Here is a 115343-nt window from a genome sequence, read left to right on the forward strand (position 1 = left end):
AGTTTTGAAATCAGCGGCACTCAAGGCACGTTGGCGTTCGATCAGGAACGCTTGAATGAACTGCGCGTATGCCGCGCCGGCCAGGACGGTTTCCAGCGTGTGCTCGCCGGCCCCGCCCTGCCCGGCTATGCCGCATTCAGCCCGGCTGCCGGGCATCAGCTGGGTTACAACGAGCTGAAGACCCTGGAAGTGCAGGAGCTGGTCATGGCGCTGGCGGGGCAAGGTGCAGCGGGCACTGACTTTGAAGCCGCCTGGGCGGTCGAGCGGCTGGCAACGGCGATTCGCCTGGCCGCCCGTGAGGAGCGCTGGGTCGACGTAGGTGAGGTCTGATCAAGGGGAGCGGCGTGCTCCCCCGTGTGCTCAATTCAGATAACGAACCGCGCGACCATCCCATTCAGATCCACCGCCAGGCGCGACAGTTCATGGCTGGCCGCGCTGGTCTGGTTGGCACCCGCCGCCGATTGAGTCGCCAAGTCGCGGATGTTGACGAGGTTGCGATCCACTTCACGGGACACTTGGGCCTGCTCTTCCGAGGCGCTGGCGATGACCAGGTTGCGCTCGTTGATCAAGCTGATCGACTGGGTGATCTGCTCCAGGGCCACACCGGCCGCGCGGGCCAGCTCCAGGGTGGTCTGGGTGCGTTGGTTGCTCTGTTGCATTGATTGCACGGCTTCACCGGTACCGCTCTGGATGCCGGCGACCATCTTTTCAATTTCCTGAGTCGATTGCGCCGTGCGGTGCGCCAAGGCGCGGACTTCGTCGGCCACCACCGCAAACCCACGCCCGGCTTCACCGGCGCGCGCGGCTTCAATCGCTGCGTTCAGCGCCAGCAGGTTGGTCTGTTCGGCAATCGCGCGGATCACGTCGAGCACCTTGCCGATATCACGGCCCTGGGTTGCCAGGCCTTCAATCATCAACGCAGTGTTTTGCACGTCCTGGGTCATGGTCTGGATTGCACCGACGGTTTCCACCACGCGGTCACGCCCTTCCCGCGCCGCCTGGTTGGACTGGCTGGAAGCTTCGGAGGTGGACACCGCATTGCGCGCCACTTCTTCGACGGCGGCGGTCATCTCGTTGACGGCCGTGGCGGCCTGGTCGATTTCGTTGTTTTGCTGTTGCAGGCCTTTGGAGGCTTCTTCGGTGACCGCACTGAGCTCTTCGGCGGCAGACGCCAGTTGCGTGGCCGAGCCGGCGATGTGCTGGATGGTTTGGCGCAGGTTGGTTTGCATCGCCGACAAGGCGCCCAGCAGGCGCGCAGGCTCGTCCTTGCCGGCATCTTCGATAACTTTGGTGAGGTTGCCACCGGCAATGGTTTCGGCCACTTCCAACGCTTTGCGCAGCGGCGTGACGATGCTGCGGGTCAGCAGCCAGGCGAGCAGTACCGTCATGAGCGCCGCCGCGACGGCCACAATGACGATGCCCGTCACCGCCTGCTGGTAGCTGCCTTCAGCTTCCCGGCCGGCCGTGTCGGCATCGGCACTGTTGATGGCGATCAGTTTGTTCAGTTGCTCGCCCATCAGGTCGGTGCCGTCCTTGATGCGCGTATTGATGAGGGTGCGCATGTCCTCGACTTTATTCTGCTGGGACAACGACATCATTTCAGCCTGGGCGGCCAGATAGCTGTCGAGCGTGGCGGCGAAAGACTTGTATAAAGCAGCCTCATCAGCACCCGCCGGCATCACGGCATAGGCGCTCTGGGCCTGCTTGACCTTGTCGACCAGCACGGCCACGCGGGTTTTGGCTTCTTCGAGCGCGGCCGGCTCGCGGTTGATCAAGATGCGGAACGAGAGAATGCGCAAGCGCAGTACGTTCTCGGTCATGTTGCCGAGGAACTTCACGCTGGGTAACTGGTTGGTCCCCATATCCACTGAGGCCTGGCGGATCGTACCCATGCGGTTGACCGCAAACACGCCAAGAATCACAACGAGCAATGCAATGAACGCAAAACCGAGAAAAGCGCGAGGTGCAATATTCAGATTACGAAGGGACATAGCGGTGCTCTCAAGAAGTAGTGTTGGCGCGCATCCCTGCCGCGACACAATCCGTTAGCGGCAACGCGCGTCTCGGACCGTCAGGCGCCACTGTTTTAATTGGTGTGTGGGCCTATTCAGGCTATCGGCAGGCTTGAGAAATTAATCGGTACATTTCGAAATATTTTTTCACACTTCTGACAGCCGACACTTTCTGGCATCCTGCGCCTCCATTTTCTGACCCGAGCCTGCACTTTGTCTGACGCTCAAGCTCCCCGCCCCCGCTATAAATCCGACCTGATCTACGGCCTGGAAGACCGCCCGCACTTCACCGCGGCGATTTTTGCCGCGCTGCAACATGTGCTGGCCAGCTTCGTCGGCATCATTACGCCCACGCTGATCGTCGGCGGCGTACTCGGCCTGGAAAGCGAGGTGCCCTACCTGGTGAGCATGGCGCTGTTCGTGTCCGGGCTTGGCACCTTTGTGCAGGCGCGCACATTCGGCCCGGTGGGTTCCGGCCTGTTGTGCCTGCAAGGCACCAGTTTTTCGTTTATCAGCGTGATCCTCAGCGCCGGGTTCATGGTCAAGGCGCGCGGCGGTGGCACCGACGAGATTCTCTCGACGATTTTTGGCATCTGTTTTTTTGCCGCGTTTATCGAGGTGGTGCTCAGCCAGTTCATCGGCAAGCTGCGCAAGCTGATTACTCCAGTGGTCACCGGCACCATCATTACCTTGATGGGTTTGTCGCTGATCAAGGTAGCCGTCACCGACATGGCTGGCGGCTTTGGGGCAAGCGACCTGGGTGCAGCGGGCAACATGGGGCTGGCAGCTCTGGTGCTGTTGACCATCGTGGTCCTCAACCGCTTCAGCAACCCGTTCCTGCGCCTGGGCTCGATCGTGATCGGCTTGACCCTGGGTTTTGTCGTTGCCTGGATGATGGGGCGTGTGGATTTGGCCGCCCTGCCCCAGGTGCCGTTGATCAGCGTGCCGGTGCCGTTCAAGTACGGGTTCTCGTTCGATTGGGTGGCGTTTATCCCGGTGGCGGTGATCTTTTTGATTTCGCCGCTGGAGGCTGCCGGAGACCTGACCGCCAACTCGATGATTTCCCAGCAGCCGGTCAAAGGCCCGCTGTACATCAAGCGCATCAAGTCCGGCCTGTTGGCCGACGGCCTCAACTCGGCGATGGCAGCCACGTTCAACAGCCTGCCAATGGTGACCTTCGCCCAGAACAACGGCGTGATCCAGCTTACCGGCGTGGCCAGCCGCTATGTCGCGTACTTTATCGCCGGCCTGCTGGTGCTATTGGGGCTGTTCCCGATGATCGGCGCGGTGCTGCAACTGATGCCCAAACCGGTACTGGGTGGTGCCACGCTGATCATGTTCGGCACCGTGGCCGTGGCCGGGATCAAGATCCTCGCCGAAGCCGGGCTGCACCGACGCAATGTGCTGATCGTGGCGATCTCCCTGGGGATGGGCCTGGGTGTGGCTGCTGTGCCGCAAGTGCTGCGCGACCTGCCCAAGGCGTTGCACAACATCTTTGAATCGCCGATCACCGTGGGCGCGTTCTGTGCAATCCTGCTGAACATTTTCTTGCCGGAGGAGTTCTTAGAGCTGGAAGAGGATGAATTTGATCCGGAGTCCTCTACCCTCAAGGTCATGCAGGATCCGGACGTCACGAAATAGGAGCACCTTTGTTATGCGCAAGCTCATGGTTCTATCGTTACTGCTGCTGACCTTGAGCGCCTGTGCGCTGTTCCCCAATCGCGACCCGGTCAATATCAGTGTGGTGGGTATCGAGCCGCTGCAAAGCCAGGACCTGGAAGTGCGTTTCGCCGTGAAGCTGCGGGTGCAGAACCCCAATGAAACGGCGATCGACTACAGTGGTGTGGCCCTGGACCTGGACGTGAATGGGCGCCCATTGGCGTCCGGCGTGAGCGATCAGGCCGGAAGCATCCCACGCTTTTCCGAGACAGTGCTGATGGTGCCGGTGAGCGTTTCGGCGTTTTCTGTGCTGCGTCAGACCTTGGGTCTCAGCCAGACCCAAAGCCTGAACAACCTGCCTTACACACTGCGCGGCAAACTCGCAGGTGGCCTGTTCGGTACCATGCGCTTTGTGGAACGCGGCACCCTGGACCTGCCCAACACTGCGACCTGGTAACGGCCATGCAACCGACGTTGTTTACTCAAAGACTGATCCTGCACCCATTGACCCTGGAGGATGCCGAGGACACCCAGGCGCAATTCGCGCACTGGGACGTGGTGCGTTACCTGTCTGCCGAGGTGCCCTGGCCGTACCCGGCGGACGGCGCTCGCCGCTACCTGGAACAGGTGGCCTTGCCGGGCATGGCCCGTGGCGACCAATGGCACTGGTCGATCCGCCTCAAACACGCGCCGCAACAGTTGATCGGCAATATCAACTTGACGGACGAGCAAGACGACAACCGAGGGTTCTGGCTGGGCCCGCAATGGCAAGGCCAGGGCTTTATGACTGAAGCCTGTGCGGCGGTGACGGAGTACTGGTTCGATGTGCTTAAACGCCCGCGAATGCGCGTGCCCAAGGCTGCGCCTAACCTGGCGTCGCGGCGGATTTCCGAGCGCACCGGGATGCGCCTGATCCGCACGCAGATGGGTGAGTTTGTAGAAGGTACGTTGCCACGCGACATTTGGGAGATTACCCGCGAAGAGTGGTTGGTATTCAGATCCTCCAAACGCTGAAGATCTGATGTGGGAGCTGGCTTGCCTGCGATGCAGGCACCTCGGTACATCAGGCACACCGAGTTGAGGCCATCGCAGGCAAGCCAGCTCCCACAGTTTTTACCGTGTTTAATCAGTCAGCGTGCGCACGCCCGGCTTGGCGCGTTCATCCACCACCAACTCGAATATGTCCGGCCGCGCGTAATGCCCCACCACATCGTAGTCATAGCGCGCCCGCACCAAATCATCGGTGTTGATCTGCGCGGTCAGCAACCCCTCTTCACCCACCAACGGCCCGGCCAGGATGTCACCCATCGGCCCGACAATCACACTACCACCGGCGATCAACGGACGCTCTGACGGCCAGTTGGCAACCTGCGTGCCCAGCGCCTCGGGCGAAGCCTGCACCTGGCAGGCACTCACCACAAAGCAGCGGCCTTCATGGGCGATGTGGCGCATGCTCACTTGCCACATTTCACGCTCATCGACCGTCGGCGCGCACCACACTTGCACGCCTTTGGCGTACATCGCCGTGCGCAGCAGCGGCATCATGTTTTCCCAGCACACCGCGCCGCCCAAACGCCCAACTTGCGCGTCGATCACCGGCAAGGTCGAGCCATCGCCCGTGCCCCATATCAGCCGCTCAGTGCCGGTGGGCATCAACTTGCGGTGCTTGGCCACCAGGCCGCCGGTGGGTTCGAAATACAGCACGGTGCAATACAGCGTGCTGCCACTGCGTTCGATCACGCCGAGTACCAGGCTGGCGCCGGTGCGTGCGGACAAGCCAGCCAGCGCCTCGGTCTCGGCGCCCGGCACATCGATGGCATTGGCAAAATAGCGTGCAAAGGCTTCGCGCCCCTCCGGCAAGCGGTAGCCCAACTGCGTGCCGAAGGTTTCGCCCTTCGGATAACCGCCGAGCAACGCTTCGGGCATCACCACCAATTGCGCGCCACTGCGCACAATCGCGTCCTCATAGGTAAGGATCTGCGCCAGGGTGTCAGCCTTGCCACCCGGCAAGGATCCGATCTGCAACGCCGCCACGGTAGAAATGGGCATCAGGTTCACTCCAGTTAAAGGGGTTGCCCATTCTCCGGCGAGGGGCAATCATGAATAAAGCCCCCATCAGTGCTAAATGATATGAGCCAAATAAATATCGCCCAGGTCGACTTGAACCTGCTGAAAACCTTCGAAGCCTTGCACGACGAGTCCAGCGCCAGCCGCGCAGCCTTGCGCCTGGGCGTCACGCAATCGGCGATCAGCGCCGGCCTGCGGCGGTTACGTGACGTGTACGGCGACCCACTGTTCGTGCGCACCGGGCGTGGGCTGGCGCCGACCTTGCGTGCCAATCAGTTGAAACCGGTGATCAGCGAGGCCCTGGACCGTTGTCGGCAGAGCCTGGCAATGATCAACCCGGCCAACCCGAACTATCAGGGCCGCTCGGTGGTGCTGGGCTTGTCCGATGACTTCGAGATTGCCCATGGCCGGCGGCTGATGGCAGAAATTGCCCGGCGCGCGCCGAATCTGCGGGTGATTTTCCGCCAGACCCACAGCCAAATCGTCGCAGGCGCCCTGCTCGAGCGCAGCCTGGACCTGGCGATCACCGCCGGCGGCTTTGCCGAGCGCAGGTTGAGCCGGCACGTGCTGGGCGAAGGCGATTACCGCTGCCTGGTCGACCCACACAGCCTGGCGCCGGGCCAAGACGGCATCAGCCTGGAGGAATTCGTGGCACGCGAACATGTACTGGTGTCGTCGGGCGGGTTTATCGGGATTACCGATGAAGGGTTGGCGGCTAAAGGGTTGAGCCGCCAGGTGTGTGCGTCCACCAGTCACTTTGCCGGGCTGCCGTTTTTGCTCAAGGGCAGCGCGGCGGTGGCGACGATTCCCGGGCATGCTGCCGAAGCGATTGCGCAGATGACCGGCTTGCGCGTACTGACTTGCCCACTGGCGTTGCCACGCTACCCGGTGGAGCTGGGTTGGCGTACCCAGGCGCAGTTGGATCCGCTGTTACTCAAAGTGCGTGAAGCGATTGTGGCCAGCTTTACTTAGCGGCGGCCATCAGCTTGTTGACTTCGCTGCGCACCATGTTGGAAAACTCCGGCGGCGACATGCCGTCCAGCTCGGCACGGACCCATTCGGCCCACTTGCCCTTACGCTTGGCACGCTCGCCGAACAAACGCGCAGCTTCGCCCTTGGCCTTACCCAGGTTGGTTTGCCACAGATCGTAAAGGCGTGACTTTTCATCTTCCAGTTCGGCGCGTTCGGCAAGGGTTTTGTTGGCCAGATTGAAGCTCATGTTGAATTACCTGCTGCACAAATAGGTGACATCTTACACTGTAGGTCGAAATATCCTGATCCGGATTTTGCCCGTAAGCCGCTCACGGCAAAAAAACTGCAACTTTTAGCCAAGCCCGACACTCCATTGTTCACTGCCACATTCACTCGCAAGGAGTCACACAATGGCCCGCAAAACTGCCGCCCAAGCTGTCGAAGATCAAATCAAGGATCAAGCTTTCAGTGAACTGACGGCCTTGATCGAAGAGTCGGACAAGCTGCTCAAAAGCAGCGCTTCGCTGGTAGGCGAAGAAGGTGAAACGCTGCGTGAGCAGGTCGCTATCAAGCTCAAGCAAGCACTGGACTCGGTGTCCAACGTGCGTGAACGCAGCAAGCCGGTGGTGGACGCCACCGAAAACTATATCGGTGGCCATCCATGGCAGACCGTGGCCATTTCCGCAGGCTTTGGCCTGGTGGTCGGCCTTTTGTTGGGTCGTCGCGGCTAAACCACAGGGGCTGCGCTGATAGCGCAGCCCCTTTTATCCTTCTGCCAGTGCCTGCAACTGCTTGAGCTCCTGCGCATCAATCTCGATGCCTGTTTCCTGCGACTTCGCCCGTGCGCGATGACGTCGATCCCCCGGCAACCGCCGCAACCCCGCCGCATGCATCTGTCGCACCAGTTCCTGGCTGCGCTCGGCAAAGCCTTGCCCGGCGGTTTTGCCGGGGTCAATTACGATCAGCAATTGGCCGGTCCATGGTGTGCGCGCGCCGGGATGATCGGCCCAATCGAATTCGAACGAAAAATTGCCGCCCGTCAGCGCCGCCGCCAGCAACTCAACCATCATCGACAGCGCTGACCCCTTGTGGCCGCCGAACGGTAACAGCGCGCCGCCTTCAAGAATGGCTTTGGGATCTTGGGTCGGTTGGCCCAAGCTGTCCACGCCCATGCCCGGCGGCAAACGCTCGCCCTTGCGTGCTGCGATCTGCACGTCACCATGGGCAATGGCACTGGTGGCCAGGTCAAACACAATGGGTGGCCCATCGGCGCGCGGCGCGGCAAAAGCAATAGGGTTGGTGCCGAACAGCGGTCGATCCGCGCCATGGGGCACCACGCAGGTCATGCTGTTGACCACGCTGAGCGCTACCAGACCTTCTTCGGCAAAAGGTTCGACATCGGGCCATAAAGCCGCAAAGTGATGGGAGTTTCGAATCGCCAGCAGCGCGATCCCGGCGCTGCGCGCCTTGCGCACTAACAGCGAGCGCGCGGCCTCCAGTGCTGGTTGGGCAAAGCCGTTATCGGCATCCACACGCACAAAGCCTGAGGCCACATCCTCAACCACGGGCACCGCCTTGCCATTGACCCAGCCGCTGTTGAGCGTCGACACATACCCTGGAATGCGAAACACGCCGTGGCTATGCGCGCCGTCACGTTCAGCGCTGGCGCAATTGTGCGCAAGGATCGCCGCCACTTGCGGTGACGTACCGTGCCGCACAAAAACCTGTTGTAGCAGGGCCACTAACTCGGTGAAGCCGATTGCGGTTGAAGCCTTGGCAACTGTCGGAGACTGCGCAGACATTTGAAGCTCCGTTTTTATGATGGCGTTTTTATGATTAGGAGAGGCAACGAATGGACATTCAAGTGTTCGATTAAACACCACGCACTGTGCCTGCTGTCAACTTGCGACGGGCCTCAATAGTTACCCCCGCCCTCCGGTCACGCCTCCCTAGCCTGTCACTCCCCTACTTAACGGAGCAAGCCCATGACCGGCGTAACCCCCGCATATTTTTTTGACGAATTCCTGCTGCCGATTAAAAGAAACGCGCCGACCGACCGTGAGCGCGCGCTGGGGCTGACCGTCAAAGACCTCGATTGGCTGCACACGGTGTACCAAGCCAGCGATGCCGCACGTAACGACCCCGAACGGCAAACCTACCCCATGCGCGTCGAAAGACTGCTGATCAATGTATCGGGCCAGCCGCCTTTTCCACTTGCCGGCGCCTTTCTGATGAGCCCTGCCCCGGACGACGGCAAAGCACTGCTTTACACGCCTTATGGTGGTATTCAGGTGTTTGACGACCACGCCAGCCTGCTGGTCGACGTCGCCGAGCAACTGGCGGATGCGGTGCAGCGTGTCCAATTGTTGAGCTTTCTGTCGATTGCACAGCGCAACGCCTTGCCCGCCAGTACGCCGATAACGCTGACCGCCACCCTTGTCGAAGGCGCCGTCATGCAAGACCAGGAGCAAGCCCTGGAGGCCTGTCAGCAAGACAACGTGCGCGTCGTACTGGAGCAACTGCAGACGACGCCCACGCTGTACGGCATGCTTGACACGCTGCTCAGCATCATGGCGCGCTCGTACTTTCCCAACCTGGATCAACGCGATACACGGGTCGATTTTTTTATCCAGGACCCGGCAGGCGGTCAGCGACGCTGGGTCAATTCCCTGCCATTGAGCGAAGCGTTCCTGCAGTTTTATGTGAGACATGCCTGGCCCCAGGACCAGATCCGTGAATATTTCAACCCGAAACACGTCACCAGCGCCTTCACCCTGGTAGAACGCGAACAAGATCAGCAGTACTGGGAAACCCTGATCAAAGAAACATCCGGCAGCTTGTCAAAACTGCTGGACAGCCTGCTGAAGACTTATTGGAACGAGGACATCGGCAACGAAACCTCACGCCTGAAACTCTTCACCCAGGTCATGGCGGATAAATTTCGCCTGGATGTCTTGCTCAAGCGTCAGGCGCAAATTCTCAACGCCGACGAAAGCCACACCCTTCAGGCATTGTTTCTACCAGACCAAGGCGCCCGCAACGCTCACGCCAACGAACTAAGCGTGGAAAAAGTACGCCTGCATGCGCCCTACCAGCACTATGTGGAACTGGCCAGCACGCTATTGATCAGTGAGAGCCACGCCTACCTGTACACGCAGTCGCGTGGGGTACAAGTACTCAAAGACATGGAAGATCTCAAAGACACGCTATTGAGCATGCTCAAGGCCGCTGGCCACGAAGATGAACTGCTCAATTTCCTGTCGCTGGATGAGCGCGACACCTTTATTGGCCTGGATCAGATTAACATCGCCGCCCAACCCATTGCGGGTGACGTTTTTGCCGGCATGGTCGAAGACATTGCGGGCAAGCAGATCAGTAATATGAACCACGCACTGGACCTTTACCGACGCAGTGATGGCCAGATAAATCTGGATGCGCTGCTCGATTGCGCACTGGACATACGCACGATGCTGGACAGCCGCCTCGCAACGCTGGAAACCGCAGGGCGCTGGACGGCGCACCCGGTCACCAGCGGCAACGACCGGCCATCCACCGTGCGGGCAGAACACGCCAAGGTGCAGCTACGGCGCCTCAGTGCCACTGAAGATGCACTGGCCACGGAGCGCAAACATCAGCCGACATTACGCTCAATGGTCACCCTCGCCCTGAATGCAGAACTGCAATCACAACGCCTGGCGCTCAAGGCCGACGAGGTCTATATCAACACTTATCCCACCCGCGCCCAAGAGCGCGAGGAGCGTCCTTCGTTGACGTCGGTGAGCATGGTTGACCACTTCATTGAACGCCTGGGCGATGAAGCCTCGCGCGTTCCCAACAGTGTCACAACCGGGTTTTACAGCAAGCTCGAGCCGCATCTGGCGCAGAAGTTACCCAGCATGACCCTGAGTACTTTCAACATGATCAATGATCAAGTCTTGAAGGTGTTTGCCAACCACGAGATGCGCCAGCTTCCATTGCTGTTCCTCAGCAACATGAGCAAAAAACAGGCGCACTCGATGCTGCTTGGGTTGCGCAGTGAAGCCGAACTGAGGCTGTTGGGCAAAACACTGCCGCCCAACAGCCAGGCAGTGATTGACACCGTCCTACGCACCGACAGCCTTGCACGCTTGACCCGCCACGGCCTGAACGGCTTTCTTCCGGACGCCTACACCTTGACACTGAACATTGGCACATCCGACACCGCCCATGCGCTTGCCAACCTGTTTGTGCTGACTGAACGCGGAGGCATCGACCCGCAGCGTTCGGGCCAGGCGGTGCTCTGGACGCCTCGGCGCGGGTATGAGGTATTCGCCTCGGTGCAAGCCTTGCGCGAGGAGATGAGTCAGCGCCTGGAGCACCCGATCAAGCGCTTGCCCCTGTTGGAAAACCTGGCTATTTCCTTGCGTGCGCCGCATCAGGCATATGGTCTGGGGCCACTGCAACGCATTGACGACAACTTGCTGGATAATCGTCTGAAAACCTACAGCGATTTCGTCATGGACGGTATCGACCAATTGCTTGCGAGCAAATGGGCCGCTCGCGCCTTGCAAAACCACATTGAAACGGCCTTGGAACACGCCGCGCCGACCAACCTTGCACGGGCCAGGGCGGTGGCGAGTGCCATGACCCATCAACAGGCTCTGCCCGTCTGGCTGGGTTTGGCACCCCCTCAGGATCAGCTTCATCAAGCCGAGCTGCTTGAGCAGTATCACAACAGTGCGCCTGACGAAAAAGACTACCTCAATGGCATCACCGCTATCGGCAAGCATGCGCACACGGCACTTCTGGCGTTGCTCAAGGCACGCTATCCCGAACAGCCACTGAACCCCGATGATGTAATGATCCCGTTGCATCAGGCGCTCGACGTGAATGTCTGCAGCCTGACCGACTTTGCTTTGCGGCATTGGCCCGACCTGGACGCCGAAAACATCCGCCCACGCTCACGCAACGCGACTGCCTTGCCGGCCACATTGGATGCCAGTGCCGTGGTGCAAATGGTGCGCCAACTGGACCTGAACAGCGCTTACCAGAAGTTGTTGCAAAGCCACCTGGACGCTAACACGGATGAAGGCCGTAAACGCCGAGGCCTGTATTGCCGACAGTTACCCTGGCAAACCCTGCAATACGCCCATGAGCAAAGGCTGCAGGAGCGGCTGACGGCGCAGGCACTGAGCCATGTTCAGCAGGTATTCGACATGCCGGACGCACTGGCGCGGGCTGAGCTCGACGGGGCAACGGCAATGTTCAGACCCTTGGAGTTGATTGCCACCGAAGGTGCTTCCCTGGCCAAGGTGCTGGGGATGTACTTGATTGGTCCCACAACCCGCAGCGCTGGGCCGCTGGTGCTGTACGCGCCCTACAGCGAAAACCATACACTCAAGGAGTATGCGAACGAGCAAGCGCTGCTGGATGAATTGACCAAGCCTGGAGAGCTTCAGGACTGGGTGGTGCTGCACCTGGAGGCGACGCATCAGGCAACCTACCGCAATTTGCTGCAAAACAACCGTCATCGCCCCCTCGATATCCGCCTGGCCTCGACCGTCGTCACCGGCAATGCCCTTCACTACCTGTTCGACGACAACACGCAGATATTGCTCAAAATGCTCGCCTGCCAATTCGAGAAAGGCGCGAAATCGCTCTGGGACAGGGTCATCTACCTGCTGCGCGAGGGCATCCCCGCAGCCGCTCAGTTCATGGCAGGAAAACTCGCGTATCCGCTGGCGGTGTGGCGAAGCTACAAAATGTTCAAACGTTCAGCCGATGCATTGCAGTTGCATCAGTGGAAGGCCGGCCTGAAGGATTTCATCATCGGCGTGGCTCATTTGGCCGCCCTGCACAATGAGCTTGAGGGCACCGAAGCCCCGCCGCCTACCGAAACGGAAGTATCACAAGCCAACCTGTCAGACGAAACCCTGCCCGCGGCCCCCCACCTGACGACCCTGGATATCACCGCACCCGCGCGTACCGGGTTGCAGCCTTTCGAAGCTCACGATGTCGCATTGAAGGACCTGGAACAGAGTGCTTCCAGCCATGTGTACATGGACAAGGCGAGCTTGAAAGACTATGTGCCACTGGCAGGCAAGGTGTACGCGGTGAAGAAAACCGCCGAGCGCTGGCGCCTGTCCAAGGATAAGCATGTGGGCGCGTATGTGGGCCGTAATTCACAAGGTAAATGGGTGCTGGACCTCAGCCTGCATAACCCGCGATATGGCAAAGTCATGTCGCGCATGCACACGCGGGCCGGCGAACGGGCAGCGATCAATATCGAGGCGACGGGCATGCGCGAAATTGCCGCACTCTCGAGTTGGAAAGCCCAAGTCATCACAGAAGGGTTAAACGTTGCGATCTATTACACCGTCAATTGCAAACGCAACATCGTTCAGTTTGCAAAACAGCGTGCGCCCGATAGCCGGGCAGGCCGCTTTTTAGGTGAATTATTCGGTGTCGTCAGCCTGACACCTGACCAGTTGAGCAGAGTCGAGAAAATAGTCGACCTGATATTGGATGAATTGAGCGATCCGACCCTGACCAGTGCCGACTCCAAGCGTTTTGTCAGTGGGACCAGCCGTGTCAGTGCAGCGCACCAATACGCGTTTGTCATTCCTGAAGACAGGGAGCGCAAGCTGTACCTGCTCAATCGGTTCTTTGATCCAGGTATGGACAGTTACCAGAACCGTTTGAATTCACCTTTTGACCTCTGCGCCCACGCCAGGGCGAGTACCCTGATTCACGAACTGACGCACTTGAAGCTCGAGACTGAAGACATCGCCTATCTTGACTCGATGCGGCCGTTCACCGACTTGATCAACGCGGCCAAACCGGGCGCCCAGATACTCAAAACAACCCTGGAGGACCTGCAAAGAACCGCGCTCTCCACCATGACGCCCGCGACGATGCTGTTCAAGACCTGGGATGATTACTCGGCGCAATGGGAAGACTATGGGCCTGACACTGCAACGGCTCACGTTAGACAAAAAGTCCTGAACACCACCGGCACCAAGGACCTCAAGGATGCCCGCGACGTCTTCATGAGTAACGCCGACAAACGCATTGACACGATTTTGGCCAATGCCGACTCAGTGACTTACTTGATTACGCACTTGGGTCGTGTTTTGGATCCGGGGGCTTGAGCAGCCCCCGCCAGTCGCGTCAGTCTTTCTGATCGCGCAGAACGTTGCCGGAGGCGCCATCGATACGCGCTTCATACACGATGCCATCGGACTTGCGCCCTTTGACTTCCCAGTAACCGTTGTCATCGGCTTCGGCTTTGTAGACCTCGACATAGCCGGCCTTGGTCTTGGCGGTTTCAATGGCTTTTTCGATGGTGATCCAGCCCGCGCCCGGCTTATCGGCCAGGGCGGCGCCGGCGCTGAGCAGTGCGGTGGTTGCACACAGGGCGACTAAGGTTTTCTTCAGCATATTCGTTCTCCATTGTGGGAATGACGGACTCGTGTCCTGTGTTTTCTGATGTTTCCAAACGAGAATAAGTTCCAATTGATGTGCAATCGCCATGACGGCTGTTCTCGCCATCCGCCTTGGGAGGTTAGAATGTGGGAAATCAGGACGGTTTAATGACTCAACAGCCCCTTTCAGAAGACGACTATGACGCGATCACCGATGCCGCCGCGCATTGGTGCATGCGCCTGCATGCCAGTGATTGCTCGGCGGGCGAGCGTCGGGCTTTTGAACAATGGCACGACGCCCATCCGCTGCATGCCTTTGAGTATGCGGCCATGCTGGAAATCTGGGACGTGGCTGACCACCTGCCACGCAGCGAACCTGCTGCGGTTGTGCTGCCGTTAAAACCGCGCAGCCGCTTGCGCACTTACGCGGTGGCCGCCGCGATATGCCTCGCCGCCCTGCCGCTGGCCGCCTTTACCGGCTGGGAAGCGGGCTGGTTGCCCAGTTCCTATGAGCATTTCGAAGCCGACACGGGCTTGCGCAAAGTCACCCTCGGCGACGGCAGCCTGGTTGAATTGAACCTGGGCACCGAACTGGTCTACAGCCATTACAAGGATGAACGCCGCGTAACCTTGAACAAGGGCGAAGCGTTTTTCAAAGTCACCCATGACCGCCTTCACCCGTTTATCGTCAAGGCGGGCGAAGGCCAGGTTCGGGTGACCGGCACTCAGTTCAACGTCTGGAAATATGAAGACCAGGTGCGGGTGATGTTGCTTGAAGGCTCGGTGCAGATTTCCAGTGACAAGCAGCACGCCAGCGTGCCCCTTACCCCAGGCATGCAGGCCACTTACAACCTGGGCGATGCCACCCCGCAAATCGCTGCGATTAACCCCAATGATTCAACCCTGGCCTGGCGCCAGGGCAAACTGGTACTCGACAACCTGGCCCTGACGGACGCGTTGCCGCTGATCAACCGCTACCTGAACAAACCGGTGATGCTGGCAGATGCCAGTACCGGGGCGATTCGCATCGGCGGCATCTACAACATCAACGAGGTCAACAACCTCGTGCCTTCCCTGCCCAAGGTACTGCCGGTCTACCTGACCCAGAACCAGGACGGCAACACGGTCCTCAATTCCATACCGCGTAAAGCCCCCAAGGGCTGAGTCTGCCAGCCGGCAACGGCGAGTTTGCTCGCGCCCAAGTGTCCATTTTTGAAACACCTCCCTCGCTTGAATCGCCCGCCCGGTGCGCATTCATGGCTTTGTCACGTGCAGTGTTACATCGCTGAGACACCCTTGAGGCGGGGCCGGGCATGCCCCTTGACGGCGACACTGTTTCAACCCTGAAACAGCACCGCCATCACTTTGCCTCGTTTTATCTCCAACCCTCTGAATATAAACAATAAATAAAAAGCGGCACGCGTTCTGCTCTGTTCCTGATAACGCTGTTTAGGGTCAGCGTGAAGAACAAGGAACACTGCCATGGACACACACAATAAGGGCTCACTGAGCCTCCTGCTGATCAGCTGTGCACTGAGTGCCAGCGTGAGCGTTCCAGTGCTCGCGGCCGGTGATGGTGTGATCGTGGTTGAACGCCAGGTTCAACCTTATGCAATCGGTCGCTCACGCGGCCAAGACCCCTACCCCAATACCGTGAATGCCAACCCCTCGGCCCAAGTCAATCGCGCCATGAACCATGAGCTCAGCGATAACGACATTGCCGGTATCAGCAGCGGTTCCAGCATTACGCGCAGCATCATGCCAAACGGTGACATTACCGGTTTGAACTCTCTCGGTGGCGCCAACAACCTCGGCGCAGCGGGAGCAGCCGGCCACGGCAGTAGCGGCAGCGGTATTGCAGGCACGGTCAACGGTGCGATATCCAGTGGGCTCGCCCCTCTGAACAACATCAGCGGCATGGTGGGAGGAGCAATGAAATGAACCACTCCTGGATGCTTCTAGCAGCGCTCGGTTGCACAGCGGCGATGGCCGACAGCAATAACAACGCAACCATTGATAACTCGGGCCAGCAGTACAACGGTGTGGTGACGATCAACCAGGCCGCGGGTGACCAGCAACAACTGAGCAACAACGTCGCTATTGCGGTGGGCCACAATGCCCGGGCGAACATCGCCGTCACGCAAAAAATCAGCGGCGCGCCCACCGACCGCTCCCTGAACGCCAATGCTGCGATCCAGGGCAACTCCTTCAGTAATGGCAACGGTGCACTGAGTGTCAACCAGTCCGCCGGGGCCCAGAACCAGATGATCAATGCCGTGCGCATCAGCGTGAGTGCTGGCCCGCAAAGCATCGACGACAGCGTCATGTCGCAACAAAACGTTGCGCTTGCAACCGACTCAGGGTTGACCCCTACCACTGGCAGCCGCCAGGTCGTTACCAGCGACCAGGCCTTCACCGGCAGCCGTGGAGTGGTTCAGGTCAACCAGAGCGCCGGGGTGGGGAACCGAGTGGCTAACACCCTGAACTTACGACTCAACTGATGGAGCTGAGTCCATAGCTAGACCGTACCAACACTTAACCAACTAATTAGAAGCAAGGAGATACACCATGAAAACTTCAATGGCTCTTAAACCACTGGCTTTTGCTCTCGCTGCGCTCATGGCTGTTGCTGCTCAAGCGGGCGGTTATCACGCGCCTACCACGGCTGCTGCGACCACACAGGACGGTCAGAGCAACCATGGCAACGTGGTACTTAATGACAAAACCAAAAACAACGCCTCGGCCAATGATTCCTACAACAACATCAGTGGCGTGGCCAACGGCAACGTGCTGAGCGGCGACAACAACCAAGGCAAAAACGACGTTGCCATCGTTTCCGGGGATGCGGATTTCGTATTCGCCGCCACCGGTACCGCTCAATCGAACACCGGTAACTTTGTGGCCAACAGCGGCACTAGAAACAACGCTTCCCTTAACGACAGTGGCAACCACGCTTCAGGCGTGATTCAGCTGAACGCCGCATCGGGCACCTCCAACCAAGGCAGCAACAGCGTTGCAATTGCCTCGGGTAATGGCGACAGCGGTGCTGCAGCCGTCACTGGCGTGCAGGATGTGTCGGGCAACCTGACCCTCAACCTGGCCAGCGGCCACGGCTGGGGCAGCACCAAACCGGTGGTCAACAACGCCAGCGTGAACAACTCGATGAACTACAGCTCTGGGGTGTCGAACTCCAACGTTCTGTCGGGCAGCAACAACCAAGGTCAGAACAACGTAGCAATCACTCGCTTCTGATCCAGATCGGGCCTTGGCAACAAGGCCCTTTTTATTTCCAGTGTCCAGCAGGTCATACGATCATGCGCCTCACAGCTGCCCTCCTCTTGTTCGCACTCACCGGCCCGACCTGGGCGGCGCAAATGGCCGTTGTCATGCCAAACGGCGCGGTGGTGTACAAGAAGGTCGAAAGCATCCGCGAGCGCAAATTCGCCAACCTGGTGGAACAAAAAACCGATTTCAGCTGCGGCGCCGCCGCGCTGGCAACCATCCTGCGCCAAGCCTATTGGATGGACGTGGATGAAGACCACGTGATCAAGGGCATGCTGGTCAATGCCGACCAGAACCTGGTGCGCACCCAAGGCTTCTCGATGCTCGACATGAAGCGCTACCTGGAAAGCATCCACATGCGCGCCAAGGGCTACCGGATTACGCCTGAGGTACTCGTCACCGTGAAAGTGCCGGTGGTGGTGTTGCTGGACATTCGTGGCTACAAGCACTTTGTCGTGCTGCAACGGGCCGACAAAGACTGGGTGTATATCGGCGACCCCGTGCTGGGCAACAAGCGCTATGCCAAGAACGATTTCGTCAAGGGCTGGAACGGCATCGTGTTCGCGGTGATCGGTGAGGGTTACGACAAGGCCAACGCCTTGCTCACACCCCGTGCGCCGCTGACGGCCAAGAACCAGTTCAACGAGTTCAGCCCGGTACGCGACAGTGAATTGATGGACTTCGGTTTTATCCAGAGCGACTTCTTCTAGAAGCGCAATAAGGAGCAGGACGCTCCAGGAGCAAACGATGAACACTCGACGCTGGCTGACGGTCATGTGCCTGGCAGCCGCAGCACCTGCCTATGCTTCTTCGGCATTTAAGCCGATCGAGCTCAAGGACGCGGAAATGGCCGAGTTGCGCGGGCGCTATGTGATGCCCGGGCGGATTATCAGCTTTGGCATTGTGATGAGCAGCACCTGGACCAATGCCGCCGGCGCGACCGTGACCGGCACCGCCGACATGCAAGTCAACGCTTCCACCGTCACCCCGCAATTCTACGTGCAAATCACCGGTAACGACGGCACCGGCGTGATCAAACAGCCTGACGGCAAGGGCACCGTCGTCGGCGGTGCCGGCCTCGGCACCGGCCAGGGTGTCACGCAAAGCGTGCGCGCAGCGGGCGATGGCAACACGGCCAACAACGGCGTGGATATCAACGTGACGAAAAACGGCCTGGCGCCCGCCAACTACGTGCAGTCGGGTCAGGCATTGATTGCCGGCCAGCCGATCACCGGAGGCACAGCCGCCGGCCAAGTGACGGTCACGGCTAAAAACGGTGGCCTGCAAATGGCGCTCCAGGCCAATAACAATCAGGGCAATGTGGTGCAGCAAATCGGTGCCGGTAATGTGCTGCAAGGCACGGTTATTCAGGGCAACAGCAACTTCGTGAACAATATGACCCAACTTAATGTGGTCATGGGCAACAACGGTTTGAACAACATCACGCAGAACCTGAACCTGGATCAACTCAAAGGCCTACGCCCCTCCGGTTATTGAACTACGCTGAGCCTCGACACTTACGCATTAGAAAGGGACGGCTTATTTCATGCATCGATCTTTATCGTTACGTGCCGTGATTTGTTTGAGTACGCTCCTACCCGCTTCGGTGCTGTACGCCGCGCCGGATACCGATATCGAAACACTGAAGCAGGAACTGCTGGAGCTCAAGCAGCGTTATGAAGTGCAGCAAAAAGCACTGGCCGTATTGGAGCAACGCGTAAGGCAAGTGGAAGATCAGCCCGCAACACCTACGCCCAAACGCCTGGCCAAGTCGCCTGCCGACTTCCAGAAAGGCGGTACGACAGTGGCCGGCGTCGGCGCGGGCGCAGCGTCCGGCGGTGCAGCCGGTAACAGCTCGTACGGGCAAAGCCTGAAGGACGATTCCGCCCCGGCACAAAGTGTGAGCAACTTGTACAACGAGGCCAGCGGCTTTTTCGGCAATGGCAAGTTCAGCTTTGAAACCGGACTCACCTATGCCCGCTACGACGCGCGCCAATTGTCACTCAACGGCTTTCTGGCGTTGGACTCGATCTTCCTGGGCAATATCAACCTGGACCGGATCAAGTCGGACAGCTGGACCCTGGACCTCACCGGCCGCTACAACCTGGACAACCGTTGGCAGTTCGACCTGAACGTGCCGGTGGTGTATCGCGAAGCGACCTACCAGTCCGGTGGCGCCGGCGGCGATGCCAAGAATACGTCGGAAGCCTCAGTCAGCCGCGACCCAACCATTGGTGATGTCAACTTCGGCATCGCCTATAAATTCCTCGATGAGAGCGCCAGCCTGCCGGATGCGGTGGTGTCGCTGCGGGTCAAGGCACCGACCGGCAAGGAACCCTATGGCATCAAGCTGATCGAGCAAGCCAGCAATAACAACCTCGCCGTGCCGGAAAGCCTGCCGACCGGCAACGGGGTGTGGTCGGTCACGCCAGGTATTTCGCTGGTCAAGACGTTCGACCCCGCCGTGCTGTTCGGCTCGCTTTCCTACACCCATAACTTCGAAGACTCGTTCAGCGATATCAGCCCCAATCTCAATCAGAAGATCCCTGGCAAAGTCAGCCTGGGTGACAGCTTCCAACTCGGTGTCGGGGTGGCCTTCGCGCTCAATGAGAAGATGAGCATGTCGTTCTCGGTGTCTGACCTGGTGCAACGTAAAAGCAAGGTCAAGCAGAGCGGCCAGGACTGGCAATCGGTGGTGTCCAGCGATGCCAACGCCGGGTATTTCAACGTGGGCATGACGATTGCGGCGTCGGATAACCTGACGATCGTACCGAACCTGTCGATTGGGATGACCGATGATGCGCCGGACTTTACGTTCAGCCTGAAATTCCCGTATTACTTTTAGCAGTAGTGGGACGCGGAGCGTCCCAGGCAGCAAGGAAAAGCCCCGCAACGATAAGGGTCGTTGCGAGGCTTTTCGGTTTACCCGCCCTAGCGGATCTGGTGTTTGTGCAGCAACCGGTAGAACGTCGGCCGGGACACGCCCAGCACGCGGGCCGCGATACTCATGTTATCGCTGTGCCGGTTGAGCACATCGCACAACGCCTGGCGTTCAGCGCGGTGCTTGTAATCTTCCAGTGTAGCCATCGGTGGCGCAATTGCCTGCTCGCACTGCAACCCCAGGTCACCGGCTTCGATCTGACGCCCTTCTGCCAATACCAGGCCACGGCGCACGCGGTTCGCCAATTCGCGCACGTTGCCCGGCCACGGGTGTTGGCCCAGGGCAACCAGAGCATCCTCGCTGAAACTGCGCGGCCTGCGCCCGGTTTCCTGGCTGTAGAAACGTGAGAAATGGTTGGCCAGCATCGCAACGTCGCCGTGCCGCTCGCGCAGCGGCGCGGTTACCACCTGCAAGACATTAAGCCGGTAATACAAGTCTTCGCGAAAGGTGCCCTTCTCAACCGCCGCTTCCAGGTCCACGTGTGTCGCCGCCAGCACCCGCACATCCACCGGGATGGGCTGGCTGCCACCGACGCGCTCGATCTGCTTTTCCTGCAGGAAACGCAGCAAGTTGGCTTGCAGTTCCATTGGCAAGTCGCCGATCTCATCGAGAAACAACGTGCCACCGTGGGCCGCTTCGATACGCCCGACCTTGCGCTGATGCGCGCCGGTGAACGCACCTTTTTCATGGCCGAACAGTTCGGACTGGATCAGGTGCTCGGGAATGGCACCGCAGTTGATCGCGACAAAGGGCTTGGCATGACGCTGGGATTGGCGATGCAGGGTCTTGGCCACCAGCTCTTTGCCGGTGCCGCTGTCGCCGCGAATCAGCACCGGCGACTCTGTAGGTGCCAGCTTGGCGAGTAATTTGCGCAGCTCACGAATGGGCCGGCTGTCGCCCAGCAGCTCGTGTTCCTGCGCGTCGATCAGTGTGTGGCCCTTGCCGCGCAAGCGGGCCATGCCGAATGCACGCCCTAGCGTGACCTGCACGCGTGCCACATCAAACGGCAAAGTGTGGAAGTCAAAAAACCATTCACAGACAAAATCACCGACATTTTGCAGGCGTAGTACATCCTGGCTGAGCACCGCGATCCATTCGGTGCCGCTGCGGCTGATCAATTCCTTGACGGCCTCCGGGCGCTCCAGGTGATAGGGCTGCAGGCGCAACAGCCCCACATCGCACGACCTGTCGCCTACGGCGCCGAGCGTGCAGCTGTCCACTTCCCACCCCGCACTGTGCAAACCAGGCAATAGCTGGTGGCAGTCGTCGCACGGGTCGACTACAAGCAAGCGTCGTTGGACAGGTGTAACAACCATGACTATTCCTTGGCGCCAAAATTGTTAAAGTTATTTATAAACAACGGTTTGTGCGGCCTGGCGCTAACACTAGCAAGTTATTGACACAGCCTTTGTATTATTTCGCTATAAGTCTGGGCACAAAGCCATCTCGGCGTCGCTGGGGCCAAAAAATCAGGCGCGACCGCCACACTCAATGCGCTTTCAAAACAGCCGCTTACATGACGCCAATCACGAAAAGTTGAAATTTCTTGATCTAAGATGTGACCCGTACCCTGCCATCGTGCATCAGTACAAGTAACTCACCGTCTGGCTCGCCCAACCGACGGTACTTAAATGACTGGGCATTTAGAGAGAAGACCCACATGAACGCCCCGCTCCGCATCAACGAAGCTCTTTTGATCGCAGACCGTGCCTTCCAGCCCTTTCAGTGCGTGGCCTGGCACGATGGCAACGGCGCCCTCAGCCTGAGCGTCATCGACCGTACCAATACCCGCATCGGCAGCAAACAGCTGTCTTCGAGTACTTATACCGACCCGGCTCAGTTGGAAGAATTGTTGTTGCAGGCACGTGCCGAGCTCGACAAAAACGGCTACCAGTTACAGTCATGGGTTATGCAGAAGTAAGACGCGGCAGTAACTTCCGATCATTGCATAACAATGATCGGAAGTTGAGTATCACAACGTAAGCGGCTTATCGCGGTACGAGAATAAAGCGCTCGATCGCTTCAGCTGCGCCGTCCTCGACATTGCTGCCGGTCACAACACTGGCTTGGCGCTTGACCGTTTCTTCCGCCTGCCCCATCGCAATCGACAAACCCGCCACTGCAAACATCGCCGGGTCATTGCCGCCGTCGCCGATAGCTGCCGTTTGTTCCATGCGCACACCCAGGTGCGCGGCCAAGGTTTTCAAGGCCTCGCCCTTGTTGGCGAGCATGGCCGTAACATCCAGGTACACCGGCTGCGAGCGTGATACCTGCGCCAGGCCCTGCACCTTGGGCTGCAACTGCGCTTCCAGCTCCACCAATAACTGCGTGTTGTTGCTGGCAGCAACGATCTTGTCGACCCGGTCCAGGTACGGCTCAAAACTCTCCACCACCACCGGCCCGTAGCCCAAGCCATCGGCTTCACGCTGCATCATCGGCCCAGGCGGATCACGGCGCAGCCAATCGCCGTCAGCGAACACCCAGACTTCCACATCCGGTTCGGCCGAAAACAGCGCCAGTGTCACCAACGCCGCCTCTGCCGGCAGATGATGGGCAACCAGGATGCTGCCATCCGGGTTGATCAACGTGCCGCCATTAAAACCCGCGACCGGCACATCAATACCGAACGTTTCGATAAGGTGCAGCATGGCCTTGGGCGGCCGCCCACTGGCCAGGCTGAAAAATACCCCCGCGTCACGCAACGCGCGGACAGTATCGGCAGTGCGCTGGCTAAGGCTATGGTCAGGATGCAACAAGGTCCCGTCTACATCACTGAGCACCAACTGGATGGGATGAATCGCTGCATCACTCATCCCAGGCTATGCCAGGTGCGACCATCGCGGGCCAGCAACTCGTCGGCGGCCGCGGGGCCGTCTTCTCCGGCCTTGTAAGCCTGAATCGCGTCATCCTGCTTCCAGGCATCCAGGAACGGCTGCACCGCACGCCAGCCATTTTCGATGTTGTCGGCGCGCTGGAACAAGGTCTGGTCGCCGGTCATGCAGTCGTAGATCAGGGTTTCATACCCGGTCGACGGCTGCATTTCGAAGAAGTCCTTGTAGTCGAAACCCAACTCGATATTGGCCATTTCCAGGGCCGGCCCGGGTTTTTTGGCCAACAGGTCGAACCACATACCTTCGTTTGGCTGGATCTGGATTTTAAGGTAGGTGGGCTTAAGCTCATCCACATCCGTGTCGCGGAACTGCGCATACGGCGCGTGCTTGAAGCAGATCACGATTTCGGTGTCACGGATGCTCATGCGCTTGCCAGTACGCAGGTAGAACGGCACGCCGACCCAACGCCAGTTGTCGATCATCACCTTGAGGGCGACAAACGTCTCAGTGCTGCTATCAGGCGCAACGTTGGCTTCTTCACGATAACCGGGCAACGACTTGCCGCCGATTTCGCCAGCGCTGTATTGGCCGCGTACCGAGTTGGCGCGCGCATCTTCCAACGACCACGGGCGGATCGCACCCACTACCTTGGCCTTTTCACCGCGCACCGCATCAGCGCCAAACGCCGCCGGCGGCTCCATGGCGACCATCGCCAGGAGCTGGAACAGGTGGTTGGGGACCATGTCGCGCAGGGTGCCGGTTTTCTCGAAGAAGTTACCCCGCGTTTCGACGCCCACGGTTTCCGCCGCAGTGATTTGCACGTGGTCGATGTAATGGTTGTTCCAGAACGCTTCGAACAGCACGTTGGAGAAACGGCTGATCAGGATGTTCTGCACCGTCTCCTTGCCCAGGTAATGGTCGATGCGATAGATCTGCTTCTCGCTCATCACCTTGAGCAGGCACGCGTTCAGCGCTTCGGCGGTGGCAAGGTCCGACCCGAAGGGTTTTTCGATCACCACACGACGGAAACCATCATCGGTTTCGTTGAGCAAGCCGGCACTGCCCAGGCGCTGCGCCACTTCACCGAAGAAGCGCGGTGCAGTCGCCAGGTAGAACACCGCGTTACCGGTGCCGCTGTCGGCGATCTTCTTGCCGATGTCGGCGTAGGTGCTGTCGTCGAGGAAATCGCCCTCGACGTAGCTGATGCCTTTGGCCAACTGCGCCCACAACGCGGGGTCCAGGGCGTTTTCGGCATTGCCCCGGACTTTGCTCGCGGCCTCGGTGCGAATGAAGTCCTCGAGTTTCTTGGCGAAGTCGGCGTCACTGATGGCGTTGTGATCAACGCCGACAATGCGCAGGCCGTCGCCCAGCAACCCGTCGCGACTCAGGTTGTACAGCGCCGGCATGAGCAGGCGCTTGACCAGGTCGCCATGGGCGCCAAACAGAAACAAGGTAGTGGGTGGAGCGGGTTCGGCCTTGGGTTTCTTGCCGTTAGCGGTCATTTTTTGGAAGTCTCCACATGGCCACCAAAGCCGAAGCGCATGGCAGACAGCATTTTGTCACCGTAGGTGCTCTGCTGACGGGAACGGAAACGGGCGAACAACGAGGTGGACAGCACCGGTACCGGCACGGCTTGCTCCATGGCGGCTTCGATGGTCCAGCGGCCTTCGCCACTGTCGGCCACGGAACCGGAGTAGCCATCGAGTTTCGGGTCGGTGGCCAACGCGTCGGCGGTCAGGTCCAGCAACCAGGACGAGACCACGCTGCCACGGCGCCAGACTTCGGCGATATCGGCAACATTGAGGTCGAAGCGCTCGTGCTCCGGCAGGTTCTCCGAGTTTTTGGTCTTGAGGATGTCGAAGCCTTCAGCAAAGGCCTGCATCATCCCGTACTCGATGCCGTTGTGGATCATCTTCACGAAGTGCCCGGAACCGGCTGGGCCTGCATGGATGTAACCGTGTTCGGCACGGCTGTCGGCAGAGGCCGAACGGTCCTTGGTGCGCGGGATGCTGCCCAGGCCCGGTGCCAGGCTGGCGAAAATCGGGTCGAGGCGCTGCACGGTCTCGACGTCGCCGCCGATCATCATGCAGTAACCGCGCTCCAGGCCCCAGACGCCGCCGGAGGTGCCGACGTCAACGTAATGCAGGCCTTTTTCCGACAAGGCCTTGGCTCGGCGAATGTCATCTTTGTACATGGTGTTGCCGCCATCGATGATCACGTCACCGTCTTCGAGCAACTCACTGAGCGTATTAATGGTGTCTTCGGTGGGCGCGCCTGCCGGCAACATCACCCACACAGCGCGCGGCTTTTGCAGCCCGGCTACCAGGGCCTTCAGGTCGGCGACGCCGGTGGCGCCCTCCTCGCTCAAGCCTTTGACGAATGCTTCGTTACGGTCGTAAACAACGGTGGTATGCCCATTGAGCATCAGGCGCCGCGCAATGTTACCGCCCATGCGGCCTAGTCCGATAATCCCCAGTTGCATGTGCTGATGCTCCTAACTACTAAATAAATGTGTGACATAGTTTATAGCGCAATGAGGCTAATGAGGGTTAGTCCAGAGCGGATCGGTGTAGTTTCATGACAAAAAAACGCCATCGTTTCAGCATCACCGCTGAAAAAGTCACAGCGACCACCAAAAATAAAAAAGTTCCATTGCCCCGAAAAAGAATTCAGAATTGCTTTCGACTGTTGCCGAGAACCTCGATTGACGCGTTCCGGCACCGCGATCTACCGGCTATTTGCGAGGTAAGCAATGAGCACAGCACAGATGACCCGACCGCCACAGACCCTCTACGTGAGCGTGCGTCGCGATGAATTGCGCCAATTAAAAGAAGAACGCGATCAACTGCAGCAGGAGGTTCTGCGTCTGCGCGCACACCTTCAAGCACAGGTCAATCAGGCATCCGGCACCCAGCCTGCGCTTTGCTGAACCTGAGCTGAACAAAGCCTTCAGAAATAACTCACGAAGTTTTCACATCCTCCTCCCGATACTCCCGCCGAATAGGGCCACGCACACGCGGCGGCCCACTGTCGCGCGCATTCCTGCGCAGCGACTGAGCAATTATCGGGTTGGAGTACTGGATGGCGATGTTCAAACGCAGCACCAAGTCTGCGAAAGGCTTTGATTGGGCCGGTCTTGGCTGGTTGTTCCTGTTTTTCTGGTATTTCTCGGGTATTACCCAACTCCTGATCCAGCTGACCGGCACCTCCGGTTTCAGTGGTTTTCGCCAAGCCTTCTTCCTGAGCGCGTTCTGGCTCGCGCCGATGCTGCTGTTCCCAAAGCGCACGCGCTTGCTCGCGGGCTTGATCGGCGTGGTGCTGTGGGCGTGCTCGATGGCCAGCCTGGGTTATTTCTTCATTTACCAGCAGGAATTCTCGCAAAGCGTCATCTTCATCATGTTCGAGTCGAACATCTCTGAAGCCGGCGAATACGCGACCCAGTACTTCGCCTGGTGGATCGTGCTGGCATTCATCGCCCATACCGCAGTAGCCGTATTCCTGTGGACCCGCCTGCGCCCGGTTTACCTGCCGCGTGGCCAGGCGCTGCTGGCAGCCACCGCCATTGTGCTGGCCGTGATCGGTTACCCGCTGGTCAAGCAGATTGCAACCAACCCGACCATGGAACTGGCCATCGACGGTTTCGAAAGCCGTGTCGAACCGGCCGTGCCATGGCAGATGATCGTTGCCTACCGTCGCTACACCGAACAGCTCAACAGCATGCAGGGCATGCTCACCAGCGCCAGCAAGATCCCGCCCTTGAAGAACCTCAAGGACACCATGGCCGACCAGCCGTCGACCCTGGTGCTGGTAATCGGCGAATCCACCAACCGTCAGCGCATGAGCCTCTATGGCTACCCGCGCAACACCACGCCGGAACTGGACAAGCTGCGCGACCAATTGGCGGTGTTCGACAACGTCATTACTCCGCGGCCCTACACCATCGAAGCACTGCAGCAGGTGCTGACGTTTGCCGACGAAGAGAACCCGGACCTGTACCTGAAGACGCCCTCGATCGTCAGCGTGATGAAACAGGCCGGCTACAAGACCTACTGGATCACCAACCAGCAGACCATGACCAAGCGCAACACCATGCTCACGACCTTTTCCGAGCAGGCTGACGAGCAGGTGTACCTCAACAACAACCGCAACCAGAACGCCCGCCAATACGACGGCGACGTGCTGGCACCGTTCGCCAAGGCCCTGGCCGACCCCGCCGAGCGCAAGTTCATCGTGGTGCACCTGCTGGGCACTCACATGAGCTACCAGTACCGTTACCCGCCAACCTTCGACAAGTTCACCGATCGCCAGGGCGTACCGGCCGGCATCAGCGATGATCAGTTGCCGACCTACAACAGCTACGACAATGCGGTGCTGTACAACGATTTCGTGGTGTCGAGCCTGATCAAGGATTACGCCAAGACCGGCCCGAACGGCTTCCTGCTGTACCTCTCGGACCACGGCGAAGATGTGTTCGACTCGGCCGGCCACAGTACCCTGGGCCGTAACGAAGGCAAACCGACGGCGCCGATGTACACCATCCCGTTCATGGCCTACGCCTCGCCGAAATGGCGCGAAACCCATGACTGGAGCTTTGCCAGCGATTTGCAGCGGCCTTACAGCAGCTCGCAGTTGATCCACACCTGGGCCGACCTGGCCGGGCTGAGCTTCGATGAATGGGACCGCAGCAAGAGCCTGGTGAACGACAGCTTCAAGCCACGCCCGTTGCTGATTGGTGACCCTTACATCGGCCAGAAAAAGGGTTTGATTGATTTCAGTCTGATCAAACCGAAGAAGTCAGACGCCTCCGAAGTGGTTGCTAAATAGCGTGAGCCTTGTAACAGAAAGATAACAATCATTCTCGTTTAAGCCTAAAGTTCCGCGCGCCCTTTCGTCTTTGAGCCAAGGCCTTCTCTTACTGAGAAGGCCGCAAAGACGACAAGGAGTCTGCCGCGATGTTCGCGCCCTTTACCCGTTCCATGACCCTCACCCTTGGCCTGTTCAGCGTCGCGCTGAGCCCGGACCTGCTGGCTGAAACCGACCCCGAGCCTGCCCCGCCACGCGCCCTTGAGCTGGGTGCCACCAGCATCACCGCCGAAGGCCTGGGCGCGACCACCGAACACACCGAGGCCTACACCACCGGTTCGATGAACACCGCCACCAAGCTGAACCTGTCGATCAAGGAAACCCCGCAATCGGTTTCGGTGATCACCCGTCAGCAGATGGATGACTTCAACCTCAATACCCTGACTGACGTGCTGCGCCAGACCACAGGCATAACGGTGCAACACCTGGACTCGGATCGGGTCGGCTACTCTTCCCGCGGCTACTCGATCAGTAACTACCAGGTCGACGGCATGCTCAGCACCTACGGGCGCATGAAGCCGGATGCCGACACCATCATCTACGACCGCATCGAGGTGGTGCGCGGTGCCACCGGACTGACTACCGGCGCGGGTGACCCCTCGGCCACGGTCAACATGATCCGCAAGCGCCCGACCGCAGACTGGCAAGCCAGGGCCGGCGTCAGCGGCGCCAGCCATGACAACTACTACAGCTACGTTGATGTGGGCGGCCCCCTGGCGTTTGATGGGCGACTGCGTGGACGCACGGTACTTGCCTATCGCGACAGCCAGTCCTATCGCGACAATTACGCCATGCAACGGGAGGTCGGCTACGGCATCCTCGAAGGCGACCTGACCGACGACACGGTGGTCGCCGTAGGCTTGGACTATCAGAACAAACATGTGCAAGGCACCTCTTGGGGCACCCTGCCCTACTGGAACAGCGATGGCAGCAAGGCGCGACTGTCACGCTCGGCCAACATGGCTGCCGACTGGAGTTCCTGGCCACTCAAAGACAAGACCACCTTCGCCTCTATCGACCATAAACTGTCCGCTGACTGGCGCCTCAAGGCGGCCTACACCCATCGCCAGAGTGATACTGATGGCAAGGTGTACTACGGCGGCGCCGGCTACCCCAACCCGGATGGCAGCGGCATGAACGCCTGGACCAACCAGATGGTCGGTACATCGAAAATGGACGTGGTGGACTTCAACCTTGCCGGGACCTATTCATTGTTTGGCCGTGAACATGAGCTGATGGCAGGTTATGGCGAATCCGAGCAGCGAGACTCATCGCCGTTTCAGCGCTACAGCACACCCGAAGGTTATGAAGACATTCAGGACTGGCGGCACATGGGCGGTATCCCCAAGTTCCCCGACCGCACCACCGGCCTCAAAGGCGAACACAGCAGCAAAAAACAGAAAGCCGGTTACCTGGCAACGCGCCTGAGCCTCACCGACCAACTGCACGCTGTACTCGGCGGCCGCTATGGCAGTTGGGAAATCGAAAGCGTCTTGCCGCAGTACAACGACAATAACCAACTGACTCAATCGAGCAAAACTCACCAGACCCACAACGATATGTGGACGCCGTATGCGGGGCTGCTCTACGACATCACCCCCGAGTACACCGTGTATGCCAGCTACACCGATATCTTCAACCCTCAGGATGAGCGCGATTCCAGCAAGAAGTACCTGGAGCCGGTGGTGGGCAGCAACTACGAAGTCGGGCTCAAGGGCAGCCTGCTCAATGAGCGCCTGAACCTGGCCACCGCGTACTTTTGGAGCACCCAGGATAACGTCGCCGAACTCGATAACAGCGCACCGCCGGATCCCGTCACGCGCGAGCAGTTCTACAAGTCGGGCGGCAAAGGCAACAAGGTCCAGGGCTTTGAGGTGGAAGCATCGGGCGAGGTCATGCCGGACTGGAACCTGACAGCCGGCTACACCTACACCCACTCGGTCAATGGTGATAAACAGCGCAACAACACCGACCAGCCACTCAACCTGTTGAAACTATCGACGGCCTATCGCCTGCCGGGCCAATGGCGCGGGTTGACCGTAGGTGGCGCGGTTAACTGGCAGAGCGATTTCTACAAATTTGCCCCACGCCCTACCGGTGGCCGGGACAGTGACGGCCGGCTGATCACCGAAAGCACCAAGATCACCCAGCAGGCCTACACCGTGGTCAACCTGATGTCGCGCTATCAATTCGACGAACACGTTTCGGCGTCAGTTAACGTCAACAATCTATTTGATAAAAAATATTACGAACGCGTCGGTTTTTATAATGGCGTGTATTGGGGAGACCCACGCTCCATCACACTGGCACTGGATTGGCGGCTATAAACTGCATCCCCGAAGTTAACAAAAACGTTAACTTCGGGGCCGTTCCATGTTAATTCCCACTTAATAAGACAGCCCCATAGTCGCTCCATGAATCGGATCACGGAGCGATCGAACACCACTCACTCTTAATGGGAATACTGCCATGAAACTTTCGACCTTAATGCTTGCCGGCCTGATGAGCCTGACCTCCGTAGCCGCCTTCGCAGAGGGCGGTTCAGAGCGCTCGAAGGAGTTTTACAACAACTTCGCCTTCACCCAGCAGCAAATTCACGGCACCACGGACAAAACAGCACTGGCCGACGGCAAGTCTGTAAAGCCCGAACAAAACAGCGCTGAACAACAGCCTAACAGCTGATTTAATCTTTAGTTAATCTGCATGCCCCTATGCCAATCCGCTCCTTTGGCAAAGGTTAATTTGGCGCCATTTAATGGCGCCTTTTTTATGTTGCCTATATTAAGCGCAGTGATTAAAGCGGTTTGCTCCAGAACAGCATACGGCCGTGGGCGGGGTCAAATATCGAATCATCAAAACCAAACTTGCGATAGGCCGCTTGCGCCACGTCATTGCCTTCGAGCACTTCCAGGGTGATCTTGCAGCAACCGCGCTGGCGGGCAATTTCCTCGACCTTGAGCAGCATTTTCTGGCTAAGCCCCAGGCCACGAAACTGATTCATCACCACCACATCGTGCACGTTGATCAGCGGGCGGCAGGCAAACGTCGAAAAACCTTCAAAGCAATTGATCAGACCCGCCGGCTCCCCGCCGACAAACGCCAGTACGCTGAACGCGTGGGGGCGCTTGGCCAGTTCGGCTGGCAGTTGCTGCAACAGATCGGCCGGCAAGGTGTGACCGCCACCCATCGGGTCTTCAGCGTAATGGTTAAGCACCAGGCCAATGGCTTCGGCATGCACGGGGTTGGTGTAGCTGGCTTGCAGCACCAGGATGTCTGGGGTGTCCATTTCCTTCCTCAATCACGACAACAAGGGAATCGGTTCCCTTTGAGGAGACAATTGTAAGCGGGGAGCCCGTCGCAGATGAAGGAGATTAGCTACAAATACCTGACGGAAATGACGAAGGTTGCGCCCACCAACAAGCACCACTGGCCTGGGATTTGTCCTAGGCGCCGAACCGCTGCAGTTGCATCTCTTGCAAACGACTCAAGGTGCGCCGGAACGCAAACTCCAGATAACCCTCGGTGTAAAGACTTGCCAACGGCACCTGGGCCTCGATAAACAGTGGCACCTTGCGGTCGTAGCACTCATCCACCAGCGCGATGAAGCGCCGCACACTGTCATCGTGTACCGACAATTCAGGCAACTCACGGTCACCGGCCATTACTCGCTGAACACCATCTTCGGTGCCACGGGCAATCCGTCCCGGACGTTTTTGTGCGCTCAGGTTGGGCACTTCACCCAGCAGGATCGCCTTGTAGCGATCGCACAGCAGCATAAAGTCCATCGCTGCCAAGGGTTGCTCGCACAAATCGGCGTACCGGCACCAGAGCACCGTGTCGCTGGACTGCACCGCCACTATCGAACGGTACCCGACGCTGACCACGCCGCTGCCGGTCACCCGGCCTTCGCTTAACTGTTTGAACAGTGTGGCGAGCGCTTGTGGCTGATTGACCCAATAGCGCTGCAGCCCCACACCTGGATGCAAACGGTGATCTTCACCACCGTCCACTGCCACCACGTGCATATGTTGCTTGAGCGCCTCAATACCCGGCAAGAATCGCTCGCGGTTGAAGCCGCCTGCGTACAGCTCGTCCGGTGGTTGGTTGGAGGTGCAGACCATGACCACGCCCTCCTCGAACATCACCTGGAACAGCCGGCCGAGAATGATCGCATCACCGATGTCGCTGACGAACAGTTCGTCGAAACACAACACGCGCACGTCCTGGCTGAGTTCGCGCGCCAAAGCCTGCAAGGGGTCATGGATGCCACTGAGCTGGAAAGAGCGCTGATGCACCCAGCCCATGAAGTGATGAAAATGCTGGCGCCGCGCAGGTACACGCAAGCTGTGATAGAACTGGTCCATCAGCCAGGTCTTGCCCCGGCCCACCGGCCCCCACAGGTAAACCCCGGGAATCGGCGAGCGGCCGTGGTGCAAGGCCTCAAAGCAGGTTTGCAGGGCTTGCACCGCCCGGCACTGGGCGTCGTCGGGCACGAAGCCTTGCTGGGCGATGGCGTATTGGTAGGCGGCAAGCGGCGAGTCGAAAGTCATGCGTGCCAGTATGACTTACAGCGAGATATCCAGCCGTGAAATCTTGCCCTGCTCGTTCAGGCGGAAGGTATAACGCAGCTCCAAAGGGCTACCGGGGAAATTGCCGGAGACCCTGTTGCTGACCAATACCTTACCGGTGCGATGCTGCACGTTGATCACTTCAACACGAGGCTGATAGCGACGCCCGGTGTCTTCAACCCAGCGGGCAATGGCTGTCGGACCAACTTGATGATCGCCTTCATCGAATACGTTGGCATCATCGGCAAAGCACTGGGCAATGGCTGAGGTGTCGCCGGTATTGGTCGCGGTTATGTAGGCTGCAATGGCGGGGGCTAACGCTGGAAAAGACATGGCACAGCTCCTTTTTAGTGATTTATGGCGCCATGCTAAGCCAGCCCTGTGTCAGTTTTTGTCAGGAGTGAACGATCCTGAATCATTGTGTTCCATCAACTTGCGCCAGCCGCGCAGCAGGTCGCTGCGCCGGCCAGGGTAACGCTCACCTCGGGCGTCAGCTGCGGCCACCCGGTCGGTGCGAAACGTACGGTAAGCGCCACGCAACTCGCACCAGGCCACGATCACACGGACCTCATTGAGAAACCCCAATGCCAACGGCCAGATCAACCGCTGGCTCTGGGTTTGGCTGGCGTCTGAGTAATCGATATGCAGCTTGGCCTGGTTGCGAATCGCCTCACGAAACACATTCAGCGGTACGCGATTTTCCGGGTAGCCAAACCCCGGCGGCCCCGGCAGCAGCGTGGGGTTACGCAAGGCTTCCTGCGCAACCGGGTCGAGCACATCGGCAATTTTTGCCAAGGCATTAGCCGCCGCACGACTGAGCACGTCGTCGCCGCGCTGGTCCACATAGCGTAACCCCAGCACGATGGCTTCAGTTTCCTCGGCGTTGAGCATCAATGGCGGCAAAAACAGCCCGCTGCGCAACACATAACCCACCCCCGCCTCACCAAAAATCGGCGCGCCGAGTGCCGTCAGCTCAGCGATATCGCGGTACAGCGTGCGCTCGGAGACTTCCAACTGCGCAGCCAGTACGGCCGCGGTCACCGGGCGCTTCTTGCCCCGCAGGGCCTGCAACAAGGTGAGTAAACGAGTGGTACGCGACACTTGGACCCCGCCGAATAAGGAAAAAGTGCCGCAGCTTAGCAGAGCGCCCTGTCAGAAAATGTCAGCAGCAAAAAAGACCCTTGACCGAATAAATTACAAAACTCGGCAACAACCGCAAGAACATGGTGCGGGCGGTCGAAGAAAGCCTCAAACGCTTGAACACCGATCACATCGACCTGCTCTGGGCGCACATGAGCGACAACGTCACGCCGATGGAAGAGATACTGCGCAGCTTCGATGACTTGGTGCGCGCCGGCAAGATCCACTATGCCGGCCTGTCGAACGAGCAAGTGGCCCGCCTGGACACTGCCGGCGCAATTCCATTGGGCGTTCCCCACGGGATTATCTCGGAGCGCTTCGCGCTCGACCACGGCGCAGACACACCGCGCCCACCGGTTATTTGAGACGAAAAAAAACGGCCTGTTCAGGCTAATGCCAGCCAGTTAAGCGCTAGAACTGACAACCAGTAACCTGTGGCGAGGGAGCTTGCTCCCGCTGGGGTGCGAAGCGGCCCCTGCTCTTTGCTTTAAAAGCATGGGACTGCTACGCCGTCCAACGGGAGCAAGCTCCCTCGCCACAATTACCGGCTATGTCTTAATTGACTGGCATTAGCCCGTTCAGGCCGTTTTTTTATGCGCGCGGTTTACGCAAGGCTCTTGCTGACCACCTCGAATACATCGCTCGACAGCTCGCCGGAGGCACGAATGCGCTCAAGCTCCGCCTTCATCAGCGCTTGACGGGCGCTGTCGTATTTACGCCAGCGGGTCAACGGCGCCAACTGGCGCGAAGCAATCTGTGGGTTGAAGCCATTGAGCTGGATCACCAGGTCCGCCAGGAAGCGATAACCCGAGCCGTCTGCAGCATGGAAGTTGATCAGGTTCTGCCCGGCAAATGCACCCACCAGTGCGCGCACCTTGTTCGGGTTCTTGATGTTGAACGCCGAGTGCTCCATCAACGCCTTGACCCGCGCCAAACCACCCGGCAACGTGCTGCCCGCCTGCACGCTGAACCACTGGTCCATCACCAACGGGTTGTCCTTGAAGTTCTCGGCAAACACGGCCAACGCCTGGGCTTTTTCCGCCTCAAACGGCGAGTTCACCAGCACCGCCAATGCCGTGAGACGCTCGGTCATGTTATCGCTGGTGTCGAACTGGTCCAGCGTTGCGGCCAACACTTCAGGCTTGCCGCTGAGCATCAGGTACGACAGCGCGATGTTCTGCAAGGCGCGCCGCGCGAAGTGCTCGGCCGCCGCCACATAAGGCGTCTGCTTGGACAGCTCGCGATTGGCCTGGTAACGCAGCCACAGCGCTTCGAACAGGTTGTCAGCCAGTTGCTTGCGGGCGTACTCACGGGCGGCGTGGATGGCCTCCACATCCGCCACTTCGCTGATTTCCGTGAGGTAGGCCTCGCTTGGCAGCGAGAGCATTTCGGCGACCATGGCCTGGTCCAGGCTTTCATCGCTGAGCACCGTGCGCAGTGCGTCGATCAAACGCTGGTCCAACTTCAAGGCCTGGCCTTGCTGATGCTGGGCGATCAGCTCCTGCAACACCTGCACCGACAATTGCTGGCCGGCATCCCAGCGGTTGAAGCCATCGCTGTCGTGCTGCATCAGGAACATCAGTTGGTCGCGGTTGTACGGGAAGCTCAGTTTCACCGGCGCCGAGAAGCCGCGCAGCAGCGAAGGCAACGGCTTTTCTGCGATGTCGACGAAGGTGAAGGTCTGCTCCGCTTGCGTCACCGAAATCACCCGCGACGTGCCGCCAGCCGCTGCTTCGCCCGCCAGGCGCAAGGCGATAGCGGCGCCCTGCCCGTCCAGCAGGCCCAATTCCACCGGAATCACGAACGGCAGTTTCTCAACCTTGTCCGGCGTTTGCGGGCAGCTTTGACGGAACGTCAGGCTGTAGGTTTTGGCTGCGGCATCAAACGACTCGCTTACCGCCAGACGCGGCGTACCGGCCTGGCTGTACCAGCGTTTGAACTGGCTGAGGTCGGCGCCGTTGGCGTCTTCCATGGCCTTGATGAAGTCGTCGCAGGTCACGGCCTGGCCGTCATGGCGCTCGAAGTACAGGTCGCTGCCTTTACGGAAGCCTTCAGCGCCGAGCAAGGTGTGGATCATGCCGACCACTTCCGAGCCCTTTTCGTACACGGTCAGGGTGTAGAAGTTGGAGATCTCGATAAAGCTGTCCGGGCGTACCGCGTGGGCCATCGGGCCGGCGTCTTCAGCGAACTGATGGGTGCGCAGGTACGCCACATCCTGAATACGCTTGACCGTGGCCGAGTTCATGTCGGCGGAGAAGCCCGAGTCACGGAACACGGTGAAGCCTTCCTTGAGCGACAGCTGGAACCAGTCACGGCAGGTCACGCGGTTGCCGGACCAGTTGTGAAAGTATTCGTGGGCAACAATCGCTTCGACGCGCTGGTGCGCAGCGTCGGTGGCGGTTTCGGCGCGGGCCAGCACGGCGCTGGAGTTGAAAATATTGAGGCCCTTGTTCTCCATGGCGCCCATGTTGAAGTCATTCACGGCCACGATCATGAAGATGTCGAGGTCGTACTCGCGACCGTAGGTTTCTTCGTCCCAGCGCATGGATTTTTTCAGGCTGGTCATGGCGTGCTGGCACTTGTCGATGTTTTCCGGCTCGACATAGATGCGCAGCGCCACTTCACGATTGGTCATGGTGGTGAAAGTGTCTTCAACGCACCACAAGTCACCGGCCACCAATGCAAACAGGTAGGCAGGTTTCTTGAACGGGTCTTCCCAGGTCGCCCAATGACGGCCGTCTTCGCCGGGGCCACTGGCAATCGGATTGCCGTTGGAGAGCAGCACCGGATAGCTGTGTTGTTCGGCGATCACCGTGGTGGTGAAGGTGCTCATCACGTCCGGGCGGTCGAGGTAGTAAGTGATCTTGCGGAAACCTTCAGCCTCGCACTGGGTGCAGAACATGCCGCTGGATTTGTACAGGCCTTCCAGGGCAGTGTTGGTTTCCGGGTGGATACGCACACTGGTGTCGACCGTGAAGGTTTCGCAGGTCGGGTGCAGGGTCAGGTGGCTGTCGGTCAACTGGTAGTCGGCCTCGGTCAGTTCCTTGTCACCCAGGTTGACGGTCAACAGCTCCAACTGCTGGCCATCGAGCACCAGCGGCGGCAAGCCGGCGCCGCGCTCGGGGTTGCGGCGCATCACCAGCTGCGCATGGACCAGGCTATGGTCCTCGAACAACTCGAAGGTCAGGTGCGTTTCTTCGATCAGGTAATCCGGCGCCTGATAGTCCTTCAGGTAAATCATCTTCGGTTGTTCGGTGCGCATGGATAGCATCCTTTTTACTGATGCACGGCGAGCTGGTAGGCCGTGTACTTACGAATGTTGATAACGCCGGTGTCGAAGATCAGGTACTGGCCCTTGATCCCCAGCAACGTGCCTTCGGCAATCGGGTTCTTGTCCAGGTTGAAGCTGACGATCTTGGCCGGGTATTGCTCGACCGGGTAACGAATTTCGATCGGCTCGATGTCGGTTACCGGTTGGATGGCCTGCAAGCCAAAGCGTTCCTGCAACCCCAGCAGGCCGTCGGCGCAGGTGGCGAACAGCTCATCGCGTACCTGCTTGAGATCCACCGATTGCGCATCGCCCTTGAGTAAAGCACGCCAGTTGGTTTTATCGGCCACTTGGCTGCGAAACAGGTCTTCAACGAAACCGGATTGCTGACGGGTCGCCACGCGCATGATCGGCAGCGCCTGGCTGGCGCCCTGGTCGAGCCAGCGGGTGGGCAACTGGGTGGCACGGGTGATGCCGACCTTGATGCCCGACGAGTTGGCCAGGTACACCACGTGGTCGGTCATGCAGAATTGTTCGCCCCAGCCCGGATCACGGCAGGTGCCGGCGTCGTAATGGCAACGCTCGGGGCTCATGATGCACAGGTCACACTGGGCCAGTTTGGTCATGCATGGGTAGCAATAACCCTGGCTGAAACTGGTCTTGGTCTTGCGGCCGCAATGGCTGCAATGAATGGCACCGAGGTATTCCAGGCGCACATGGGTACCGATCAACGGGTTGACCGGCACCTCGGTGTCGCCCAGGCGAAATGCGTATTGAACGGTCGGCTCACCGAGTTGCGCCGACATTTTACTGACTGCACCGCGACCAATTTCAATCAATGGATCGCATCCGACTTGAACAGAATGTTCGGCACCGGCGCCGACTTGGACGCGCATTCCTGCGGGCCCATGTAGCCGGTACGCTGCTCTTCGGGCAGGTTCTGGATTTCCCAGGCGATCACCGCTTGCAGCGACAGCTCGCGCTGCTCCGCAGTGAGCTTGCGGCCATCGGACCACTTGCCGATTTCCACGGCCAGCTTGAGGCTCTCGTAGATGTCCGGGGTGATGTTTTCGATCATTTCAGCAAAAGACGACATGTACACAACCTCTTGATAACGGTCGCTGGTTCGGCGAATACCGTGATTGACAATTGAACGCAGGGCTCGACACCGACGCGTCAGAATTCCTTGGACAGCTTGACCTGGACCAGCTCCTTTTCCAGCAAGCGCCGGAAGATCTGCGGCGCCGCGAAGGTATAGGCGGCAAACGCCAGCCACACCCAATCAATCATCTGCGCCACTTGCGGGTAACCCTGGGCCGTCAGGGTGATGACCACCACACGGTAGGCCACGAACATAAACAGCAGTAGGACAATGGCGCGAGTGGCGCTGCGCTCGTTCATCCAGCTATTGAAGCGCCACCAAGCGCCCAAAAACAAATTACTGCGGGCTTTTACTGCCGTCAGCAGGTGCAGCGCCGCGACATTCGTGGCATTTTCCTGCAAAGCCCAGATCGCATTCTCGCGGGCGCCCTTGACGTCGCCCTCGCGCAGCAGCAAATGCCCCAGCACCACCACCGCGCCGGCATTGCCCGGATCGGCCTGCAACGCTTGACGCGCAAACTGATGCGCCTGATCCCAATGGCCACTGGCGCGATGGAACTGCGCCATGGCGACCAAGTTGGAAGCGTCATCGGGGGCCAGCTCCAGGGCTTTTTCCAGCGGCTCGCGGCTCTGCGCCAGGCGGCCGGTCAATTGATACAGCTCGGCCAGGCAGCGGTAATTGATGGGGTTGAGCGGTTCCATATCCAGTAACTGGGTCAAATGTTCTTGGGCCAGGCTGAACTTGCGCAAGGCCATCGCCACCTGGGCGGCCGCGTAGTGAGCCAACGGCAACTGCGCATCCGACGCCAGGGCGAGCTGCACTTCACGCTTGGCCGCATGCACGCGGCGCATGTTCATCAAACAGATCGCCAGCAGCGCATGGGCTTCGCCGGAGTGCGGGTCGCTGGCCAGCAGTTGGCGCAACGCATCAATGGCACCGTCATTGTGGTCAGCCTGCAGGCGCTGATAAGCCAGTTGCAACAGGTAGTCGGTATTCATCAGCTCACCACCAGATACCAAAGGGTGCTGGGCACCCATTTGACGACCATGCCTTTAAGAACAAAGCCACCGATCAACGCCAATGGGAGACCAAAACGGCTGAGGACACCGCCGTAGTATTGGTAAATCTCGATGGTCGCGTTTTGCTGCATATACAACAGGTAACCAATGCTCAATTTCCACACCACCAATACCAGCAAGGCATATTGGACCCCGGCCTGGGACTGGATATAGCCAAAGCCCACCAGTTGCAGCAGCCCGAACCCAATGACCACGCTGCCCACCAGCGCCACGCCGGCCAACACCCACTCGCGCACCCGCGTCGGGCTACCCACGGCAATCGAGTTGAACACAAACCAGGGCAAGCCGAGCCAGGCGCCACCCAGCATCAAGCCCAACAAGGGCCACAGCGGTGACACCGCCCATTTGGCCAAGGCGCCCGGGCGCGGCTCATCTTCAATGCGGTACCCACCGTACTGCGCCATCAGCGACCCTTCCCGTGTTTGTCGAGGAAGGCCAGCACCTCGTCGTATTGATTGCCTTCATTGGCGTATCGCGCGTAGTTACGCGCGGTGGTCAACCACTCCAGGGTGGTCGCACGTACGTCTTTCAACGCGGCCTTGAAATGCCGGTCGCAGATCAACTGTTCGGTACCACTCTCGATCGAGGCTTCAATCGCCTCATCGGCAGCGGTTTCCACCAACTCGCTGAGGTCCGCGCCTGAGAAACCCGAGGTGTTCTTGGCCAGGAAGGCAAAGTCGATGTCATCGGCCATGGGCCGGCCTTTCATCATCGCCTTGAGCATGCTTTCGCGCGCAGGACGATCCGGCGGCGGCACGAACAGCACGCGGTCAAAGCGCCCAGGGCGACGGAAGGCCGAGTCCACCGACCATGGCACGTTGGTCGCGGCAAGGATCAACACCCCGTGGTTGTCATTGGTAAACCCGTCCATCTCGGACAGGAACTGGCTAACCAACTTTGAGGAGGTCGATTCACGGGTATTCGAACGTTTGCCGCCCAACGCCTCGACTTCATCGAAGAACATCACCGCAGGCGCCTGGGCCCGTGCCTGTTCGAACAACGCGTGCAACTTGCGCTCGGACTCACCGATATACATGTCCAGCACATCAGAAATCGCCACATTGAAAAACGTCGCCTTGCACTCCCCGGCCGTCGCGCGGGCTAACAGGGTCTTGCCACACCCTGGCGGGCCGTACAGCAGCACGCCGCCGCCGACCTTCTTGCGAAAACGCTGGAATAGCCCAGGTTTTTGATACGGCAGGATGATCTTTTTGTGGATAGTCTTTTTCAGCTCGTCCAGGCCACCGATATCGTCAAAAGTCAGGGTTTCCTTTTCCGGCACCAGCAGGCGCACCACTTCGCTCTTGTCGGTGTCGTCGTTGGAAATCACGCGCAGGCGCGGGCGCCCTTCGGCCGCAGGAAAATCCAGCACCGACACATTCAACCGACGCCACAGCGCCATGTCTTCCAGCGCCGGATTGGCATCGACTGCCGCGCGGTATTCCACCTGGGCTTCCTTGAGGCGTTCCAGCGACGCCAGCACGCGGGCCTTGAGCAGGCGTGCGGCAGGGTCGTTGCCCTCTATCAGTTGCAAGGCACGTGGTGCCTGGCCGGCGGCAAGACACAGCTGCGCGGCGGCCAGCTTAAGGGCTGCGGCGTTGGGCCATTGTTCAAGGTCGGCCGGCAGCAGGTCAAGCCCGCGCTCAAGCTCGCCGCGCTCAAGGCTGGCGCCGACCAGCATCGTCAGCAGCGCGACATTGCCGGGCGCCGCAGACAGCGCGGCTTTCAGCTGGTCGAACGTCGAATCATCCATGGTGCTTCCTTAAAAGTTCAGTGGCGGTACACACAGGATCATGTGATCACCTCAGGCCGCTCAACGTCGACCCATACAAATTTACGCGGATCCAGGCGGGTTTCCTGGTCCAGTCGGTACGCCACCAGCTTGCCGTAAAGCACCGCGCTGTAGTCCAGGCAGGCCAGGTTGTCGCGGATCGGCGCCGGCTTGCCGCTGCGCCAGTAATGGCCGACGAACAACAACGGTTCGTCGACGCCATAACGCAGCAGGGAATTTTTTTCCGTAGACGAAAGCGGCGTTCGCGCCACCGGTTCCGGCAGTGCATCGGGCTGGAACACGATGTCGCCGTAGGTTTTGGGGTCGTCTTCCCAGAATTTGGTGCGGAAAAATGAGCGCGTCAGGCCATCGCCACCGGTCAGCGTCAGGCCGTCCGGCAGGCGCATGTCGGTGCCGCGCAGCAGGCGGTCGAAGGCGTTGCAGGCAAAGCTGCCCGGCACGGCGGCGGCCTGCAAAAAGTGCTGGTCGATGCAGCCATCCGGGAAGGTGGCGCGCAGCGGCTGGATAAAGCCTTCGTCCCAACACGCATGCACCACGCGAAACCGCCCGGCGTCGACAAACAGCGGCATGTCGTAGAACCAGCCGAGGAAGTCGTGCCAGTCGGCCGGGTGGTGCTCGAACTGGGTCAGAGTTTCGTGGATCAACCGCGCATGGCGTGGGTTGTGCTCGCGCACGAACTGCTTGCCACTGCCCGGCGGCGCCGGCGTGCTCCAGCCCAGCGCGTTGAACTCGTGGTTGCCCATGATGCACAGCGCCTGGCCGGCCTCGGTCATATCGTGGACGATATGCAGCGCCTCGCGGATGCGTGGCCCACGGTCGATGATATCGCCGAGGAACACCGCCATACGCGTCGGATGGCGCCAGGTTCCAGCCTGTTTATGGTAGCCCAGCCGGTCGAGCAAGTGCTCAAGGGTATGAGCGCAACCGTGCACGTCACCAATCAGGTCGTAGCTACGCGCGGGATCGAGCATCAGTCGCCTCCACCCCCCAAGCGGCTGCCCCAGCCCAGCTTGGTGCGGCACACTTCGTAGTAGTTGTGGTCCAGCGGGTGGATCAACCGCAACTTCTGTGCCTTTTTGCTCACGGTGATGGTGTCACCGGGGGCGCAGGTGAAATGGTTCTGCCCGTCGCAGGAGACTTGCGGGTAGATCTGCATGTCTTTGGACACCACGATTTTCAGCTCACTGTTGCCATCAACCACAATTGGCCGACTGGACAACATATGGGGGTACATCGGCACGATCACAATGGCATCGAGTTTGGGGTGCATGATCGGACCGCCAGCCGACAGTGCGTACGCGGTAGAACCGGTCGGCGTGGCGACGATCAGGCCGTCAGCCTTTTGGCTGCACACGAACTGGCCGTCGATATACAGCTCGAACTCGATCATGCGCGTGGATTTGCCAGGGTGCAGCACCACATCGTTGAGCGCATCCCCCTGGCCGATGGCCTCACCGTGGCGGCGTACTTCGGCTTGCAGCAGGAAGCGGTTTTCCACCAGGTAATGGCCGTCGAGCACCTTGGCCACTTCGACTTCGAGGTCATCCGGGCGGATATCCGTGAGGAACCCCAAACTGCCACGGTTGATCCCCAGCACCGGCACGTTGTGCCGCGCCAGTGCACGGGCGGCACCCAGCAGGCTGCCGTCGCCGCCGACCACAATAACCATGTCACAGACTTCGCCGAGCATCTTGCGCGACGAGGTTTGCAGGCCGTGGCCGGGCAGGATTTCGGCGATGGTGTCTTCGAGGATCACATGCAGGTGGCGTTCCAGCAGGAATTTTTTCAGCCGGCGGACGGTGTCCAGCACCTGGGTACTGCCCAGGCGACCGATAATGCCGATATTGCGAAATTGCTCCATGGGGCTCCTGCGGGATTTGGGGTCTGGCAAAAAGAACGATTATGGGCGAAAGGCCGCGTCAGGCAAAACCCTTTGTCGCCGCAGGGCCTTGATGACAATGGTTCTCAGCCACCCTTAACGGCTCTAAAAGGCTATGCTCGGACCATGACTGTGTTCCCCGACCTGCTCAACCTGCCCCGCCAATTGCGCCACCCCGAGGTGCGCGACCTGGCGTGGGTGGTGCTCGCCCCGCCGATGCTTGCGCAAACGCCCTGGCCGCAGCGCCATCCACTGGCCGGCAGCGACTGGGTGCAGGCGCCGCACCGGCTCGAACAGTGGTTACGCACCCTCGACCAGGACAGCAGCGCCTTGCAGCATTGGCTAAGCCTGTCGCGCACGCGGCGCCTGGGCCTGTACTACGAGCGCCTGTGGCAATTCGCGGTGCAACATGCGCCGGGGGTGGAGTTACTGGCCGCCAACCTGCCGATCCGCCGCGCCGGGCATACGCTGGGCGAGCTGGATATGCTGGTGCGCGACCGCGATGGCGTGCACCACCTGGAACTGGCGATCAAACTGTATCTGGGGCCGCAGGACGGCAACGGCCAGGACCCCGCGCAATGGCTCGGCCCCGGCTGTCATGACCGGCTGGACCGCAAGCTCGCGCACCTGGCCCAGCATCAACTACCGATTTCGGCCCGCCCGGAAAGCCGCGAAGCCCTGGCGGCGCTGGATATTGCGCAGTTCGATGCACATTTGTGGCTGGGCGGGTATTTGCTCTATCCGTGGCCCGGCACCGCCGAATCCCCGCTGGGCGTTGAACCACAGCACCTGCGCGGGCGCTGGCTGCATCAGCGTGATTGGCGCGACTTCGTCAGCCAGAGCCCGCCGGGGCGCTGGCAACCCCTGCCTCGGCACGCCTGGCTGGCGCCGGCGCATTACTCGGAGGATCAGGTGTGGCGTGCTGACCAGATGCAAGCCTGGCTGGCAGACCTCGACCCGATGGCACCGGCCCAATTACTGGTGCGGCTGGTTCAGCAAGGCGCAGATTGGGAAGAAGCCGAACGTTTGTTCCTTGTTGCAGACCTGTGGCCAAACGTCCCGGGCATTACTTGAGTTTCAGGTGGCGCGCATACCAGGGCCGTTTCGGCACGCGCTTGAACAAGGCCTGCAATCCGTCTTCTTCGGCGAAGGTGATGCGCAGCGCCAGCTTCATGGTCTCCGGGTCCATCTCCATCGACCGCCCCATCTGCAGCCCCGGCGTGGTGCTGCAACCGTGGGTGTCCGGCCCCAGCCATGGGTCAGCGACTTCCACCCAGCGGCCTTGGGCAAACCACTTGACCCCGTTGACCTCCAGCCGGCTGACCTCGCCTGGATTGAACCGCTCATGGGCGCGAAACCAGTCCTCGATGCGATCATCGATCCAGCCGTGAAAGTGCCAGAACACCGGGTTTACGTGCGATGAGAACGGGTCGCCCAGGAAGTCGTTCTGCGGCGCGTACCAACGCGCGGCAAAGTCCGCCGGGTCACGGGCGAACGGCACCGGCGCGCCGTTGGACGGGTCACGGGGCACCGAGGCCCAACGCATGTGCAGCCAGTCGTGCAGGCCCAGCTCCATCTCCGAACCTAACTGGCCCAAGGTCAGTTTGGCCAGGTAACGCGGGTCACGGTACTGCGACTCCCACACCTGGAAGTTGCTGTGGTAGGTCTCGGCCGCCTTGATATCGCTGACCCATTGGGTGTAGTCGCTGTCATCAGGTGCTGACCAACAGGGTGGCAGCGCAAAGCCGTCGTGGTTATCGAAATAACGCAAAAACCCCAGGCGATCGCGTTCCAGCGCCGGTTGGGGTTCAGGGAATTGCGGCCAGGAAGGCAGGTCTTGCATGGAGCGCGCAGTGCCAAGCATATGCCGGTGCATGAAAAAGAAGTCGATACCCGAACCGTTGCGGTCTTTGCGTTTGCCGCGCGCGTCGCGCTCCTGGCCGCGTGGCCCGGGTTGCCAACCGATACCGCGCAGGGCATCGCGTTTTTCCTCGGACAGCTTGTGCCACTGGTCACGGGTGGCGTGCCAGAGCTGGTGGAACAGCCGGTGCTCAGGCGCGATCAGCCAGGCCAGCAAGGTCGGGTTAAGGCCGATACGCTGGCGCGCCTCGGGGAACAGTTGCTTGTGGGCGATAAAGCGGTTGTCGCGCTCGGTCAGGGCCAGGGGACGCTCAAGGTCGAGAACCTGCCCGCTCAGGGTGCTGCTGCCGGCATTGGCGAAGTCGGCCCAAACTTCGTCGAGGGTCATCTTGAACTCATAGGCCGGTGCGCCATCCGCGGCGTCGCGGTCGATCAGGCGCCAGTAGAGCACGGCGCCCTCGCCCGTCAGCAGATCACCGAGCACGCGGTAACGCGGCTCGCCCTCGGCACGCAGGTTTGCAGCGGTGTCCAGATAGCCACGCAAGCCACGGCCACGCGGGGCGATGTCGAGCAACAGCTCCAGGCCTTGCAGCGGCAAGCCTTTAAGGCCCGCATCGCGGCCCTCCAGGCGCAGGCTCCACACACCGCGCAGGGTATTGGCCAGGTGTTGGCCGGCGGTGTCGGCCAGGTCCACCGTGGCCTCGCCCGGCGTGATCGGGAATTCTTCACGCGTCAGCTCGCGGTGGGCATAAAGGGCCGCTGGCACGGCAGCGCCGGTCAGCGCCAGGCCGGCGATGAAGCCACGTCGAGAGAGGGTCATTGTCTACCTTAGGAAACAGCTTGATCAGAGCTAGAACGTTGACGGCCGCAAGAAATTTACCGTTGCCGCGCCCGCGCCTAAATTTCCCCGGCCATGGCTCGTTCTTCCCTGATAGCAAAGGCCTCAACTGACTGAGATGGCAATGACAAAACCACGTTCGAAAAAGGCGCTGTATATCGGCCTGCCGCTGGCACTGGCCATCGGCGCCGGGGTCGGTTTCCTGGCCTGGGATCACTGGTTCAAAGGCAATGCCGGCTACCCGCTGGAGGTGATCAAGCAGGCCAATGAAATGCAGGACCGCTTGTTGTCGTTCGACAGCCATATCACCGTGCCCATGGATTTCGGCACAGCCGGCAACGAAGCCGACAAGGATGGCAGCGGCCAGTTTGACCTCGCCAAGGCGGCACGTGGGCGCTTGTCGGGCGCGGCCCTGACGATTTTCGGCTGGCCGGAAATCTGGAACGGCCCCAACGCGCCGCACAAGCCCACCGACGGCTTTGTCGAGGAGGCCCGTCACGAGCAGGAGGTGCGCTACAAGATCATCTCCGGCATGGTGCGCGACTTCCCCAACCAGGTCGGCATCGCCTACACCCCGGACGATATGCGGCGCCTGCATGGCGAGGGCAAGTTTGCGATCTTTATCAGCATGCTCAACGCCTACCCGCTGGGCGACGACCTCAACCAGCTGGACCTGTGGGCGGCACGCGGCATGCGCATGTTCGGCTTCAGCTATATCGGCAACAACGCCTGGTCCGACTCGTCACGCCCGCTGCCGTTTTTCAATGACACCACCGACGCGCTTGAAGGGCTGTCAGCCATCGGCCAACAAGCCGTGCACCGCCTCAACGACCTGGGCGTGATCATCGATGTGTCGCAGATGTCGACCAAGGCGCTGGAGCAAGTCGCGCAATTGAGCCGTACCCCCATGATTGCCTCGCATTCGGCGCCGCGTGCCTCGGTGGATATCCCGCGCAACCTCAGCGACAAAGAACTGCAACTGATCAAGAACAGCGGCGGCGTGGTGCAGGTGGTGGGCTTCCCGGCCTATTTGCGCCCGCTGAGCCAACCCACCCAAGACAAGCTCAACACCTTGCGTGCGCGCTTCGATTTGCCGTCGCTGCCCAACCTGGCCGTGGCCTTGATGCCCGGCGACGCCATCATCGCCGCCTGGCCCGAGCAGAAGTTCGGCCAGTACGCCCAGGGGCTGTACGCCATTCTTGAAGAAGAACCCAAGGCCACCCTCAAGGACTGGGGCGATGCCATTGACTACACCGTGCGCAAGATCGGCATCGACCACGTCGGCATCGCCTCGGATTTCAACGACGGCGGCGGCATCCAGGGCTGGGAGAACGTCGGCGAAGTGCGCAATGTCACCGCCGAACTGATCCAGCGCGGCTACTCCGAGGCCGACATCGCCAAGCTGTGGGGAGGCAACTTCCTGCGGGTGTGGGACCAGGTACAAAAAGCCGCCAAGCCGTTGGCCAACCGCTAATTACTCAGAAGCCAGTCCATGACCGACCGCCGTACATTCCTCAAGCAGGCTGGCGTACTCGCCGCCAGCCTGCCATTGGGCAGCACATTGCTCGCGCACGCCCAGGCAGCCACCCAGTCGCCTGCCACAAACGACCCATGGACGGGTTTCAAACAGCTGTTCACCCAAGACCCGAACTACCTGCACTTTTCCAACTTCCTGGTCACCTCCCACCCACGCCCCGTGCGCGAAGCCATTGAGCGCTACCGCCAGCAGATCGACCGCAACCCCGGCCTGGCCATGGACTGGGGCCTGGAAGAAACCTGGAAACGTGAAGGCCAGGTGCGCGAATGGGCCGGTCGTTACCTGAACGCCAAGCCGGCTCAGATCGCCCTCACCGGCAGCACGTCGGAAGGCCTGGCGATGATCTACGGCGGGATCAAGCTGCGCCCCGACCAAGAGATTCTCACCACCGAACACGAACACTACGCCACCCAGAACGTGCTGGACTTTCGCGTCGCCCGCCAAGGCACCCAGGTGCGGCGCATCCGCTTGTTCGAGCGCGCCAGCCAGGTCTCCAGTGACGAAGTGCTGGGCAACATCAAGCGCGCCATTCGCCCCACTACCCGCGTGCTGGGCATGACCTGGGTGCAGTCCGGCAGTGGCGTGAAGCTGCCGATCGGCGAAATCGGCAAGCTGGTGGAGGAACTCAATCGCAACCGCGACGACAACGACCGCATCCTGTATGTGGTCGATGGCGTACATGGTTTTGGCGTGGAGAACCTCGACTTCCCGGCCATGCACTGCGACTTCTTTATCGCCGGCACGCATAAATGGATGTTCGGCCCACGCGGCACCGGGCTGGTCTGCGCCCGCGACGCCGAAAACAAATACGTCACACCCATGGTGCCGACCTTCTCCGAAGACACCAACTTTGCCACCACCATGACGCCCGGCGGCTACCACGCCTTTGAGCATCGCTGGGCGGCGGATGAAGCGTTCAAGCTGCACCTGCAACTGGGCAAGGCACAGGTTGAGGCGCGCATCCACGTACTCAACAGCGAACTCAAAACCCAGTTGCTGGCGCATCCGCAGATCGAGTTGGTGACACCGCGCAGCACCGACCTGTCGGCCGGTTTTACGTTTTTTCGGGTCAAGGACCAGGACAGCGAAGCGGTCGTCGCCCATATGCTGAAAAACCGCGTGGTGATCGATGCCGTCGACCGCGATGTCGGCCCGGTGATCCGCACTTCCCCCGGCCTGCTTAACAGCTCGGACGAAATCCAGCAGTTTATGGCCCTGCTGAGCCAACGCCTGTGATGCGCCCTTTTTTCCTTTGAACGAGATGCCCACATGAATCCATCCCGACTCAAACCCCTGACCGCCCTGGCGCTGACTGCTCTTTGCGCGGCATGGCTGCCCAACCTGGCGCAGGCCGCCACGCCGCAACCCGGCAAAGTGTTCAAGGACTGCAAGGACTGCCCGGAAATGGTGGTGCTGCCCGCCGGCACCTTCACCATGGGCACGCCGGAAGACGAAGTCGGCCGCGAGCCCGATGAAGGCCCGATGCACGACGTGACCTTCGCCAAACCGTTTGCCATGAGCCGCTTCCACGTCACTGCCGCCGAATGGGACAGCTATATCCGCCAGACCGGCGTCAAGATCGCCGACGGCGACACCCGCCCCGGCCGCGAATGCATCGCCAGCAAGCCCCGCTACCCGCAAGGGCCACGCCAGCCGGCAGTGTGCATGGACATGGACGACATCAAGCAGTACGTCGCCTGGCTATCGGAAAAAACCGGCCACAAGTACCACATGGTCAGCGAAGCCCAACGTGAATACGCCGCCCGCGCCGGCTCCACCGGGCCGTTCCCCTTCCCGTTCGACGAGGGCAAGGGCTACAGCATCGCCCAGCACGCCAACACCTACGGCCCGGCAGATGGCTACAGCTATTCCTCGCCGGTGGGCAGCTACCCGCCGAATGCATTCGGCATGTACGACATGCACGGCAATGTGTATGAGCGGGTTGCCGACTGCGAGCACCCCAACTATATCGGCGCCCCTACCGACGGCAGCGCCTGGATGGAGCCCAACTGCGAGGGCTACCAGATCCGCGGCAATGACTGGGGCGAAGCGCCGGTGTTCTCACGCTCGGGCAACCGCAACACCATCTACCCGCAAACCCGCGGGGACTGGATTGGGTTTCGGGTAGTGCGCGACCTTTAAGCAGCACACCGAGCAGAATGTGGGAACTGGCTTGCCTGCGATGCAGACACCTCGGTACATCAGGTACACCGAGTTGAGGCCATCGCAGGCAAGCCAGCTCCCACACTTGGATCGCCTTAGGCCTGCCGAGCCAACAACTCCAACCCTTCATGCAACGCCGGGAACAGGCTGTTATTGAAGTTGTTCCAGCGCAATTCGAGGATGGTGTCCTCAGGCGAAATCTCGGTTTTCAGCACGTCGTGGAACACTTCGCCCGAATCAATGCCGTTGTCCACGTAATGGAACGAAGCGCCGGTAAGGTACAGCGGTTCGCAGGCCTTGGTTGCTTTGCTCGCCCAATCCACCACCGTCTGCCCGCGCGCGCCGTACAAGGCATTCCAGGTGGCATAGGCGCCACGGCGCTCGTAAGGCGATTCAATACGGGTAATGCCTGGGTGAATGTTCATGATCCGCCGCGCGAACGGCGCGCCGGGCCGCACCAACTCATCGAGGATCACCAGCAGGCCGTCCAGCACCACGATATCGGCCTTCAACTCCACCAGGGTGTCGTGCAAGCGACGTTCAAAATCCTGCTTGCCGGCGATGTGTTCGGCGCTGCCACGCGGCAGGCGGCGGTAGGTGGATGGCACGCTTAGCAACAAGTCATTGACCAGGTTGCCCTGCACGCGCAGGTCCGCCGGGTACAGCCACTGGCGACCCGGCTGATAGGCAAAACCATAGTCGGCCACCAACTGCTGGTCCCGCGGGTTCTGCTCGTCATCGTCGTACACCACGCCGACCAGGTTGTAGGCCTGGCCCAACGGTGTGTCGTTCAGCGACCCCACCAGAAACTCCAGCACCGACTTCATATAGCGCTCGTGGTCCTTGTAGGCCACCGGCTGCCCGGCCTTGTCGGCGGCAGCGTTTCTCAGGGACCAGACATACACCAGATTCTTTTTCGTCATTGTTTCGCTCTCGCTGGATAGATCAGGCACGCGCCAATACGCGTGCGCCTACACAACAAGAACGAACCAGCCTGCAGGCAATTTATCGACCCAGGCCACCGCCCGGCGCGCCGCGCTAAATAGTCGCCCCGACACTTCGTTTGTCATGGGTAAGGGTCTGTGTGCCCAGCCCCCTCTTTTTTCACTTTCCGGGAAGTATTTATGACCGACCCCAAGCGCGGCGCCTTTAACGGTTTGCTCGCATTGCTCAGGCCTTTTCGCACCATCGTGACAGTCTCTGTCGCGCTGGGCATGGCCGGCGGCCTGGCCATCACGTTGCTGCTGGCGACTATCAATAACGCCCTGCACTCTACAACCGGCATGACCCAGGGCGTGGTCCTGACCTTTGCGGCGCTATGCCTGTTGGCGCTGACCAGTTCGATCGTCTCGGATATCGGCACCAACTATGTGGGCCAGCGGATCATTGCCGCCCTGCGCAAGGATCTCGGTGAGAAAGTGCTGTCGGCGCCCATCGAGCAGATCGAACGCTACCGCTCGCACCGCCTGATCCCGGTGCTCACCCACGACGTCGATACCATCAGCGATTTCTCCTTCGCGTTCACCCCGCTGGCCATCGCCAGCACGGTAACCCTGGGGTGTCTGGGTTACCTGGCCTACTTGTCTGTGCCAATGTTCCTGATGATGATCGTCGCCATTGTGATCGGCAGCAGCGTGCAGTTCATCGCCGGCCACAAAGGCATACGCGGCTTCGATGCAGCCCGTGACCTGGAAGACGAACTGCAGCGCTACTATTCGGCGATCGCCTCCGGCGCCAAGGAGTTGCGCATCCACCGGCCACGGCGCTACCGGATGAACACCCACCGTATCCAGGAAACCGCCGACCGGATCAGCGACATCCAGGTGCGCTCGGTCAACATTTACATCGTGGCCAAGACCTTTGGCTCGATGCTGTTCTTTGTGGTCATCGGCCTGGCCCTGGCCATGCAAGCCTACAGCCCCAACCCGGACCCCGCGGTGATCACCGGTTTTGTGTTGGTACTGCTGTACATGAAAGGCCCGCTCGAACACGTGATCGGTTACCTGCCGATCATCGGCAAGGCCGGCATTGCCTTTGCGCGTATCACCGAGCTGTCTGATCGCTTCTCGTCCCCCGAGCCGCATCTGTTGATGGACGGCAGCGAAGCCCCCACGCCGGTGGTCAACAGCCTTGAACTGCGTGGCGTCACCTACAGCCCACCGCCGGTAGAGGGCAGCGAGCCGTTTCACCTGGGGCCGATCAACCTGAGCATCCAGCAGGGCGATATCGTGTTTATCGTCGGCGAGAACGGCTGCGGCAAGACCACACTGATCAAACTGTTGCTGGGCCTGTATCAACCCGACGCCGGCGAAATCCGCCTGAACGGCGAAACCGTGACCGACCCGGTGCGCGATGACTATCGCCAATTGTTCACCACGGTGTTCGCCGACTATTACCTGTTCGACGACCTGGTCCAGGGCAGCGCCACGCAATCGCTGGACAGTGCTGCCAAGTACCTGGAGCGCCTGGAAATCGCGCACAAAGTCAGCGTCAAGGACGGCGTATTCAGCACCACCGACCTCTCCACCGGGCAGCGCAAGCGCCTGGCGCTGGTCAATGCCTGGCTCGAAGAACGCCCGGTGCTGGTGTTCGACGAATGGGCCGCCGACCAGGACCCGGCCTTCCGCCGCGTGTTCTACACCGAGCTGCTGCCCGACCTCAAGCGCCTGGGCAAAACCATCATCGTGATCAGCCACGACGACCGCTACTTCGACATCGCCGACCAACTGGTGCGCCTGCGAGCGGGCAAGGTGGTGCACGAGATGGAGCCGGCTTGAAATTTATTTTCCGGTTTTTACGGATAGGAACGTCTCACTAGTGGTAATGAGAATTGACCTCAATAAACACTAAAAGCTGCCCACTTAAAACATAGAAGAGAATGCATCCATGCCAGCAACGTTCGGTCTGAGTCCCTTGAGCAAGGCACTCTCCATGCGCCGCCTCTTGAATACCCCTCTGCTGCCAAGCGCGATTGCCCTGGCACTGGCACTGCCGGTGGCAGGTTATGTGCAGGCGCAGGAAGTTGAGCTGAATGTGCCCGCACAGCCGCTGGGGAGCGCGCTTCAGGAGTTCGGTCGCCAGACCAACTTGCAGGTGCTCTACAGCCCTACCGATGTAGAAGGCAAGCGCAGCCACGCGATCAAAGGCAAGTTGCAACCTGGCCAGGCCATGACCACCTTGCTGTCCGGGACGGGCATCAGCTATGACCTGCAGGGCAGCTCGTTCACCATCAGCGCGGCGAAAACGTCGGCACTGGAACTGGGCGCAACCCAGGTGACCGCCAACCAGTTGGGGACCATCACCGAAGGTTCCGGCTCCTACACCCCTGGCACCATCGCCACCGCGACGCGCATGGTGTTAAGCCCACGTGAGACGCCGCAATCGATTTCCGTGGTGACCCGCCAGGCTATGGACGACTTCAGCCTCAAGTCGATCGACGACGTGATGCGTCACACACCGGGCATCACCGTTGCCACCTACGACAGCGAGCGCACCAGCTACTTCTCTCGCGGTTTCGCCATTCAGAACTTCCAGTACGACGGTATTCCGATCCTGCAGGATGCCCAGTACTCGTCGGGCCACACCTTGACCGACACCGTGATCTACGACCGCGTCGAAATCCTCAAGGGCGCCACCGGCCTGCTGACCGGCGCCGGCGGCCCGGGCGGCACCATCAATATGGTGCGTAAAAAGCCCACCTCGGAATTCAAGGGCTATGTGGACCTGGGCGCAGGCTCCTGGGACAACTACCGTTCGGAAATCGACGTCAGCGGCCCGCTGACCGAGACCGGCAACGTGCGTGGCCGTGCTGTTGCGGCGTACCAGGACAAACACACGTTCCTCGATCACTACCAACGCCAGACCAACGTCTACTACGGCATTCTCGAGTTCGACCTGGCACCGGATACGTTGCTGACCATCGGTGGCGACTACCAGGACAGTGACCCGCAGGGCTCCAGCTGGTCCGGTGCGGCCTCGCTCTTTGACTCGGCCGGCAACCACATCAGCACCCCGCGCTCCTTCAACAACGGCGCCAAGTACAGCAAGTGGAAACAGTACACCCGTACCGCCTTCGCCACCCTGGAACACACGTTCGACAACGGCTGGGTCGGCAAGGCGCAGTACAACCACCAGATCAACGGCTACAAAGCCCCGTTGTCGGCCCTGCTGTCACCCAATGCCGAAACGGGCAAGGCATCGCTGCTGACCCGTACCTACAATGGTGAAACCACCAGCGACACGGGTGATCTCTACGCCACTGGGCCGTTCAGCCTGTTCGGGCGTGAGCACGAACTGGTGGTCGGTACGTCGGTCTCGCGCTCGCACTGGCTGGGCAGCGACTACACCAACGCCACCAACTACGACAACAGCCACGACTACTTCAACTGGGACGGCGACGCCCCCAAGCCGGACCGTGGTCCTCGAACCAAAAAGAACGACGAGCTGACCCGCCAGAGCGCCAGCTACATCACCGGGCGCTTCAGCCTCGCGGATGACTTGCACCTGATCCTCGGCACTCGGGTCAACAACTACGAAGTCAGCGGCACCAGCCAGGTCAAGGACACCGGCAAGGTAGTGCCTTATGCCGGCATCACCTATGACCTCAACGACAACTTCTCGGCCTACGCCAGCTTCACCGAAATCTACCTGCCCCAGGACGATTACCGAGACCGCAACGACAAACCGCTGGAACCAGATGAAGGCAAGAACTACGAGATCGGCCTTAAGGGCGAGTTCTTCGACGGTCGCCTGAATTCGAGCCTGGCCTACTTCGAGGTTCACGAGAAAAACCGCGCCGTCGACGACACGGATTACATCCCCAACAGCCACCCAGGGCTGGATTACGCCTCCAGGGGCACCGAAGCCAAGACCAAAGGCTACGAAGCGGAAATTTCCGGCGAGCTGGCGCCAGGCTGGCAGTTGCAGGCGGGCTATACCCATAAGATCATGCGCGACAAACAGGGTGAGAAGCTCTCCACCTGGGAGCCGGAAGATCAGGTCAATATCTACACCAGCTACAAGCTGACCGGCCCACTCGACAAGCTGACCCTGGGCACCGGCGTGCGCTGGCAGGGCACTGGCTGGAAACTGCTGAACAACTATGCCAAAGGCACCGAGGAAAACTTCTCCCAGGACCCACTGTGGATCGTCGACGCGATGGCCCGTTACCAGGTGACCGAGAACGTATCGGCGACCCTCAACGTCAACAACATCTTCGACAAGAAGTACTACACCAACATCGGCTTCTACAACTCGGCTTACTACGGCGACCCGCGTAACGTCATGCTCAGCACCCGCTGGAACTTCTGATCCGGCCCAAGCCCCTGGTCATCGCTGATGACCAGGGGCTTTTTGTTGCCCGCTGAATCGTGGCGTTTGGCGAATAACACCGATAAAAAAACGCCCCTGGCCATCGGTCCAGGGGCGTTTCTTTTACACCGGGGGTTACTTCATCGCATCAGCAAAGCTCTGCACGAACGCGGCGTTATCGATGATTCGATCATGGGTAGAGTCGATCAGTACTGACTGCTCAATACACGGCCGGCCCATAACCTGCGCCATGCTTGCCTCAATTAACTGACGATGCTGCCCTGCCCGGCTCGCAGCGGCCCACCAGCAATTGATCGGTGCCTGGATCGGCTTGAAGTCGGCGTCCTTGAGACTCTGGCCAAGAGCACGGTCGAGTTCCCAGGAGATCTGCGCTTCGTCGCCCTCAAGCAAGCTGGCCTTGACCTCCACATAGGTCTCACCAAGCGCGCCTTCGGCCCACGTGCTGAACGCCTGCCATTGCTGCACCTCGTCTTCAGAGAGCGCCTGGCTTTGCAACCACGCCGCCTGAATCAACGCGCTCGACTGCGCAAACATCACCTGCAATAACTCAACACGCCGCTGATTAACCGGCACTTCACTGTCATCGGTCATCACCGCCGTGTCCCAATAGGCCTTGAGCCAGTGCGGCGGCGATGCATCGATCCAACCGACAACCTCGACCACACGCCCCGCCTGTTCCAACGCATACGCGACCTCCATGGCCAGGTTGCCACCCAGGGACCAACCGGCCAGGCGATAAGGGCCTTCGGGTACGGCATCGAGCAGTTGCGCGGTGTAGTCATCGACCATTGATTGCCAGTTGGGCACGTCACTGCCCTCCTCGACCAACGCCCGACTGATCACCCCCAGCACCGGCCGTTGTTCACGCAGTGCCAGGCCGATGGCCTTGTAGCAATGCACCGAACCAAAGCTTGGGTGGAACAGGAACAGTGGCGTGCCTTGGGTCTGGCTGTTGAGTTTGACGATCAGCGAGTGGCGGGTTTCGCCACCCAGGCAGGCCACCTGCCCCGCAATGGTCGGGTTAAGCATCAGTTGGCTGACCGACAGCGCTGTGCCGGTCGCCTTGCGGATGCGCTCCTTGAGCCTCAACACCAACAGCGAATGGCCACCCAGCTCAAAGAAATTGTCATTTAACCCGACGCGTTCAACCTCCAGGACCTCGGCCCAAATCGTCGCGAGGCGGTGCTCCAGCTGCGTCTGCGGCGCCTGATAGACGCGTTCCTGCGCGTGCGCATCAGGCTTGGGCAACGCCTTGCGGTCCAGCTTGCCATTCGGGCTCAGGGGCATTTGCGCCAGCAGCACCCATTGCGCCGGCACCATATAGTCCGGCAAGTGCGCCAACAGGTGTGCGCCCAGGGATTCACGCCAGGTTTCGCTCGGCGCCAGCAACACCAGATAGCCCACCAGGTGCTTGCCATCAACCACCTGGACCGAGGCTTCCTGCACCTGTGGATGTTCAAGAACGCGCGCTTCAATCTCACCCAATTCAATGCGCAGGCCACGCAATTTGACCTGATGATCCAGGCGCCCAAGGTATTCGATAACCCCGTCGGCACGCTGACGCACGCGGTCGCCGGTACGATACAGGCGCGCTCCGGGCGCGAACGGCGAAGCGACAAACCGTTCGGCGGTGAGCCCAGGGCGTCGATGATAACCGCGTGCCAAGCCGATACCGCCCAGGTACAACTCACCTGCCACACCCACAGCGGTCACTTGCAGTTGTGCGTCCAGCACATAGGTGCACAGGTTGGCGATCGGCTGGCCAATGGGCACCGTGTCACGCCCTTCGTCGATGCAGGTCCAGTGGGTCACGTCGATGGCGGCTTCGGTCGGGCCATACAGGTTGTACAACGCGGCTTGCGGCAACTTGCGCAATACCTGCTGTTGCGCATCCACCGGCAGCGCTTCGCCGCTGCACACAATGCGTTGCAAGGAGTGGCAGGAAGCAACGGCCGGGTCTTGCAGGAAAGCCTGCAGCATCGACGGCACAAAGTGCAGCGTAGTGACCTGTTCGGCGTTGATCAACGCTACCAGCCTGGCCGGGTCGCGGTGATCACCCGGCGCAGCCACCACCAGGCGCGCGCCCGTCATCAGCGGCCAGAAGAACTCCCACACCGACACGTCAAAGCTGAACGGGGTCTTTTGCAGCACCGTGTCACGGGCGTTCAACCCGTAGGCTTCCTGCATCCAGCTCAGGCGGTTGGTCAGCGCACAATGGCGGTTGCCCGCACCTTTGGGCTGGCCGGTGGAGCCGGAGGTGTAGATCACATAGGCGAGGTTTTCGCCGCTCAGCACGCTAATGGGATTGGCTTCGCTGTAACTGTCGACATCGGCCTCGCCCAACACCAGCGTGTCCACTCCGTGTGGAATCGGCAATCGACTCAGCAGATGGGCCTGGGTCAGCAACATACTCACGCCGCTGTCTTCCAGCATGTAGGCCAGTCGCTCGCGTGGGTATTCCGGATCGAGCGGCACATAAGCGCCACCGGCCTTGAGTACCGCCAACAGGCCGACGACCATGTCTATCGAACGCTCCACGGCCAGCCCCACCAACACGTCGGGGCCGACACCGGCGTCCATCAGGCGATGGGCCAGGCGGTTGGCCCGCCGATTAAGTTGGGTGTACGTCAAGCGCTGCCCGGCAAATACCAGCGCCTCGGCATCCGGCGTGAGTTCGACCTGGGCTTCGATCAACTGATGCACAGGCTGCTGCGTGTAGTCGCGAGCAGTGGCGTTCCAGTCTTGCAGCGCGCTACGTTGCTCGGTGCCGTCCAACAGCGGCAACTGGCTGACGCGCTGTTGCGGGTCGTCGAGCATGCCTTGCAACAGATTTTGCCAGTGCCCCAGCATGCGCGTGAGCATGGCCGGTTCGAACAGGTCGGTCGCATAGGTCAGGGTGGCCCAGATACCCTGCGCGGTGGCCTGGGTGTCCAGGCTCAGGTCGAACTGCGCGGTCTGGCTACCCCAATCCAGGCCCTCTACCCGCAAATCGGGCAACTGACGGCCGCGGGTAGCCAACCCCGCCTCGCTCTGATGGTTGAACAACACCTGGAACAACGGGTTATGGCTCAGGCTGCGCTCCGGTTGCAAGGCTTCGACCAGTTGCTCGAAGGGCAGGTCCTGATGGCTCTGCGCATCCAGGCTGCGGTGTTTGGCCTGCTGCAGCAGTTGGGTGACGGTGATCTGCTCGTCCACGTCGGCCTTGAGTACCTGCGTGTTGACAAAGAAGCCGACCAACCGCTCGACCTCAACCCGGTTGCGGTTGGCGATCGGCACCCCGACACGGATGTCGTGCTGGCCACTGTAGCGGTACAGCAAACCCTGAAAAGACGCCAACAACAGCATGAACAATGTCACGCCCTCACGCTGCGCCAATGCGTTGAGCCCCTCGGCCAGTTGCGTCGGCAACTCAAGCTCCAGGCTGGCACCGCGATAGCTTTGCTGCGCCGGGCGCGCGTGCGCGGTCGGAAGTTCCAACACCGGTTGCTCACCGCCCAGCAGTTCGCACCAGTAAGCCAACTGACGCTCGCGCTCACCTGCCGCCATCCACTCGCGTTGCCAGTGTGCGTAATCGGCATACTGCAACGCCGGCGCCGGCAACTGCGCGACCTCGCCCTGGCTGTAGGCGCTATACAACTGCACCAGTTCGTCGACCATCACCTGCATCGACCAGCCATCGGAAACGATATGGTGCTGCACCAGCACCAGCACGTGCTCATCTTCGGCCAGGCGCAACAAGGTGACGCGCAGCAGCGGCCCTTGCTGCAGGTCGAAAGGCTTGGCAATTTCGGCTTCTACCTGCTGCTGCAGTGTCTGCTCAGTGGCATCGCCTCGCATGATTGACAACGGTTCGGCAGGCAAAACCACCTGCACCGTGCGCTCATCCTGCTGATTGATGCGAGTGCGCAAGCTTTCATGTCGCGCCACCAAGCGATCAAAGCTGCACTGCAAGGCATGCAGATCAAGGCGGCCGCTCAGACGCAGAATGCTCGGGATGTGGTAAGCGGCGCTTTGCGGGTCCAGCTGCCAAAGAAACCACTGTCGCTCCTGGGCAAAGGACAGCACTAACGGCTGATCCCGTCCTATCGCCCGCATTGGCGGCGCCAAGTCCTCTTCAGCGGCGTGCAGTGCCAGCACAAAACCCTGCAGTTGCGGCTGCTCAAACAAGGTGCGCAGTGGCACGTCACGCTCAAGTAACTGGCGCACACGGGAAATCACCTGCATGGCCAGCAACGAGTGCCCGCCCAACTCGAAGAAGTGGTCCGTCAGGCCAATGCGCACAGCGCCCAGCACTTGGGCCCAAATCGCCGCGACCTGCTGTTGCAATGGCGTAACCGGCTCAACCCACACACCTTGCGACTGCGCCGCGTCCGGCTGGGGCAAGCCCTTACGGTCGAGCTTACCGTTGGGCGTCAACGGCATCTGGTCCAGGAACATGAAGTGCGCAGGCACCATATAGTCAGGCAGACGGGTTTTCAGGGCACGACGCAAGGCTTCGCGGAATGCGACCGGGTCGGCCACGGGTTCAGCGGGCACGACGTACGCCACCAACTGCTTGCCGCTCGGACTTTCCTGGGCCACGACGACCGTTTCACCAACCGCCTGCTGCTCACGCAGGCGCGCCTCGATTTCACCCAGCTCAATACGGAAACCACGGATTTTCACTTGGTGATCGACACGCCCCAGGTAATCCACCACGCCATCTGCGCGACCACGGGTCAGGTCGCCGCTGCGGTAAACGCGGCTGCCGGGCTTGCCAAATGGGTCCGGCACAAAACGCTCGGCGGTAAGCGCCGGGCGCTCAAGATAACCGCGAGCCACGCCTTCGCCGCCCAGGTACAACTCACCGGCCACGCCGATGGGTTGCAGGTTGAGTTGCGAGTCCAGCACGTAGCCGCTGCGGTTGCCCAGCAGCGTGCCAATCGGCGCATAGACCGCGTCGCAGGGGTCGCCGCGACGGGCTTTCCACAGCAGCGGCGTGACCACGGTTTCGGTCGGGCCGTAGCCGTTGAACAGGTAGGTCGGTTTTAACGCGCGCCAGGCCAGGTCGTAACTGGCCTGTGCCACGGCATCACCGCCGAAGCAGTACACGCGCACGTTGGGCGGGTTGCCATCGCGCTCGGCATGCTCGGCCAACTGTTGCAGGTACACCGGCGGGAACACGGCCATGGTCACGTGGTGACGGTGCATTTGCGCGTAGGTGTATTCCGGCAGCCACAGGCTGTCGTCGCGGATCAGTACGCTGGCGCCGTTGATCAGCGGGTGCATCCAGCCTTCGTGGGAACCGTCAAAGGCAAAAGACATGAAATGCAATTCGCAGTCGGCGGGGCCGGTTTCGTAGCGTTCGCCCGTGGCGATGATGTGCGCCACCAACGGCCCGTGGGAAACCGCCACGCCTTTGGGCATGCCGGTGGAGCCGGAGGTGTAGATCACGTAGGCGAGGTTGTCGCCATCCAGATTTACCTGCGGCGCGGTATCGCTGTAGCCGGTCCAGTCTTCGGTGCGGTCAATGGCCAGGGTTTCGAGCCCTTCCGCTACCGGCAATTGCGCCAAGGCACTGCTGTGGCTCAGCAGCAATTTCGCGCGGCTGTCTTGCATCATGTACAGCAAACGATCACGCGGGTATTCGATGTCCAGCGGCACATACACGCCACCGGCTTTCATCACCGCGAGGAACGCCACCATGATTTGCGCGCTGCGCGGCATGGCAATCGCCACCCGCACTTCCGGGCCGACGCCACGGGCGATCAGCGCATGGGCCAGGCGGTTGGCCTGGCGGTCCAGCTCGCCATAAGTCAGGGTTTGCGTATCGAATTTGACCGCCACCGCATCCGGGTTTTCCCGCACGCGATCAGCAAACAGCTCATGCACCAGACGCTCGGCCGAGAAGCCGGCGTCGGTCTGGTTCCACAGTTGCAGGATGTGCTGCTGCTCGTCGCTGTCCAACAAGTGCAACTGGCCGATATTCTGTTGTTGATCGGCCACCATCGCCTGCAACAGGTTCTGCCAGTGGCGGGCCATCCGCTCAATGGTGACGGCTTCAAACAGGTCGGTGGCATAGCCCAGCGAGGCCCACAGCCCTTCTGTACTTTCATGCACATCCATGTCGAGATCAAAATGCGCGGTACGGCGTTCCCACTCCAGGCCTTCGATGCGCAAATCCGTCAGTGCTTGCGCCCCCAGGTGACCCTCACTCTGATAGTTGAACATCACCTGGAACAGCGGGTTCAGGCTCAGGCTACGCTCGGGTTGCAGGGCTTCGACCAATTGCTCGAACGGCAGGTCCTGATGGGCCTGGGCCTCCAGCGCACGCTGCTTGACCTGGGCCAACAACTCGGCAACCGTCATGTGCCCGTCGATATCGGCCTTGAGTACCTGAGTGTTGACGAAAAAGCCGATCAGACGCTCGGTTTCCACACGGTTGCGATTGGCGATCGGCACGCCTACGCGAATGTCTTGCTGGCCACTGTAGCGGTGCAGCAACGTCTGGAACGAGGCCAGCAGTAACATGAACATCGTCACGCCCTGCGCTTGTGCCAGGGCTTTAAGACCTTGCGCCAGGCTGGCAGGCAACGGTACATCCAGGCGCGCGCCGCGATGGCTTTGCTGCGCTGGGCGTTGATGGTCGAACGGCAACTCCAGCACCGGCTGCTCGCCACCGAGCAAGTCACGCCAGTAATCCAGCTGGCGGGACTTTTCACCCGCCTCCATCCACGTACGCTGCCACACGGCAAAGTCGGCGTACTGGATCGGCATCACCGGCAACTGCACAGCCTGGCCCTGGCTGAACGCGGCATAGAGCTGCACCAGTTCGTCGATCATGACTTGCATCGACCAACCGTCAGAAACGATGTGATGCTGCACCAGCACCAACACATGATCGTCCTGCGCCACACGCATTAAGGTCACGCGCAGCAACGGCCCGCGTTGCAGATTGAACGGGCGGGCGATTTCGGCTTCGACTTGCGCTTGCAGATCAGCTTCTTGCACGTCAACGCACTGGACAGGCAACACCACCTGTGCACGGATAACTTGCCGCGCCCCCTCCGCGTGCTGTTCGACGCAGGTGCGCAGGCTTTCATGGCGAGCGACCAACTCATCGAAACTGCGCTGCAACGCCGCCGTGTCCAGCCGCCCCCTGAGGCGCAAGGCACTGGGAATATGGTAGGCGGCGCTGTCCGGGGCCAGTTGCCAAAGGAACCACTGGCGCTCCTGGGCATAGGACAGTGGCAACGGCTGGTCACGACCGACCGCCACCAGTGCCGGCGCCTGCTCACCCAGGCCACTTTCCAGGGCGTGCAAAGCGCCAGCGAACCCTTCCAGACGCGGCTGCTCGAACACCAGCTTGAGCGGTACTTCGCGCCCCAGCGTATGACGCAAGCGTGATACCACCTGCATGGCCAACAGCGAATGCCCGCCCATCTCAAAGAAGTGGTCGGTCAACCCTACCCGCTCGGCACCCAGGATTTGCGCCCATACGGCAGCGACCTGCTGCTCCAGCTCAGTCACCGGTGCCACCCATGCCTGCTGCGATTGGTTGGCGTCGGGTTTGGGCAGCGCGTGACGATCCAGCTTGCCGTTGGGGTTCAGCGGCATGCGGTCAAGGAAGATGATGTGGGTCGGCACCATATAATCCGGCAGTTGTTCGCGCAGCGTCAGCTTGAGGGTTGCGGCGTCTTGCTGCTCGGCAACCAGATAGGCGACCAATTGATTGTCGACGGCCAGCACCAGTGTTTCGCGCACGCAGGGCTGAGCCAACAACAGCGCCTCGATTTCACCCAGCTCGATACGAAAACCGCGGATCTTGACTTGATGATCGACCCGCCCGACATACTCGATGACGCCATCGGCGCGATAGCGTGCCAGGTCACCGGTGCGATACAGGCGCTCGCCGATTTCGCCGAACGGGTCCGGCACAAAGCGCTCAGCCGTGAGCAGCGCGCGGTTCAAATAGGCGCGCGCCAAACCGCAGCGGCTGCCGATGTACAACTCGCCCACCGCCCCCAACGGCGTCAGGTTCAAGTCACGGTCCAGCACGTAAAGGGCGCGCCCTGGCAAGGAACGGCCAATCGGGCTGGCGGTGGCACCGACGATTTCAGCAGCCGCTGAGCAGTCCAGCACACTCGACACCACGGTCGCTTCTGTGGGGCCATAGGTATTGAGCAAGCGTACATGGCCAAGACCGGCTTTCACCCACTGCGCCGGGCCGTCCAGTGGCATGGCTTCGCCACCGATGTGCACCTGGCGAAGCGCGCCATAGGATCGAGGCCCCGCCGCCAGGCAATCGAGCAGGAACAGGTTCCAGTAAGCGGTGGGCAAGTCGGCCAGGGTGATGCCTTGGGCGATGATTTCGTCGTACAGCCGAGCGCTGTCCCACAGCTGCGGCCCGCGCAGGACCACCGTCGCGCCGTGGGTCAGCGCCGGGTAGAGCTGTTCGACGAAACCGTCGAAATTCAAGGTAGCGAATTGCAGTACGCGGTCATCCTGGGTCAGGCGCGAGTAATCGGCGGCCATCCGGGAAAACTCAGTCAGCGCCGCATGATTGATCGCCACACCTTTGGGCTTGCCGGTGGAACCGGAGGTGTAGATCACGTAAGCCAGGTTGTGTTTGTCGACCTTGACCAGCGGGTTGCTCTCGCCGTGGTGGGCCAGCCCCGAATCCGCCACATCCAACGTCGCCATGCCTTCGGGCAGCGGCATCGGCACATGGGGTTGCGTCAGCACCACACGCACGCCGCTGTCCTCAAGCATGTGCAGCAGGCGTTCACGCGGGTATTGCGGGTCCAGCGGCACATAGGCGCCGCCCGCCTTAAGCACGGCCAACAAGCCAACCACCATCTCGAACGAGCGCTCGACTGCCACACCCACTCGCACTTCCGGGCCGACACCGCGCTCAATCAGTGCATGCGCCAGGCGATTGGCCTGGCGATTCAACTCGGCATAGCTGATAGTGTGTTCGTCCAGGCACAGCGCAACTGTCTCCGGGCGCCGCTGCACCTGGGCCTCGAACAACCCGTGAACGCCTGCCGCCGCCTCGAACACGGGGCCACCCTGGTTCCAGGCGTACAGCAAATCACGCTGTTCTGCATCGATCAGCATGGCCAACTGCGCCACACGGGTGTCCGCACGCCCGACAATAGCGCGCAGCAAACGCTGCCAATGCTCGGCCATGCGCTGCACAGTGGGCGCCTCAAACAGGTCCGTGGCGTAGGTCAGCGAAGCCCGGATACCTTGCGGAGATTCTTGAGTATCCAGGCTAAGGTCAAACTGTGCACTCTGGCTGCCCCACTCCAGCGCCTCAAGTGCCAGGCCCGGCAATTGTAGCTCGCCCCGCGACTTATGGGCTTCGGTCTGGTGGTTGAACATCACCTGGAACAACGGGTTATGGCTCAGGCTGCGCTCCGGTTGCAGCGCCTCGACAAGCTGCTCGAAAGGCAGATCCTGATGGCTCTGGGCTTCGAGTGCGCGCTGCTTGACCTGGGCCAGCAACTGACTAAAGGGCATCTGCCCGTCGATATCAGCCTTGAACACCTGGGTATTGACGAAGAAGCCGATAAGGCGCTCGGTTTCTGCGCGATTACGGTTGGCGATCGGCACACCGACGCGGATATCCGACTGCCCGCTGTAGCGATACAACAGCGTCTGGAAGGACGCCAGCAACAGCATGAACAACGTCACACCTTCGCGTTGAGCCAGCGCCTTGAGACGGCTGACCAACACCGCGTCCAGGTCCATGTCCAGGCGCGCGCCGCGATAGCTTTGCACCGGCGGGCGCGGATGATCCAGGGGCAACTCCAATACCGGTTGCTCACCGCCCAACCGCTCAACCCAATAACCCAACTGGCGCTCTTTTTCGCCGGCTTCCATCCAACTGCGCTGCCACAAGGCGTAGTCGGGGTATTGAACCGGCAACTCAGGCAAACGCACATCCTGGCCCTGGCTGTAGCCCACGTACAACTGCACCAGCTCATCGACCATGACCTGCATCGACCAGCCGTCGGAGACAATGTGGTGCAGCACCAGCACCAGCACATGCTCATCCGGTGCCAGCTGCAGTAACTTCACCCGCAACAGCGGGCCTTGTTGCAGATCGAAGGGTTCGGCGACTTCGGCTTGCACTTGAGCTTCGAGTTGCGTGCGCTCACCCACACCCTCAGCGATCTCAAGGTGCAGCTCAGGCTTCACCACCTGTAATACCTGATCGACGTCTTGATGCAGGCAGGTGCGCAAACTTTCGTGACGGGCAATCAAGGCATCAAAGCTGCGCTGCAAGGCCGATCGATCAAGTCGACCTTTCAACCGCAACGCACGTGGCAAATGGTAGGCAGGGCTCTGCGGCTCCAACTGCCACAAAAACCACTGCCGCTCCTGGGCATAAGAGAGTCGCAGCGGCTCGCCTTCCTGACGCTTGAAAACCGGGGCAATCTCAAACAGGTTGATGCCTTGCTGCTTGAGCATTACCGCCAACGCTTTCTTTTGTTGCGCAGAAAGTGAACCTACCGACTCGATTAATGCTTGCACGCCACGCCCCTCAGGAAATCAATTTATCCAAATCTTCTGCTGATAGACGTTTGAGGGCCTCCAAGGATTTAGCCAATGCGTCCTGCACCGGTGAATTATTTGTTTGCCGGGTGGCGACATAGGCACTGAAATCCGCCAGGGTCGGGGTGGTGAAGATCGATTTGACGTCGAATTCGGCGTGCAACTGCTCGCGCAGGCGCACCACCACTTGGGTCGCCAACAGGGAATGCCCGCCCAACTCGAAGAAGTTGTCGTTCAAGCCCACCCGTTGCACGTCGAGTACTTCGGCCCAGATTGCGGCGATCTGTTGTTCCAGGTCGCTGCGCGGCGCCGCGTATTCGCGCGCCTGCAGGTTGGCGTCCACCTTCGGCAGCGCCTTGCGGTCAAGCTTGCCGTTGGGGCTCAGGGGCATCTGTTCCAGCAGCATCCATAGCGCGGGCACCATGTAGTCCGGCAGGTGTTGGGCCAAGTGCGCGCTCAACACGTCGCGCCAGTCGTCGGCGGCGTTTTGCAACACCAGGTAGCCCACCAGATATTTGCCGTCGACGGCCAGCACCGCGGCTTCACGCACCCACTCGTGTTCGAGCAGGCGCGCTTCGATTTCACCCAACTCGATACGCAAGCCACGCAACTTGACTTGATGGTCGATACGCCCGGCGTACTCGATCACGCCGTCGTCGCGATAGCGCGCCAGGTCGCCGGTGCGATACAGGCGCTCACCGTCGATAAAGGGGTTGGCAATGAAGCGCTCGGCGGTCAATGCCGGGCGGCGATGGTAACCCCGGGCCAGGCCGACACCGCCCAGGTACAGCTCGCCCAACACGCCCACCGGCGCCGGCTCAAAGTTGCCGTCGAGGATGTAGCAGCCCAGGTTGGCAATCGGGCGACCAATCGGCACCGCATCGCGACCTTCATTGATGCAGGTCCAGTGGGTCACGTCGATGGCGGCCTCGGTCGGACCGTAAAGGTTATACAACCCGGCTTGCGGTAGTTTGGCGAAGACCTGCTGTTGCGCATCCACCGGCAACGCCTCGCCGCTGCACACAATGCGGTGCAAGGTGTGGCAGGTCGCGACGGTCGGGTCTTGCAGGAATGCCTGCAACATCGAGGGTACAAAGTGCAGCGTGGTGACCTGTTCGGCATTGATCAGGCTGACCAGCCTGGCCGGATCACGGTGATCGCCGGGCGCAGCAACGACCAGGCGTGCGCCGGTCATCAGTGGCCAGAAGAACTCCCACACCGACACATCAAAGCTGAACGGGGTCTTTTGCAGCACGCTGTCGCTGACATCCAGGCCGTAGGCTTCCTGCATCCATTGCAGGCGGTTGGTCAGGGCCGCATGACGATTGCCGGCGCCTTTGGGCTGGCCGGTGGAACCGGAGGTGTAGATCACGTAGGCGAGGTTTTCGCCGTCCAGAGCAATACCCGGATTCTCTGCGCTAAAGTCTTCGAATCCAGTCTCGCCAAGTACCAGCGTTTCCAGGCCGTGTGGAATCGGCAACTGACCGAGTAGATGCGCCTGAGTGAGCAGCAGCTTCACGCCACTGTCTTCAAGCATGTAGGCCAGGCGCTCACGCGGATACTCCGGGTCCAGCGGCACGTATGCGCCACCAGCCTTGAGCACCGCCAGCAGGCCGATCACCATCTCGATGGAGCGCTCCACCGCCAGCCCCACCAGCGTGTCCGGCCCCACGCCCGCCTCGATCAGACGATGGGCCAGGCGATTGGCGCGACGGTTCAGCTCAGCGTAATTCAAGCGTTGCTCGGCAAACACCAGTGCCGGTGCCTCTGGCGTGAGCGCAACCTGCGCCTCAATCAGTTGCTGCACCGTTTGCTGCAACGGGTAATCGCGGGATGTGGCGTTCCAGTCCTCAATCACCTGTTGGCGCTCAGTGGCGTCGAGCATCGCCAGCTCACCCAGGCGTTGCTGCCCGCCCTCAAGCATCGCTTGCAGCAGGTTGACCAGATGCCGGCTGTAACCTTGCACCGTATTTTCGTGGAAATGCGCGCGGGCAAAGCTGAACTGCACCGACAGCGTTTCGCCCAGATCCACCAGCACCGTCAGCGGGAAGTTGGTTTGTTCATGGGCATGGGGCTCGCCAAACCGAATGCCGCTGCCGCCGCTTTGCGCCAGGGCTTTGGACACCGGGTAGTTTTCGAACACCAGGATATTGTCGAACAAGGCTTCACCGCCCTGCCCGGCCCAGCGCTGAATGTCATACAGGCCAGTGTGTTCATGCTCACGCAAGGCCAGGTTTTGCGCCTGCACGGCTTGCAACCAGTCGGCCACTGACACCTGCCCCTCGACCGCGCAGATCACCGGCAAGGTGTTGATGAACAGACCGATCTGCTGCTCAACGCCCGCAAGCTCCGCCGGGCGACCGGCCACGGTAGCACCGAAGGCCACTACCGCCTGGCCGCTGTGACGCTGCAACAGAATCAGCCACGCCGCCTGGATCAAAGTATTGAGCGTGACGTTGTGGCTTCGGGCGAACGACTCAAGTTGAGTCGTGAGTGTGCGATCAAGCGCCAGTTGATACTCGCCATGCCCTTGCACCGCCATCGGTTGGCTGCTGCCCAGCCGTGTCGGGGTTTGCAATGCACTCAATTGCTCACGCCAGAAGGCTTCAGTCGCAGCGGCATCACGCTGTTGCAGCCAACCGATGTAATCGCGATAGCGCCCGGCCGCTTCCGGCACTGCCACACCGGCATAGCGTTGCAGCACTTCGCCGAACAGTCGCGAATTGCTCCAGCCGTCCATCAGGATGTGATGGCTGGTGTAGATCAACTCGTAGCACTGCTCATCGGTGCGCACCAGTACCAGCCGCACCAGTGGCGCCTTGGCCAGGTCAAAACCCTGGCGGCGCTGGGCCTGTTGCAGGTTGCGCAGTTCCAGTTCGCGCTCCGGCATGGCGCGCCAATCCAGAACTTGAATCGGCAGCCGCGCTTCGCGGTATACCACCTGGCATGGCCATTCCAGCTGGCCTTCCCAGAAGAACCCGCTGCGCAGCACGTCATGGGCCTGCACCGTGGCATCCCAGGCGTGCTGGAAGCGCGCCACATCCAGGCCTTGCGCCGTCACGCGAATCTGGTTGATGTAGTCGCCCGCCGTCTGCTCATAGAGGGTGTGAAAGAGCATGCCTTGCTGCATGGGCGACAAGGTGTAGATGTCTTCTACGGCATCGAACGCCAGCGGCAACGACTCCAGCTGCGATTGGTTCAAGCGCGATAACGGGAAATCCGAGGCGGTCACACCGCCATTGCCGGGCGTGCAGCAATGTTCTATCAGCGCGTTGAGTTCGCGGGTGTAGGCCGCGCTCAGCGTTTCGATCACCGCGGGGTCGAACATCAGCGGGCTGAACGTCCAGCCCAGTTGCAGTTCGCCGCCATAGACTTGGCCGTTGAGCGTCAGCCAGTTACCCAGCGGCGCATCCGGGCTTTGTTCGGCACCGGCACTTTCTGCGGCGGGCGCGAACAGGGTGTCCGGTTGGTCGAAACTGCCGTCAACCTGGCCCAGGTAGTTGAAGGTGATGCGCGGCGCTGGCAAAGCACTGAACGCCTCACGTGTGGCGTCATCGCCCAGGTAACGCAAAGCGCCAAAACCCAAGCCTTTATGCGGCACGCTGCGCAATTGCTCCTTGATCTGTTTGATCGAAACCGCCGGGGACACGTCGGGGGTCAGGCGCACCGGAAACAGGCTGGTGAACCAGCCCAGGGTGCGCGTCAGGTCAATGTCGTCAAACAGGTCTTCACGGCCATGGCCCTCCAGCTGGATCAGGCTCGAGGCGTGACCCGTCCACTGGCAGATCACCCGAGCCAGGGCCGTGAGCAGCAGGTCGTTGATCTGAGTGCGGTAGGCCGTCGGCGCCTGTTGCAGCAATTGCCGGGTGCGTTCGGCATCCAGTTGGCTGACCACAGTCTCAGCCAGTCGCCCGGGACGCGCGCCTTGCGGGTCACGGCACGGCAAGTCGGTGGCCGCACCTTGCAGCTGTTGCAGCCAAAAGGCTTGCTCGGACGCCATCGCAGCGCTACGGGCGTGGGCTTGCAAGCGCCCGGCCCAGGCTTTGAATGAAGAGGTCTTGGCCGGCAATTTTTGGTCGCGATACAGCGCTTGCAGGTCTTCAAGGAACACCCGCCAGGACACGCCGTCCACCACCAAGTGGTGCATCACCAGCAACAGGCGCTGGGAACCGTCTGCCAGCTCGACCACTACCGCACGCAGCAATGGCCCCTGTTGCAGGTCGAGGCTGCGCTGGGCTTTTTCGCAGAGCGCGGTCAACTCGCTGGCATCTGCCACCTTGGCTTGCCACAGTACCTGTGTGCCAGCCGCAGCATGCTCGGCTTGCCAACCCTCAAGGTGCTGGCTGAAGCGCAAACGCAGCACATCGTGGTGAGCAATCAGGCCCTGCAACGCGGCTTCCAGACGATCGCCCTGAAGCGCTTGGCGTGGCGTCAGCAAGAAGGACTGGTTCCAGTGATGCGGGTCCGGCAGCTGCATCTCGAAGAACAACTGCTGGAACGGCAGCAACGGCGTCTCACCCTGCACCGAACCTTGGTCGATCACCCGCGCGGTTTGCAACTGCGCCACCCGCGCGAGGCTGCGCACGGTTTGATGCTGGAACAACGCCTTGGCGGTGAAATGAATACCGGCGGCACGTGCGCGACTGACCACCTGAATCGAGATGATCGAGTCACCGCCGCGCTCAAAGAAATTGTCATTCAACCCCACCTGCTCGATGCCCAGCACGTCGGCCCAGATGGCGGCGATCTGCTGCTCCAGCGCGCTTTGCGGGGCTTCATATTGCTGCGTGGCTTCGGGCTTTGGCAGCGCCTTGCGGTCAAGCTTGCCGTTGGGGCTCAGCGGCATCTGCTCCAGCAGCATCCATTGTGCGGGCACCATGTAATCCGGCAGTGTTTCGGCAAGATGAGCGCCGAGCACATCGCGCCAATCATCCGCTGCGTTTTGCAGCACCAGGTAGCCCACCAGGTATTGACTGTCCGGTGCCAACACGGCCGCTTCGCGGACGTAATCGTGTTCCAGTAAACGCGCTTCGATTTCGCCCAATTCGATACGTAGGCCACGCAACTTGACCTGATGATCGGCACGCCCGGCATATTCAATCACGCCGTCTGCGCGATACCGCGCCAGGTCGCCGCTGCGGTACAGACGCTCACCGCTGACAAAGGGATGGGCGATAAAACGCTCGGCGGTCAATGCCGGACGTCGGTGATAACCACGGGCCAGGCCGAGACCGCCCAGGTAAAGCTCGCCCAGCACGCCAATCGGTACCGGTTCGAAATGGCTGTCGAGGATGTAGCAGCCCAGATTGGCAATCGGGCGACCAATCGGCACGGCGTCACGCCCTTCATCGACACAGGTCCAGTGGGTCACGTCGATGGCGGCTTCGGTTGGACCGTAGAGGTTATAGAGCCCGGCTTGCGGCAGTTTGGCCATGACTTGCTGTTGCGCATCCACCGGCAGCGCCTCGCCGCTGCACACGATGCGCTGCACGCTGTGGCAGGTCGAAACCGCCGGGTCTTGCAGGAACGCCTGCAACATCGAGGGTACAAAGTGCAGCGTGGTGATCTGTTCGGCAGTGATCAGGCTGACCAACCGGGCCGGATCACGGTGATCGCCCGGTGCTGCAACGACCAGGCGCGCGCCGGTTATCAGTGGCCAGAAGAACTCCCACACAGACACGTCGAAGCTGAACGGGGTCTTTTGCAGCACGCTGTCGCTGGCGCCCAGGCCATAGGCCTCCTGCATCCATTGCAGGCGATTGAGCAGCGCTGAATGGCGGTTGCCGGCGCCTTTGGGTTGGCCGGTGGAGCCGGAGGTGTAGATCACGTAGGCGAGGTTTTCGCCGTCCAGCGCGATATCCGGGTTTGCGTCGCTGTAGCTGTCGAAGCCGGACTCACCCAGCACCAGGGTTTCCAATCCTTGTGGGATCGGCAACTGTTCGAGCAAATGCGCCTGAGTCAGCAGCAGCTTCACGCCGCTGTCTTCAAGCATGTAGGCCAGGCGCTCACGCGGGTATTCCGGGTCCAGCGGCACATACGCGCCACCGGCCTTGAGCACCGCCAATAGCCCCACCACCATCTCGATGGAGCGCTCCACCGCCAGCCCCACCAGCGCATCCGGGCCAACGCCGGCCTCGATCAAACGATGGGCCAAGCGATTGGCGCGGCGGTTCAGTTCGGCGTAACTCAGCGAAACGTCACCAAAACGCAATGCCGGTGCATCCGGTTGCGCCAGCACCTGCGCTTCAATCAACTGATGCACCCACTGGCCTTGCGGGTAGGCGCGCTCGGTGGCATTCCACTGGTAGAGGAGTTGTTGGCGCTCCGTGGCGTCCAGCGTCGCCAGGTCCTGCAAGGCCATTGCAGGGTTGGCCACGGCGGCGCGCAACAGGTTCAGCCAATGGCCCAGCATGCGCGAGGCGGTCGCCGTGTTGAACAAGTCGGTGGCATAGGTCAGGGAGGCCCAGAGGCCGTCGCCGGTTTCCTGGGTATCCAGGCTCAGGTCAAACTGGGCGCTTTGGGTTTCCAGTTCGAGGCTGGCCACACGCAGGCCCGGCAGTTGCTGCTCTGCGGATGGGGTCTTGGCCTGGTGATTGAACATCACCTGAAACAGCGGGTTATGGCTAAGGCTGCGTTCGGGTTGCAGCGCTTCGACCAGTTGCTCGAAGGGCAAATCCTGATGGGCCTGGGCTTGCAGCGCGCGGCGCTTGGTGTGTTGCAGCAGTTGGGCGAAGGTCATCTGGCCGTCGAGATCGGCCTTGAGCACCTGCGTGTTGACGAAAAAGCCGATCAGCGATTCGGTCTCGACGCGGTTGCGGTTGGCGATCGGCACGCCGACGCGAATGTCCGACTGCCCGCTGTAGCGATACAGAAATACCTGAAACGACGCCAACAGCAGCATGAATAGCGTCACCCCTTCGCGCTGGGCCAGGGCCTTGAGACCGGCGACCAGGGAGGGTTCCAGGGCCATGTCCTGGCGTGCGCCAAGGAAACTCTGCTGTGCTGGGCGCGGGTGATCGAGCGGCAGCTCCAGCACCGGCTGCGTGCCACTGAGCAGCTCACGCCAGTAATCCAGTTGACGGGCCTTCTCCCCCGCCTCCATCCAGCGGCGTTGCCACAACGCGTAGTCGGCATACTGGATCGGCAGCGGTGCCAACGTGCACGCCTGGCCCTGGCTGTAGGCGGCATAAAGCTGCATCAGCTCTTGCACCATCACGCCCATCGACCAACCGTCAGAGACGATATGGTGCTGAACCAGCACCAGCACATGCTCTTCTTCGCTTAGGCCGAACAAGCTGACCCGCAATAACGGACCTTGCTGCAAATCGAAAGGTCGGGCGATTTCAGCTTCGACGCTTGCTTTTAGCCCGGCCTCGTCGGCTGAGTGTTCAGCGATCTCGATCACAGCCTGGGCCAATACTTGCTGGGCACGCTGCTCGCCCTCCAGGTGCAAACGGGTGCGCAGGCTTTCATGGCGCGCCACCAGCGTGTCGAAGCTGCGCTGCAGCGCGGCCTTGTCCAGGCGCCCGCTCAGGCGCAAGGCGCCGGGGACGTGATAGGCCGCGCTGTCCGGGTCCAGTTGCCAGAGAAACCACTGGCGCTCCTGGGCATAAGACAGCTGCGCGTGTTGGCCGTCCTCGCGAATCGAGGCGATCGGCAGTTGCGCGAAACTCATGCCACGGCTTTGCAGGCGTTGGTAGAACTGTTGACGCTGTTCCAGAGGCAGGCGAAGAAAGCGCGAAACCAGATCGATATTAGGGTTGGAAAGCATGGTTCAAATCGCCTCTAGTTCGCTCAAAAAGTCACGAAGATCATCAAAGTCTTCCGCGCTGCCGGCGCGGAAGGTGGCAGCGGCCTGGGCATAGGCGCGCAACGTTTCAGTCTGGAACACTTCCACCAGCGGCACTTCCAGCCCCAGTTCGGCCTGCACCCGCGAGGTGATCTGGATTGCCAGCAAGGAGTGGCCGCCCACTTCGAAGAAGTTGTCGTCCAGGCCCACGCGAGGCAAGTGCAGAATCTCGGCCCAGATCGCGGCGATTTGCTGCTCCAGCTCGGTTTGCGGGGCGACGTAGTGCTGCTGCATCAGGCTCGCATCCGGCTCGGGCAGGCCCTTGCGGTCGAGTTTGCCGTTGGGGGTCAATGGCATTTGGTCCAGGAACATGAAGTGCGTCGGCACCATGTAATCCGGTAGCCGGGTTTTCAGGGCCCGGCGCAGGCTGTCGCGGAACGCGGTGTGGTCGAGCTGCACGGTGGCAGGCACTACATAGGCGACCAATTGCTTACCGGCCTGGCCTTCCTGGGCCACGACGACGGTTTCGCCGACGCTGTCCTGCTCGCGCAGGCGTGCTTCGATCTCGCCCAACTCAATACGGAAACCACGAATTTTCACCTGATGGTCGACACGCCCGAGGTAATCCACCACGCCGTCCGCACGGCCACGGGTCAGGTCGCCGCTGCGGTAAACGCGGCTGCCAGGCTTGCCGAACGGGTCCGGCACAAAACGCTCGGCGGTGAGTGCCGGGCGCTCCAGATAACCACGGGCCACGCCTTCGCCGCCGAGGTACAGCTCACCAGCCACGCCGATGGGTTGCAGGTTGAGTTGTGAGTCCAACACGTAGCCGCTGCGGTTGCCCAACAGTGTGCCGATCGGCGCATAGACCGCGCCGCACGGATCGCCGCGACGGGCTTTCCACAGCAGCGGCGTGACCACGGTTTCGGTCGGGCCGTAGCCGTTGAACAGATAAGTCGGTTTCAGTGCGCGCCACGCCAGGTCGTAACTGGCCTGCGCCACCGCATCGCCGCCGAAGCAGTACACGCGCACATTGGGCGGGTTGCCATCGCGCTCGGCATGCTCGGCCAATTGTTGCAGGTACACCGGCGGGAACACGGCCATGGTCACGTGGTGACGGTGCATTTGCGCGTAGGTGTATTCCGGCAACCACAGGCTGTCGTCGCGGATCAGTACGCTGGCGCCGTTGATCAGCGGGTGCATCCAGCCTTCGTGGGAGCCGTCGAAGGCAAAGGACATGAAATGCAATTCGCAGTCGGCCGGGCCGGTTTCGTAGCGTTCGCCGGTGGCGATGATGTGCGCCACCAGCGGGCCGTGGGAAACCGCCACGCCCTTGGGCATGCCGGTGGAGCCGGAGGTGTAGATCACGTAGGCGAGGTTGTCGCCATCCAGATCGACCTGCGGCGCGGTATCGCTATAACCGGCCCAGTCTTCGGTGCGGTCAATGGCCAGGGTGTCCAGACCCTCGGCAAGCGGCAATTGCGCCAAGGCACTGCTGTGGCTCAGCAGCAATTTCGCGCGGCTGTCTTGCATCATGTACAGCAAACGATCACGCGGGTATTCGATGTCCAGCGGCACATACACGCCACCGGCTTTCATCACCGCGAGGAACGCCACCATGATTTCCGCGCTGCGCGGCATGGCAATCGCCACCCGCACTTCCGGGCCGACGCCACGGGCGATCAGTGCATGGGCCAGGCGGTTGGCCTGGCGGTCCAGCTCGCCATAAGTCAGGGTTTGTGCATCGAACTTGACCGCCACCGCATCCGGGGTTTCCCGGGCGCGATCGGCGAACAGTTCGTGTACCAGGCGCTCGGCCGGGAAACCGGCGTCGGCCTGGTTCCACAGCTGCAGGATGTGCTGTTGCTCATCCTGGCTGAGCAGGTTCAACTGGCTGATGGGCTGCTGCTGGTCGGCAACCATCGCCTGCAACAGGTTGTGCCAGTGACGGGCCATGCGTTCAATGGTCGAGGCTTCGAACAGGTCGGTCGCATAGCTCAGGGACGCACTCAACTGGTCACGGGACTCCTCGATGTCCAGGGTAAGGTCGAAATGCGCAGCCGTTTCATCCCAGCTCACCGGGCTCATGTCCAACTGCGCCAGGCGCTGTAAATGCTCGCTGGCCTGACTGAAGTGATGGTTGAACGCCACCTGGAACAACGGGCTCAAACTCAGGCTGCGCTCAGGTTGCAGGGCCTCGACCAGTTGCTCGAACGGCAGGTCCTGATGGGCCTGGGCTTCCAGGGCGCGCTGTTTGACCTGCTGCAACAACTGGGCAACGGTGGTTTGCGCGTCGATCTCGGCCTTGAGCACCTGGGTGTTGACGAAGAAGCCGATCAGCCGTTCGGTTTCAACGCGGTTGCGGTTGGCGATCGGCACGCCGACACGGATGTCCCGCTGGCCGCTGTAGCGATGCAACAGCGCGTGGTAGGAGGCCAGCAACAGCATGAACAGCGTCACACCTTGGCGCTGGGCCAACGACTTGAGGCCATCGAGCAACGGGGTCGGCAGCGCAATATACAGACGCGCGCCGCCATGGGACGGTACCGCAGGGCGCTGGTGATCAAAAGGCAACTCCAGCACCGGTTGCTCGCCGCCGAGCAATTCACGCCAGTAGTCGAGCTGGCGCGCCTTTTCACCGGCTTCCATCCAATCGCGCTGCCATTTTGCGTAGTCGGCGTATTGGATCGGCATCGCCGGCAATTGCAGGGCCTGGTCTTGGCTGTAGGCCGTATACAACTGCACCATTTCGTCGACCATCACTTGCATCGACCAGCCGTCGGAGATGATGTGATGTTGCACCAGGACCAGCACATGCTCGTCTTCAGCCAGGCGCAAGAGGCTCACACGCATCAGCGGCCCCTGGCGCAGATCGAACGGTTGCGCCACCAGCGCTTGCACCCTGGATTTGAGCTGCGCTTGGTCGGTGAGCGCGAATGCGAGTTCGATCCGCGCCTGTGGGCTGACCACTTGCACCGTGCGGTCGGTTTCTTGCTGAAAATGCGTGCGCAGGCTGTCGTGACGCGCCACCACGGTATCGAAGGCACGTTGCAGGGCGCAGCGGTCGAGCGAACCTTTCAGGCGCAGCGCACTCGGCACGTGATAGGCCGAACTGTGTGGGTCCAGTTGCCAGAGGAACCACTGCCGTTCCTGGGCATAGGACAGCAACAATGGCTGATCGCGATCCGCCGCCACCATCGCCGGCGCCGACGCGCTGACCGCGGCCAGACTGTTAACCCCCGCCAGATTGTTAACAAAGTCGCCCAACACGGGCTGTTCAAACAGCGCCCGCAGTGCAACTTCGATGCCCAGGCCATGACGCAACCGGGACACCACCTGAGTTGCGAGCAACGAATGCCCGCCCATCTCGAAGAAGTGATCGTTGAGCCCTACCCGTTCGGCGCCCAGCACCTGGGCCCAGATAGCCGCGACGCGTTGCTCGGTCTCGGTGACCGGTGCAACCCAATCGACCAGGGCTTGGCTGATATCCGGCTTGGGCAGCGCGGCACGGTCGAGCTTGCCGTTGGGGCTCAGCGGCAGGCGCTCCAGCACCAGCAGATGCGCCGGCACCATGTAGTCCGGCAGCTCTTGGCGCAACGCGGCCTTGAGCTGCGTGCGCAACTGGGCCTGCTCGGTGTCGGACAATGACTGGCTGGCCACGATATAGCCGACCAACTGGTTGTCCGCCGCGATCACCAGCGCCTCGCGCACACTGGCCTGGACCAGCAGGCGCGCTTCGATTTCACCCAACTCGATACGGAAACCTCGCACCTTGACCTGATGGTCGATTCGCCCCACGTACTCGATCATCCCATCGGCGCGATAGCGCGCCAGGTCACCGGTGCGGTACAAACGGCCGACGCCGTCAGCACAGAAAGGATCGGGAATGAAGCGGTGGGCCGTCAGGTCCGCACGCTTGAAATAACCCCGCGCCAGCAGCGGCCCGCCGATCACCAACTCGCCGGCGACACCTACCGGCACCGGGTTGAGGTTGGCATCCAGCAGGTAAATGGCACGGCCATCCAGCACGCGGCCAATCGGCATCATCGACGGCAAGGCTTCACGGCCCTCGACATACGCGGCGCAGTCCAGGGCAGTGGCGGTCACGGTGGCTTCGGTAGGCCCGTAGGTATTGAGCAGCCGCACATGCTGCAAGCCTGCTGCGCGCCAGGCATTCAGCCCTTCAGGCGGCATGGCTTCGCCGCCAATGTGCAGTTGGCGCAGGCGCCCATAATCACGTGGGCCTAGGTCTGCAAAGTCGCGCACCAGAGACAGCCAATAGGCCGTGGTCAGGTCGACCACGGAAATATCGTGTTCAATCAGTTGCTGGTAGAAGGTGTCGCTGTCCCACAGTTCGCCACCGCGTACCACCACCGCCGCACCGCAGCACAGCGCCGGGTAGAGCTGCTCGACAAAACCGTCGAAGTTGAAGGTGCCAAATTGCAGCACGCGGTCATGGGCCTGCAGCGCAAACAGTTCGGTGAACACCTCCACATGCCGGGCCAGGGACGCCAGGTCGATGCCCACGCCTTTTGGCCTGCCGGTCGAGCCGGAAGTGAACATCACGTAGGCCAGGTTGGCCGGCTGCGCCCTCGACACGGGGTTTTCAGCGCTGTAATCGGCCAACCAGTCTGCGCCGGACTCCAGGCACACAAGCGTCAGGTTCGCGCTGATCGGCAGATGCGCCACCAACGGCTGCTGAGTCAGCAGTAATTGCAGACCGCTGTCCTCGATCATGCATTGCAGGCGTTCGGCCGGGTATTTCGGGTCCAGCGGCACATAAGCGCCACCGGACTTGAGCACCGCCAGCAAGCCGACGATCATTTCCAGGGAACGGTCCACCGCCACGCCCACCAGGGTGTCGGCGCTGACGCCCAACGTGATCAGACGATGGGCCAGGCGATTGGCGCGCAGGTTGAGGTCGGCGTAGGTCATACGCTGCTGGTCCAGGATCAGCGCGATGTTTTGCGGGTGCAGCGCGGCTTGTTGTTCGAAGCGCTGCAATACGCTTGCCTTGGCCGTTTGAGCAACACTGCGCGGGTTCCAGTCTTGCAGCACGCGGGTGTATTCAGGGTCCAACAGCAAGGGGATGGCGCCCACGGCTTGCTCCGGCGCCTGAATAAATTGCTGCAGCAAGCCCTGCAAGTAGGTGCCGATGTGCTGCACAGTGTCGGTGTCGAACTGCGCACGCAGGTATTCCAGGTGCAGGCTCAGGCGCTCGCCGCCGTGCACGGTCAGTGTCAACGGGTAGTTGGTGCGCTCCTGATGACTGACGCCACTGAAACGCAAACCGCCCTCGCCCGACTGTTCCAGCGTCTTGGCCACCGGGAAGTTTTCGAACACCACCAGCGTGTCGAATAATGCCTCACCGGCCGAACCGGCCCAGCGCTGGATATCAAACAGCGGCGTGTGTTCATGCTCGCGCATTTCCAGGTTCAGTGCCTGTACGCATCGCACCCAATCGCTGACGCTTTGCGCCGGGCTGGCGGCGGCAATCAGCGGCAAGGTGTTGATGAACAGGCCGACTTGCTGCTCGACATCCGCCAATTGCGCCGGGCGCCCGGAAACCGTCACCCCACAGGCGACGCTGGACTGGCCGGTGTAGCGTTGCAGCAGCAACAGCCACGCCGATTGCACCAGGGTATTGAGGGTCACTTGGTGTGCACGGGCGAAGACCGCCAGGCGCTGCGTCTGGATAGCATCCCACTCACAAAGCACTTCACCGTATTCACCCGCACTCTGCGCTGGGCTCTTGGCCACACTGCGCGCCAGGTGCGTCGGCTCGTCCAACTGCGCCAGGCGCTGGCGCCAAAAGGCCTCGCCCAACGCCGGATCCTGCTGCTGCAACCAGGCGATGTGCTGGGAAAACCCCGCGCCCACCGGCGCCAGTGCCTGGCCCTTGCAGGCCTGCAGCACTTCATTGAGCACCAGTGCGTTACTCCAGCCATCCATCAGGATGTGATGGCTGGTGTAGATCAAGTGCCAGCAGTCTTCAGCCGTACGTACCAACGCTACTCGCAGCAACGGCGGACGCGCCAGCTCGAAGCCCTCGCGATGGTGCTCGGCAGCCAGGCTGTCCAGGGCGGCGGGAAGTTCCTGACGCCCACGCCAGTCGAATTCGGTAAACGGCAAGCTGACCTGTCGATACACCACTTGCAGGGCCTGGCCCTGGTCTTCCTGCCAGACAAACCCGGTGCGCAACATGTCATGCCGTGCCAGCACTTGCGCCCAGGCGCGCTGGAAGACTGCCACGTCCAGGCCGTGCACATCGGCGCGCAGCTGGCTGACGTAAATATCATCCTCGCCCTGTTGGTAGAGGCTGTGAAACAGCATGCCCTGTTGCATCGGCGACAGCGGGTACAGGTCCTGCACGTCCCTTGCCGGCAGTGCCAACTCGTCGAGCTGGGGCTGGGTCAATTGCGCCAGGGTCACGTCGGCCGGTGTCAGGCCGCCCTGTTTAGGGTCGACGCAATGCGCGATCAGTGCCAGCAGTTCCTGCTGGTAATCATCCGCCAGCTGCTGGACAGTCGCGACCTCGAACATTTCACGGCTGAACCCCCACTGCAGGGCCAATTCACCGCCGTACACCTGCCCCTCCACCGTCAGCCAGTTAGCCAGCGGCGCCTCCGGGTCTTGAGCCTGCCCACTGCCCTGGGTGGCGGGAACGAACAGCGCCGACTCGTTGAACTGGCGGTCGAACTGCCCCAGGTAGTTGAACGTGATGCGTGGCGCGGCCAGGTTCGAGAGGGCTTGACGGGCGTCAGGCGTGCCGAGGTAGCGCAGCAGGCCGTAGCCAATGCCTTTGTGCGGCACGGCGCGCAGTTGTTCCTTCACCGATTTGATCGCCGCCGACAGCTCGCCATCGGCTTGCAGGCGCACCGGGAACAGGCTGGTAAACCAGCCGACGGTACGGCTCAGGTCGAGCGTATCGAACAGGTCTTCACGGCCATGGCCTTCCAGCTGGATCAGCGCGGCAGGCTGCCCGCTCCAGCGGCTGACCACGCGCGCCAGCGCGGTTAGCAGCAAGTCATTGACCTGGGTGCGGTAGGCCGCCGGGGCGTCTTGCAGCAGTTGACGGGTGTGTTCGGCGCTCAAGCGGATTTCGAGCTTGCTGCCCAGGCGATTCTGCAGGCCGCCCTGGGGGTTGTCGCAGGGCAGATCGGCGCTCGCGGTCTGGGCCTGCCAGTACGGCAGTTGGTTATCCAGCGTCAGCGCATGGGCCTGCAATTGCTGCGCCCAGTCCTGGTAGGCACTGGTCTTGGCCGGCAGCGCAGCGTTGCGGTAAGCCTGCTGCAGGTCTTCGAGCAGGATGCGCCACGACACGCCATCGACCACCAGGTGATGCACCACCAGCAGCAGGCGCTGGGCGCCGTCTGCCATCGAGACCAGTACCGCGCGCAGCAGCGGACCCTGTTCAAGGTTGAGGCTGCCGTGTGCCTTGTCGCAAAGTGCGGCCAGCTCAGCCTCGTCAGCGACTTGGGCCTGCCACACTGAAGCACTTGCAACCGGCTCGGCGTGGGCCTGCTGCCAACCGTCTGCCTGGCGCACAAAACGCAGGCGCAGGGCGTCATGGTGGTTAATCAAACGGGTCAAGGCCGCGTCAATGCGCGCGGGCTCCAGGGCTTCACGCGGGGCCAACAGCAGCGACTGGTTCCAATGCTGGCGCGCCGGGATCACCTGCTCGAAAAAGCTGTGTTGCACGGGCGTGAGGATCACCTCGCCGCTGACTGGTCCCTGATCGATAACCGCCGCCTGTTCAAAGCTCGCCACCAGCGCCAGGCTGCGCACGCTCTGGTACTGGAACAGGTCACGCGGGCTGAGGCGAATCCCCGCCTGACGGGCGCGGCTGACCACTTGGATGGAGATAATCGAGTCGCCACCCAGCTCGAAGAAGTTGTCGTCCAGACCGACTTGCGCGGCGCCGAGCACATCACTCCAGATTGCCGCCAGGGCTTTTTGCAGGGCGTTTTCAGGCGCGACAAAGGCTTGCTGCGGCGCAGCATCCGGCAACGGCAGCGCCTTGCGGTCGAGCTTGCCGTTGGCAGTGACCGGCAGTTTGGCCAGGGTGACGAAGTGCGTGGGCACCATGTATTCCGGCAGGCTGCTGAGCAACCAGGCCTTGAGGTCGCTCGGCGCTTCACCCTCGTTAACCAGGTAGGCAACCAGCTGTTTGCCGCCCTGCACCAGCACCACCGCTTCGCGCACCTGCGGGTGTTGCATCAGCCGGGTTTCGATTTCGCCCAGCTCGATACGCAAGCCGCGCAGCTTGACCTGATGGTCGAGGCGGCCGAGGTACTCGATCACGCCATCGGCACGCTGGCGCACGCGGTCGCCGGTGCGATAGAGGCGCTCTCCGTCAACAAAAGGGCTCGGCACAAAGCGTTCGGCGGTCAAGCCCGGGCGGCGGTGATAGCTGCGCGCCAGGCCGACGCCGCCCAGGTACAACTCGCCAGAGACACCGGCGGGCACCGGGTTGAGCTGGGCGTCGAGGACATAGGTGGCCAGGTTGGCAATCGGACGACCGATGGGCACGCTGTCGGCGCCTTCGTCGACGCATGTCCAGTGGGTGACGTCGATGGCGGCTTCGGTGGGGCCGTAGAGGTTGAACAAACCCGTCGCTGGCAGTTTGGCGAACACCTGCAACTGCGCGTCCAACGGCAAGGCTTCGCCGCTGCACACGATGCGTTTGAGGCTCGTACAAGCCTGCACGCCCGCCTCATGGATAAACGCCTGGAGCATCGACGGCACGAAGTGCAAGGTGGTAATGGCGTGACGGCCGATGGTCTGGATCAGTCGCGCCGGCTCGCGATGTTCGCCAGGAGCGGCGACCACCAGCCGAGCGCCGGTCATCAATGGCCAGAAAAATTCCCACACCGACACATCAAAGCTGAACGGGGTTTTCTGCAAGACCGCATCGCTGGCGTCCAGGCCGTAAGCCTGCTGCATCCAGCACAAGCGGTTGACCAGCGCGCGATGGCTGTTGCCGGCGCCCTTGGGTTTGCCGGTGGAACCGGAGGTGTAAATCACGTAGGCCAAGTTGAGCGCCTGGATGGCCACGGCCGGTGATTCGCGGCTATAGCCGTCAAGCCAACCCGGCGCCTGGTCCAGAACGATCACTTGCACGCCATTAATCGGCAACGAAGCCTGCAGGCTCTGCTGGCTGAGCAACAGCTTGATGCCGCTGTCTTCGATCATGTAGGCGAGGCGTTCCTGGGGGTATTCGGGGTCCAACGGCACATAGGCACCGCCGGCCTTGAGGATCGCCAACAGGCCCACCACCATCTCGACCGAGCGCTCCACACAGATACCCACCAGCACGTCAGGGCCGACGCCCTGCTCGCGCAAGGCATGGGCCAACTGGTTGGCGCGGGCGTCGAGCTGGGCATAGCTCAACGTGGTCGCACCAAACACCAGCGCCGGAGCATCCGGGGTGCGCTGTACCTGCTCTTCAATGAGCCGATGCACTCCTTGCGCGGTCGGGTACGCCTGGGCCGTCTGGTTCCATGCCTGGACCAGCACCTGCTGCTCATCGGCGGCCAGCATCGGCAACTCACCGATGCGGTGTTCGTCGCCGGAAACCATGGCCTGCAGCAGGCTGATCCAGTGCTGGGCCATGCGCGTTATGGAGGGCGCGTCAAACAGGTCGTTGGCGTAGGTCAACGCAGCCTGCAAGGTGCCGGACTTTTCATAGGTATCCAGGGTCAGGTCGAACTGGGTGGTACGGCCTTGCCACTCCACCAGCGCCAGTTCCAGGCCGGAGGCGGTGCTCACCGTGGCAATGTCCGCTACCACCGGCTGGTGGTTGTACATCACCTGAAACAGCGGCGTATGGCTCAGGCTGCGCTCGACCTTGAGGGCTTCCACCAGACGCTCGAACGGCAGCTCCTGATGGGCCTGGGCGCCGAGGGCGTGCTCCTTGATGCCCTGCAACAGTTCGGCGACACGGGTTTGCCCGGTTAACTCGGTACGCAGAACCTGAGTGTTGACGAAAAAACCGATCAGCCCTTCGACCTCACTGCGATTACGATTGGCGATCGGCACACCGACGCGGATATCGCCCTGCCCCGTGTAGCGATGCAACAACACGTTGAAAGCGCCCAGCAGCAACATGAACAGGGTGACGTTGTGCTTTTGCGCGCAACTACGCAGCTGCGCGGCGAGGCCTGAATCGATGGCGAAATTATGCCGGGTGCCCTGGTAGCTGGGCATGGCCGGACGCGGGCGATCGGTGGGCAGTTCCAGCACCGGATGCTCATCACCCAGACGTGCCTGCCAGTATTCAAGCTGGCGTGCCTGCTCCCCCGCTTCCAGCCAACGGCGCTGCCACAGGGCGTAGTCGCTGTACTGGATCGGCAGCGCCGGCAATTGCGGCGTCTCGTGGCGTTCGTGGGCGTCGTAGCAGCGAATGAACTCGTCGATCAGCACATTCATCGACCAGCCATCGGAGACGATGTGGTGCAGGGTCAGCAGCAGCACATGCTCTTGCGCATCGAGCTTGAGCAATTGCACGCGCAGCAGTGGGCCGTTTTCCAGATCGAACGGCAGCAGTGATTGACGGGTCGCCGCCTGGTTGACGGCCTGCTCGCGTTCGTCAAAGCCCAGCGCACTGAAGTCCAGAGGCTCGACGGCAACCGACGGCTCGATGGCAACTTGCAGCAAACGATCGTCGGCCTGGCGCTGGAAGACCGTGCGCAGGGTTTCATGACGTGTCACCAGGCTTGCGAATGCCTGTTCCAGTGCGCGCAGGCTGAGGGCGCCCTTGAGCCGCACGGCGCTGGGCAGGTTGTATGCGCCACTGGCCGGGTCCAGTTGCCACAGAAACCACATGCGCTGCTGCGCGTAGGACAGCGCCTGGCGATCCTCCACGTCCACGCCCGCCGGAATCGGAAACCGGGAAAAATCCACGCCTTCTTTCTGCAGGGCTTGCAGGAAAACCTGGCGCTTTTCCAGGGGCAACCCGATAAACCGGCGAGCAAGTTTCAAGGAGTCTTCAGCATTCATTTCTTGGAGTCCGGAACAATAGGCAGGAAGCACAAAGGCACGTCGTCCCTATAAAACGAACCGGACAAGGAAAAATTAGCGGGGCGTAAGCGGCGTGAAGCGCGGTGTCATCAAGGGTTACATCAATCTCAGCCAAGGCTCGCAAACTCAGGCTAGCATTGACGAACACCACTTTTTGCAACTACATTTAGTTACACGCAGGGAACGCCGTGTCCAAAAATGAAAAGCTGCTCGCCAAACTGCTCAATGAGCACATGGCTTTTACCTGGCCTGAGCTGGTAACGCTGCTGCACCAGCTCGGCTACAGACAGATTGAAGGGGCTGGAAGCCGCGTAAAATTCGATATCGGCAACCCCAGTGCAATGATCACCTTGCACAGGCCTCACCCTGGCAACGAACTGAAACACTACATTCGGCGCCAGATCATCGAACAATTGAAATCAGGAGAACTGATTCAGTGGACAACCAACTGAAACACCAAGGCTACATCGGCTCTATCGAAGCCAGCCTCGAAGACAACTGCCTGTTCGGCAAGGTGCTGTTCATCAAGGCACTGGTGAGCTACGAAGGCAAAACCGTCGCCGAGCTGGACGCGGCGTTCCGTGAGGCCGTGGATGACTACCTCGTAACCTGCCAGGCGCTGGGGCAAACCCCGGAGAAACCTTGCAAGGGTTCATTCAACGTACGCGTCGGCCACGACCTGCATTTGGCGGCGGCCCTGGCAGCGACGCGCAAGAAAGTAACGCTCAATGACCTAACGCGGCAGGCGTTGAATGAGTTTTTGCAACATCACTGCGCAGAACCTTTACCGACGCTCGGCTGACCGCCCAAGCGCCGATACCCAAACACCGCCGAGCCCAACACCACCGCCCCGGCCGCCAATGCCACCCAGAACCCGCTGGCAGCGCCAAAGTGGTCGATCATCCAACCGGAGCTGGCTGCACCAATGGCCACGCCGATGCTCAGGCCGGTGATCAGCCAGGTCATACCTTCGGTCAGGCGGCTGGGCGGCACCACCTGCTCCACCAAGGCCATGGATACGATCAGCGTTGGGGCAAAGAACAGCCCGGAGATAAAGATCGCCGCCGCCAGACCAGGGATATTGGTCACCAGTAGTAAAGGTAATGTGGTCAACGCCGTGGCCACGCCGCAAAACAGAAATTGCCGAGGCAGCGGCGCCTTGAGCTTGAGCATGCCAAAGGCCAAACCCGCCAGGCACGAGCCGATGGCATACACCGACAGCACGATACTGGCCGCCGCCGGTTGGCCCTGGTGTTGGGCAAAGGCTACGCTGACCACGTCCACCACACCCACGATCACGCCCATGGCGAGCAGCAGGATCATCAGGATCAATACCGACGGTGAAGCGATCAACCAGCGCCCGTGGTGGTCTTGTTGCGCGTGCACCGGCGGTTCTGTCGCGCGCTGCAGCACAAACGTGGTGACGCCAACCGCCAACAGCAACGCCGCCACCAACGGCCCCGCTTCCGGGAACAGCACCACGCACAGCCCCACCGAAATTGGCGGGCCAATAATAAAACACACCTCATCAAGCACCGACTCCAGAGCAAACGCGGTTTGCAGCCTGGGCTGGCCGCGGTACAGCTCGGTCCAGCGCGCCCGTACCATGGCCGACATGTTCGGCATGCAACCAGCCAGTGCGGCGAACACAAACAGCGTCCAGGCTGGCGCCTGCAAGCGTGTGCACAGCAACAGCAGCAACAACGCTCCGCCGCCGATCAGCGCCGCAACCGGCAGCACCCGACCTTGGCCATAGCGGTCCACCAGGCGGGACACCTGCGGCGCGCAGAATGCCGTCGCCAAGGCAAACACCGCCGCCACCGCGCCTGCCAGGCCATAACCGCCATGCACTTGCGAGAGCATGGTGATCAGGCCGATGCCGGTCATCGAAATCGGCATGCGCGCAAGCATGCCCGCGAGTACAAACGCCCGGCTGCCTGGGGCCTGGAATAACTCGGCGTAGGGATTTGCCATCCTGCTTAACCTCTTCCTCAACTCTTGAAACTTGCGATTTGCAGGTATCAAGGCAAAATACATACGGTGCGTATGTGACAAATCATGCGTAACATACGCAGCGTATGTCAATCACTCACTGAGATAACGCGAGCCTTACCCATGAGCCGAGTCCGTACCGAAATGATCGACGCCACCCGTGCCCGGCTGATCGCCAGCGCTCGCCAAGCCTTCGCTACCCAAGGCTACGCCAACACTTCGATGGATGATTTTACCGCGCGCGCCGGCCTCACACGCGGTGCGTTGTACCATCACTTCGGCGACAAGAAAGGTTTATTGGCGGCGGTGGTCGCCGAGATCGACGCGGAGATGGACGCGCGCCTGCAAGGCATCAGCGACCAGGCGCAGGAGCCCTGGAGCGGCTTTTGTGAGCGCTGCCGCGCCTATTTGCGCATGGCCCAGGATGGCGAGATCCAACGCATCGTGTTGCAGGATGCGCCTGCGGTACTCGGTGATACCGGTTCCCAGCAACAATGCGTGGAATCCCTGCGCCAGTTGCTGGAGGCGATGATGCAGGCCGGTGTCATCGCGCAAGCCCCCAGCGTCGCGCTGGCTCAGTTGATCAATGGCAGCCTGGTCAACACGGCCCTGTGGATCGCCCGTGACGAACACCCACACGTGCGCCTGCAAGAAGGTTTGCAGGGCCTGGAACTGTTACTGCAAGGCCTGAAGCAACCTGTCACACCAGCCGTTTGATCTGCTTGTGGCGCCACACCAAGCGGTAATAGGCGGTCTGCAACACCAGCATCGCCAGGTAGGTCACCGGAAACGCCATCCACACGCCTTCCAGGCCGAAGTGCGCGTTGAACAGATACGCCATTGGCAACTCGACACACAGCACACAGAAGATCGAAATCGCCACCGGCATCAACACCACGCCGCTGGCGCGCATGATCCCGCCGATCACCGCCTGGAACCCGAACACCAGGATGCTCCACAGCATGATATGCAGCAGGTGCTCGGCATTGAGCCGCGCCGCGTCGTCCGTGATGAACAAACCCAGCAACCAGTGGGACAACAAGTAACCCAACAGGATCAAGCCACCGGTGAGACACAGATTGATCACAAGCCCGGTGCGCAGGATCGGCCCGATACGCTCCAGACGCCCGGCACCAATCGCCTGGGCACCGAGGATCGAGGCCGTGATCGCAATCGACAGCGCCGGGAACTGCACATAGTTGACGATCTGCGTCACCGCGCCATAGGCCGCCGTAGCTTGTGAGCCGTGACCGTTGACCAGCGCCAGAATCACCAGCTCCGACAGCGACAACACCACCATCTGCAAGCCGGTTGGCAAGCCGATGCGCAGGACCTTGCCGAGGATGGCCCGGTCCAGGCGCAAGGCCGCGAGCAGTTCACGGTCCGGCGCCATCACATGGTTTTTATGCCGCAGGCGCAAAATCAGAAACAGCATGGCCGACGCGTTGCCCACCAAGCCTGCATACACCGCACTCTGAATCCCCATGGGTGGCAGGCCGATCCAGCCACGGATCAGCGCCGGGGTCAGCAGCAGGCCGACCAGGGTCGAGACCATCAACGCCAGCAACGGCGAAACCGTATCGCTCACTCCCCGTAACAGCTGGGTGTAGAGGATAAACACCAGCAACAGCGGCATGATCAACATCATCATCTGGGCATAACCCACTGCGTCGTCGAGCACATCGATTGGCGTACCCAACGCCTGCAACGCCGGGCGCGCGAACAGGCTGCCCAGCACTGCCGCGATCAAGCCCACCAGCGCGCCAAGTGTCAGGGTGGCGCCGGTAATCACCTTGACCATCGCAGTTTCCTGGGCGCCCCAGGCTTGCCCTATCAACACTGAAGCGCCCGCCCCCAGGCCGATCACCAACGCAATAAAGAAAAATACGATGGGGAACATCCCCGACACCGCCGCCAGCGCCTGGGTGCCGAGCATCTGCCCGACATAGATGCCGTTGAGGGTGCCGGAAAAGCTTTGCAGGAAGTTGGACAGCACCATGGGTGCCAAAAACATCAGGTAGATCTGCCACAACGGCCGCTTTGGGGTGACGTCCATGCTGGTTTGAATCCTTGAATTATTGTTATGCGGTAAAGGCATTGCGTGATAGCCAGGCCAGGTACGTCTGCACGTCTACCGGCCAATGCGCGATCTTATGGGAAAAGTCAGCACCATCATGGGCAAACAGCGCCCGTGACGCGTCTTCAAACCCTGGCAGGTCACCGCCGAGGGCGCTCATGAAACGATAGCTGGCTTCTTTAGCCTGGCGCATTTGATCATGGGCTGCGTGAACATTGCGCGCTTCATCCACCAACCGGCGTAACGCTGCCGACGCGCCGCCACGTTGTTGGCCCAGCCATTCCCAGTGGCGCGGCAGCAGAGTGACTTCCCGCGCAACCACGCCCAGCTTGGGACGCCCGACCGAAGGCGTCGCGGGAGGGGCTTCATCGACTTGGGCCGGTGCCGCTTGGACAGGCGCATAATCCGCAGGCCACGGATAATCGACCTGGGTGCCGGTGGCATCGTCGAAGACCAGGAAACTGCCGGTGGGCAGGTCAAGGCCCGCCAGCGCTTCGGCCACCTGGGAATAGGCGCCGGCTGCCACGCGTTGGTGACGGACAAAGGCAGTGCAGACTGCTGTATTTTGAATAGGCATTTATTATTACCCGGGCGATATTTATTTTACCCGGATTATATTAACTATATTTCAATAATCCGCAAACCGATGCGGTAAAAACCGTCGGCGCGGCCACACACTTGTCGCGTTAGCTGCAACCTGAACCTGTGGGAGCTGGCTTGCCTGCGATTGCGATTTGGCAGCTTGCATCTTCGGCGACTGGTTTACCGCCATCGCAGGCAAGCCAGCTCCCACACAAAAGCGGATCTTCATTGCGTTGAGATGAGCTAGCCACCAAAGGTCTGCGACGGCCGACGCAACGTCGGATCAAACGGGTTGATCCGTGGCCCGATCGCCGCCGCTTCGCGCTTGAGCAACTCCACCACCATCGGCAACCGGCTCGGCCCCAAGCGGTCACTGATGGTCGCCACACTCAGCGCCGCCACCGCGTGCCCGTCGCGATTCAGAATCGGCACCGCCAACCCGGCCATGCCTTCGAGCACGCCGGTGTTACGCGCCGCATAACCCAGACGCCGCACATTCTCGACCTCGGAGCGCAACAACACCTCGTCATACAGGTGAAAATCCTTGAGGCGTGGCAGGTTGTAGCGAATCACCGTCTCACGCTCCTCCTCCGGCAAGAACGCCAGAATCGCCAGGCTGCCCTGCCCCACGCCGAGCGCCACGCGCCCGCCGATATCGCCAGTGAAGGTGCGAATCGGATACGGCCCTTCGCTGCGGTCCAGGCAGATCGCATCAAAGCCGCTGCGCGCCAGCAAAAACAGCGAATCGCCCAATGAAGCACTCAGGCGCAACATGCTCGGGCGCACCAGATCGCGCAAATTACCAGTCTTGCCCGCGTTGGCCGCCAGGGCGAAGAACTCCAGGCTCAGGCGATAGCGCTTACTGCGCGCATCCTGCTCAACCATGCCCTCCTCCATCAGGCTGCGTAGCAGCCGGTGCGTGGTGGGTTGCGACAGCCCGACTTGCTGCGCGAGCTGAGTCACGCGCTCACCGCCTTCGGGCACTTCGCCCAACGTGCGCAATAACGCAAACAGCCGAGAGACGCTCCCAGCGCCGACTTCCTTACCGTTTTCATTCCGTTCAGTGGAATTCATAACACTTAATCTCGGTATACATTCTGGTGAATGAATAAAATTGAAAATAATAGTCCGTTCAGTGAAATTCCATCTTCCGCCCATCCTAGTCTTCGTCCTAATCTGCGTCCACAGGGGCGAAATGAACAACAACGAGCAGCCGACGTGAGATCGAGCGCCAACGCACCCGCAACACTCTTTTCGCATCTGCCCAAAACAAAAAAGCGCGTTTCGACGCGTCTCAAAAAAGGTGGAACGCAGACATGGCTTTTCTCCAACTCAACGCCTTGAGCAAACGCTACGGCGCCGTCGACGCTGTGGTCGCCACCGACCTTGCGGTGGAAAAAGGCGAGTTCGTTTCCCTGCTCGGCCCTTCGGGCTGCGGCAAAACCACCACGCTGCAAATGATCGCCGGTTTTGTGGACGTGAGCGGCGGGCAGATCCTGCTCGACGGCCGCGACATCACCCACGCCAAACCCGCCAGCCGTGGCTTGGGCGTGGTATTCCAGAGCTATGCGTTGTTCCCGCACATGAGCGTGCGTGACAACGTGGCCTTCGGCCTGAAGATGCGCAAAGTGCCGGCCGCCGAAATCGCCAGCAAAGTCAAAACCGTGTTGGAACTGGTACGCCTGGCCCCGCACGCCGAGCGCTACCCGCGTGAATTGTCCGGCGGCCAGCGCCAACGTGTGGCCCTGGCGCGTGCGCTGGTGATCGAGCCGCCCGTGCTGCTGCTCGATGAGCCACTGTCCAACCTCGATGCCAACCTGCGCGAAGAAATGCAGTTTGAAATCCGCCGCATCCAGTGCGCCGTGGGCATCACCACCTTGATGGTCACCCACGATCAGGCCGAAGCGCTGTCGATCAGCGACCGCGTGGTGGTGATGCAGGCCGGGCGCGTGACCCAGATCGACGCGCCCTACAAGCTCTACGAACACCCACGTACGCGGTTTATCTCGGACTTTGTCGGCAAGGCCAACCTGCTGGCCGGTGACTATGACGAATTCGGCACTGCGCAAGTGCGTCTTGTCGGCGGCAAAGGCGAACTGGTACTGAGCCTGCGCCCGGAAAAAATCCAGCTGGTGGATGCCGGCGCAGGCCGCCTGCAGGGCAAGGTTCTCGACAGTTATTTCTTCGGCAGCCAGTGGCTCTACCGCATCCAAACGTCTCTGGGCGAAATTACCGTGGTACGCAGCAATGACGGCAGCGCGCCGCTCGGCTGCGGCGCGCCGGTGGGCCTGGACTGGCACGCCGAATTGCTGCGTGTGCTGGCGGCCGATGAGGTGCGCGCATGAGCCGCGGTTATCTGTTGTCGCTGCCGGCGCTGCTGCTGTTCAGCGGCCTGCTGATCCTGCCGCTGTTCATGACCCTGGTGCTGTCGTTCAACGTGTTCGACTACCAGGTGGGCGTGAAGGCTGGTGAGTGGACCTTTGCCCACTACCTGTCGCTGTTCAGCGATGCGTACTTCTACGAGATCTTCTGGCGCACCTTCTGGATCAGCGCCCTGGTGACCCTGCTGTGCGTGGTGATCGGCGTACCCGAAGCCTACATCCTCAGCCGTATGGGCACGCCGTGGCGCTCAATCTTTTTGATTTTGATCCTCACGCCGCTGCTGATTTCGGTGGTGGTGCGCGCCTTCGGCTGGAGCTTGTTGCTCGGCGCCGATGGGCTGGTCAACCAAGTCATCCAATTCCTCGGCGGGCGCCCGGTGAAGCTGCTGTACACGCCGTTCGCCGTGGTGATCGCCCTGGTGCACGTGATGCTGCCGTTCATGATCATCCCGGTATGGACCTCGCTGCAAAAGCTCGACCCGTCGGCGGAACAGGCGGCGTTGTCGCTGGGCGCAAGCCAGGCCACGGTGATGCGCAAGATCGTATTGCCGCAAGTGATGCCGGGCGTGCTGTCCGGCACCTTGATCGTGTTCGGCTTGGCCGCCAGTTCGTTTGCGATCCCCGGCCTGCTCGGCGGACGCCGCCTGAAAATGGTCGCCACCGTGGTGTACGACCAGTACCTCTCGGAACTCAACTGGCCCATGGGCGCGACCATTGCGGTGGTGCTGCTGTTGGTCAATTTGCTGATCATGCTGAGCTGGAACCGCATGGTCGAAGGCCGCTACAAAAAGTCCCTGGGGGTTTAAGCGCATGTCCAGAAACGGTCCTTTGGCCCTCGGTTTTCATGGTGTGGTGGTGCTGTTCATGATGGCGCCGCTGGTGGTGGTGTGCCTGGTGGCCTTCACCCCGGAAAACACCTTGAGCCTGCCCACCTCGGGCTTCTCGCTGCGCTGGTTTCGGGCGGTGTTCGAGCGTGCCGACTTTATCCAGGCGTTCTACAACAGCCTGATCCTGGCGTTTACCGCCGCCACATTGGCCACGTTGATTGCAGTGCCCGCCGCCTTGGCGATCAGCCGTTATCAGTTCCCGGGGCGCAACTTTTTCAGCGCGTTGTTCCTCTCGCCGATCATCATCCCGCACCTGGTGCTGGGCGTGGCGATGCTGCGTCTTTTTGCGCTGATGGGCGTCAATGGCAGCTTCACCTGGCTAATGCTGGCGCACGTGGTGATCATCACGCCGTATGTGCTGCGCCTGGTGCTGGCGGCGGCCATCGGGATTGATCGCAGTGCCGAGCAAGCCGCCGAGTCGCTGGGTGCCGGGCGCTTCACGCTGTTCCGTCAAATCACCTTACCGATGATTCTGCCGGGCGTGGCCGGCGGCTGGTTGCTGGCGTTCATCAACAGTTTCGATGAAGTAACGCTGTCTATTTTTGTCAGCTCGCCAGCCACGCAAACCCTGCCGGTGCGCATGTACGTGTACGCCACCGAGTCCATCGACCCGATGATGGCGGCGGTCTCGGCGCTGGTCATTGCACTCACCGCAGCCACCATGGTCCTGCTCGACCGGGTGTATGGCCTGGACCGCGTACTGGTGGGGAAACATTGATGGCCTTGTTCAAACGCTTGGCCGAAACCCGGCGCCCTGCCCTGGCCTTCACCCTCGACGGGCAACCGGCCACCGGTTTGCTGGGCGACACGTTGCTCACCGCCATATTGACCTGCGCCGAGCACCTGCGCGGCAGCGATTTCAGCGCCGAACGCCGCGCCGGTTTCTGCCTGATGGGCGCGTGCCAGGACTGCTGGGTGCGGCTGGAGGATGGGCGCCGTGTGCGGGCTTGCTCGACGCTGCTGCAAGAGGGCCAGGCGATCAGCCGCGATCCGGGGCGTCAGGCATGAAACCGATCGTGATTGTGGGCGCAGGCCCGGCGGGCATCAGCGCGGCGCGCACCTTACTCGACCATGGCGTCAAGCCTTGCCTGGTGGATGAAAGCCTGCGCGGCGGCGGGCAGATTTACCGGCGCCAACCGGCTAATTTTCAGCGCTCGGCCAAGCAGCTGTATGGCTTTGAGGCGGGCAAGGCTACGGCCGTACACCGCACACTGGATGAGTTGGCGCCGCTGATCGACTACCGGCCCGAAACCCTGGTGTGGAATGCCGAGGACGGTCGCCTGGATATGTTGACTAACGGCTACGCCGAAAGCGTGGAGTACGCGCAGATTATCGTCGCCACCGGCGCCACCGACCGCATTCTGCCGGTGCCCGGCTGGACCTTGCCTGGTGTCTACAGCCTTGGCGCTGCGCAAATCGCGTTGAAATACCAGGGCTGCGCCATCGGAGAACGCGTGGCGTTGTGTGGCAGCGGGCCGTTGCTGTATCTGGTCGCGTACCAATACGCCAAGGCCGGGGCCAAGGTGGTGGCGGTGCTCGACAGCGCGCCGTTCAGTGCCCAGTGCCGTGCTTTGCCGGCGCTGCTGGGGCAACCGGCGACCCTGGCCAAAGGCATTTATTACCGTGCCTGGCTCACTGCCCATGGGGTTCCCGTGTATCAGGGCGCGACGCTCCAGCAAATCGACGGCGAGCAACGGGTGCGTGGCATCCGCTGGGATAAGCACGTAGTGGAATGCGATGCCGTGGCGTTCGCCCATGCGCTGCGCAGCGAGACGCAACTGGCGGATTTGCTCGGCTGTGAATTTGCCTGGAACAGCTTGAATCGCGCCTGGCTGCCACAGCGCGACAGTGCCGGGCGCAGTAGCGTCAGCAGCGTGTACCTGGCCGGTGACGGGGCCGGGATCATGGGCGCCGATGCCGCGCAGATGGCCGGTGAACGTGCGGCGTTGGCGGTCCTGGAAGATTCAGGCATTGCCATCGATCCGCTTCGCCCAACGCTGCTTGAGCAGCAACTGGCGGGTATCCAGCGCTTTCGCCGTGGGCTGGAAACCGCGTTCCCTTTCCCCGAGCAATGGGCTGCACAGGCGCCGGATGAGTTAATCCTGTGCCGCTGCGAAGAAGTCAGCGTCGGCGACGTACGCGCCGTCGTCGATGAAGGCCACTGGGAAATCAACCGGGTCAAAGCCCATTGCCGGGTCGGCATGGGCCGCTGCCAGGGCCGCATGTGTGGGCTGGCGGCAGCAGAGGTTGTGGCCGAACGCAGCGGTCGCGCCATACAAGACGTTGGCCGCCTGCGCGGTCAGGCGCCGATCAAGCCGCTGCCGTTTGGTGTGCAGGTGCAGCCATGATCGACGTGATCGTGTTGGGTGGCGGCATCGTCGGCGCCTCGGCGGCGTTGATGCTCGCGCAAAAAGGCCAGCGTGTGGCCTTGGTGGAGCGAGACTTTTGTGGCTCGCACTCCAGCGGCGTGAATTACGGCGGTGTGCGCCGCCAGGGCCGCCCCTTGCATCAACTGCCACTGTCACAACGCGCCCATGAACTGTGGGCCGACCTGCCGGGGTTGATCGGCATCGACGGCGAGTATGTGCGGTCCGGGCATTTGAAACTGGCGCGCAGCCATGGGGATTTCGCCGCGCTGCAAGCCTATGCCGAACAGACCCGTGGCTTTGGCCTGGGCTTGCAGTTGTTGGATTACACCGAACTGCGCGCTCGCTTCCCTTGGGTCGGGGATATCGCGGTGGGCGCCTCGCTGTGCCCTGAAGACGGGCATGCCAACCCGCGCCTGGTGTCGCCCGCTTTCGCCCGTGCGGCGCAGCGCCTTGGCGCGGCGGTGCACGAGCAGGCCGAAGTGACTCAGATCGAACATAACGGCCAGTGCTTCCAGGTGCGCTGCGCCAATGGCCTGCACCTGCACGCGCCGTGGTTGCTGAACTGCGCGGGGGCCTGGGCCGGTACGGTTGCCGCGCAATTTGGCGAGCCGGTGCCGATTACCTCGGCACACCCGGCGATGCTGGTGACCGAGCCGCTGCCGGTGGTGATGAACGTGAGCACCGGCGTTGAAGGCGGCGGGATTTATGCGCGGCAGGTCGCCCGTGGCAATTGCATCCTCGGCGGCGGCCGTGGTTTTGCCCTTGGCCCGCTGACGGCGCGCCCTGGGCAAGCGGCAGTTTTGGAGATTCTGCGCAACGCCGGCGAACTGTACCCGTTTCTCAAGGGTGCCCAGGCGATTCGTACCTGGAGCGGCACCGAAGGTTACTTACCCGATCATGAACCGGTGATCGGCCCCAGCAGCACCCAACCTGGCCTGCTCCACGGTTTCGGCTTTGCCGGCGCCGGGTTCCAGCTCGGCCCCGCCGTCGGTGAAGCCCTGGCAGAGATCGTCTGCACAGGCGCCAGCCGCCAACCCATCGAAGCGTTTTCCATTCGTCGTTTCCAAGCCTGAGAGGAAAAACCCATGAACCCACGTATCGCGCTGTCCTGCTTGCCCCTCGCCTTGCTCACCGCCACCGCCCATGCCGCGCCAACGCTATACTTGGGCATGAACGGCGGCACCATGGAACGGGTGTACGCCGACAAGGTGCTGCCCGCGTTCGAGAAGGCCAATAACGTCAAGGTGGTGATTGTGCCCGGCACCTCGTCGGACATCCTCGCCAAGGTCCAGGCCAACAAAGACAACCCGCAGATGCACGTGATGTTCCTCGACGACGGCATCATGTACCGCGCCATTTCCATGGGCCTGTGCGACAAACTCACACCCAACCCGACCCTGGACCAGATCCCGGCCAAGGCCAAAATCAAGGATGAAGCGGTCGCCGTGACCCTGGGCGTCACGGGCCTGGGCTACAACGCCAAGATGTTCAAGGAAAAAGGCTGGGCCGCGCCCACCTCATGGATGGACCTGGCCGATCCGCGATTCAAGGACAAAGTGGTGTTCCAATCGCTGGCCTCTTCCACCTTCGGCCTGCACGGCTTCTTGATGTTCAACCGCATCCAGGGCGGCTCCGAAACCAACGTGGAGCCAGGTTTCAAGGCCTGGCCAAAAACCATCGGCCCCAACGTGCTGGAATACATCGCCAGTTCCGCGAAGATTTCCGAGATGGTACAGACCGACGAAGCGGCGATCTTCCCGCTCACCCCAACCCAGGTCACCACGCAGCAATTGCTCGGCATCCCGATGGAATACGCCCAGCCCAAGGAAGGCGCAGTGGTGCTCAACGTGGCCGAATGCGTGATTGCGCGTAATGACCAGCCGGAACTGGCACAGAAACTTGCGGCCTTCTTGCTGACCGCCCAAGCCCAGGCGCCGGCGCTGGAAGAAGGTGACCAGATCCCGTCGAATCCGACTACGCCAACCACCGACAAAACCCGCGCGCGGGTGGAGGCCATGCAAGGTTACTTGCAGACAGCGATTTCGATTGATTGGGACCAGGTGAACCAGGCGCGGCCGGAGTGGAATGCGCGGTGGAGCCGCTCGATCGAGCGGTAGCGGGCAGGCCTGGTGTGCTCCCGCGTGACTGCGCGGGAGCTACGGGCAGCGAATGTTTGCCAGTTTCAGTCGCATGTCGTGATAGCGGTAAGTGTTTAGCAGAAGTATTCCCAGCAGTGGAAACACAACCCCCAACAGATAAGCCAGCGCGTGGGGCCGGTATTGAATGGTCGGTGTCACCACTATCAAGCAGAGGACAAAATAGCCCGTCTGCCATCCAGAGGACGCAACGCGCCCGCGTGCCAGCATCCAATGGCCAAGGCCAGATAAAATCATCAAGCCCAGCAACAGCGCAACGGTACATCCGGTTTGCATCGCCGGGCCAAGGCGGCGCAAATAGGTGGTGCTCGCCAGAAAGGTAGCGGCCCCGCCTGAAAGCAGGCTTACAACGACCATAAGCATAAATTCCGGCAGGAACCGGGCAACACGGTTTGCAGTTGACTCCCTCACGCGATAGCGCCCCCCGGCCAGACAAGGCCGCTTGTGCAAAAGCGTAGAGGGTAATCAGTAACTCCCAGCGAGTGATGTAGGACGCGTCTCATTTTTTAACGCGCAGAACTACCGCTCTAGCCACGAAACACCGGCACAGCACGTTACCGGGCCTGCAGTTAGCGCGTGGCCATCGCGCTCAGCTCTTCGCGACTACGGCTGATGACTGCACCGGCATTGAGCAACTCCTCTACCGCCGCCGCACCACCCGCCTCGCTGATGCCTCGGCACGCCGGCAGGTGCAGAACCACTTCCAAGCCAGCCTTGAGCAGTTGCAAGGCGGTGGTCTTGACGCAGAAGTCCAGGGCCAGGCCACCCACGATCACGCGACGCACGCCCTGGGCCTTGAGGTACTCGATAACCCCCGTGGACAGCTTGTCGTGCAGGTCGTGGTAACAGGCGCCATAGGGATGCAGGTCGGGTTCAACGCCCTTCCAGATGAAGTAGTCGTAGTCATACGGGGTGGGTAATTCGTCGAGCAAGGTGAAGCCTTCAGTGCCCGGCACACAATGACTGAGCCAGGTAAGGTCGGCATGCTCAAGGCCGGTGGGCTTGAGCATGTCGCCAGGTTGCGTGACCACCCACGGTGCTTGCGGGGTATGGGCGTCTTTGCTGCCGACACGGTAACCGGCAAGACTGGCCATGTAGTTGAGTTCGGCACCGATCTGGTCGCCACCGGCCACCGGCAGTTCATTGGGGCACAGCGGCGTGAAACTCTTTTGAGGGTCGACGTCGAATGAGGCAATGGCAGTTTTCGCAAGGGGCATGGCGGCACTCCTGTGAGGTGCAGGTAAAAGTAGACATGAGGGACGGCTGCCTCCACAAACACTTTGTTTACTTTTTTGAGCACAGTGTTGCCGTCCAAGAAGCTCAAAGATCAAAGGTGGGAGCTGGCTTGCCTGCGAAAGCGGTGGGTCAGGCAGCAAGACTGCAACTGATAGACCGCCATCGCAGGCAAGCCAGGCCCACACTTGACCTAGTTCATCCAGTTACCGCCGTCGACGTTGTAGGTCTGGGCCACGATGTAATCGGCATCTTTGGAGGCCAGGAAGATCGCCATGCCGGTCAAATCCTCAGCCGTGCCCATGCGCCCGAACGGCACTTCGGCCCCAACCCTTTGTTTCTTCTCGCCAGGCGCCAGCCCTTCATGCCTGGCAAACAGCGCATCCACGCCATCCCAGTGCTCGCCATCCACCACGCCCGGCGCGATGGCATTGACGTTGATACCCTGCTTGATCAGGTTCAAACCCGCCGACTGCGTGAGGCTGATCACCGCCGCCTTGGTCGCACAATACACCGCCACCAATGCCTCGCCGCGCCGCCCCGCCTGGCTGGCCATGTTGATGATCTTGCCGCCGTGGCCCTGGCGGATCATCTGGCGGGCCGCGGCCTGCAAGGTGAACAACGTGCCGCCGACGTTGATCGAAAACAGCCGGTCAAAGCTGTCGCGAGTGATATCGACGATGGGCGCCAAGTCGAACAGTGCGGCGTTGTTGATCAGGATATCGAGTTTGCCGGCATGGGCCACCACGGTGGCGATCGCGCCGTCGATGGAGGCTTGATCCGTGACGTCCATCGCGACCGCGTAAGCCAGTGGCCCCAGTTCGGCGGCTGTGGCCTGCGCGCGTTGCAGGTTGATATCGGCAATGGCAACCGTTGCGCCTTCAGCGATATAAGCCTGGGCAAAGACGCGGCCAATACCGCGCGCCGATCCGGTGATCAGCGCGCTTTTACCTTCGAGTCGTTTCATAAGGAAGTCCTGTTTACTTAGGATAACCGGCGCGTTTCATTTCGCGTTCGGTGGTGGACTGAGCCTCAAGCAGCGCCTGGTCAACCGTCATGCCGCCGGTAAGCGCCGCCGAGAACAGCTTGCCCACCGAGGTGCCGATGGCCTGGAACTCCGGGATGGTCACGTACTGAATGCCCACATACGGCACCGGCTGGGCCGACGGGTGCGCAGGGTCGGCGTGTTTCATCATTTCCAGCGTCACCTGGGCAAACGGCGCGGCCTTCAGGTAAGCCTCGCTGTAGGTGGACTGGCGAGTGCCCGGTGGTACGTTGGTGATGCCTTCTTTGTCGGCGACCAGTTGGATGTAGTCCTTGGAGGTGGCCCAGGCAATAAAGGCCTTGGCGGCGTCCTTGTGTTTGGACGTGGCCGGGATGGCCAGGGACCAGGCATAGAGCCAGGAAGAGCCTTTGTCGGTGACTTCGGTCGGCGCGGCGGCAAACCCTACACTGTCGGCCACTTTGCTCTGGGTTTTGTCGGTGGTGAACGAGCCGGCGACGCTGGCATCCACCCAGATCGCGCACTTGCCGCTGTTGAACAGCGCCAGGGTTTCGTTGAAGCCGTTGCTGGAGACGCCTGGCGGGCCGTAGTTTTTCAGGGTGTTTACGTAATAGTTGGCGGCGGCCGTCCATTCAGGGCTGGTCAGCTGCGGCTTCCACTGTTCGTCGAACCAGCGTGCGCCAAAAGCGTTGGCCATGGTGCTCAACAAGGCGATGTTCTCGCCCCAACCCGCTTTGCCACGCAGGCACATGCCGTATTGGTCTTTATCTTTTACCGTGAGTTTGGCGGCAAACTCACCGAGCTGAGTCCAGGTCGGGTGCGCAGGCATGCTCAGCCCCGCTTGCTTGAACAAGTCGGTGCGGTAGTAGGTAACGGTGCTTTCGCCATAAAACGGCAACGCATACAGGGTGTTGTTGACCGACAAGCCTTGGCGCACCGAAGGGAAAATATCCTCGGCGTCATAGTTGGCAGGCAGTTCGGTCAGCGGTTCCAGCCAGTGTTTGGCGCCCCACAATGGCGTCTCGTAGGTGCCGATGGTCAGCACATCGAATTGCCCGCCCTGGGTGGCGATATCGGTGGTGAGGCGTTGGCGCAGCACGTTTTCTTCGAGCACCACCCAATTGAGCTTGATGTCCGGGTGCTGCTGCTCGAACACCTTGGACAGGCGCTGCATGCGGATCATGTCACTGTTGTTGACTGTGGCGATGGTCACGGTGTCGGCGGCGTAGCTGGGCATGGCCAGCGCCAGGCCAGTCAGCAGGAACAGTGCGTGTGGAAGCTTGAGCATGGCGGTATCCACCTGTTGTTTTTGTTGTTGAGTTGCGATTACAGCAGCTTGGTCAAGGCCTCACAAACGAATGGCGAATGCGCTGCTGATACTTTTTTAACCCGCACTTGAAAGTCAAAAAAGTATCAGTGCCGGGCAAAACCTGGGGTAGCGTACTGATTGCCGGTACGCGTATTTTGGCGTTATCCAATGTATAAGAGGCATTACCGTGCCCGTCAGCCGCGACAAACTATTCGAACATCGCCCCGCCGAACTCGAAGTGATCCTGCCCGAGCCGGACCACTGTTTTCGCTGGTTCGAACATGACTACCCGTATGACCTGGCGCGCTGGAACCACCACCCCGAGTTTGAGATCCACCTGATCCGCCAAGGCAGTGGCAAGTTGGTAGCGGGCGACTATATCGGTGCGTTCAGCGCCGGGCATGTGGCGCTGATCGGCCCCGACCTGCCCCACGACTGGATCGGCGACCTGGCCCCTGGCGAATACCTGACTGGCCGCGACGTGGTGCTGCAATTCGACGGCGCCGCCCTGCTCGCGCTGCGCAAAACCCTGCCGGAACTCGGCGACTTGCAACCGCTGTTCGAACAGGCCCGGCGCGGCCTTGAATTTACTGGCGAGACCGCTGTACAGGCAGCCGGGTTGATGGAAGCCATCGGCAACGCCCAAGGCCTGCAACGGTTGATCCTGTTCCTGCAACTGCTCGACACGCTAAAGAATGCACCCCAGCCGCAGGTAAAGGCGCTGGCCAGCCCCTGCTACGCGCCAACCCTGGATGCGCGCAGCGCCGAACGCATCAACAAAGCCTTCGATTACCTGATGCGCGAGCTGACCGGCGACTTGCGCCTCTCGGTCATCGCCCAGCAACTGCAGATGAGCGAACCCGGCTTCTCACGCTTCTTCAAACGCAACACCGGTCACGGGTTTATAGACCTGATGCGCAAGTTCCGCGTGCAACGCGCCTGCCGCCTGTTGCTGCAAAGCGACATGTCAGTGGCGGACATCTGCTTTGAAGTGGGCTACGCCAACCTGTCCAACTTCAACCGGCACTTTCGCATCGAGATGCACCAGACGCCGAGCGAGTATCGACGCGAAACCGCGATGCATTTATTCAACCGAATCGAGAAATTGACACCCAGCCAATTTTGACCAAAAGGTCGACTAATCCCTGTTTTTTCCATACTGCTCAACCCTTTGAGCAAAGTTGGTACGCCACGTGCAAACGTTTGCGGAACGAACTTGGCCGCCAAGTTCACCACTACCCGCAGAAACGGGTTCCAACCGCGTAAGAATAGGGATTTTCAATGCACCTCACCTCAAGGCGTCCCGCTTGTTTTGGTGTTTCCTTGCTACTGGCCGCCGTTACGGGAGTACTCAGCGCACCCATTTTGGCGCAGCAAAAACCCACCGATGACTCAGCACAGGGCGAAACCCTCAGCCCTGAAACCAAAAGCCCGGAAGCCAGCCCGGTAAAAAAAGGCGTGTACATGTCGGACTGGTTCAACCAGGACCTGACCCTGATCGGCAGCAAAGACATCAGCTTCGGCCCCAAGCCGCAGGATGATGTGTACCTGGAATACGAGTATTTCGGCCGCAAAGGCCCGTTCGAGCTGTATGGCTATATCGACGTGCCGAAAATCCTCGGCATCGGTAACAGTAATGACAAAGGCGCGTGGGACCATGGTTCGCCGGTATTTATGGAGCATGAGCCGCGTATCTCCATCGACTACCTGGCCGGCCGCAGTTTGGCCATCGGTCCGTTCAAGGAATGGTATGTAGCCTTTGACTGGATCTACGACCACGGCAGTAACAAGTCCAACCGCGCCAACACTTTGTACAGCGGCCTGGGCACCGACATCGACACCCATTCGCGGGTCAACCTGTCGGCCAACTTCTATGGGCGCTACCAGTGGGAAAACTATGGCGCGAGCAACGAATACTCGTGGGACGGCTACCGTGCGCAAATGAAATACATCGTGCCCATCAGCAGCTTCGATAACGGTGCCTCGCTGACCTACATCGGCTTTACCAACTACGATTTCGGCTCGGACTTGCACAAGGACAACCCGGCGCGCACCGCCAATTCATTGGTGGCCACCAACGTGCTGTTGTATTCGTTCACCCACCTGCGCTTCACCCTGGTCGGTCGTTACTTCCACAACGGCGGCAACTGGGAGGATGGCAGCGAGCTGAATTTTGGCGAAGGCAACTTCCGCGCCCGCTCGGATGGCTGGGGCTACTACGCCGGTGTCGGTTACCAATTCTGATCAAGGAGCTATAGATGAACATGCTTACCCGTCTCTCGATGGCCATCGGCCTGGCCTTTTTGCCCCACGTGGTGCTGGCCGATGCTGCGGCGCCGATCAAACCCAAAGTGATGCTGATCACCATGTTCGCCCCCGAGGCGCAAACCTGGATCGACCGCCTGGAACTCAAGCAGGAAGTCCGTGTGCCAGGCCTGTCGGCCGAATACCCGGTGATCCGCTGCAACACCCAGGACGTGTGCCTGCTGGTGACCGGCATGGGCCAGACCAACGCCGCCGCGTCCACACTGGCCCTGGCGTTGTCGCCCAAGTTCGACCTGCGCCAGAGCTACTTCCTGATTGCCGGGATCGCCGGCATCAGCCCTAAACACGGAACCATCGGCACCGCCGCCTGGGCGCATTACCTGGTGGAGTTCGGCACCCAATGGGAGCTGGATTCGCGCGATGCGCCTAAAGACTGGCCAACCGGTTACATCGGCATCAACACCAAAGGCCCCAACGAAAAACCACCGTTGGACTACAAGACCGAAGTATTCGAGCTGAACCCGAAGTTGCAGGCCAAGGCGTTTGCCTTGTCGCAAAAGGTAGAGCTGAGCGAAAGCAAGGAATCCAGCGCCTGGCGTAAACACTACCCGTCCGCGCCGGCCAACCAGCCGCCGCAAGTCACACGCTGCGACACTTTGGCGGGCAACACCTGGTTCTCCGGCACACGCCTGAGCGAACGCGCCGAGGTCTGGACCAAGTTGCTCACCGACAACAAAGGCGAGTACTGCACCACCCAGCAGGAAGACAACTCCACCTATGAAGCCTTGCTGCGCGCCAGCCGTGAAGGGTTGGTGGATATTCAGCGCTTGGCGGTGGTGCGGGCCGGCTCTGATTTCGACCGGCCGTATCCGGGTTACAGCGAAGTGGACAACTTGCTGAAGTATGCGGACCAGGGCGGGTTTGTACCGGCACTGGAGAACCTGTACCGCACGGGCAATCCGCTGGTACAGGCGATCCTGAAGAACTGGTCGGCCTGGGAAAAAGGCGTCCCTGAAGCCTAGTAAAAATCAAAATGTGGGAGCTGGCTTGCCTGCGATAGCAGTGGATCAGTCAATCATTCTCTGACTGACAGACCGCCATCGCAGGCAAGCCAGCTCCCACACTTTTAAGTCACGGGGTGGGCTACATTCAGCGCCTTGTCGACCAGCAGTTGCAAACCTTCCAGCATCCGACAGATACCCAGCGCGACCTTGTGTTGAAATCGTTCCCACGCTCCGCGTGGGAATGCCGCCCCGGACGCTCCGCGTCCCGCCATAGAGGATGCAAGGTGACGCGGAGCGTCACAGGATGCATTCCCACGCAGAGCGTGGGAACGATCTTAGCCCCCCATTCAAGCTACGGGGTGGGCCACATTCAGCGCCTTGTCGACCAGCAGTTGCACACCTTCCAGCATTCGGCAGATACCCAGCGCGACATTGCGTTGCGAACCCTCGATTTCAAACGCGAGGTGGTTGGCGATATCACTGATGGAAGCCAGATCCTGGGAAGCATTGACCAGCAAGGTTTCCGTACCCAAGTCTGCGCGCACGGTGAAGATGCCTTCGCTGGATTCAGGAATGGGTTTACCGGGGTTGAGATAGTGATTGATCGCGCGGTAGGCGACTTCGTGCAGGGTGCTGGTGTCGTAGTCTTGATGGACTGGGGGGTTGGGGCTGTCTTTGATCATGGTGGAATCCTTCGGGAGTGGAGCCGCCACGTTTCGCGGTCAAGCGAAATAGGGTGGCAGCTATACGCGGGTTGACCGACCGGTCCCAAAGTAGCCCGGCATACCCTAAGGTATCCCGCGTACAGCTGCCGCGACACGATACAGCAGACGTAAAAAAAACGCCTGATTCGATGCGGCACATACATTTGGGGGGCAGACGGTCAAATCCGGCCGCTGAATTGGCAACGACGGCAGTGAGGTTAGTCAGCCCGCTTCCGAGCGACAACCTGAAACCTTTGTGGGAAACGTCCGATCAAAAACAGTCCTCAAACCCAGTGAAGATCAAAATGTGGGAGCTGGCTTGCCTGCGATAGCGGTGGATCAGTCAATAACTCTCTGATTGACAGACCGCCATCGCAGGCAAGCCAGCTCCCACACTTTTTAACCGCATTAAGGCAGGAAGATGACCTTGTCCGCGCTGCCTTTGTTGACTTCCTCGTAGCACTGCACCCCATCCGCCAACGCCACCTCACGCAACCCTGTCGGCAACGGCAGCGAACCCTCATCAAAAAACCGCCCAAACTGCTCCAGCATCACCGCACATTGCTCGCAGTTGTAGAGCAATGAATTGATGCCCACCACCGAGCCGCCCTTGCGGTACAACGCCAGCGCCGGCAGCTGCACATGCCCATCAACCGGCGCCGCGATGATCGCTATGCGACCGAACGCGGCTAACCCTGCGACAGCCGCCGGCAGCCAGAAACCGGTGGTGTCGAAGATCACATCGGCGCCGCCCTTGAACACCGCATTCACCTGCCCGCCCAATGCGTCCGGTTGGCCCAGGGCAATCGCGTCGAAGCCCTGCGCCTGCAACGCCTCGACCTGATCCGCTTTGCGCACCGCCGCCAGCACCTGCGCACCGCGAATTTTCGCCAGCGCCAACGCCGCGCTGCCTACAGCACCATTGGCGCCAATCACCAGCAGCCGCGTGCCTTTGCCGACACCGCTGCGCTCCAGCGCATCCCAGGCGGTGGTGTACGGCACACCGAGGCTGGCAGCCTGGGCAAAGCTTAGATGCGTCGGTTTATGCGCCACGCCTTTCGCCGACACCGTGAGGTACTGCGCGTGGGAGCCATCGGCAAAAAAGCCGAGGTCACGGCCGGTGCCCCACACTGCCTGGCCAACCAATTGCTGCGGGCCTTCCACCACCACACCGGCAAAGTCCCGGCCGGGAATACGCGGCAACGTCGTGTAGGGAAACCGGCCAAGTACGTTTTTAACGTCGCTGGGGTTCAAACCCGCCGCTTTAACCTGGACCAACACTTCACCGGCAGCCGGCAGCGGCTTGTCGACTTCAACGAAACTGAGGGCGGCGAGGTCGCCGGTGGCGGAAAATTGCAGTGCTTTCATGGCCAATATCCATCGAAGTGGAAAAAGAAATCAGGACAACCAACCGCTGACCAGCTCACGGCCCATGGGCCAGAGCTTCTCGCCGATCAACATCCCCATCAGCCCCACCAGGGCAATGGCAGGCGGCGCGGGTGAGCGAAAGTCCAGGGCACCATAGATCACGCCGACAAACAGGCCGATGGCGAGGGAAATGAGATAGTTCATAGGGGATAGTTCATAGGGTTTACGCCGGGTGGGTTGATGCGCTCAGTGTAGTGAGCACACCCCCGAAGCATCGGCCAAGTGCTTCAGGATTTCGGCCAAAGCCTCAACCGACGTATTGCGACGGTGCCACACCCAGTTCACGGCGGAACATGTCGCTGAAGCTGCTCGGCGAATAGCCCAAAGAGCGGGCAATGCCGCTCACCGACTGGCCCTGGATCAGTTCCGCCACCGCCGTGGCTAGCTGCACCTGACGGCGCCATTCGGCAAAGCCCATACCGAGGTTGTTCTGGAACAACCGCGCCAGGGTGCGCACGCTGGCACCCGCCGCTTCGGCATGTTGCTCAAAGGGGATTTCCAGCGAGGGCGCCGCCATCACTGCCTGGCAGGCATTTATCAAACGGCGGTCCGCCCCCAGTGGCATGGCAATGCGGATCTGCGAGCGCCGCGCGCGTTGCAACTCTAACAGCGCCAGACCGACTACGGCGTCGTAATAGGCTGTATCACCGTAATCGCCTTGATCAACCAGCGTGACGATCAGCTCACGCAGCAGCCCGCCGACTTCAATCACCTGCACCTGGCTGTCCAGCGTCGCCGCCAAGGCTGGGCGCAGGTAGATATTGCGCATCTGCAAGTCCGAGACCACGCGAATCCCGTGCTCCACACCCGGTGGCAACCACACGGCGCGCTGCGGCGGTACTACCAGGGCTTCGCGCGGTGTTTCAACCCACATCACCCCGCTCATGGCGTAGAGCAACTGGCCCCAGTCGTGGCTGTGTGGCTCCACATACAACCCACGGGGGTAGGTGCGCGCCAGTGGTTGCACGGGGACGGCATGATCAGTGAGGTCGGGAGGCGCGGCCAGGGCCATGAAGCACACATCAATCAAGGGTGAGCGGCCATGGTAATGACCGCCACCCGATAAGCCGAGCGGATTTTTAGCCGTGGGCAGACTTGGCGCACTCGCAACCGGTCGACGAGGCACACGGTTCGCCATGCGCATGGTGCTCGGCGCAGCCTTGGCAGCAGTAGCCCTTGCCGTCTTTCATCACCGCGTTGGTGCCCAGTACGCATTTGCAGTGTGGGCAGGCACAGGTTTTATCAGCCATGTTCAGACTCCTTTTGCATGGTCGTCCAGGTGCAACGGGCGCTGCACCTTAAGCAGTGACTACCGGCAAGGTTTCAAGGTTCACCGCCGTTAATCGGCCAGTCGGCTGTTGCTGCGGTACATGAACACCAGCGCCACTGCCAACAGCAGCATTGCCACGATACGGCTGCCCGACAGTTCGATGGCCGGGTTGCCCAGCCAGCCGAAGTTATCGATCAGCATGCCCATGCCCAACTGCCCGACGATCACCGCCACCGTGGCCACTGCCGTCCCCACCACGGGCACTGCGCCGACCATGACCATCATGTACACCACGCCAAACAACGCGCCGGTCAACTGCCATTTGGGCACGTCCAGCAAGCTCACGGCCTGTGCGGGTTCGAAGAAGAAAATCAACAACGCCGTGCTGATTGCGCCCACCGCAAAGGTCAATAAACTGCTGCGCAACACGCCGACCGTCTGGCCCAGCCGGCCGTTGATCGCGGCTTGCACACTCAGCACCGCACCGGCGGCAATCACCAGTACCAACAACAGAATCAGATTCATCGCTTTAACCCCGTGCAATCAGAACAAGTGCCGCCACAATCAACGCCAGGGCAATCCAGCGTTCGCCATTGACCCGTTTACGCGCGGTGCCGAACCAACCGAAATGGTCGATCAGCACGCTCTTGCCGACCTGGCCCGAGAGGATCGCGACCATGGTCATGGCGATGCCGATATGCGGCGTAGCCAAAGTCAGCACCACCACGTACATCGGTCCCAAAAAGCCGCCGATCAACTGCCAGCGCGGCAGGTCGGTGAGTGCCGGGCCTTTTTGCGGGCCGCTGAACAGCAGCAGCAAAAACAGAATCGCCGTACCGACGCCAAAGATGCTCAACGTCGCCCACAAATGCCCGACCTGTACACCCAATGGCCCGAGCAAGCCGGCCTCAACCGACAGGCCCATGCCCGCCAGAATCACCAGCGGCAACAGCAGCAATCGCAATAGGTTTTTTTTCGGCCTGGCCTGCGCCACGCCTTCGATGGAACTTGCCTGCATACATCACCTGCGTATCAAAAAAGGAAACATGGCGCGCATTATCCGGTGGCCGTCTTGTGCGATAAATGGGAGCATGCAAACAACACCTTTGCGCATTACGCACAGCACGGAGCCACGATGCAGGGTTTGAATGAACTGAGTTTCAAGGCATTGCGCCTGTTTGTAGCCGTGCTGGATCACGGCAGCTTTTCCGAAGTGGCACGTCGCGAAGGGCTGGCGCCCTCCTCCATCTCACGGCAAATCCAATTGATGGAACAGGCGCTCGGCCAGCAATTGCTCTACCGCCATACGCGTGCGGTCAGCCCCACCGAAGCCGGGCGGCTACTGGGGCGTCATGCGCGCCTGATGCTGGAACAGTTGGAGGCCGCCGGCCAGGCCCTGCAAGAGCAGGAAAGCGAACCCAGCGGGCTGGTGCGCATCAACGCGCCGATGGTATTCGGCCAACGCCACCTGTCACCGTGGCTGGGCGAGTTGTGCCGTCGCTACCCCAAGCTACAGTTGGATATCCAGCAAACCGACACCTACGTCGACCCGCTGCAAGACGGCACCGACCTGCTGTTTCGCATCGGCGTGCTGAACGACTCCAGCATGCAGGCGCGCATCTTCGCGCCGCAGCGTTTTCGCCTCGCGGCCAGCCCCGCCTACCTGGCCCGGCATGGCACGCCGCGCCACCCCGAAGAACTGGCCAACCATCAATGCCTGGCCTACAAAGGCATCACCGGCCAGCAGCGCTGGTTCTTCCGCCGCGGCCAGGGCGACTGGACGCCTTACAGCGTCAAAGGCCCGATCACCGGCAACCACGCCGACACCCTCACCCACGCGGCGGAACAAGGCCTTGGGCTGGTGGTGTTTCCGTCCTGGCTGATCGGCGAAGGCTTGCGCGCCGGCACCTTGCAGGCGGTACTCACGGAGTACGACGTGGCCACCACCCTTGAACCGCAACAGATTGCCGCGCTGTGGCCAGGCAGCCGGCGGCTGTCGCTGAAGGTGCGCACGGTGATTGATTATTTTGTGGAGTGTTTTGGAGCGGTGCCGTATTGGGATCGGTGAGGCTCCTCCCTCTCACTGGAAAAGCATTGGAAGGTAAAAATTCCTCGTGGGAAAAGTAGGCTCGTTCTGATTTTTCGGGCCACTATTTCAGACACGGCATATGGCAGGCAGACTTTGGCTCAATCTTTTTTTGGAGAGGTGCCATGGGTTTCGTTTATCAAAAACAATCGCGCTCTGAACGCGCGGCTAAAGCCGGTCGTCATGCCGTCTTTGATAGCTCAGCTGATTTTGGCTATATTTGGCCAAAACATGGAGATCGCCACATGATTACCGTACCGCTGGGTGAAGCAAAAAATAATCTGTCAAAGCTGGTCGATGAGGCTGCTGCTGGCAAAGTGATCACCATCGCCAAGCATGGGCGTGCGATGGCACAGCTCGTCCCCGTCGGAAAGGCCAAAGGCCGCCGGATTGGCGCAATGAAAGGCAAGCTCATTATCCCCGAAGACTTTGATGCGCCTTTACCCGATGACCTGCTGGATGCGTTTGAGGTCAACCCTTTATGAGGGTGCTATTGGATACCCATATTCTGCTGTGGACACTGAGTGATGACCCCAGGCTATCCAATAAAGCCAAAAAATTGATTGAAGACGCTGCTGAGATTTACGTCAGCGCTGCAACCTTCTGGGAAATGGCGATCAAGGTAGGCTTGGGAAAGCTCGAGGTGCAGCTGGATGAAATTCGTGAATACTGCCTGGAGAGCGGTTTCACCGAATTGCCGATCACCCCAGAACACGCGATTGCAGTGAAGGATCTTGAGCACCACCATAAAGACCCGTTCGACCGGCTTATCGTTGCGGCAGCCATGAGCGAGCCGATGAAACTGCTGACGGCCGATCCGCAGGTTGCCCAGTACACATCCTTGGCAATTCTGGTGTAGACCGCGTTGGAGCGATCACACGTTTAAGTCAAAACAACCACTGCCCAATCAACCACGCATTCGCCCCACTGATCAGCGCAAACAGAAACCACGCCAGTAACCGCGTGGGCAAGCGGTTAACGAAGGGCCCCATCAGTTGCTTGTCGTCAGTCATGCGGATCAGCGGGTACAACGCGAAAGGCAGCTGCAGGCTGAGCACCACCTGGCTCAGAATCAGCAGTTTGCCGATGGCATCGTCGCCCATCAGCCACACCCCCAGGAACGCTGGGATCAGCGCCAGCCCGCGCGTGATCAGGCGCCGCTGCCAGCACGGGATGCGCAGGTTGAGGTAACCCTCCATGATCACTTGCCCGGCGATGGTGCCGGTAAAGGTCGAACTCTGCCCCGAAGCCAACAAGGCGATGCCGAACAGGATGCTGGCGAAGGCGCCTCCCACCAATGGGTCAAGCAGGTGATAGGCGTCCTGGATCTCGACCACTTCGGTGTGGCCGGTCTTGTAAAATGCGGCGGCGGCCAACACCAGGATCGCGGCGTTGACCAGCAACGCCAGGGCCAGGGAGCCGATGGTGTCGATACGCGCCAGCTTGACCGCGTCCTGTTTGCTGGCGAGGTCTTTGCCAATCAGGCGGGTCTGCACAATCGAGGTGTGCAAATAGAGGTTATGCGGCATCACCGTGGCGCCAAGGATACCGATAGCCAAATACAACGGCGCTGCATCGCTGATGGCCGCCAGTGACGGGGTAAAGCCACTGAGTACGTCCGGCCAGTAAGGTTTGATCAGCACCAGTTCGATAAAGAAACACACGCCAATGGTTGCAACCAGCGCCAGCATGATCGCTTCCAGGCGGCGGAAACCGCGGTTTTGCAGGGCCAGGATCAATAGTGTGTCGAACGCGGTGATCACAATACCGGTCGTCAGCGATACGCCGAGCAACAAGTGAAATGCCAAGGCGCAACCGAGGACTTCAGCCAGGTCGGTAGCGATAATGGAGATTTCCGCCAACACCCATTGCGTGCGCGCGGAGCGTTTGCTGTAGCGCTCACGGCACAGTTGCGCGAGGTCTTTGCCGGTGGCGATGCCCAGGCGCGAACACAGGCACTGCACCGCCATCCCGGCCAGGCTGGCCAGCAGCACCACGAATAGCAGGCTGTAGCCGTAACGAGAACCGGCTTCGATGGCGGTAGCCCAATTGCCGGGGTCCATGTAGCCGATGGAGATCAGCAGGCCGGGGCCGGCAAACATCAGCGCCCGTTTGAAAAACGAGGCCTTGGGGTCGACGATAACGGAGCCAGCCACTTCCGGCGGGCAGAACGGGGCAGTGGCGATTTTCGGCAGGCTGAATTTCACGCGGTATCCCAGGCAAACACACAAGTCAGGGCCGCAGCTTATCAGTCCGACGCGACCGTGCGCATCACCGTCTCCCGGGGCAAGTCGAACGCTTCGACGACTTGCACCACCAGGTCCATCTCCTGGTTCAACGCTTCGCGCTCCATGCGCTGGCGAATCACGCCAATCACCAAGACCGCCAAGGTGGTGATCGAATAGGCCGGGCCGGAAAGCGCTCGCACGCCCGTTACCAGCAACATCGCCGCCGCCAGCGCCTGGCCCACCAGCGGAATTGCGGTGGCCGCGCCGCGCCGCAAGATAAACCCGGTGAGCCCCGCCAACGCCGTGCCGCTCAGGGCGGTGGTGGCCGAGCGGCCGATATCGATACGATTGAACAGGCCCTGCTCTTTTTGCGCGGCCGCCTTAAGCTCGGCGTCGAAGGCCTGGCGGTCGGCGCGACTGAGTTTGTCCTTGTACTGCTCGATGAGCTTTTCCGCGACCTGTGCCTCGATATCTGCCAGCACCACGGTTTCAAGCGGCCCATCGAACTTGATGCCCAGCCGCTGTGCGACATCTTCGGCGATCTGGCGATAACTCACGCCATGGCCACGGGCGATGTTCATAAAGCTGTCACCGCCCATGCGTTGCAGCTCGATGGCCAGTTTCAGCGGTTCACGTACATCGGCATCGATCGAGGCACTGCGTTTTTGTGCCATCAATTCAGCCAGAAACTTAAGCTCCTCCGGCCGCGCCTGCACCAGCGCGGGGAACAGTTCCACGTCCTCCTCGGCAAAACGCACTTCGCTGCTGCGCAGGTCAGCGCGGATAAGGCCACGCCGTTCCTGCAGCAGGTCGGTGTACTGCACCACCGTTTTCAACTGCGGCCAGTAGGCGGCGTGGTCGAAGGTGGCCAGGTGCACATTGGTGACCTTGGCCTTGAGTGCGGGGGTGACGTCGATCGCATACCGGCCTATGCAGCGCTCGGTGTCCGGCTTGATGGCAAGCGCCCAGTCCTTGCTGGAGTAGCAGTTGATCACGCGCCCTTTGAGGGGCGCCGACACTTCATCCCAGGGGCTGGACGTACTGATCGCGCCACCCATCAGCAACACATTGTTAAGCGGCAATTGTCGGGCGACCTCGGGGCTGGCCAGCAGACTCTTGACCAGGATACGCGCGCCCAGGGAATGCCCGATCAGGTTGATGCGCCGCACGGGCAGCGCTTCGCCGTGCAGGTAATGGGCAAGCTCAGGCAATAGCGTCTTGGCCACTTCATCGACACGCGCCTCGACACTTTTGTAATGGTCAAGAAAGTAGGCAATCGCACGGCCCACACCCACGGTTGCCGCGCCCAGGCCGCCACCGCCAAGCATTGCGGTAATCACATCTTTAAAGGGAGCAAAAAGGTTTTCCAGAAAGTGACCCGCCGGCCAGAACAGCATCAGGTTGGTCGAGCCTTCGATGCTTGCCAGTTGTTGCGTGAAATTGCCCAGTTGCTGGCGGTTGAAGAACGCCGAATAACCGTGAACATAGAGATTGAGCACATCCCCCTGAGGCTCGCCACACAACAGAAACGTGGGCTTGCGGGTGCGGTGCATTTCATCCCACTGGTGTTGCATGGGCCGGTGACTCCTGATGACGGTGGGCGGCGATAGTAACAAAGCAGGACCGCCTGCAAGGTGAATCCTGACCAGCGTGTGAGCTTTTTAGAACAACGACACGGCCTTGGACTTGGCCAGGTAGCGCGCCGGGGAATCGCCCAGGTGACGGCGGAACAGCGCGGTGAAGGCGCTGGGGCTGCTGAAGCCCAATGCAAATGCGACCTCGGTGATCGAGGCGCCGTGGCTGAGTTGCGCGGTGGCCTCCAGCAGGCAGACTTGCTGGCGCCACGCCACGAAGGTCATGCCGGTGCTTTCCAGGAAGTGACGAGTAAAGGTCCGCCGGCTCATGCTCGACCAACTCGCCATTTGATCGAGGGACACGGTTTGCGCAGGCGCGTCCAGAAAGCGCTGGCAAGCCCTCGCCAAACGCGGTTCAGAGGGCAGCGGCGCACTGAGGGGCAAGGCCGACAGCGTACTGATTTCGTCGATCAGCAGCGTCAATACACAGTGCCGCCGCACCTCGGACGTTGCCGATGCCCCGCACGTCAATGCCGCTTCCAGAAGATGCCTGAGCAGTGGCGACACCTCGAAAACCTGGCAGTGTCCCTGCAGCCCTGCGCGCTCGGCGGCTTGAGCATCGAGGTAGGTATTGAGCATCACCACATCGCCGCGCATGTGCATTTCATGGGCAATGCCACCGGGCACCCAGACGGCCCGCTGCGGCGGCACCACCCAGTTGCCCAGGTCGGTGAACATTCTTAAGGCACCGGTGGAAGCATAGGCAAACTGGCCGCGCGGGTGCGTATGCCGGGCAAACACACTGCCGCACGGGTATTCACGCAGGGTCACAAGCGCTTCGGGGTCGTTGTCGTCAAAGGTCGGAATCATGGCCCGATCTTGTCAAAGTATGACCTGGCATAGCAAGCGGGCCATACGCCCGAGCTCTAACCTTCACCCCTTTGAAGCAACCGGTTCGAAGGAACGTCCATGCACAAGAAACACCTGGCACTTGCCCTGTTGGTCACGCTGGCCTGGGGGCTGAATTTCCCCATCACCAAACTGGGCCTGCGGGCCATCGACCCTTTTTTACTCACCGGCCTGCGCTTCGCCCTCGCCGCCTTGCCCCTGGTGTTCGTCATCAAGCGCCCCGCCGTGCCATTCGGTTATGTAGCGGCCTATGGCGTGATCTTCGGGCTGGGCATGTGGGGTGTGATCAACTATGGCATCCAGCTTGGGGTGAGCCCGGGGATTGCCTCATTGCTCATCCAGCTCAGCGTGTTTTTCACCCTGGGTTGGGGCTGCGTGCTATTCAAGGAGAAAATTCGCGGCGCGCAGTGGGCCGGGGCCTTTCTCGCGTTGATCGGACTAACCGGGATCATCGCCAACCAGCAAGGCGAACACGCTGCGCTCGGCGTGCTGATGATCGTGTTCAGCGCACTGGCGTGGAGCATCGGCAACGTCATCATCAAGACGTCGGGGGTTAAAGAAATCTTTTCGTTCATGGTCTGGGCCAGCCTGTTTCCGCCAATCCCGCTGTTCCTGATGGCCTGGTGGGTGCACGGCGACGGTGCGTTCGTAAGCCTCCCCGCCAACCTCGACCTCACCGCCGTGTGGTCGCTGCTGTTTCAGGTTTACCTGGCCACGCACTTTGCTTACTGGGGCTGGAACACGTTGCTCAAGGCGTACCCCGTGTCCACGGTAGCGCCGCTGTCGCTATTGATCCCGGTGTTCGGGATTGCCAGTTCGATGTTGATACTGGGCGAGCGTGTTTCCACAGCCAATCTGGTCTTTATCGCAGTGATTATCAGCGGCTTGGCAGTCGGGCTTTATCGCAAACCGATTGTGCATACCAGTAGATAGTCATGGCAGGAACTCGGGATATTGTTCGCGCATTCGCTCTATTAGCATTCGTCGGGTCGTGTATTCAACCGAGGAAATACCATGAGCATGCCCGAATTTTTTGCCACCCCAGGCTATGGCGATACCATGCGCGAACACCTGCACTATTCCCAAGCAGTGAAAATCGGTAACCGCGTAGAAACGTCAGGCCAGGGCGGCTGGGACGATGAGTTCCAGATCCCCGCCGACCTCAGTGAAGAAATCGCCCAGGCGTTTCACAACCTGGACCGAACCCTGGCCACCGCCGGCGCGGGTTGGGAGCATGTGATTCACATAAACTCCTACCACGTCGGTGGGTTTGCACCTGAGGTCAACGAAGCGATGGTCCAGCAATACCGGCGCTACATGCCCCACCATGCGCCGATCTGGACGCAAGTCGGCGTCGAGGCCCTGGGACTGCCGACCATGCGCGTGGAGATACGCGTAACCGCGATTATTCCCTGACCCCAAACGTGCGGATCACCCACTCGGTAAAGACCTTGAGCCGCGCACTCTGATGACGGTTAGGTGGGTAGAGGATATGCAATGGCGTGGCCGGGCGCGACCAACCCGGCAGCACCTCAACCAACTGGCCGGTATCGAGGTAGTGCTGCACGATCGACTTGAAGTGCTGCCCCACACCAAGGCCCGCGAGCAGCATTTCCTTGAGGCCGTTGCCTTCGTTAGTCGAAAAAGCGCAGTCGTTGACCTCGATACGTTGCTGGCCCTGCTCAAAAATCAGCGGCTCCGGCTTGCCCGACCCAGCAAAAAAATACCCGGCCCTGAGGTGGTTGTTTACAAGGTCTTCGGGCGAAACCGGCAAACCCCGGCGCGCCACGTAACTGGGTGCCGCACAGGTCAGGTATTCAAGGTCCGCCACCTTGCGCCCGATCATCGCCATGTCTTCCAGCTTGCCAGCACGGATCACGCAATCGGCGCCCTCCCCGACGATATTCACCGCACGGTCGCTGATGCCCAAGGCGATGGTGATATCG

At 60.9% G+C, this 115343-nt stretch carries 88 protein-coding genes and 1 pseudogene (2 of these 89 cut by a window edge); 44 read left to right on the top strand and 45 right to left on the bottom strand.

Annotation, left to right across the window (positions count from 1 at the left end):
• On the top strand, window positions 1-330 hold the end of the coding sequence (locus tag HBO41_RS11705) for a Gfo/Idh/MocA family protein (RefSeq protein WP_099549311.1). It extends 786 nt beyond the left edge of the window; the window shows 330 of its 1116 coding nt (coding positions 787-1116); the start codon falls outside the window, past its left edge; it ends in the stop codon at window positions 328-330.
• Window positions 331-365: 35 nt separating this feature from the next.
• Here HBO41_RS11705 and HBO41_RS11710 read toward each other — a convergent pair whose 3' ends face one another.
• Window positions 366-1991 carry a methyl-accepting chemotaxis protein gene (locus HBO41_RS11710; RefSeq protein WP_169986344.1) on the bottom strand — a complete coding sequence of 542 codons (1626 nt, stop codon included), beginning with the start codon at window positions 1989-1991 and terminating at the stop codon, window positions 366-368.
• A gap of 234 nt (window positions 1992-2225) precedes the next feature.
• Here HBO41_RS11710 and HBO41_RS11715 point away from each other — a divergent pair, with 234 nt between their 5' ends.
• The 3 genes from HBO41_RS11715 to HBO41_RS11725 are packed head-to-tail and all read left to right on the top strand — an operon-like array spanning window position 2226 to window position 4685.
• Window positions 2226-3653 carry a nucleobase:cation symporter-2 family protein gene (locus tag HBO41_RS11715; protein WP_017138142.1) on the top strand — a complete coding sequence of 476 codons (1428 nt, stop codon included), beginning with the start codon at window positions 2226-2228 and terminating at the stop codon, window positions 3651-3653.
• 13 nt (window positions 3654-3666) lie between these two features.
• Window positions 3667-4128 (top strand): LEA type 2 family protein, encoded by a 462-nt coding sequence (locus HBO41_RS11720; RefSeq protein WP_017138141.1) that lies wholly within the window; start codon window positions 3667-3669, stop codon window positions 4126-4128.
• 5 nt (window positions 4129-4133) lie between these two features.
• Window positions 4134-4685, top strand: a complete 552-nt coding sequence (locus HBO41_RS11725; protein ID WP_138454087.1) for a GNAT family N-acetyltransferase — start codon at window positions 4134-4136, stop codon at window positions 4683-4685.
• A 108-nt stretch (window positions 4686-4793) separates the two neighbouring features.
• Here HBO41_RS11725 and HBO41_RS11730 read toward each other — a convergent pair whose 3' ends face one another.
• Window positions 4794-5720, bottom strand: coding sequence for a carbon-nitrogen hydrolase family protein (locus HBO41_RS11730; protein ID WP_138453733.1), 927 nt, complete (start codon window positions 5718-5720; stop codon window positions 4794-4796).
• 81 nt (window positions 5721-5801) lie between these two features.
• On the opposite strand from HBO41_RS11730, the gene HBO41_RS11735 reads away from it, so the two are divergent.
• Window positions 5802-6710: a LysR family transcriptional regulator gene (locus tag HBO41_RS11735; protein ID WP_138453732.1), complete on the top strand. Its 909-nt coding sequence runs from the start codon at window positions 5802-5804 to the stop codon at window positions 6708-6710.
• Here the strand turns inward: HBO41_RS11735 and HBO41_RS11740 are convergent.
• The gene (locus tag HBO41_RS11740) at window positions 6703-6957 is read right to left on the bottom strand and encodes a hypothetical protein (protein ID WP_003190904.1); all 255 of its coding nucleotides are present in this window, start codon (window positions 6955-6957) and stop codon (window positions 6703-6705) included. The two genes, HBO41_RS11735 and HBO41_RS11740, sit on opposite strands and share 8 nt — an antisense overlap.
• Before the next feature lie 163 nt (window positions 6958-7120).
• Here HBO41_RS11740 and HBO41_RS11745 point away from each other — a divergent pair, with 163 nt between their 5' ends.
• Window positions 7121-7441 carry a YqjD family protein gene (locus tag HBO41_RS11745; RefSeq protein WP_017138137.1) on the top strand — a complete coding sequence of 107 codons (321 nt, stop codon included), beginning with the start codon at window positions 7121-7123 and terminating at the stop codon, window positions 7439-7441.
• A gap of 33 nt (window positions 7442-7474) precedes the next feature.
• Here HBO41_RS11745 and HBO41_RS11750 read toward each other — a convergent pair whose 3' ends face one another.
• The gene (locus HBO41_RS11750; protein WP_017138136.1) at window positions 7475-8512 is read right to left on the bottom strand and encodes an Ldh family oxidoreductase; all 1038 of its coding nucleotides are present in this window, start codon (window positions 8510-8512) and stop codon (window positions 7475-7477) included.
• Between the two features lie 183 nt (window positions 8513-8695).
• Here HBO41_RS11750 and HBO41_RS11755 point away from each other — a divergent pair, with 183 nt between their 5' ends.
• Window positions 8696-13840 (top strand): dermonecrotic toxin domain-containing protein, encoded by a 5145-nt coding sequence (locus HBO41_RS11755; RefSeq protein ID WP_169986345.1) that lies wholly within the window; start codon window positions 8696-8698, stop codon window positions 13838-13840.
• Window positions 13841-13859: 19 nt separating this feature from the next.
• On the opposite strand, the gene HBO41_RS11760 is transcribed toward HBO41_RS11755, so the two are convergent.
• Window positions 13860-14129, bottom strand: coding sequence for a PepSY domain-containing protein (locus HBO41_RS11760; protein WP_017138134.1), 270 nt, complete (start codon window positions 14127-14129; stop codon window positions 13860-13862).
• Between the two features lie 152 nt (window positions 14130-14281).
• On the opposite strand from HBO41_RS11760, the gene HBO41_RS11765 reads away from it, so the two are divergent.
• The 7 genes from HBO41_RS11765 (at window position 14282) to HBO41_RS11795 (ending at window position 20240) form a co-directional block, all read left to right on the top strand.
• Window positions 14282-15277, top strand: a complete 996-nt coding sequence (locus tag HBO41_RS11765) for a FecR family protein (RefSeq protein ID WP_017138133.1) — start codon at window positions 14282-14284, stop codon at window positions 15275-15277.
• A 318-nt stretch (window positions 15278-15595) separates the two neighbouring features.
• Window positions 15596-16054, top strand: a complete 459-nt coding sequence (locus HBO41_RS11770; protein ID WP_017138131.1) for a hypothetical protein — start codon at window positions 15596-15598, stop codon at window positions 16052-16054.
• Complete coding sequence (locus HBO41_RS11775; RefSeq protein ID WP_017138130.1) at window positions 16051-16614, top strand: hypothetical protein; 564 nt, start codon at window positions 16051-16053, stop codon at window positions 16612-16614. Before HBO41_RS11770 ends, HBO41_RS11775 begins: the two co-directional genes overlap by 4 nt.
• Before the next feature lie 67 nt (window positions 16615-16681).
• Window positions 16682-17365 carry a hypothetical protein gene (locus HBO41_RS11780; RefSeq protein WP_017138129.1) on the top strand — a complete coding sequence of 228 codons (684 nt, stop codon included), beginning with the start codon at window positions 16682-16684 and terminating at the stop codon, window positions 17363-17365.
• Between the two features lie 62 nt (window positions 17366-17427).
• Entirely contained in the window at window positions 17428-18105 is a 678-nt protein-coding gene (locus tag HBO41_RS11785) for a C39 family peptidase (RefSeq protein WP_017138128.1), read from the top strand.
• A 37-nt stretch (window positions 18106-18142) separates the two neighbouring features.
• Window positions 18143-18892 (top strand): hypothetical protein, encoded by a 750-nt coding sequence (locus HBO41_RS11790; protein ID WP_099549305.1) that lies wholly within the window; start codon window positions 18143-18145, stop codon window positions 18890-18892.
• A gap of 49 nt (window positions 18893-18941) precedes the next feature.
• Window positions 18942-20240, top strand: a complete 1299-nt coding sequence (locus HBO41_RS11795) for a transporter (protein WP_099549304.1) — start codon at window positions 18942-18944, stop codon at window positions 20238-20240.
• A gap of 86 nt (window positions 20241-20326) precedes the next feature.
• On the opposite strand, the gene HBO41_RS11800 is transcribed toward HBO41_RS11795, so the two are convergent.
• Complete coding sequence (locus HBO41_RS11800; RefSeq protein ID WP_099549303.1) at window positions 20327-21652, bottom strand: sigma-54 dependent transcriptional regulator; 1326 nt, start codon at window positions 21650-21652, stop codon at window positions 20327-20329.
• Window positions 21653-21996: 344 nt separating this feature from the next.
• Here HBO41_RS11800 and HBO41_RS11805 point away from each other — a divergent pair, with 344 nt between their 5' ends.
• Window positions 21997-22257, top strand: a complete 261-nt coding sequence (locus HBO41_RS11805) for a hypothetical protein (RefSeq protein WP_017138124.1) — start codon at window positions 21997-21999, stop codon at window positions 22255-22257.
• A gap of 67 nt (window positions 22258-22324) precedes the next feature.
• Here the strand turns inward: HBO41_RS11805 and HBO41_RS11810 are convergent, their stop codons facing one another.
• The 3 genes from HBO41_RS11810 to gnd are packed head-to-tail and all read right to left on the bottom strand — an operon-like array spanning window position 22325 to window position 25649.
• On the bottom strand, window positions 22325-23149 hold the full coding sequence (locus tag HBO41_RS11810) for an HAD family hydrolase (RefSeq protein WP_099549302.1): 825 nt from the start codon (window positions 23147-23149) through the stop codon (window positions 22325-22327).
• Window positions 23146-24669, bottom strand: coding sequence for a glucose-6-phosphate dehydrogenase (zwf, locus tag HBO41_RS11815; RefSeq protein WP_017138122.1), 1524 nt, complete (start codon window positions 24667-24669; stop codon window positions 23146-23148). Before zwf ends, HBO41_RS11810 begins: the two co-directional genes overlap by 4 nt.
• Window positions 24666-25649 (bottom strand): phosphogluconate dehydrogenase (NAD(+)-dependent, decarboxylating), encoded by a 984-nt coding sequence (gene gnd, locus HBO41_RS11820; protein ID WP_017138121.1) that lies wholly within the window; start codon window positions 25647-25649, stop codon window positions 24666-24668. The genes zwf and gnd overlap by 4 nt, the downstream gene beginning before the upstream one ends.
• Window positions 25650-25919: 270 nt before the next feature.
• On the opposite strand from gnd, the gene HBO41_RS11825 reads away from it, so the two are divergent.
• The 4 genes from HBO41_RS11825 to HBO41_RS11840 all read left to right on the top strand — a co-directional run bounded on the left by HBO41_RS11825 (window position 25920) and on the right by HBO41_RS11840 (window position 30712).
• Window positions 25920-26096, top strand: a complete 177-nt coding sequence (locus tag HBO41_RS11825) for a DUF6026 family protein (RefSeq protein ID WP_256349299.1) — start codon at window positions 25920-25922, stop codon at window positions 26094-26096.
• A 152-nt stretch (window positions 26097-26248) separates the two neighbouring features.
• The gene (locus HBO41_RS11830; protein WP_169986347.1) at window positions 26249-27991 is read left to right on the top strand and encodes a phosphoethanolamine transferase CptA; all 1743 of its coding nucleotides are present in this window, start codon (window positions 26249-26251) and stop codon (window positions 27989-27991) included.
• A gap of 128 nt (window positions 27992-28119) precedes the next feature.
• Window positions 28120-30357 (top strand): TonB-dependent siderophore receptor, encoded by a 2238-nt coding sequence (locus tag HBO41_RS11835; protein ID WP_169986349.1) that lies wholly within the window; start codon window positions 28120-28122, stop codon window positions 30355-30357.
• 142 nt (window positions 30358-30499) lie between these two features.
• The gene (locus HBO41_RS11840) at window positions 30500-30712 is read left to right on the top strand and encodes a hypothetical protein (protein ID WP_017138117.1); all 213 of its coding nucleotides are present in this window, start codon (window positions 30500-30502) and stop codon (window positions 30710-30712) included.
• A 112-nt stretch (window positions 30713-30824) separates the two neighbouring features.
• Here HBO41_RS11840 and HBO41_RS11845 read toward each other — a convergent pair whose 3' ends face one another.
• From HBO41_RS11845 to HBO41_RS11860, 4 genes are all read right to left on the bottom strand, one after another.
• Window positions 30825-31316, bottom strand: coding sequence for a GNAT family N-acetyltransferase (locus HBO41_RS11845; protein WP_017138116.1), 492 nt, complete (start codon window positions 31314-31316; stop codon window positions 30825-30827).
• A 157-nt stretch (window positions 31317-31473) separates the two neighbouring features.
• The gene (gene zapE, locus HBO41_RS11850; protein ID WP_169986351.1) at window positions 31474-32580 is read right to left on the bottom strand and encodes a cell division protein ZapE; all 1107 of its coding nucleotides are present in this window, start codon (window positions 32578-32580) and stop codon (window positions 31474-31476) included.
• Window positions 32581-32595: 15 nt separating this feature from the next.
• On the bottom strand, window positions 32596-32931 hold the full coding sequence (locus HBO41_RS11855; protein WP_017138114.1) for a nuclear transport factor 2 family protein: 336 nt from the start codon (window positions 32929-32931) through the stop codon (window positions 32596-32598).
• A 51-nt stretch (window positions 32932-32982) separates the two neighbouring features.
• Window positions 32983-33699: a YafY family protein gene (locus HBO41_RS11860; protein WP_169986353.1), complete on the bottom strand. Its 717-nt coding sequence runs from the start codon at window positions 33697-33699 to the stop codon at window positions 32983-32985.
• Window positions 33700-33791: 92 nt separating this feature from the next.
• Between HBO41_RS11860 and HBO41_RS11865 the strand changes: the two are divergent.
• Window positions 33792-34004 (top strand): annotated as a pseudogene (locus tag HBO41_RS11865) (aldo/keto reductase); the annotation flags it as partial.
• Between the two features lie 338 nt (window positions 34005-34342).
• Here the strand turns inward: HBO41_RS11865 and pepN are convergent.
• The 8 genes from pepN to HBO41_RS11905 all read right to left on the bottom strand — a co-directional run bounded on the left by pepN (window position 34343) and on the right by HBO41_RS11905 (window position 42840).
• A complete protein-coding gene (gene pepN, locus HBO41_RS11870; protein WP_169986355.1) occupies window positions 34343-37000 on the bottom strand; it encodes an aminopeptidase N in 2658 nt (885 codons plus the stop codon).
• A 14-nt stretch (window positions 37001-37014) separates the two neighbouring features.
• Window positions 37015-37845, bottom strand: coding sequence for a DUF2797 domain-containing protein (locus HBO41_RS11875; RefSeq protein ID WP_056860307.1), 831 nt, complete (start codon window positions 37843-37845; stop codon window positions 37015-37017).
• Window positions 37842-38102 carry a YeaC family protein gene (locus HBO41_RS11880; RefSeq protein WP_017138108.1) on the bottom strand — a complete coding sequence of 87 codons (261 nt, stop codon included), beginning with the start codon at window positions 38100-38102 and terminating at the stop codon, window positions 37842-37844. Before HBO41_RS11880 ends, HBO41_RS11875 begins: the two co-directional genes overlap by 4 nt.
• Window positions 38103-38182: 80 nt before the next feature.
• The gene (locus tag HBO41_RS11885; RefSeq protein WP_099549296.1) at window positions 38183-39106 is read right to left on the bottom strand and encodes a lipopolysaccharide assembly protein LapB; all 924 of its coding nucleotides are present in this window, start codon (window positions 39104-39106) and stop codon (window positions 38183-38185) included.
• A complete protein-coding gene (locus tag HBO41_RS11890) occupies window positions 39106-39591 on the bottom strand; it encodes a hypothetical protein (protein ID WP_099549295.1) in 486 nt (161 codons plus the stop codon). The genes HBO41_RS11885 and HBO41_RS11890 overlap by 1 nt, the downstream gene beginning before the upstream one ends.
• The gene (locus HBO41_RS11895) at window positions 39591-40940 is read right to left on the bottom strand and encodes an ATP-binding protein (RefSeq protein ID WP_099549294.1); all 1350 of its coding nucleotides are present in this window, start codon (window positions 40938-40940) and stop codon (window positions 39591-39593) included. Before HBO41_RS11895 ends, HBO41_RS11890 begins: the two co-directional genes overlap by 1 nt.
• 38 nt (window positions 40941-40978) lie before the next feature.
• Window positions 40979-41953, bottom strand: coding sequence for a metallophosphoesterase (locus tag HBO41_RS11900; protein ID WP_395600982.1), 975 nt, complete (start codon window positions 41951-41953; stop codon window positions 40979-40981).
• Complete coding sequence (locus HBO41_RS11905) at window positions 41950-42840, bottom strand: NAD(+) kinase (protein ID WP_010210870.1); 891 nt, start codon at window positions 42838-42840, stop codon at window positions 41950-41952. The genes HBO41_RS11900 and HBO41_RS11905 overlap by 4 nt, the downstream gene beginning before the upstream one ends.
• Before the next feature lie 144 nt (window positions 42841-42984).
• Here HBO41_RS11905 and HBO41_RS11910 point away from each other — a divergent pair, with 144 nt between their 5' ends.
• Window positions 42985-43932 carry a DUF1853 family protein gene (locus HBO41_RS11910; protein ID WP_017138105.1) on the top strand — a complete coding sequence of 316 codons (948 nt, stop codon included), beginning with the start codon at window positions 42985-42987 and terminating at the stop codon, window positions 43930-43932.
• Here the strand turns inward: HBO41_RS11910 and HBO41_RS11915 are convergent.
• On the bottom strand, window positions 43925-45538 hold the full coding sequence (locus HBO41_RS11915) for a hypothetical protein (protein WP_017138104.1): 1614 nt from the start codon (window positions 45536-45538) through the stop codon (window positions 43925-43927). The genes HBO41_RS11910 and HBO41_RS11915 overlap by 8 nt on opposite strands.
• Before the next feature lie 142 nt (window positions 45539-45680).
• Here HBO41_RS11915 and pvdM point away from each other — a divergent pair, with 142 nt between their 5' ends.
• Genes pvdM through HBO41_RS11930 form a run of 3 tightly spaced genes read left to right on the top strand, consistent with a single transcriptional unit; the run spans window position 45681 to window position 49235 of the window.
• Window positions 45681-47030 carry a pyoverdine-tailoring dipeptidase-like protein PvdM gene (gene pvdM / locus HBO41_RS11920; protein WP_169986357.1) on the top strand — a complete coding sequence of 450 codons (1350 nt, stop codon included), beginning with the start codon at window positions 45681-45683 and terminating at the stop codon, window positions 47028-47030.
• Window positions 47031-47048: 18 nt separating this feature from the next.
• Window positions 47049-48329, top strand: a complete 1281-nt coding sequence (locus HBO41_RS11925; RefSeq protein WP_017138102.1) for an aminotransferase class V-fold PLP-dependent enzyme — start codon at window positions 47049-47051, stop codon at window positions 48327-48329.
• A 33-nt stretch (window positions 48330-48362) separates the two neighbouring features.
• The gene (locus tag HBO41_RS11930; protein ID WP_099549289.1) at window positions 48363-49235 is read left to right on the top strand and encodes a formylglycine-generating enzyme family protein; all 873 of its coding nucleotides are present in this window, start codon (window positions 48363-48365) and stop codon (window positions 49233-49235) included.
• 116 nt (window positions 49236-49351) lie between these two features.
• Here the strand turns inward: HBO41_RS11930 and HBO41_RS11935 are convergent, their stop codons facing one another.
• Window positions 49352-50179: a N(5)-hydroxyornithine transformylase PvdF gene (locus tag HBO41_RS11935; RefSeq protein ID WP_169986359.1), complete on the bottom strand. Its 828-nt coding sequence runs from the start codon at window positions 50177-50179 to the stop codon at window positions 49352-49354.
• A gap of 201 nt (window positions 50180-50380) precedes the next feature.
• On the opposite strand from HBO41_RS11935, the gene HBO41_RS11940 reads away from it, so the two are divergent.
• Together HBO41_RS11940 and HBO41_RS11945 are read left to right on the top strand one after the other, a co-directional pair.
• Window positions 50381-52033: a cyclic peptide export ABC transporter gene (locus HBO41_RS11940; RefSeq protein ID WP_099549287.1), complete on the top strand. Its 1653-nt coding sequence runs from the start codon at window positions 50381-50383 to the stop codon at window positions 52031-52033.
• 154 nt (window positions 52034-52187) lie between these two features.
• Window positions 52188-54566 (top strand): TonB-dependent siderophore receptor, encoded by a 2379-nt coding sequence (locus HBO41_RS11945; protein WP_017138098.1) that lies wholly within the window; start codon window positions 52188-52190, stop codon window positions 54564-54566.
• Window positions 54567-54701: 135 nt separating this feature from the next.
• On the opposite strand, the gene HBO41_RS11950 is transcribed toward HBO41_RS11945, so the two are convergent.
• The 3 genes from HBO41_RS11950 to HBO41_RS11960 are packed head-to-tail and all read right to left on the bottom strand — an operon-like array spanning window position 54702 to window position 83919.
• A complete protein-coding gene (locus tag HBO41_RS11950) occupies window positions 54702-65108 on the bottom strand; it encodes an amino acid adenylation domain-containing protein (protein WP_407073960.1) in 10407 nt (3468 codons plus the stop codon).
• Window positions 65109-65118: 10 nt separating this feature from the next.
• Window positions 65119-72900 (bottom strand): non-ribosomal peptide synthetase, encoded by a 7782-nt coding sequence (locus HBO41_RS11955; protein WP_169986361.1) that lies wholly within the window; start codon window positions 72898-72900, stop codon window positions 65119-65121.
• 3 nt (window positions 72901-72903) lie between these two features.
• On the bottom strand, window positions 72904-83919 hold the full coding sequence (locus HBO41_RS11960) for a non-ribosomal peptide synthetase (protein ID WP_169986363.1): 11016 nt from the start codon (window positions 83917-83919) through the stop codon (window positions 72904-72906).
• A 209-nt stretch (window positions 83920-84128) separates the two neighbouring features.
• Here HBO41_RS11960 and HBO41_RS11965 point away from each other — a divergent pair, with 209 nt between their 5' ends.
• The gene (locus tag HBO41_RS11965) at window positions 84129-84392 is read left to right on the top strand and encodes a type II toxin-antitoxin system HicA family toxin (protein WP_017139593.1); all 264 of its coding nucleotides are present in this window, start codon (window positions 84129-84131) and stop codon (window positions 84390-84392) included.
• Window positions 84377-84742: a type II toxin-antitoxin system HicB family antitoxin gene (locus tag HBO41_RS11970; protein WP_017139594.1), complete on the top strand. Its 366-nt coding sequence runs from the start codon at window positions 84377-84379 to the stop codon at window positions 84740-84742. The genes HBO41_RS11965 and HBO41_RS11970 overlap by 16 nt, the downstream gene beginning before the upstream one ends.
• Here HBO41_RS11970 and HBO41_RS11975 read toward each other — a convergent pair.
• Window positions 84709-85914: an MFS transporter gene (locus tag HBO41_RS11975; protein ID WP_169986365.1), complete on the bottom strand. Its 1206-nt coding sequence runs from the start codon at window positions 85912-85914 to the stop codon at window positions 84709-84711. The two genes, HBO41_RS11970 and HBO41_RS11975, sit on opposite strands and share 34 nt — an antisense overlap.
• Before the next feature lie 141 nt (window positions 85915-86055).
• Here HBO41_RS11975 and HBO41_RS11980 point away from each other — a divergent pair, with 141 nt between their 5' ends.
• A complete protein-coding gene (locus HBO41_RS11980; RefSeq protein WP_169986367.1) occupies window positions 86056-86649 on the top strand; it encodes a TetR/AcrR family transcriptional regulator in 594 nt (197 codons plus the stop codon).
• Here HBO41_RS11980 and HBO41_RS11985 read toward each other — a convergent pair.
• The 3 genes from HBO41_RS11985 to HBO41_RS11995 form a co-directional block, all read right to left on the bottom strand.
• Entirely contained in the window at window positions 86633-87988 is a 1356-nt protein-coding gene (locus HBO41_RS11985) for an MATE family efflux transporter (RefSeq protein WP_169986369.1), read from the bottom strand. The genes HBO41_RS11980 and HBO41_RS11985 overlap by 17 nt on opposite strands.
• Before the next feature lie 25 nt (window positions 87989-88013).
• Window positions 88014-88586, bottom strand: coding sequence for a DUF2239 family protein (locus HBO41_RS11990; protein WP_169986371.1), 573 nt, complete (start codon window positions 88584-88586; stop codon window positions 88014-88016).
• A gap of 248 nt (window positions 88587-88834) precedes the next feature.
• Window positions 88835-89665, bottom strand: coding sequence for an IclR family transcriptional regulator (locus HBO41_RS11995; RefSeq protein ID WP_017139599.1), 831 nt, complete (start codon window positions 89663-89665; stop codon window positions 88835-88837).
• Window positions 89666-89907: 242 nt separating this feature from the next.
• Here HBO41_RS11995 and HBO41_RS12000 point away from each other — a divergent pair, with 242 nt between their 5' ends.
• From HBO41_RS12000 to HBO41_RS12030, 7 genes are read left to right on the top strand one after another with little or no spacing between them, the layout of a single operon-like run.
• Window positions 89908-90936: an ABC transporter ATP-binding protein gene (locus HBO41_RS12000; RefSeq protein ID WP_017139600.1), complete on the top strand. Its 1029-nt coding sequence runs from the start codon at window positions 89908-89910 to the stop codon at window positions 90934-90936.
• Window positions 90933-91778: an ABC transporter permease gene (locus HBO41_RS12005; RefSeq protein WP_017139601.1), complete on the top strand. Its 846-nt coding sequence runs from the start codon at window positions 90933-90935 to the stop codon at window positions 91776-91778. Before HBO41_RS12000 ends, HBO41_RS12005 begins: the two co-directional genes overlap by 4 nt.
• A 4-nt stretch (window positions 91779-91782) precedes the next feature.
• The gene (locus HBO41_RS12010) at window positions 91783-92577 is read left to right on the top strand and encodes an ABC transporter permease (RefSeq protein ID WP_099549278.1); all 795 of its coding nucleotides are present in this window, start codon (window positions 91783-91785) and stop codon (window positions 92575-92577) included.
• On the top strand, window positions 92577-92867 hold the full coding sequence (locus tag HBO41_RS12015; protein WP_017139603.1) for a (2Fe-2S)-binding protein: 291 nt from the start codon (window positions 92577-92579) through the stop codon (window positions 92865-92867). Before HBO41_RS12010 ends, HBO41_RS12015 begins: the two co-directional genes overlap by 1 nt.
• Window positions 92864-94207, top strand: a complete 1344-nt coding sequence (locus tag HBO41_RS12020; protein ID WP_169986373.1) for an NAD(P)/FAD-dependent oxidoreductase — start codon at window positions 92864-92866, stop codon at window positions 94205-94207. The genes HBO41_RS12015 and HBO41_RS12020 overlap by 4 nt, the downstream gene beginning before the upstream one ends.
• Window positions 94204-95301 carry an FAD-binding oxidoreductase gene (locus HBO41_RS12025; protein ID WP_169986375.1) on the top strand — a complete coding sequence of 366 codons (1098 nt, stop codon included), beginning with the start codon at window positions 94204-94206 and terminating at the stop codon, window positions 95299-95301. The genes HBO41_RS12020 and HBO41_RS12025 overlap by 4 nt, the downstream gene beginning before the upstream one ends.
• A gap of 12 nt (window positions 95302-95313) precedes the next feature.
• Window positions 95314-96345: an ABC transporter substrate-binding protein gene (locus tag HBO41_RS12030; RefSeq protein WP_017139606.1), complete on the top strand. Its 1032-nt coding sequence runs from the start codon at window positions 95314-95316 to the stop codon at window positions 96343-96345.
• Window positions 96346-96384: 39 nt separating this feature from the next.
• Here HBO41_RS12030 and HBO41_RS12035 read toward each other — a convergent pair whose 3' ends face one another.
• The 4 genes from HBO41_RS12035 to HBO41_RS12050 all read right to left on the bottom strand — a co-directional run bounded on the left by HBO41_RS12035 (window position 96385) and on the right by HBO41_RS12050 (window position 99857).
• On the bottom strand, window positions 96385-96741 hold the full coding sequence (locus HBO41_RS12035) for a hypothetical protein (protein ID WP_169986377.1): 357 nt from the start codon (window positions 96739-96741) through the stop codon (window positions 96385-96387).
• 212 nt (window positions 96742-96953) lie between these two features.
• Window positions 96954-97601: a nicotinamidase gene (locus tag HBO41_RS12040; RefSeq protein ID WP_017139608.1), complete on the bottom strand. Its 648-nt coding sequence runs from the start codon at window positions 97599-97601 to the stop codon at window positions 96954-96956.
• A 209-nt stretch (window positions 97602-97810) separates the two neighbouring features.
• On the bottom strand, window positions 97811-98584 hold the full coding sequence (locus HBO41_RS12045) for an L-iditol 2-dehydrogenase (RefSeq protein WP_017139609.1): 774 nt from the start codon (window positions 98582-98584) through the stop codon (window positions 97811-97813).
• 13 nt (window positions 98585-98597) lie between these two features.
• Window positions 98598-99857, bottom strand: a complete 1260-nt coding sequence (locus tag HBO41_RS12050; RefSeq protein WP_407073962.1) for an ABC transporter substrate-binding protein — start codon at window positions 99855-99857, stop codon at window positions 98598-98600.
• Window positions 99858-100116: 259 nt separating this feature from the next.
• Here HBO41_RS12050 and HBO41_RS12055 point away from each other — a divergent pair, with 259 nt between their 5' ends.
• From HBO41_RS12055 to HBO41_RS12065, 3 genes are all read left to right on the top strand, one after another.
• On the top strand, window positions 100117-101055 hold the full coding sequence (locus tag HBO41_RS12055) for an AraC family transcriptional regulator (RefSeq protein ID WP_017139611.1): 939 nt from the start codon (window positions 100117-100119) through the stop codon (window positions 101053-101055).
• A gap of 155 nt (window positions 101056-101210) precedes the next feature.
• Window positions 101211-102173 carry a nucleoside-specific channel-forming protein Tsx gene (locus tag HBO41_RS12060; protein WP_017139612.1) on the top strand — a complete coding sequence of 321 codons (963 nt, stop codon included), beginning with the start codon at window positions 101211-101213 and terminating at the stop codon, window positions 102171-102173.
• A 14-nt stretch (window positions 102174-102187) separates the two neighbouring features.
• Window positions 102188-103216, top strand: a complete 1029-nt coding sequence (locus HBO41_RS12065; protein WP_169986379.1) for a purine nucleoside permease — start codon at window positions 102188-102190, stop codon at window positions 103214-103216.
• 329 nt (window positions 103217-103545) lie between these two features.
• Here HBO41_RS12065 and HBO41_RS12070 read toward each other — a convergent pair whose 3' ends face one another.
• The 7 genes from HBO41_RS12070 to HBO41_RS12100 form a co-directional block, all read right to left on the bottom strand.
• Window positions 103546-103881 carry a DUF6124 family protein gene (locus tag HBO41_RS12070; RefSeq protein ID WP_099549271.1) on the bottom strand — a complete coding sequence of 112 codons (336 nt, stop codon included), beginning with the start codon at window positions 103879-103881 and terminating at the stop codon, window positions 103546-103548.
• A gap of 429 nt (window positions 103882-104310) precedes the next feature.
• Window positions 104311-105270 (bottom strand): zinc-binding alcohol dehydrogenase family protein, encoded by a 960-nt coding sequence (locus HBO41_RS12075; RefSeq protein WP_169986381.1) that lies wholly within the window; start codon window positions 105268-105270, stop codon window positions 104311-104313.
• 30 nt (window positions 105271-105300) lie between these two features.
• On the bottom strand, window positions 105301-105474 hold the full coding sequence (locus tag HBO41_RS12080; protein WP_017139616.1) for a DUF1427 family protein: 174 nt from the start codon (window positions 105472-105474) through the stop codon (window positions 105301-105303).
• Between the two features lie 103 nt (window positions 105475-105577).
• Window positions 105578-106342: a helix-turn-helix transcriptional regulator gene (locus HBO41_RS12085; protein WP_017139617.1), complete on the bottom strand. Its 765-nt coding sequence runs from the start codon at window positions 106340-106342 to the stop codon at window positions 105578-105580.
• 67 nt (window positions 106343-106409) lie between these two features.
• A complete protein-coding gene (locus tag HBO41_RS12090) occupies window positions 106410-106580 on the bottom strand; it encodes a metallothionein (RefSeq protein ID WP_017139618.1) in 171 nt (56 codons plus the stop codon).
• Window positions 106581-106669: 89 nt separating this feature from the next.
• Complete coding sequence (locus HBO41_RS12095; RefSeq protein ID WP_017139619.1) at window positions 106670-107125, bottom strand: DMT family transporter; 456 nt, start codon at window positions 107123-107125, stop codon at window positions 106670-106672.
• 4 nt (window positions 107126-107129) lie between these two features.
• Entirely contained in the window at window positions 107130-107618 is a 489-nt protein-coding gene (locus HBO41_RS12100) for a DMT family transporter (RefSeq protein WP_099549268.1), read from the bottom strand.
• Between the two features lie 117 nt (window positions 107619-107735).
• Here HBO41_RS12100 and HBO41_RS12105 point away from each other — a divergent pair, with 117 nt between their 5' ends.
• From HBO41_RS12105 to HBO41_RS12115, 3 genes are all read left to right on the top strand, one after another.
• Window positions 107736-108668, top strand: coding sequence for a LysR family transcriptional regulator (locus HBO41_RS12105; RefSeq protein WP_017139621.1), 933 nt, complete (start codon window positions 107736-107738; stop codon window positions 108666-108668).
• A gap of 143 nt (window positions 108669-108811) precedes the next feature.
• On the top strand, window positions 108812-109171 hold the full coding sequence (locus HBO41_RS12110) for a type II toxin-antitoxin system Phd/YefM family antitoxin (protein ID WP_262380290.1): 360 nt from the start codon (window positions 108812-108814) through the stop codon (window positions 109169-109171).
• Entirely contained in the window at window positions 109168-109545 is a 378-nt protein-coding gene (locus tag HBO41_RS12115; protein WP_026013886.1) for a type II toxin-antitoxin system VapC family toxin, read from the top strand. The genes HBO41_RS12110 and HBO41_RS12115 overlap by 4 nt, the downstream gene beginning before the upstream one ends.
• Before the next feature lie 28 nt (window positions 109546-109573).
• Here the strand turns inward: HBO41_RS12115 and HBO41_RS12120 are convergent, their stop codons facing one another.
• From HBO41_RS12120 to HBO41_RS12130, 3 genes are all read right to left on the bottom strand, one after another.
• The gene (locus tag HBO41_RS12120) at window positions 109574-110893 is read right to left on the bottom strand and encodes an Nramp family divalent metal transporter (RefSeq protein WP_017139624.1); all 1320 of its coding nucleotides are present in this window, start codon (window positions 110891-110893) and stop codon (window positions 109574-109576) included.
• A gap of 41 nt (window positions 110894-110934) precedes the next feature.
• Window positions 110935-112488, bottom strand: a complete 1554-nt coding sequence (locus HBO41_RS12125) for a DUF726 domain-containing protein (protein ID WP_169986383.1) — start codon at window positions 112486-112488, stop codon at window positions 110935-110937.
• 87 nt (window positions 112489-112575) lie between these two features.
• Entirely contained in the window at window positions 112576-113358 is a 783-nt protein-coding gene (locus tag HBO41_RS12130) for a helix-turn-helix domain-containing protein (RefSeq protein WP_169986385.1), read from the bottom strand.
• Window positions 113359-113457: 99 nt separating this feature from the next.
• Here HBO41_RS12130 and HBO41_RS12135 point away from each other — a divergent pair, with 99 nt between their 5' ends.
• Window positions 113458-114330, top strand: a complete 873-nt coding sequence (locus HBO41_RS12135; protein ID WP_138451496.1) for an EamA family transporter — start codon at window positions 113458-113460, stop codon at window positions 114328-114330.
• Between the two features lie 81 nt (window positions 114331-114411).
• Entirely contained in the window at window positions 114412-114813 is a 402-nt protein-coding gene (locus HBO41_RS12140) for a RidA family protein (RefSeq protein ID WP_169986387.1), read from the top strand.
• On the opposite strand, the gene HBO41_RS12145 is transcribed toward HBO41_RS12140, so the two are convergent.
• Window positions 114803-115343: the 3' portion of a LysR family transcriptional regulator gene (locus HBO41_RS12145; protein WP_017139629.1), read on the bottom strand. 356 nt of this gene lie beyond the right edge of the window; 541 of the gene's 897 nt are visible here — the last part of the coding sequence; its start codon lies off the right edge, out of view; it ends in the stop codon at window positions 114803-114805. The genes HBO41_RS12140 and HBO41_RS12145 overlap by 11 nt on opposite strands.

It is taken from the genome of Pseudomonas sp. WS 5146 (genome assembly GCF_012985495.1).
Lineage (GTDB): Bacteria > Pseudomonadota > Gammaproteobacteria > Pseudomonadales > Pseudomonadaceae > Aquipseudomonas > Aquipseudomonas edaphica.

Bases quoted from the DNA above. Each gene is read 5' to 3' on its own strand.
- HBO41_RS11890 (WP_099549295.1), bottom strand. From the start codon at position 39,591: ATGGCGCAGTACGGTGGGTACCGCATTGAAGATGAGCCGCGCCCGGGC.
- HBO41_RS12125 (WP_169986383.1), bottom strand. From the start codon at position 112,488: ATGCAACACCAGTGGGATGAAATGCACCGCACCCGCAAGCCCACGTTT.
- HBO41_RS12100 (WP_099549268.1), bottom strand. From the start codon at position 107,618: ATGCAGGCAAGTTCCATCGAAGGCGTGGCGCAGGCCAGGCCGAAAAAA.
- HBO41_RS12060 (WP_017139612.1), top strand. From the start codon at position 101,211: ATGCACCTCACCTCAAGGCGTCCCGCTTGTTTTGGTGTTTCCTTGCTA.
- HBO41_RS12070 (WP_099549271.1), bottom strand. From the start codon at position 103,881: ATGATCAAAGACAGCCCCAACCCCCCAGTCCATCAAGACTACGACACC.
- HBO41_RS11975 (WP_169986365.1), bottom strand. From the start codon at position 85,914: ATGGCAAATCCCTACGCCGAGTTATTCCAGGCCCCAGGCAGCCGGGCG.
- HBO41_RS11795 (WP_099549304.1), top strand. From the start codon at position 18,942: ATGCATCGATCTTTATCGTTACGTGCCGTGATTTGTTTGAGTACGCTC.
- HBO41_RS11930 (WP_099549289.1), top strand. From the start codon at position 48,363: ATGAATCCATCCCGACTCAAACCCCTGACCGCCCTGGCGCTGACTGCT.
- HBO41_RS11915 (WP_017138104.1), bottom strand. From the start codon at position 45,538: ATGACCCTCTCTCGACGTGGCTTCATCGCCGGCCTGGCGCTGACCGGC.
- HBO41_RS11940 (WP_099549287.1), top strand. From the start codon at position 50,381: ATGACCGACCCCAAGCGCGGCGCCTTTAACGGTTTGCTCGCATTGCTC.
- HBO41_RS12135 (WP_138451496.1), top strand. From the start codon at position 113,458: ATGCACAAGAAACACCTGGCACTTGCCCTGTTGGTCACGCTGGCCTGG.
- HBO41_RS11775 (WP_017138130.1), top strand. From the start codon at position 16,051: ATGAACCACTCCTGGATGCTTCTAGCAGCGCTCGGTTGCACAGCGGCG.
- HBO41_RS11710 (WP_169986344.1), bottom strand. From the start codon at position 1,991: ATGTCCCTTCGTAATCTGAATATTGCACCTCGCGCTTTTCTCGGTTTT.
- HBO41_RS11805 (WP_017138124.1), top strand. From the start codon at position 21,997: ATGAACGCCCCGCTCCGCATCAACGAAGCTCTTTTGATCGCAGACCGT.
- HBO41_RS11845 (WP_017138116.1), bottom strand. From the start codon at position 31,316: ATGGACACCCCAGACATCCTGGTGCTGCAAGCCAGCTACACCAACCCC.
- pvdM (WP_169986357.1), top strand. From the start codon at position 45,681: ATGACAAAACCACGTTCGAAAAAGGCGCTGTATATCGGCCTGCCGCTG.
- HBO41_RS11750 (WP_017138136.1), bottom strand. From the start codon at position 8,512: ATGTCTGCGCAGTCTCCGACAGTTGCCAAGGCTTCAACCGCAATCGGC.
- HBO41_RS12080 (WP_017139616.1), bottom strand. From the start codon at position 105,474: ATGAACTATCTCATTTCCCTCGCCATCGGCCTGTTTGTCGGCGTGATC.
- HBO41_RS11835 (WP_169986349.1), top strand. From the start codon at position 28,120: ATGTTCGCGCCCTTTACCCGTTCCATGACCCTCACCCTTGGCCTGTTC.
- HBO41_RS11955 (WP_169986361.1), bottom strand. From the start codon at position 72,900: ATGCTTTCCAACCCTAATATCGATCTGGTTTCGCGCTTTCTTCGCCTG.
- HBO41_RS12045 (WP_017139609.1), bottom strand. From the start codon at position 98,584: ATGAAACGACTCGAAGGTAAAAGCGCGCTGATCACCGGATCGGCGCGC.
- HBO41_RS11830 (WP_169986347.1), top strand. From the start codon at position 26,249: ATGGCGATGTTCAAACGCAGCACCAAGTCTGCGAAAGGCTTTGATTGG.
- pepN (WP_169986355.1), bottom strand. From the start codon at position 37,000: ATGCGCACCGAACAACCGAAGATGATTTACCTGAAGGACTATCAGGCG.
- HBO41_RS12115 (WP_026013886.1), top strand. From the start codon at position 109,168: ATGAGGGTGCTATTGGATACCCATATTCTGCTGTGGACACTGAGTGAT.
- HBO41_RS11960 (WP_169986363.1), bottom strand. From the start codon at position 83,919: ATGAATGCTGAAGACTCCTTGAAACTTGCTCGCCGGTTTATCGGGTTG.
- HBO41_RS11785 (WP_017138128.1), top strand. From the start codon at position 17,428: ATGCGCCTCACAGCTGCCCTCCTCTTGTTCGCACTCACCGGCCCGACC.
- HBO41_RS11770 (WP_017138131.1), top strand. From the start codon at position 15,596: ATGGACACACACAATAAGGGCTCACTGAGCCTCCTGCTGATCAGCTGT.
- HBO41_RS11905 (WP_010210870.1), bottom strand. From the start codon at position 42,840: ATGGAGCAATTTCGCAATATCGGCATTATCGGTCGCCTGGGCAGTACC.
- HBO41_RS11925 (WP_017138102.1), top strand. From the start codon at position 47,049: ATGACCGACCGCCGTACATTCCTCAAGCAGGCTGGCGTACTCGCCGCC.
- HBO41_RS12105 (WP_017139621.1), top strand. From the start codon at position 107,736: ATGCAGGGTTTGAATGAACTGAGTTTCAAGGCATTGCGCCTGTTTGTA.
- HBO41_RS11720 (WP_017138141.1), top strand. From the start codon at position 3,667: ATGCGCAAGCTCATGGTTCTATCGTTACTGCTGCTGACCTTGAGCGCC.
- HBO41_RS11880 (WP_017138108.1), bottom strand. From the start codon at position 38,102: ATGTCGTCTTTTGCTGAAATGATCGAAAACATCACCCCGGACATCTAC.
- HBO41_RS11780 (WP_017138129.1), top strand. From the start codon at position 16,682: ATGAAAACTTCAATGGCTCTTAAACCACTGGCTTTTGCTCTCGCTGCG.
- HBO41_RS12015 (WP_017139603.1), top strand. From the start codon at position 92,577: ATGGCCTTGTTCAAACGCTTGGCCGAAACCCGGCGCCCTGCCCTGGCC.
- HBO41_RS11895 (WP_099549294.1), bottom strand. From the start codon at position 40,940: ATGGATGATTCGACGTTCGACCAGCTGAAAGCCGCGCTGTCTGCGGCG.
- HBO41_RS12130 (WP_169986385.1), bottom strand. From the start codon at position 113,358: ATGATTCCGACCTTTGACGACAACGACCCCGAAGCGCTTGTGACCCTG.
- HBO41_RS11725 (WP_138454087.1), top strand. From the start codon at position 4,134: ATGCAACCGACGTTGTTTACTCAAAGACTGATCCTGCACCCATTGACC.
- HBO41_RS11840 (WP_017138117.1), top strand. From the start codon at position 30,500: ATGAAACTTTCGACCTTAATGCTTGCCGGCCTGATGAGCCTGACCTCC.
- HBO41_RS11885 (WP_099549296.1), bottom strand. From the start codon at position 39,106: ATGAATACCGACTACCTGTTGCAACTGGCTTATCAGCGCCTGCAGGCT.
- HBO41_RS11995 (WP_017139599.1), bottom strand. From the start codon at position 89,665: ATGAATTCCACTGAACGGAATGAAAACGGTAAGGAAGTCGGCGCTGGG.
- HBO41_RS11945 (WP_017138098.1), top strand. From the start codon at position 52,188: ATGCGCCGCCTCTTGAATACCCCTCTGCTGCCAAGCGCGATTGCCCTG.
- HBO41_RS12065 (WP_169986379.1), top strand. From the start codon at position 102,188: ATGAACATGCTTACCCGTCTCTCGATGGCCATCGGCCTGGCCTTTTTG.
- zwf (WP_017138122.1), bottom strand. From the start codon at position 24,669: ATGACCGCTAACGGCAAGAAACCCAAGGCCGAACCCGCTCCACCCACT.
- HBO41_RS12050 (WP_407073962.1), bottom strand. From the start codon at position 99,857: ATGCCCAGCTACGCCGCCGACACCGTGACCATCGCCACAGTCAACAAC.
- HBO41_RS11755 (WP_169986345.1), top strand. From the start codon at position 8,696: ATGACCGGCGTAACCCCCGCATATTTTTTTGACGAATTCCTGCTGCCG.
- HBO41_RS11735 (WP_138453732.1), top strand. From the start codon at position 5,802: ATGAGCCAAATAAATATCGCCCAGGTCGACTTGAACCTGCTGAAAACC.
- HBO41_RS11810 (WP_099549302.1), bottom strand. From the start codon at position 23,149: ATGAGTGATGCAGCGATTCATCCCATCCAGTTGGTGCTCAGTGATGTA.
- HBO41_RS11800 (WP_099549303.1), bottom strand. From the start codon at position 21,652: ATGGTTGTTACACCTGTCCAACGACGCTTGCTTGTAGTCGACCCGTGC.
- HBO41_RS11910 (WP_017138105.1), top strand. From the start codon at position 42,985: ATGACTGTGTTCCCCGACCTGCTCAACCTGCCCCGCCAATTGCGCCAC.
- HBO41_RS11980 (WP_169986367.1), top strand. From the start codon at position 86,056: ATGAGCCGAGTCCGTACCGAAATGATCGACGCCACCCGTGCCCGGCTG.
- HBO41_RS12000 (WP_017139600.1), top strand. From the start codon at position 89,908: ATGGCTTTTCTCCAACTCAACGCCTTGAGCAAACGCTACGGCGCCGTC.
- HBO41_RS11760 (WP_017138134.1), bottom strand. From the start codon at position 14,129: ATGCTGAAGAAAACCTTAGTCGCCCTGTGTGCAACCACCGCACTGCTC.
- HBO41_RS12030 (WP_017139606.1), top strand. From the start codon at position 95,314: ATGAACCCACGTATCGCGCTGTCCTGCTTGCCCCTCGCCTTGCTCACC.
- HBO41_RS12025 (WP_169986375.1), top strand. From the start codon at position 94,204: ATGATCGACGTGATCGTGTTGGGTGGCGGCATCGTCGGCGCCTCGGCG.
- HBO41_RS11730 (WP_138453733.1), bottom strand. From the start codon at position 5,720: ATGCCCATTTCTACCGTGGCGGCGTTGCAGATCGGATCCTTGCCGGGT.
- gnd (WP_017138121.1), bottom strand. From the start codon at position 25,649: ATGCAACTGGGGATTATCGGACTAGGCCGCATGGGCGGTAACATTGCG.
- HBO41_RS11825 (WP_256349299.1), top strand. From the start codon at position 25,920: ATGAGCACAGCACAGATGACCCGACCGCCACAGACCCTCTACGTGAGC.
- HBO41_RS12090 (WP_017139618.1), bottom strand. From the start codon at position 106,580: ATGGCTGATAAAACCTGTGCCTGCCCACACTGCAAATGCGTACTGGGC.
- HBO41_RS11765 (WP_017138133.1), top strand. From the start codon at position 14,282: ATGACTCAACAGCCCCTTTCAGAAGACGACTATGACGCGATCACCGAT.
- HBO41_RS11790 (WP_099549305.1), top strand. From the start codon at position 18,143: ATGAACACTCGACGCTGGCTGACGGTCATGTGCCTGGCAGCCGCAGCA.
- HBO41_RS12095 (WP_017139619.1), bottom strand. From the start codon at position 107,125: ATGAATCTGATTCTGTTGTTGGTACTGGTGATTGCCGCCGGTGCGGTG.
- HBO41_RS12020 (WP_169986373.1), top strand. From the start codon at position 92,864: ATGAAACCGATCGTGATTGTGGGCGCAGGCCCGGCGGGCATCAGCGCG.
- HBO41_RS12010 (WP_099549278.1), top strand. From the start codon at position 91,783: ATGTCCAGAAACGGTCCTTTGGCCCTCGGTTTTCATGGTGTGGTGGTG.
- HBO41_RS12035 (WP_169986377.1), bottom strand. From the start codon at position 96,741: ATGGTCGTTGTAAGCCTGCTTTCAGGCGGGGCCGCTACCTTTCTGGCG.
- HBO41_RS12075 (WP_169986381.1), bottom strand. From the start codon at position 105,270: ATGAAAGCACTGCAATTTTCCGCCACCGGCGACCTCGCCGCCCTCAGT.
- HBO41_RS12005 (WP_017139601.1), top strand. From the start codon at position 90,933: ATGAGCCGCGGTTATCTGTTGTCGCTGCCGGCGCTGCTGCTGTTCAGC.
- HBO41_RS12085 (WP_017139617.1), bottom strand. From the start codon at position 106,342: ATGGCCCTGGCCGCGCCTCCCGACCTCACTGATCATGCCGTCCCCGTG.
- HBO41_RS11740 (WP_003190904.1), bottom strand. From the start codon at position 6,957: ATGAGCTTCAATCTGGCCAACAAAACCCTTGCCGAACGCGCCGAACTG.
- HBO41_RS12040 (WP_017139608.1), bottom strand. From the start codon at position 97,601: ATGCCCCTTGCGAAAACTGCCATTGCCTCATTCGACGTCGACCCTCAA.
- HBO41_RS11745 (WP_017138137.1), top strand. From the start codon at position 7,121: ATGGCCCGCAAAACTGCCGCCCAAGCTGTCGAAGATCAAATCAAGGAT.
- HBO41_RS11985 (WP_169986369.1), bottom strand. From the start codon at position 87,988: ATGGACGTCACCCCAAAGCGGCCGTTGTGGCAGATCTACCTGATGTTT.
- HBO41_RS11990 (WP_169986371.1), bottom strand. From the start codon at position 88,586: ATGCCTATTCAAAATACAGCAGTCTGCACTGCCTTTGTCCGTCACCAA.
- HBO41_RS11935 (WP_169986359.1), bottom strand. From the start codon at position 50,179: ATGACGAAAAAGAATCTGGTGTATGTCTGGTCCCTGAGAAACGCTGCC.
- HBO41_RS12110 (WP_262380290.1), top strand. From the start codon at position 108,812: ATGGGTTTCGTTTATCAAAAACAATCGCGCTCTGAACGCGCGGCTAAA.
- zapE (WP_169986351.1), bottom strand. From the start codon at position 32,580: ATGACTTTCGACTCGCCGCTTGCCGCCTACCAATACGCCATCGCCCAG.
- HBO41_RS12140 (WP_169986387.1), top strand. From the start codon at position 114,412: ATGAGCATGCCCGAATTTTTTGCCACCCCAGGCTATGGCGATACCATG.
- HBO41_RS11855 (WP_017138114.1), bottom strand. From the start codon at position 32,931: ATGTCTTTTCCAGCGTTAGCCCCCGCCATTGCAGCCTACATAACCGCG.